Below are 113,750 nucleotides of genomic sequence, written 5' to 3' on the forward strand. Positions count from 1 at the left end.
GTTCCACGCGCTCCACGCTGGTGCCGATCAGGGCCTTGATTTCCTTGGCGGCCTGCGCCGAGCGCCCGGCCAGGCTGCGCACCTCGCCGGCCACCACGGCGAAGCCCCGGCCCTGCTCGCCCGCGCGTGCCGCCTCCACCGCCGCGTTGAGCGCCAGGATGTTGGTCTGGAACGCGATGCCGTCGATCACGCTGATGATGTCGGCGATCTTGCGGCTGCTGTCGTTGATGCCCTTCATGGTGTCCACCACCTCGGCCACCACGTCGCCGCCCTGCTGGGCGACGGTGGAGGCGCTCATCGCCAGCTGGTTGGCCTGGCGCGCGTTGTCCGCGTTCTGGCGCACCGTGGAGCCCAGCTCTTCCATCGAGGCGGCCGTCTGCTGCAGCGCCGAGGCCTGCTGCTCGGTGCGGGCCGACAGGTCGTTGTTGCCCGAGGCGATCTGCGAGCTGGCCGAGGCCACGCCTTCGGCGTTGCCGCGCACGCCCGAGACCACGCGCGCCAGACTGTGGCGCATCTCGCCCAGGGCGGTGAGCAGCTGGCCCATTTCATCCTTGCCGCCGGGCGGCACCTCGGAGGTGAGGTCGCCCCCGGCGATCGCGCGGGCGGCCTGCACGGCATGGCGCGCAGGGCCCGTCACGGCGCGGGTGATGCCGATGCCCAGCACCGCCGCCAGCGCCACGCACACCGCCAGCGTGCCCAGCACCCAGATACGCGCCAGCGAGAAGACCTGGTAGGCATCCTCCTTGGCCTGCTGCGCGGCCTCGGTGTTGATCTTCTGCAGCTCGCCCAGTGTCTCGGCGGTGGCCACGAACGCGGCCTCGGACTCGCCCGCATAGAGCATGCCCAGCGCGTCGCTCGTGAGCTCCAGGGTTTCGGTGGTGCTGAAGTCCACGTTCCGGGCGATGTCCATCAGCTTGGCCTGCAGCTCCACATAGGCGGCCTTGCGCTTCTTGTAGGCGCCGTAGACCTCGCGCTCCCTGGGGATGTCGATCAGGGCTTCGTACGTGGTTTCGACGCGGTCCAGGTCCTTGTGGCGCGCGGCCACCTGTTCGGAGAACGCCTTGACCTCGGCCGCGTTGCGCGCGGTGACCACCCCCGCCTCCGAGCGGCGCATGCGGTTGAGCAGCACCCGAAGTTCGCCGGTCTGGGACACGCTGGGCAGCAGGTTGGTGGCGATCTCGTCGGCATTGGCATGGATGCGCGACATCTGCACCAGCGCGATGGCGCCCAGCAAGGCCGTGAACAGCACCAGCGACAGGAATCCCACGCCCAGTTTGACGCCGATGCGCAGATCGGAAATTTTCATGAATCACCCTTCCGGAGGGCGCCGCCACGGCCGCCCCCATTTGTAACAAAATGCTGAGCCAGTCTATCAGTCCGGCGCGGCATCTTCTCTCAGGTGTTTCACGGTTTCGGCGTCCACGCCGGGCGCGGCCTGCGGCCGCAGCGGCCTCCAGACGCTTCCAATTCGATAGCTGCCCACGCCATGCCGGCGGGCACCGGGCGGCCGCCAGGCGCCTCCGCCGGGCGCCGCTCCCAGGCGCTACTGCGGCAGCACCTCGAACACGATGAACTGGCTGGCCTGGGTGTCGGCCGTGAAGTTGTTGTCGGCCGCCAGCACGAGCGTGCGGTGGCCGTTGGGCAGCGTGTGGCCCCAGGTGATGGCCTCGATGTTGTCCAGATTCACGCCCTGGTAGGCCAGCGGCATCTCCAGCAGCACCCGCCGCGTCATGGGCGCATAGGTGGCGCCCGCCAGGCGCGGGGTGCCGATCACATCGGTGGTGGCGCCGGTGATCTCGGTCCACACCAGGCGGATGGTGTTACCCACGCCCGAGGCAAAGGCACGCTCCACCGCGATGAACTGGCCGTTGCCCACGGCCAGCAGGTCCGACAGGCCGTTGTCGGGCCCGAACGGCGCGCCCGGCGCCGCGTCTACCGGAATCGGGGGCAAGACGTACGCGTACTGGCCCCGGGGCCGGCCGGTGCCTGGGTCGAAGGCCGTCACGCGCACCACGCTGCCGGCCTGCAGCGTGGTGAGGGGCCCGTCCTGGACCAGCGCGTCCTCGTTGGCCGCGTACACCGTGCCGTCGGGCGCCACCGCCAGCGCCTCGAAGGCCTTGTTGCTGCGCGCGCCTTCCGTGGCGTTGTCCACGTAGCGGTACATGGCGGGCATCGCCAGTTCGCGCACGAAGGCTCCCTGGGCCGTCATCTGCCGCACGAACGGCTGGAAGCGGCTGGCGGCGGTGGGGCTCCAGTTGCCTTCCGAGGCCCAGTACAGGCTGCCGTCCGGTGCGGTGCGGATGGCTTCGGGGTCCACCGTGCGGGCCGTGGCGGGGAACGGCGTGCCGTCCTCGCGCAGCATGTTCGCCTGGCGGTTGATCTTGACCGTGACGTTGCCGCTGGCACCGTAGTCGATGCCCAGGTTGTAAAAGCGCGGCGTGCCCCGCTCGCCGCCCCGGTCGTCCGAGATCGCCCAGTAGCTGCCGTCCGCCGCCCGGTCCAGACCCGAGATGCCGCCGAACTCGACCCCTTCGAACACCGTGCCCGTGGGCAGTGACGCACTGCCCAGCAGCCGCAGCGAGGCAATGGGCTGTGCGCGGCCATCGTCACCATTGCCGCCGCAGCCCGCCAATGCAGCCGCCATCGCCACGGCGGTTGCCACGCCCACGGCCATGCGCCGCCATGAATGCACCAGTGCCATCGCCGCCGCTCCCGCCCTGCCGGGCCGTTGATTGAATGGAATGAATGAATGAATGAACCAGGAAAGCGCCAGAGCCTAGGGCGGCCGTGTTGCGGGACCATGACAGACGGGACCGGGCGCGGCAGACCGGCACCGCGCGGGCGTGCCGCCCCCCGGCCATGAAAAAAGCGCACAGGCCAGGAACCTGTGCGCTTTCACCAATTGCTTCCATTTTGATAGCTTCCAGCGCTTTACCATCAATCGCTGGCGGCCTCCACGGCCTCCAATCCGGCACGAACGGCCGGTGCGGAGGCCGGGTGCGGGAATCAGGCGTTGCCGGACTTCTTGTAGGCCTCGATGCCGTCCGTGATTTCCTTCTTGGCGGCGTCCAGGCCTTCCCAGCCCAGCACCTTGACCCACTTGCCCTTTTCCAGGTCCTTGTAGTGCTCGAAGAAGTGGGCGATGGCGTTGCGGCGCATGGCGTTCACGTCGTCGATGGTCTTCCAGTGGTCATACATGGGCAGCACCTTGGAGGTGGGCACGGCGATGACCTTGCCGTCCACGCCGGCCTCGTCTTCCATCATCAGGATGCCCAACGGGCGGCAGGGCACGACAACACCGGGGAACAGGGGGTAAGGCGTGATCACCAGCACATCCACCGGGTCGCCGTCGCCCGACAGCGTCTGCGGCACGTAGCCGTAGTTCGTGGGGTAGTGCATGGCCGTGGTCATGAAACGGTCCACGAAAATAGCGCCCGATTCCTTGTCCACTTCGTACTTGATCGGGTCGGCGTTCATCGGGATTTCGATGACGACATTGAAGGCGTCGGGGACGTTCTTGCCTGGGGGGACGTTGTTGAGGGACATGTCTTTGGATAGTGGTTTGAAAACGATAACCCGCGAGGCATCCGGCGCTGACGCAGCGCAATGAAGCGTCGGGATTAACCCTGATTTTAGGCGCATGCCCCTTTCTGCCCGCTTGCAAACCGGCGTTTGCCTGTAAATTGGGCCCGTTGGCCAATCGACTCCTGCCGCGAAATGCCCAGGGAGCACGAGGAAGCAACGCAACGGAAGCACCACCGTCCCGCGTTGTGATGTTTCCTTCCGTGCAACTGAATATTTCAAGGAGTGACGAATGGCTGGAAATACAGCGCTGACTGCCCCTCTGATACTGGCTCTGGTTTGCGGATTGATTGCGGTGGCCTATGGCATCTGGGCCCGGGGATGGATCCTGGCCAAGGACCCCGGCAACGCCCGCATGCAGGAGATCGCCGCCGCCATCCAGGCCGGCGCCGCCGCCTACCTCGCCCGCCAGTACAAGACCATCGCCATCGTCGGCGTGGTGCTGGCGGTTCTCATCGGCATCTTTCTGGACGGCACCACGGCCGTGGGCTTCGTGGTGGGCGCGGTGCTCTCGGGCGCCTGCGGCTTCATCGGCATGAACGTGTCGGTGCGCGCCAACGTGCGCACGGCGCAGGCCGCCACGCACGGCATCGGCCCGGCGCTGGACGTGGCGTTCCGTGGCGGCGCCATCACCGGCATGCTGGTGGTGGGGCTGGGGCTGCTGGGCGTCACGGGCTTTTACTGGTTCCTGGCGGGCAACGGCAACCTCACGCCCACGGCCAACCTGGCCAATCTGCTCAACCCGCTGATCGGCTTTGCGTTCGGCTCGTCGCTGATCTCGATCTTCGCGCGGCTCGGTGGCGGCATCTTCACCAAGGGCGCCGACGTGGGCGCCGACTTGGTGGGCAAGGTGGAGGCCGGCATCCCTGAAGACGACCCGCGCAACCCCGCCGTGATCGCCGACAACGTGGGCGACAACGTGGGCGACTGCGCCGGCATGGCGGCCGACCTGTTCGAGACCTATGCGGTGACGCTGATCGCCACCATGGTGCTGGGCGCGCTGCTGGTGGCGGCGGCTCCGGTCAATGCCGTGGTGTACCCGCTGGCGCTGGGCGCCGTGTCCATCGTGGCGTCCATCATCGGCTGCTTCTTCGTCAAGGCCTCGCCCGGCATGAAGAACGTGATGCCCGCGCTGTACAAGGGCCTGGCGATCGCGGGCGTGCTGTCGCTCATCGCCTTCTACTTCGTCACGATGTGGATCATGCCGGACAACGCCATCATGGCCAGCGGCAGCCAGATGCGCCTGTTTGGCGCCTGCGCCACGGGGCTGGTGCTCACGGCCGCGCTGGTGTGGATCACCGAGTTCTACACCGGCACGCAGTATTCGCCCGTGCAGCACATCGCGCAGGCCTCGACCACCGGGCACGGTACCAACATCATCGCGGGCCTGGGCGTGTCGATGCGATCCACCGCCTGGCCGGTGATCTTCGTGTGCCTGGCCATCCTCTCGGCCTACCAGCTCGCGGGCCTGTACGGCATTGCGGTGGCGGCCATGTCCATGCTGTCCATGGCGGGCATCGTGGTGGCGCTGGACGCCTACGGCCCCATCACCGACAACGCCGGCGGCATCGCCGAGATGGCAGAGCTGCCCAGCAGCGTGCGCGACATCACCGACCCGCTGGACGCCGTGGGCAACACCACCAAGGCCGTGACCAAGGGCTATGCAATCGGCTCGGCCGGCCTGGCCGCGCTGGTGCTGTTCGCCGACTACACGCACAAGCTGGAGAGCTACGGCCGCGCCATCACGTTCGACCTGTCGGACCCGCTGGTCATCGTGGGCCTGTTCATCGGCGGCCTGATCCCCTACCTGTTCGGCGCCATGGCCATGGAGGCCGTGGGCCGCGCGGCCGGCGCCGTGGTGGTGGAGGTGCGCCGCCAGTTCCGCGACATCCCCGGCATCATGGAAGGCACGGCCAAGCCCGAATACGGCAAGGCCGTGGACATGCTGACCACCGCCGCCATCAAGGAGATGGTGATCCCCAGCCTGCTGCCCGTGGTGGTGCCCATCGTGGTGGGCCTGGCCCTGGGGCCCAAGGCACTGGGCGGCCTGCTGATGGGCACCATCGTCACCGGCCTGTTCGTGGCCATCAGCATGTGCACCGGCGGCGGTGCCTGGGACAACGCCAAGAAGTACATCGAGGACGGCCACCACGGCGGCAAGGGCAGCGAGGCCCACAAGGCCGCCGTGACCGGCGATACCGTGGGCGACCCCTACAAGGACACCGCCGGCCCGGCCATCAACCCGCTGATCAAGATCATCAACATCGTGGCGCTGCTGATCGTGCCGCTGGTGGTCAAGTTCCACGGCGGGTAGGTCGCCCGCGCCAGGCAGTCACCAGGCCTGACCCGCCTGGAATAGAGGGCAACCAGGGGCTTCGGCCCCTTTTTGCCGCGTACCATGATGGCTACCGGTATCTCTTCAGAGAAGATGGCCTTGAAACACACCGCATCGTCCGCCCCTGCCCCCTCCGACAGCCACGCCACGCCGTACCAGCGCATCGTGCACGGCGTGGTGGCGGAGTCCAGGCACCTGATGGAGCGCGTCGCCGAGGCCGCGCGCATGTCCCTGCAGGCGCGCCTGGACACCGCCCGCACCCCCGGCGAGCACCATGCCATGCTGGAAGCACGGCAGCAGCTCTCGCGGCTGGCCTTCGTGATGAGCGAGCGCTATCCCGACGCGCTGCGCAAGGCGCTCGACCAGGAAACCACGCGCAAGGACGAAAAATCCTCGCGCTCCCTGTTCACCGTCCATTTCGATGAACTCGAACTGATGGACGAGTCGCAGATCAGCGAAAGCGTCGAGCGTGCCCGTGCCCGCCAGATCCTGATCTCCGCCGTCGAGGGGCCGCTGGCCGACCTGGACGCCCTGGTGTGCGCGGCGCAGGGGCTGCCGAAAGTGCTGCCCGACCAGAACCCCCTGCGCCCCGAGGTCTTCCTGCAGGCGCTGCAGGCCGTGGTGTCGCAGATGCAGGTCACGGACCAGGTGCGGCACGACTGGATGGGGCACCTGGCGCAGGCGCTGGGTACAGAGCTGCGCGGGCTGTACCTCGCCCAGGCCGCGCAGCTGCGGCAAAGCGGCGTGCAGCCCGTGGGCTACGCCATGCGGCAGGCCGACGGCCAGGTCGTCTATGTCGCGCCGGCCGAGGGCGGCGCGTCCCCCGGCTTCGCCGCCGACACCGACCTGTCCGCCTCGGGGGGGGCTGCCGACCCGCTGCTCACGCTCGACCGCCTGCGCCGGCTCCTGCTGGGCGAACTCAGCGACAAGCCCGCCCCGGTACCGGAGCACGGGCCTGCGCCCCAGGAGAACTTCGCCGAGCGGTTCGCGCGCGAGTTCGAGAACCCCGACCAGCTTCCGGCGCTCGATCCACCCCCCACGGATTTCGCCATCACCGTGCCCGCTGCCTTCGAGGCACTGCAGGAGATGAACCAAGTCGGCCACATGATGGAACGCCTGGGAAACCAGCGCCCTCCGGCGGGCGGCGGCGAGGGAGCGAGCTCCGCGGCCACGCCGCGCCGGCACGCCAGCGGGCTCGGTCAGGCCCTGAGCATGGAGGTGGTCGCGCTGATGGTGGACAACATCGCGCGCGACAGCCGGCTGCTGTGGCCCGTGCAGCAGTTCGTGCGGGCGCTGGAGCCCGCGCTGATGCAGCTGGCGCTGGCCGACCCCCGTTTCTTCAGCCACAAGGAGCATTCCGCGCGCCGCCTGCTGCAGGACATCACCGACCGCAGCCTCGCCTTCAACAGCACCGAGGCGCCCGGTTTCCAGAGCTTCATGCGGTCGCTCATGAACATTGCGGGCCCGCTGGCCACGGCCACCATCGAGGGCCCCCACGATTTCGAGCAGGTGCTGCAGCAGCTGCACGCCAAATGGGAGCAGAAAGAGCAGGCGGGCAAGCAGGAGCGCTTGCGCGCCATCGAGGCGCTGCAGCACGCGGAGCAGCGCCACCTCCTGGCGGCCAAGATATCGCGCGACATCTGGCTGCTGCCCGACATCGGCAAGGTTCCCGACGCCATCTCCCGCTTCCTGCTCGGCCCCTGGGCCAAGGTCATGGCCGAGGCGCGCCTGGCCGACAAGACCGGCAGCACCGACCCGGGCCGCTACCAGGAAGTGGTGGACGCGCTCATCTGGAGCGCGCAGCCCGAGCTGACGCGCATGAACACGGGCCAGCTCGCGCGCCTGCTTCCCAAGCTGCTGGCCAAGCTGCGCGAGGGGCTGGCGTCCATCGACTACCCCCCGGACCGGACCGAGGCCGTCTTCGCGCTGCTGATGCAGCTGCACCAGCAGGCCTTCAAGCCCACGCCGAGGCCGGCCGCTGCGCCGCCCGCGCCCTGCGCACCGCCCGCCGAGGCGAAGGCGGCGGCGCCAGCGCAGCCCGCCCCCCTCGAGGACGAAGAGCCCTGGGTCGCGCCCTCCGAAGCCAGGGAGTCGGGCTTCATGGAATCCTCGCAGTCTCCCGAGTCCGAGAGGCCGGAGCCCGTGCCGGCGCCCGAGGCGGGCGAGGCGCCAGGCATCCCCCCGCTGGCCATCGGCAGCTGGGTGAACCTGCTGGTCGCAGGCAAGTGGGAGCGGACCCAGCTGTCGTGGATCGGCTCGAACGGAACCTTCTTCCTTTTCACCAGCGCCTCCGGCCACACCCAGTCGATGACCCTGCGGCTGGTGGACCGGCTCATCCAGCAAGGCGCCCTGCACGTGCTCTCCCAGCAGACCGTGGTGGACGGCGCACTGGATGCCGTGGCCCAGATCGCCATGCGCAACAGCGTGGAGAGCAGGCTCTGATCTGCTCCTGAATCAAGAGCAGCCAAGACATATTTCACAAGCGCTGAGGGCTTTCTTGCCTGCCACCGCGCGGCGAGCCGCGCCGTCCGGCCGCCCAAGGTCCCAAATATCGTGGCACGGCCTATCGTTCCCCTGATGGTCAAACGCCACGGCGGGTGATAGGCTCTCCACGTCCAGTCCAAGGCTTTGCGACATTCGAGAGATCGAGGGGATTTGTCAGGGCCTTAGCCCGCTTCGGCGGGCTTTTTTACGCCGGTGCCGCTCCGGCAGGCCTTTTTACACAGCCTCCCGCGCGGCGGGCAACGCAAGCACCACCCGCAGGCCGCCCAGGTCGGCCGGCTCCAGGTCCAGCCGCCCGCCGTAGATGGCCGCCAGGTCCTGCACGATGGCAAGGCCCAGCCCCGTGCCCGGCACCGTCTCGTCCAGCCGCACGCCACGTTCCACAGCCTGCGCACGCTGCGCGGCACCGATGCCGGGGCCGTCATCCTCGACACTGACCACAACCTGTGGCTGCCGCCCGCCGAGGGCCTGCGCCTGCAGCCGCACGGTGGACTGCGCCCATTTGCAGGCGTTGTCCAACAGGTTGCCCAGCATTTCCTGCAGATCCTGCGCCTCGCCTGCAAAGAACAGCGGAGCATCGGGCAGCACTACCCTGATGTCCAGGCCCCTCCCGGCATGCACCTTGTTCATGACACGCACCAGTCCGCCCACCACCGGCTCCAGCGCCGTGCGCTGGCCGGGCAGGCGCGCCGATGCGGCCAAGCGTGACCGTGCCAGGTGCCAGTCGATGTGGCGCCGCGCGACCCGCACCTGGTCGTGCACCAGCGCCGCCAGCGCGCCCCCATCATCGGGTGGTGAAGCGCGCGCCGCGTTCTCCAGCACGGTCAGCGGTGTTTTCAAGGCGTGCGCCAGATTGCCCGCCTGGGTGCGCGCGCGTTCCACCACCTCGGCATTGCGGCCCAGAACGGCGTTGAAGTCATCCACCAGCGGCTGCACCTCGACAGGGAATGCGCCCTGCAGCTGGGTGGCCCGCGCCTGCTGCACATCCAGCAAACCCCGCTGCAGCGCCCGCAAGGGCTTGAGCCCCACCGCCACCTGGGCCCAGGCGGCCGCTGCCAGCAGCACCAGCAGCGCAGCCAGCGACAGCGCCAGCACGCGCGTGAAGCGCGCGGTGGCCGCCTGCGTGGCCTGCAGATCGGCCGCCACGATCAGGCGCCAGCGCGCCGTTTCCGCGCCCTCGGCACGCACCGAGCGCTCCAGCACCAGCAACGGCGCGCCCTGCGGGCCAGCCACTTCATGCACATGCACGGCGCCATCGGTCAGCGCATCCACCTGCAAGGCCAGGCTGGTGTCCCACAACGAGCGCGAACGCAGCACCCCGGCACGGCCGTGTCCATCGGGGGCCATGGCGTCCACCTGCCAGTACAGGCCGGAATAGGGTTTGAGCCAGCGCGGGTCCGACAGCGCCTGCGCAGCGATCGCCGGCCGGCCCTGGGCATCAAACTCCAGGCGCGCCGTGACCTGGTCCAGCTGCTGCAGGAGGGCCGCCTCGAACTGGCGCTGCACATGCTCGCGGAACAGCCCGCTGAGCACCACGCCAGCCAGCACCACGGCCACCGCCACCCCCGCGACCGTCACGGCCAGCAGCCGAAACCGCAGGGAGCGCGACCAGTGCAGACCGCTCCAGCTCATGGCGGCACCAGGCGGTAGCCCATGCCACGCACCGTCTCGATACGGGCAGCGTGGACCGACAGCGAATGCAGCTTTTTTCGCAAGCGCCCGACAAAGACTTCGATGGTGTTGGAGTCCCGGTCAAAGTCCTGTGCGTAGATGTGTTCGGTCAGCTCGGCGCGCGATACCAGCACGCCGGGCCGGTGCATGAGGTAGGCGAGCACCTTGTACTCATGCGCCGTCAGCGCCACGGGCTGGCCCGCGCAGGTCACACGGCCACTGCGGGTGTCCAGCGACCAGTCGCCACACTGCAGCACCGCCGACGCCAGCCCGCTGGCGCGGCGGATGAGTGCGCGCAGGCGCGCCAGCAGTTCTTCCTGGTGAAATGGTTTGGTCAGGTAGTCATCGGCACCGGCGTCGATACCCGCCACCTTTTCGTGCCAGTTGTCCCGCGCGGTGAGGATCAGCACCGGCATGTTGCGCCCCTCGGCCCGCCAGCGCTTGAGCACCGTGAGCCCGTCCACCACCGGCAGGCCCAGGTCCAGCACCACGGCATCCACCGCCTCGGTGTCGCCCAGAAACTGCGCGTCGCGCCCGTTGTCGGCTTCGTCCACGGTGTAGCCAGCGCCGTGCAGCGCCGTGCGCAGCTGGGCGCGCAGCAGCGTGTCGTCTTCTACCAGGAGGATGCGCATGGATGGCTAATTGCGAGGCCGCTCTTGCCGATGCTCTCGGCCGGTGCGTTGATCGTCGCGCGATTTGATGCGCAATACCTCGGTCGTGCGCGCATCCAGCTTGACCTTGGTCAACCGCCCCGCAGGGGTGAGCAGCTTGATCTCGTAAATCCAGCGATCCTGCTCCTGCTCCAGCTCCACTTCCAGCACCTGGCCGGGCACTTCGCGCTGCAGACGCTCCAGCACCACGGGCAACGGCAGCACCTGGCCCGCCTGCACGGCCTGCCGGGCGCGGTCGTGGTCTTCCTTGCCGCTGGCCAGAGCGTGTGGCGTAGCCAGCGCAGCGGCCCACAGCACACACGCCGCCACGTCCAGGCGCGCAACCCGGCAGCTTGTGAAGGCGCGGTAGGGGATGGAAACCATGGGTGCATTGTCCTGTGCGGTGTCTGAACGGCCGATGAACAGCCCTTTCACGCCCCGTTCAGGCAGCCATTTCAACAATGGCTGCACACGAAACAACCCACAAGGACAACACAATGCCCGCCCTCCGCACCCTGGCACTGACTGCGCTCTGCGCAATGGCGGCCACCAACATCAGCCACGCCGCAGACACCACCGCCGCCCGGCAGCTCGCGCACTGGAGCGCACAGGCTGGCAGCCCGGGCCACGCCGACAAGGGCAAGGTGTTCTTCACCACCCGACATGGCGGCGAGTGGTCTTGCGCCTCGTGCCACGGCACGCCACCCACCACGCAGGGCAAACATGCCAGCACCGGCAAGTCGATCGCACCCCTGGCCCCCGCCTTCAACCCCAGGGCCTTCACCGACACGGCCAAGATCGACAAGTGGTTTCGCCGCAACTGCAACGACGTGCTGAGCCGCGAATGCACAGCGATCGAGAAGGCCGATGTGCTGGCCTACCTCAACGCTCTCAAGCCCTGAGGCCATCGCATCATGAAAAAATCTGTTCCCCTCCGCCCGGCGGCCAGGGCCGCCGCCGTGTGCGCGCTGACGCTGCTGTCGCTCTCCAGCGCCCGTGCGGAAGGCGGGAGAGCCATGCCCCGCAACGTGCCCGCCGCCTACACGCAGGAATGCGCGGCCTGCCACACCGCCTACCCACCCGGTCTGCTGCCCGCCGCATCGTGGAACCGCGTGATGACGGGCCTCGACAAACACTACGGCACCGACGCATCGCTGGACGCGGCCGCCGTGCGCCAGCTCAACCAGTGGCTGCAGGCCCACGCAGGTACCTACAAGCGCGTGAACGAGGAGCCCACGGAGGACCGCATCACCCGCTCGACGTGGTTTGAACGCAAGCACCGAAGGATTGCCTCCGCCACCTGGAAGCTCGCCAGCGTGAAAAGCGCCGCCAACTGCGCGGCCTGCCACACGGGCGCGGACCAGGGGCGGTTTGATGAACACAACCTGCGCATGCCGGCGGGGCTCGATCCCCGATCGCGCCGCGCATGGAACGACTGACCGCCACGGACAGAAACCTTCGGCGTCCCCACCAGGAGAACACGATGAACAACACCCCGTCCCTTCACCCTGCCAGCACCACGGCGCAGCCAGCCCCTGCCAAGGCCTCCGGCCGCCGGGTGACCGATGCGCCCACGCGCATGTTCCACTGGCTGTTCGCACTGTGCTTTGCGGGGGCCTACGCCACGGCCGACGGTGAACACTGGCGGCTGCTGCACGTCACGCTGGGCTACACCATGGCGGGCCTGCTGGGCTTTCGCTTGCTGTACGGCATCTTCGGGCCACGCACATCGGGCCTGGGCCTGCTGTGGCGCAAGCTGGCGGGGGCCCCGGCATGGCTGCGCACCCTGCCCCAGGCCACGTCGATCGCAGGGATCAACTGGCGCCAGGGCCAGAACCTGCTGATGGCGCTGGCCATCGTCTTGCTGCTGGCGCTGGTCGTGCCCCTCACGCTCAGCGGCTATGCCACGTACAACGACTGGGGCGAAGCGCTGGGTGGCGACTGGATGGAAGAAGTGCATGAGTTTGTTGGAAACGCCTTGCTCTTGGTGGTGCTGGCTCACATCGCACTGATTGCAGGCTTGAGCGTCCTGCGGCGCAAGAACCAGGCAATGCCCATGCTGACCGGTCGGGTGGAGGGCAAGGGGCCAGACCTGGTCCCCAAGAACCGTGCCTGGCTGGCCGCCCTGCTGCTGATCGCAGCCCTGGCCTTCGGCGCCTGGCAATGGCAGCAGTCACCCAGCGGCTGGACCGCCGGCAGCACATCGGCCCAGCGCCAGCAGCACCACGAGGACGACTGAGCCACGGCAACCATCACTGAAGGAAACCATCCCATGAAAATCTACATGTGCGTCGTCTGCGGGTGGATCCATGACGAAGCCGCTGGCAGGCCCGAAGACGGGTTGGCGCCCGGCACCTGCTGGGCCGACGTGCCTGAGGACTGGCGCTGCCCCGAGTGCCATGTCGGCAAAGCGGACTTTGTGATGTGCGAGGTGTGATGAAGGCAGATCGGGTGCGGCGCACTGCGCTGCGTCAGGGACGCAGACACCTGCGCGCGGTATAACAGTTGCACCGTTGCAGCCCTCTGTACAACGCTGCCCCACGCCCCCATGCCCACCCCAGACTCCCCCACCGGCCTCGACCCGGCCCTGGCCGCCCAACGCCTGCGTGAAGAAGGCCCCAACGAACTGGGCATCAGCCAGCGCCGCACGCTGCGCGACATGGCCCGGGAGGTGGTCACCGAGCCCATGTTCCTGCTGCTGCTGGGCGCAGGCGCCATCTACCTCGCCATGGGCGACGCGCACGAGGCGATGATCCTGCTGGGCTTTGTGGTCATCATCATGGCGATCACGGTGCTGCAGGAGCGCCGCACCGACAACGCGCTGAGCGCCCTGCGCGACCTCTCCAGCCCCCGCGCGCAGGCGCTGCGCGGCGGCACCCTGGTGCGCATTGCGGGCCGCGACGTGGTGCGCGAAGACCTGTTGATGATTGCCGAGGGCGACCGCATCCCCGCCGACGGCACGCTGCTGCAGGCCCACGAGCTGGCCACCAACGAATCGATGCTGACCGGTGAATCCGAGCCCGTGGCCAAGCAAACTGCCGACAAGGTGTTTGCAGGCACGCTGGTGGTCGGCGGCCAGGGCCTGGTTCGGGTCACGGCCGTGGGGCGCCACACCGAGCTGGGGCGCATTGGCCAGTCGCTCGACACCATTGCGCTGCAGGCCTCGCCGCTGCGCGAGGAAATGGCGCAACTCACGCACAAGCTGGTGCTCATCGGGCTGTCGCTGTGCGCGCTGCTGGTGGCCCTGTTCTGGGCGCTGCGCGGCGACGCGCTGCAGGCCGTGCTGGCGGGTATCACGCTGGCCATGGGCATCCTGCCGCAAGAGCTGCCCGTGATCATGATCGTCTTCCTCGCCCTGGCCGCGCGGCGGCTGGCGGCACAGCAGGTGCTGACGCGGCGGCTCAACGCCATCGAAACGCTGGGGCAGACCACCGTGCTGTGCGTGGACAAGACCGGCACCCTCACGCAAAACCGCATGGCCGTGGCGGCGCTGTGCATCGCCGGCCAAGAGCTGGATGTACAGAACCTGCGCGCAGCAGCAGGCGGCACGGCGCTGCCGGAGGTTTTCCACGAACTGCTGGAATACGCCGTGCTGGCCAGCGAGATCGAACCGCACGACCCGATGGAGCAGGCCTTTCACCGCATGGCGGGCGACCATCTGCTGGGCACTGATCATTTGCACCCCACATGGTCGCTGGCGCGCGAATACGAGCTGTCGCCCCGGCTGCTGGCCATGAGCCACCTGTGGCGCGACGGCACCTCGGCGCACGACACCGTGGCCACCAAGGGCGCGCCCGAAGCCGTGGCGGACCTCTGCCACCTGCCCGACGCCGAACGCGCCGCCGTCAGCGCCCAGGCCGCCCGCCTGGCCGACCGGGGCCTGCGGGTACTGGGCGTGGCCAAGGCCCGGCACCGCGCACAGGACACCTGGCCTGACATTCAGCACGACTTTGACTTTGAGTGGCTGGGCCTGGTGGCCCTGGCCGACCCGCTGCGCCCCGAGGTGCCCCAGGCCGTCACGCAATGCCGCCAGGCGGGTATCCGCGTGGTGATGATCACCGGCGACCACCCTCGCACCGCCCGCGCCATTGCGGCCCAGGCGGGCATTGCCCATGAGAGCGTGGTCACCGGCGATGAGCTGGCCCAGATGCCGCCACAGGTACTGGCCGACAAGGTACGGCAGGTCAGTGTGTTTGCCCGCATCAAGCCGCACCAGAAACTGGCGCTGGTCGAAGCCCTCAAGGCCCAGGGCGAGGTGGTGGCCATGACGGGCGACGGTGTGAACGACGCCCCGGCCCTCAAGGCCGCCCACATCGGCATCGCCATGGGACAGCGCGGCACCGACGTGGCGCGCGAGGCCGCAGCCCTGGTGCTGCTGCACGACGATTTCGCAGCCATCGTGTTGGCGATTCATCGGGGGCGGCAGACCTTTGCCAACCTGCGCCAGGCCATGGTCTACACGCTGGCGGTGCACGTGCCCATCATTGGCCTGGCGCTGCTGCCGGTGCTGCTCGGGCTGCCGCTGGTGCTGGCGCCGCTGCACATCGCGTTTCTGGAACTGGTCATCGACCCGGCCTGCTCGATCGTGTTCGAGGCCGAGGAAGGCGCTGCCGATCTCATGCAGCAGCCGCCGCGCGGGGCTGGCGAGCCCCTGCTCTCGGCACGCCACTTCCTGCTGAGCATGTTGCAAGGCAGCGTGGTGACCGCCGCCGTGGTGGGCCTGTATGCCTGGCTCCTGGGCCAGCCGGCACATGCCGCCACTGCCAGCACGGCCGCATTCGTGGTGCTGGTGGCTGCGAACGCAGCGCTCATCCTGCCCAGCCGCGGCAGCGACACCCCCGGCATCTTGAACTGGCGCAGCCTGTGGGCGGGCCTCACCCCCGTCAGCCTGTGGGTGTCGGGGGGCACGCTGGCGGCGCTGACCGCGATCACCACCGTGCCGGGGCTGGCCAGCGCTTTCAAGTTTGCGCCGCTATCGCCCCCGCACTGGTTCATGGCGCTGCTGGCCGGGCTGGCGCTGACGGCAGTGTTTGCGGCCAACAAGCGGTGGCTGCAGCCCGCGACACTGGAGCACAATCACCCGCCTGCTTGACACACCGCCGCACGCCATGCCCATCGCTCTGGAATCAATCGACCACGTCGTCCTCACCGTTGCCAGCATCGACAAGACCATTGCGTTTTATGAGCGCGTGCTGGGCATGATCGCGCGGGAGTTCAAGCCCCGTCGGTACGCGCTGCACTTCGGCGCGCAAAAGATCAACCTGCACGAAGTGGGCACGGTGGTGGACCCCAATGTGCGCCATGCCACTGCGGGCTCGGGCGACCTGTGTTTTCTCACCAGGATGCCGCTTGACGATGTCATCGCGCACCTGCAGGCCGAAGGCGTCGCCATCGTGCAAGGCCCGGTGGGTGCAACGGGCGCACGCCACAGGCTGCGCTCGGTCTATATCTACGACCCGGACGAAAACCTGATCGAGATTGCCAACGAGGTGTGACCGGCTCGCGGCGCGGGCTGCGGCACCCGTGCCGGCAACACGCTCAGAATTCCGCCGAAATCGCGGCCCGCAGCAATGCTGCGGCGGGCTCCACCAGCTCCTGCAACTGGCCCGCCCGCTCCTGCTCGATCGCCTGCAGGACCATCTCGTTGATGCCGCCCACGACCGCCATGGCCATGGTGGGCTGCAGCGGCGTCTTGCGCAGGCGCTCGCCCGGGCGGTTGTTCACCACGTCCAGCATCAGGTCGGCCAGTTGCTGGTTGGCGCGCCGCCGCGCTCCCAGGCCCGGAGCGCCCAGGCCCAGGATCTCGATGAACAGCGTGCGCAGCAGCACCGGGTTGCGCGTGAGCACGCCGAAGTACGCACCCATCGCCTGCTCCACCTGCGCCTGCCAGTCGCTGTGCGGGTCGATCGCCGCGCGCAGCACCGCGATCGCATTGCCGCTGGCCACCTCGTACAAAGCGATCAGGCACTCGGCCTTGTCGGCGAAGTTCTCGTAGAACGTGCGGCGCGACACGCTGGCCTCGCGCACGATGTCGGCGATGGTGGTGTCGGCATAGCCTTTGGAGGCCACCGCGCGGGCCATGCCCTCGAGCAGGCGGGCGCGGGGCTCGGGGGCCGGGGCGGAGGGGGCGGCGTCAGGGGTCGGCATGCGGATGGGGGCAGGAATCACAGCGGGTACTTGACAGTACCACACCCGGCAGGCATGATCCAGGTCATTGGTACTTACCAGTACCAACCCTGTTCCCCGGCCTTCCCAAGGAGTGTTTTCCATGACCGAACTTGTTGTCCGCCGCCTGCTGATCGACCTTGAAACCCCGTTCGAGCGCCACTGGTGCGGGGGGGATGCGTTTCGCTCGGCGTTCTTCAATGCGCTGTCGATGAGCTTTCCGGTGGGCGAGCAGTTCTTCATCGACGCCGTGAAGGACGGCCACAAGGCCCTGCCGCCCGAACAGCATGCGCGGTTCGCGGACGAAGTGCGCGGCTTCATCGGCCAGGAGGCCACGCACCGCCGCATCCACGCGCTGTTCAACGGCCACCTGGAAAAGCAGGGCCTGGTCAACGAATGGGCTCCCCGCGCGCAGGAGCGCATGAAGCTTTTCGCCCACGCCGATCCGCGCCACCCGCTGGCCGTGACCGCCGCCAACGAGCACTTCACCGCCCTGCTGGCCGAATGGCTGCTGGCGCACCCCGAAACGCTCGCCGGCGCCGAGCCGCGCCTGGCCACGATGTGGCAATGGCACTGCGCCGAAGAATCGGAGCACCGGAACACGGCCTTCGACCTGTACCAGGCCCTGGGCGGCAACCACGAATGGCGCATCACCTGGTTTCGCCGCATCACCCTGGTGTTCCTGGGCGATGTGCTGCGCCAGACCCTGGGCAACCTGCGCCGCGACGGCACGCTGTGGAAGTGGAGCACCTGGGCCAGCGCCGCCCGCACGCTGCTTGGCAAGGGCGGCCTCGTGCGCGAGACGTGGCGGCCCTGGCGCGAATACCTGCGGCGCGACTTCCATCCCGGCCAGCACGGCAGCGACCTGTCCGCGCGCTGGCTGGCCGAACACAGCGACGCCTTCACCCCCGTGGGCGCGCGCTGATGCCGGCAACGGACCACCGCGCACCGCCCCTTTGACCCGCAAGCCCCGTGCTGCTACAAACCAACCACCTGCCCTGCACCGCGCGGCCTGCCCCCGGCCACCGGGGCAGGCGCTGACCACGACGAGCTGAAACATGACATCCAACAGAACGCACCGGCGCAAGAGCCGGGCAGGCGAAGCTTTGCTGTGCCTGATCGCCACCGTCCCCCTCGCGCTTGCCGCCGGGGCCGCACATGCGCAACCCATGGCGTTCGACGCCGCGCTGCAGCAGCTCGGCCAGCGCTCCGACCAGCTTGCCGCCTCGAAAAGCGCCATCGAGAGCGCACGGCTGCGCCGCGATGCGATGCAGCGCCTGGGCGGCCCGGTGGTCAACCTCACCGGCGCGGCCTATGCCTACAACGCCAACCTGGATGTGGACCTGAACCCGCTCAACCGCGTGCTGCCCGGCGTGCTGTCGCAGCTGCCGCCACAGCTGGCGGCCCCGCTGGCGCAGCTGCCACACCTGCCGTCGAGCTACACGCTCAACCGCCACAAGAGCGACACCACCAGCTCCGTCTCGGCCGTCTGGCCGATCTACATGGGGGGCGCCAGCCAGGCGGCGCGCGGCCTGCTCGATGCGCAGACCCACGAGGCCGAGGCCGACGCCGCCAGGACGGGCCATGAAGCGACCACGCTGCTGGTGCAGCGCTACTTCGGCACCCAGCTGGCCGAGCGGGCGGCCGCGCTGCGCGAGGCGGCCCTGGCCACCATCGAGCAGCACGACGCGGCCGCGCAGAAGATGCTGGACGCTGGCGTGATCGCCCGCGTGGAGCGCCTGCAGGCCCGCTCCGCCCTGGAAGAGGCCCGCCGCAACGCCCGCAAGGCGCGCGACGATGCCGAGCTGGCCGCCACCGCCCTCACCCGCACGCTCAAGGCCAGCGAGCGCGTGACGCCCACCAGCCCGCTGTTCGTGCTGAACGGGCCGCTCGAGCCCCTGCCGCAGTTCATCGACACCGCGCTCGCGCGCCACCCGGGCCTGTCCAAGGTGGCCGCCAAGAAGGAGCAGGCCACGCAGCTGCACGCCGCGCAGGAGGCACTGCGCAAGCCCCAGGTGTTCGCCTTCGGCCAGCGCCAGCTCAAGACCGGCAAGGAGGCCGACTGGGTGGCGGGCGTGGGCGTGCGCTGGACGCTGTGGGATTCGATCGACCGCAATGCGCTGGCCGAGTCGTCCAACCGCCAGATCGAGCAGGCCGAGCGCACCGGCGCGCAGGCGCAGAACGACATCGCCCTGCTGGTGGAAAAGCGCTGGCTGGGCGTGGAGCAGGCCCGCCGCCAGTTCCTGGCCATGGCCCCCAGCCTGGAACTGGCCGACGAGGTGCTGCGCCTGCGCGCTGCGGGCCTGAAGGCCGGCACCAGCACCACGCTGGACCTGATCGACGCGCAGGTGAACCAGGCCAAGGCCCAGACCGAACGCGCCCAGGCGGCGCACGACTACGTGAAGGCCCTGGCCGACCTGCTGGAGAGCTGCGGCCTGTCGGAAGACTTTGGCAACTACATGGCGCGCGCCGATGCGGTGCGCCTGGAATGAACGAAGGCGAAACGAACGAAGGCGAATGACATGAGCAACAGCAAGAACAACAGCAAGAAGGCCGCCGTGATCGGCACCGTGGCCGTCGTGGCCGTGGCCGGTTTCGTGGGCTTTGGCCTGTGGAAGGCCTCGCAGCCCGCACCCGAGCTTTTCCAGGGCCAGATGGAGGCCCAGGAGGCCGACATCGCTCCCAAGGTGACCGCGCGCATCGCGCAGATCCTGGTGAAGGAAGGCGACCAGATCGCCGTGGGCGCGCCGCTGATCCGCATGGACAGCCCCGAAGTCAAGGCCAAGCTGGCCCAGGCCACCGCCGCGCAGGAGGCCGCCCAGGCCGTGGCCGACAAGGCCCAGCACGGCGCCCGCCCGCAGGAAATCGAAATGGCCCGGCTGAACTGGCAGCGCGCCGTGGCCGCCGCCGACCTGGCCGAGTCCTCCTTCAAGCGCGTGGACGGCCTGGCCCGCGAGGGCCTGGTGGCCGCGCAAAAGCGTGACGAGGCCGAGGCCAACTTCAAGGCATCGCGCGACCAGGCGCTGGCCGCCAGGGCCCAGTACGACCTGGCCCGCGCCGGCGCCCGCCCCGAAGACCGCTCGGCCGCCAGCGCCCAGGCGCGCCAGGTCGCGGGCGTGGTGGCCGAGGTCGAGGCCGCCCAGGCCGAGACCGAGCTCAAGAGCCCCGTGGCGGGCGAAGTGGCCAAGGTGCTGGCCCGCACCGGCGAACTCTCTCCCCAGGGCGTGGCCGTGGTCACCGTGGTGGACCTCAAGGACCAGTGGGTGGTGCTGAACGTGCGCGAGGACCGCCTGCAGCGCTTTGCCATCGGCAGCGAGTTCGACGCCACGCTGCCGGCCCTGGGCAACAAGGCGGTGAAGTTCAAGGTCTACCACACCGGCGCCCTGCCCGACTTCGCCACCTGGCGCGCCACGCGCGCGGGCCAGGGCTTCGACGCCCGCACCTTCGAGGTGCGCGCCCGCCCCGCCGCGCCCATCGAGGGCGCGCGCCCCGGCATGACGGTGCTGGTGCAGTGAAATGTACCGACACCCCCTGAGCGCCTGCGGCGCTTCCCCCCGGCTCTCGCAACGCTGTGCGTTGCGGGCAGGGGAACGCAGCCCTCGCCGCGGGGCGGCCCTTGTCCGGCTGCCCTGGCTGGGCCGCGCGTCTTTCACGCCCTGCGATGGCCGTGAAGCGCAATGGATCATCGATGTAAAATTTGCCTTCAGCGCTTGATAGATAAGCGCTAGCAGCTATGAATTCAATAGTAAACAGCTTTCGCCGCGAGGCCCGCCGCCTGGCGGCCGACCCCTGGGACCTGGCCATGGTCACCTGGGTGCCGCTGCTGGCCGTGGCGCTGCTGTGGTGGATTTTCTCGGCCGGCCTGCCGCGCCACCTGCCCGTGGGGGTGGTCGATGAGGACCACTCCAGCCTGTCGCGCCAGCTGGTGCGCATGCTCGACGCCACGCCGGGCGTGCGCATCGCGCAGAACCACGCCAACACGGCCGAGGCGGAGCGCGCGCTGCGCGCCCTCGAGGTCTATGCCGTCGTCACCATCCCGCGCGACTTCGCGCGCACCGTGAAGGAAGGCCGCGCAGCCCAGGTCACGCTGCTGCACAACGCGCAGATGGGCACGCATTCGGGCCTGCTGCAGCGCGACGTGCGCGCCGCCGTGGGCACACTGTCGGCGGGCATCGAGATGGCCGCGCGCAACAAGCGCGGCGAAAGCGCGCAAGCCGTGCGCGTGAGCATGGAGCCCATCCACACGCAGCTGGTGGCGCTGTTCAACGTGTCGAGCAACTACGAGCAGTTCCTGGGCGCGGCGCTGATCCCCGCGCTGCTGCACATCCTGGCCATGACGGCCGGTGCCTGGACGGTGGGCCGCGAGCTGCGCGACCGCAGCCTGGGCGAGTGGCTGGGCACGGGCCGTTTCGTCCCTGTCGCAGGCGCCTTGCTGGGCAAGCTCGTGCTGCCCTGGGCCACGCTCACGCTGGTGGGCCTGCTGGCGCTGGCGGGCATCACCTGGGGCCGGGGCTGGCACCCGCCGGGCAGCCTGCCCTGGGTGGCCGCCGCGCTGGCGCTGCTGATGGCCGTGTCGGTGGCGGCGGGCGCGGCCCTGGCGGCCCTCACGCGCTCGCTGCGCACCGCGCTGTCGGGCGCGGGGTTCTTCGCGGCGCCGGCGTTCGCGTTCAGCGGCGTGGCGTTTCCCCTGGCGGGCATGCCCGCCAGCGCGCGCGCCTGGGCCGAGGCCATGCCGTTCACGCACTACATCCGGCTGCAGATCGAGCAGTTGCAGATGGGCGCGCCGCTGGCCGCCAGCGTGTCCACCATGGCGGCGCTGCTCATCGCCACCGGCGTGCTCTGGCTCGTGGCCGCCATGGGGCTGAGCCTTGCCGCGGGCCAGCCCGCCAGCTGGGGAGGCCGCTGACATGCACGTCCACACGAACCCCGCCCCCCGGGGCCTGCTGCACGCCTGGCTGCTGGCGCTGGCCACCATGGCGCGCGACAAGGGCGTGCTGCTGCTGCTGATCGGCGCGCCCGTGCTCTACGGTTTCTTCTACCCCTGGTTCTATGCCGACGAGGTGCTCACCCGCGTGCCCGTGGCGGTGGTGGACATGGACCACAGCAGCCTGTCGCGCCAGATCACGCGCTTTGCCGACGCCGACCCGCGCATCGAGGTGCGCTTGGTCACGGGCAGCGAGCGCGAGGCGCAGGAGGCCCTGTGGCGCGGCGAGATCGAAGGCTATGCGCTGATCCCCGCCAACCTCAAGCGCAGCGTGGTGCGCGGGGAGAACGCGGTGGTCAGCATCGAGGCCAACGGTGCCTATGCGCTGCTCAACAAGGCCGTGCAGTACGGCTTCGCCGAGGCGGTGGGCACGGTGTCCGCCGGGGTCGAGATCCGCAAGCTGCAGGCCGGCGGCCAGAGCGCGCAGCAGGCCGCGGCCAGCCGCGCGCCGGTGCAGCTGCAGATGGTGGCGCTCTTCAATCCCATCGAGGGCTATGGCAGCTTCGTGGTGCCCGCCGTGGCGCTGCTGATCCTGCAGCAGACCCTGCTCATGGGCGCCGCCCTGCTCACCGGCACCTGGGTGGAGGCCGGCGAGCACCGCGCCAGCGCCACCACCTGGCTGGGCCGCCTGCTGGCGCTGAACACGCTGGGCTGGGCCAGCGGGCTGTTCTACTTTGGCTGGATCTTCGTGCTGCACGGCTACCCGCGCGGCGGCAACCCGCTGGGCGCGCTGGCGCTCCTGGCCTGCTACGTACCCGCCATCGCCGCGCTGGGGTCGCTGCTGGGGCTGTGGTTCGGCAACCGCGAGCGCGCGCTGCAGGTACTGCTGTTCACCACGCTGCCCATCGCGTTCGTGGCCGGTTTCTCGTGGCCCGTGGAGGCCCTGCCCGAGCCGCTGCAGTGGCTGCGCTGGCTGCTGCCCAGCACCTCGGGCGTGCAGGCCTCGCTGCGGCTCAACCAGCTGGGCGCGCCGCTGTCGGCCGCCCTGCCCCACCTGTGCGCGCTGGTGGCGCTGTGCGCGGTGGCCACGGCGGCGCTGCTGTACAAGACCCGCCCCCGGCTCCTGCCAGCCGTCTGAGCACCACGCCGCGCCGGGCCCGCCGCCCTGCCCCCTCACCCCTCACCGCTCAACGGCGCGCGGGCAGCCCGGCCCACACGTCCATCGCCTGCCACTCCAGCGGCAGACGGACATCCACGCCGTCGCGCGCGCCCCGCTCGCGCAGGTAGGCCATGGACACATCGAAGGCATCGAGCGGCGGGGGCATGGGCTGCATGGGCCGGCCCGGAGGCTGCCAGAAGTCGTCCCAGTGGATGGGAATGACGCGCCGGGCGCCCACGGCGGCGATCACCTCGGTCCACAGCGCATCGCGGTAGCTCTCGGGCCGGGGCCCCAGCGCGCCGATGCCCTGCAGCACCACGTCGGCCTGCACGCCGCGCAGCGCACCAGGCTCGAAGCCCGCGCTGCCCACGATGAGCAGCGTCCTGCCGCCATGCTCCACATGCAGGGCATAACTTTGCCCCTCCTTGTAGTCGCTGGCACGCACCGGCGGGTGCAGCGGGGCGGTGACCTCGCCCCCCGTGAAGCCGGTGGGCGCATGGCGGCTGGCGAACAGCGTCGCCGTGAAGCGGCCAAAGCGCTGCGGCTCGCCCAGCTTCGCCACGCGGATCTGCGCCTCGGCCAGGCCCCAGCCGCGCCCCACGTTGGCCGTGGACTCGGAGCCCAGCAGCAGCGCACCCATGCGCCGCGCGACCTCGGGCGCATCCATGGCGTGGTCGTAGTGCGAATGCACGGGGATCACCGCCGCCAGCCTGCCCGTTTCGCCCGGCAGGCCGGCACGCCGCAGGCCCTGCGTGATGGCCTGCATGTCGGGCTCCACCTTGCCCAGGAAGGTCTGCAGCTTGCCGGGGCGCGAGAAAAATCCGTCCGTCATCAGCGCCGTCTCGCCGTCGTCCAGCAGCACGGTGGAAACGCCCAGGAAGGTCACCTTGACGGGTGGCGGCGCCTCGCCGCCAGCGGGCACCTTCCAGCGCAGATCCGCGTACGGCTGCAGTGAGGGGTGCTGCTGCAGCGCCCAGGCCAGCGCGCCCAGCGCGAACACCGCCAGCAGCCCCAGGGCCAGCAGCGCCTTCGTCAGCAGCGGCCGCATCGCGCTCACGCCACCTTGGCCGCGGCCGCCGTGTCAGGGCGGCGCAGCACCAGCATGCCGAACAGCGTGGCCAGGAGGTACATGCTGACCGAGTAGATGGCGGCGGGCAGCGCGAGCTGGAAGTTGCCGAGCACCGACAGCGCGATGAAGATCGCGAGCGTGGAATTGTGGATGCCGATCTCGAAGCTGATCGCCGTGGCCATGGACTTGTCCAGCCCCGCCGCGCGTGCGAGGTAGTAGCCCGATGCGAGGCTGATGGCGTTGAACAGCAGCACGGCCGGGCCGATGCCCGCGAAGGACTCCACGAGCGCCGTCCACTCCTTGGCGATGGCGATGAGCGCGAACGCCGCCAGCACCACGGCGCTGAAGATCTTCATGGGCTTTTCCATGCGTGCGCTGAACGCCGGCGCGCGCCGGTGCACCGCCATGCCCAGCACCACGGGCACCAGCACGATGACGATCACCTCCACCACCTTGCCGAACTGCAGCGGCACCACCTGGCCCGTGCGGGCAAAGGTGTCGATGGCCCAGTTGGTGATGAGCGGCAGGCTCGCGATGGACAGCACGGTGTTGATGGCGGTGAGCGAGATGTTCATCGCCACGTTGCCGCCGAACAGATGGCTGAACAGGTTGGCCGACACGCCGCCGGGCGATGCCGCCAGCAGCATCAGCCCCACCGCGTAGACGGGGGCCACGCCCAGCAGCACGATGAGGGCGTAGCACGCCGCCGGCAGCACCAGCACCTGCAGCACCAGGGCCAGCAGCACCGCGCGCGGATGCTGCAGCAGGCGCCTGAAGTCGCCCACCGTGAGCGACAGGCCCAGGCCGAACATGACCAGCCCGAGCGCAATGAACAGCAGGGTGGGAAGGATGGAAACAAAGCTCATGTGCACACACGGCCCGCAGAGGGCCGTGCTCCGTTCAAAGCGGGTGGAAACGGCGATGCCCACGGCGCCACGAGGGCGCCGTGGGCGGAGTGCCGCGACCGGACGACAAGGAGAGAGAGAAAGAAAAGGAAAAAGGGACAGCGAGGCGGGCGGAAAAAGCGGCGTGCCCCTAGGCCGCCGCCTGGCCCGTGCGCAGGCGCACCGGTCCGCTGCGCAGTTCGATGGCGGCCTGCACTTCCTTGCGCAGGCCCAGCGCGAAGGCCCACTCGGCCACCACGAACAGCGGGCCCACGATCAGGCCCACGAGGTCGTCCACGAACGCGGGCTTGCGGCCTTCGTAATGGTGTCCCACGAACTGGATCACCCAGCCCACGGCGAACAGGCCGATGCCCGTGGCCAGCCACACGGCCATGGACTGCAGCGCCACCCACTGCGCCACCACCAGCATCGCGGCCAGCAGCGCCGCCATGGCCAGGCCAAAACGCAGGTCGAGCCGCAGGTAGAAGACGCTGCTGGCCAGCGCGCAGAACAGCGCCGGGGTCAAGGGCAGGCCGCCCACCGCCCACGCGGGGCGCGAGAGCAGCACCACCACCGCGAACATGATCATCGGCACGCCCACGAAGTGGGTGTGGATGTTGCGCGGGTCGCGGTGGTAGTCGGCGTACTGGGCCAGGTGGTCGATCAGGGTTTTCATGGGTGTCTCCTGGTATTGTTTTGAGCAGGATCAATGGTCGCCCCGCAGGGGCCGCAACGTCTGTCGTACACACGACAAAAAGCCCCCTTCCCTTCAGCCCTTCCCCTTCAGCCCCTTCCTTCCGCCCCGCGCGCGCCCCGCCCTCCCCACATGACCGACCCCGCCGCCTACCTGCCCGTTCTCCAGTCCGGCCGCTGGTTTGCCCACCTGCCGCCCGACTTTGCCCAGCCGCTGATCGCCATGGCCCACCTGCGCCAGCTGCAGCCGGGCGAGGTGCTGTTCCTGCGCGGCGACGCGCCCTGCGGGCTGTACGCGGTGGTGCGCGGGGCCATCAGCATCTCGGGCACGGGCGGGCGGGCGCACGAGGCGCGCGCTGCGCTGCTCACGCGGCTGGAGCCGCCGCACTGGTTTGGCGAGATCTCGGTGTTCGACGGCTCGGCGCGCACCCACGACGCCCATTCCGCCGAGGCCAGCACGCTGCTGCAGGTGCCGCACGAACGGCTGCAGGCCTGGCTGCAGGCCCACCCGCAACACTGGCATGCGCTGGCCCTGCTGCTCACCGACAAGCTGCGCACCGCCTTCGTGGCCATGGAGGAGCTGGCGCTGCTGCCCGCCCCGCAGCGCCTGGCACGCCGCCTGGTGATGATGGCCGAGGGCTACGGCCAGTGGACGGCCGAGGGCCAGTCGCGCCGCGTGATCGGCATCTCGCAGGAGCAGCTGTCGCTGATGCTGGCCATCTCGCGCCAGACCACCAACCAGATCCTCAAGGACCTGGAGTCGCGCCACCTGGTGCGCGTGCAGCGTGGCGAGGTGGAGATTTTGGACCTGGCGGCGCTACGGGCCACCTGCTATTGAATTACTATTAAATATATAGCAACCAGCGCTTTACCATCAAGCGCCATAGCCATTTTTCATACAAATAGTAAGCACACATTCCATTTCCGGGCAAAATGGTGGCCATGCAACTGAACTACATCGCCAACGCCTCGGTTCCGTCCGCCTCGGGCCGCACGATCCCCGTGATCGACCCGTCCGACGGCCAGACCTTCGACGAAATCCAGCGCAGCAACGCCGACGACATCGATGCGGCGGTGCATGCGGCGCGCCAGTGCTACCACGCGGTGTGGCAGAAGATGGCGCCCGTGGAGCGCGGCCGCCTGCTGCAAAAGCTCTCGGCCAAGATCCTGGAGCATGCCGACGAACTCACGGCCCTGGAGCAGCGCGACTGTGGCAAGCCCACCAAGCAGGCACGCGCCGATGCGATTGCGCTGGCGCGCTACTTCGAGTTCTACGCCGGTGCGTGCGACAAGTTCCACGGCGAGACGATTCCCTACCCCGACGGCTACAGCGTGCTCACCTGGCGCGAGCCGCATGGCGTCACGGGCCATGTGATCCCCTGGAACTACCCCATGCAGATCTTCGGCCGCAGCGTGGGCGGCGCCCTGGCGGCGGGCAACGTGTGTGTGGTCAAGCCCGCCGAGGACGCCTGCCTGTCGCTGATCCGCGTGGCGCAGCTGGCGGCCGAGGTGGGCTTCCCCTCCGGCGCGCTGAACATCGTCACCGGCTACGGCCACGAGGTGGGCGATGCACTGGCGCGCCACCCGGGCATCGACCACATCAGCTTCACCGGCAGCCCCAAGATCGGCACGCTGATCCAGCAGGTGGCCGCCGAGCGCCACTGCCCCGTCACGCTGGAGCTGGGCGGCAAGAGCCCGCAGATCATCTTTGCCGATGCCGACCTGGACGCCGCCATTCCCGTGGTCATCAACGCCATCGTGCAGAACGCCGGGCAGACCTGCTCGGCGGGCTCGCGCGTGCTGATCGACTCGCTGATCTATGAACCCCTGCTCGAACGCCTGGGCAAGGCGTTTGAAAAGCTGCGCGTGGGCCCCGCCGCCATGGACCTGGACGTGGGCCCGCTGATCCGCCAGACGCAGCAGCAGCGCGTGTGGGACTTCCTGTCCGACGCGCAGGTGGCCGGCATTCCCATGGTGGCCCAGGGCGTGGTGGTGGACGAAGCCCCCGAGACCGGCTACTACCAGGCCCCCACGCTGCTGCGCGATGTGCCTGTGCAGCACCGCCTGGCGCAGGAAGAAGTCTTCGGCCCCGTGCTGTCGGCCATGGCCTTCCAGGACGAGGACCATGCGGTGGAACTCGCCAACGCCACGCAGTTCGGCCTGGTGGCCGGGATCTGGACGCGCGACGGTGCGCGCCAGTTCCGCATGGCCAAGCGCGTGCACAGCGGCCAGGTGTTCATCAACAACTACGGCGCTGCGGGCGGTGTGGAGCTGCCGTTTGGCGGCGTCAAATCCAGCGGCTACGGGCGCGAAAAGGGCTTTGAGGCGCTGTACGGCTTCACCACCTTGAAGACCGTCGCCATCAAGTACGGTTGAAGGCCTTAGAACGTGTTCACGATCTCCCAGGGGTCGCGCAGTGGTTTTTGCGGGATGGGATGCAAGGCGCGGTGGGCAGCCAATAGCTCGGCTATTGGCAAGCGCCGCAACGCCGCAGACCGCCCGCAAAGACCACTGCCCGAAGGGTTGGAGCGAAATCGGGCGATTGGGCGCCTCGGCTGCTTGCATGGGCATGAGCCCATGCGGCGCATCCGAAGCATCCACTCATCCCGATTGCGCTCCAACGCGATCCCCTGCGAGATCGTGAACACGTTCTCAGTGTCCCGCCCGCGCACGACGGCACGGGCAGGCCCCGCTAACCTCGGCTGCTTCTGTACGACGATTTTTCTTCCTCCATGCCCCTGAGCCCCCCCGCCCCCCGCACCCTGAAGCATGTCCGCCGGGTGAACTACCAGGGCTTTGAACGCGACGATGGCCTGTGGGACATCGAGGGCGAGCTGCACGACAGCAAGGCCTACGACGCCCCCTCGCACCGCGACCCGACGCGCACGCGCCTGGCGGGTGAGGCCATCCACCACATGTGGCTGCGCGTGACCGTGAACCGCCAGCTGGTGGTGCAGGCGGTGGACGTGTCCATGGACTCGCATCCGCTCAAAGGCTGCACCGAGGCCCAGGCGGCGCTGCAGCGCATGGTGGGCTGCAGCATGGCGCGCGGCTGGCGCCAGGCCATCCAGAAGCACCTGGGCGGCGTGGAAAGCTGCACACACCTGCGCGAACTGCTGTTCAACCTGGCCACGGCGGCCTTCCAGTCGGTGCCCGCGGTGTTTGCCGCCAGCCACCCCGACGAGCCGCCGCGCCACCTGGGCCAATGCACGGGGTGGGACTTCAACGGCAGCGGCGTGAAGGAATTTTTCCCCCAGTTCCATGGCCGGGAATCCAAGGCAACCGCCTCGGCCGCCCCGACGGCCCCTGCCACTGAAGTTTCAGCCCCATCGGGCTCTAGCGCTGGTTGAATAAGCGCTGGCAGCTATCAATTTTGATATATCTCACCACAACCCATCGGAGACACCCATGCGTGTGCAGAACAAATCCATCATCGTCACCGGCGCCGGCAACGGCATTGGCGAAGGCATCGCCAAGCGCCTGGCCGCAGAGGGCGGCAAGGTCATCGTCAATGACATCAACGAGGCAGGAGGCCAGCGCGTGGTGGCCGAGATCACGGCGGCAGGCGGCACGGCCGCTTTCTTCAAGGCCGACGTGACGAAGTCCGCCGAAGTGAAGGCCATGGTGGACGAGGCCGTGCGCCTGTACGGCCGCCTGGACGTGGTGGTGAACAACGCGGGCTGGACGCACCGCAACCGCCCCATGCTCGAAGTGAGCGAGGACGAGTTCGACAAGGTCTATGCCATCAACATGAAGAGCATCTACCTGTCGGCCATCCACGCCGTGCCCGCATTGCGCCAGGCCGGTGGCGGCAGCATCATCAACATCGCCTCCACCGCCGGCCTGCGCCCCCGCCCGGGCCTGACCTGGTACAACGGCTCCAAGGGCGCCGTCATCATCACCAGCAAGTCCATGGCCGCCGAGCTGGGCCCCGACAACATCCGCGTGAACTGCATCAACCCCGTGTTCAACCCCGACACCGGCCTGGCCGCCGAGTTCGCGGGCGGCCCGGTGGACGAGGCGCGCCGCGCCAAGTTCCTGGCCACCATTCCGCTGGGCCGCTTCTCCACCGCGCTAGACGTGGCCAACGCCGCGCTGTACCTGGCGAGCGACGAGGCGTCCTTCGTCAGCGGCGTGTGCATTGAGGTGGACGGCGGGCGCTGCGTGTAGGCACCTGCTGGCGGTCTCGCAAGGGATCGCGCCCGGGCGCCCGCCACCTGCAAGGCCGCCGGAGGCCGCCCCGCGCAGGCACAAGCCGCACCAGGGAGGTGCGGATTGATTGACGGTTGCAGGGCAGCTGCCTATAGTGCCGCCCATCCATGTTTGCAAGCGCCTCTCCCGTCACGACCCCCAGCGGCACCGCGCCGCTGCGCCGTGCCGCGCGCTCGCAAGCCACCCTCCAGGCCGGCGACCGCCGGGTCTGCACGCTTGCTGCAGACTCCTGAGCCCGGCGACACCCTCTCCCCCACGTTCTTTCGCGCACCTCCTGTCGCCGGGCCCATCCCCCAGGCGCTTGCTTGCGCCCAGGCCACGGCCCGGGGCAGCCTTGAGGAGTGTTGATGCCCCCGTTCCCTTCCGGCGAGATATCGCTCGCCCCGTGCCCCCCCGCGCGCCACGACCCCGCCGACGGAGCCGCTGCCAGCCTGACGGCCGCCACCGACATCACCCGCCACTTCATCCGCGCCAAACGGCCCTGCGCCGACGGCTACCGCTGGTACCTGCGCCGCCAGGAGGGCGCCAGCAACTACCAGGCCTTGCTGGACGACCTGGTGCGCGAAGGCCGGGTGGAAGACGCCTGCTGGATGCTCGACCAGTTCGGCCCCACCAACGACGTGCTGGAGGTGGACCATCTGGAGGCCGACGCGCTGGTGTTCGCCGGCAGCGTGCGGTGCCAGGGCAGCGCCGACGTGGACGGTGTGCTGCGCACCGGCCGCAGCCTCAGCGTGCTGGGTGGCCTGCGGGTGGGCGGTGCGCTGCGGGTGGGAGAAGACCTGCGCGTCGCGGGCGCGCTGCGCTGTGAGGGCAGCGTGCGGCTGCACGGCGACGCGCGCGTGGGCGGCTCCCTGGTGGTGGCGCAGCGGCTGCAGTGCACGGGCGGCCTGCGCGTGGGCGGTGAGCTGGACGCTGGCGCCTCGGCCCACATCGGCGGCCACTGCACGGTGGGCCAGGACCTGCGCGTGGCAGGCGCCCTGGACGGCGGCGGAGGCATCAAGGTGGGCGGCCACCTTCACGGCGACGCGGCCGTGCAGGCCACGCACGGCCTGCAGGTGGCGGGCGACGTGGACTGCCGGGGCCACCTGCAGGTGGGCTCGGGCGTGCGCGCGGGCGGGCGCATCCACGCAGGAGGGGCCATCCGCGCGGGCGAAAGCCTGTCGGCGGGGGAAACCATCGCGGCGGGTGAAGCCTATGGCGTGTACGCCGGCCTGGTGGTGCCGCTGCCCGACTGGCCCCACAGCGCCCGGGTGTGCGCCCGTGAGCAGCCCGCGCGCCTGCTGAGCGGCTGCTGGACCGATGGCCAGGGGCACACGCCATGATGCCCGGAGCCTGCGCCTTGCACCTCGCGCCCCGCATCGCCCCCGGTGCCCCGGCCGGCCGGGGCTGGCTGGGTGCGCTGGGCCACCTGCTGACCGAACTGCGCATCGACGTGGACCTGTCGGGCCGCGACATCCAGCGCGAGTTCGACGCACTGCACGAACGCATCCGCACCAACCACCGCACCCGCGACGCGATGCGCGCGCTGCCCCTGCGCCTGCACGGGCTGGAGTTGCGCCTGCGCGAAGCCGACGGCGAGTATTTTGTCTACGCCATCGACCCGCAGCGCAACCGCATCGTGGCCTACACCGTGTTCAACCGGCTGGTCGAGGTGGACCGCCGCACCGACCGCCACCTGCGCGCGCCCCACACCAAGGTGGTGGACGGCTACCGCCGCATGGGCATTGCCTCCGCCATCTACCGCTGGTGGCTGGACTCGGGCCGCAGCCTCATGACCGGGGCACGCCAGTCCGCCGGGGCCCACGGCCTGTGGATGGCCCTGGCGCGCGACTATGAGCTGGCGGCGGTGCGCATCGACGCGCACAAACGCGTGCAGCGCCTGCCCCTGCCACCACCCCCGGGATTCTTCGACGCGCTGGACACCCGGCTGGTGCTGGTGGGGCGCGATTGCCGCCTGGCGGACTTCACGCAGCACGCGGCCTGCAGGGGCTGACGGGGGGCCGGATGCCCCCGGACGCTCAGCCCAGCACCTCGCGCAGGGCTGCCTCGTACAGGTTGGTGAGCTTGTCCATCACGCCCAGCAGGCGCTCGCTGGTGGTGGCCACGGCGTTGAGCCCCACGTCATCGGCCGGGCGGCGCAGGGCCGATTCAAAGAACAGCCACTGCGAGTCGGCCAGCTCCAGCTCGTTGCGGATGGCGGGGGTGGACACCGGCGCCGCCTTCAACGTCTGCAGTGCCTGGCGGAAGTCGGCGGCGTCGGAGGCCAGTTGCGCCTGCACCACCTTGGACTCCACCTTGGCCGCGTGCAGAAAGTAGTTCTTGGCCAGGCGCTGCGACAGCATGCGCTGGCGGCCCGCCAGGTTCACCAGCCGCGCGCTGGGGGCCTGCGCCAGCCTCTCGATCGACTCGGTCACGGCCTGGGAAACCAGCAGCGTGCGGTCGGCCTGATCGGACGCCGCCACCACCAGCGCCGTCTGGGTGGCTGGCACGGTGGTCAACTGGTTGAGCAGGGCAAACTGCTTTTGCACTTCTTCCAGCTGGCGCCCCACGTCGGCCGGCCAGCGCCCCGACTGCAGGCCCCGCGCCAGTTCGCTGCTGCCCGACTGCACCATCTTGCGCGCCAGCCCCATCACATCCACCGCCGCCCCCGGCAGCACCTGCAGGTACTGCTGGCAATAGGCCTTGGCCATCCGCTGCGACAGGGCGCGGAACCAGCCCGCATAGTTGATGGCCCCCGACAGCCCTATCTGCGCCTGGGCACTGTGGCCCCAGGTGGGCAGCAGGATGCCCGCCGCCACCCATTGAACCGCCACGCGGCGCTGGCATGGCAGGGCGTCGGCGAAGAACTCACGAACTGGCATGGGAATCCCCTGAAATCGGATGCCGTATTGTTGCAATGCAACATCCAGAGTGCCCTGCGCCATGTCAAAGGCGGGCCACGCCGCCGCCGGGGCAGAACTTGACCGCGATCAACTCCGCGCGCAGGGGCTTGCCCCTCTGCGGGGCCCCTTGCGGCAAAATCACCCCATGGCCGAACGTGTGATTCCCCTGGTGGACCAACGCATCGCCGCACTGGCGGCGCGGGTGCCCACGCACCCGGTGGCCCCCACGGGCCAACTCACCGACACCCGGGGCCGCCCGCTGCGCGACCTGCGCATCAGCGTGACGGACCGCTGCAACTTCCGCTGCAACTACTGCATGCCCAAGGAAGTGTTCGACAAGGACTACCCCTACCTGCCGCACGGTGCCTTGCTGAGCTTCGAGGAGATCACCCGGCTGGCGCGGCTGTTCCTGGCGCACGGCGTGCGCAAGATCCGCCTGACCGGCGGCGAGCCCCTGCTGCGCAAGAACCTGGAAGCGCTGGTGGCCCAGCTGGCCCAGCTGCGCACGGTGGACGGCCTGGCGCCCGACCTCACCCTCACCACCAACGGGTCGCTGCTGGCGCGCAAGGCCCAGGCCTTGAAGGATGCGGGCCTGAACCGCGTGACCGTGAGCCTGGACGGACTGGACGACACGATCTTTCGCCGCATGAACGATGTGGACTTTCCGGTGGCCGACGTGCTGGCGGGCATCGAAGCCGCGCACGCGGCGGGCCTGTCGCACATCAAGGTCAACATGGTGGTCAAGCGCGGCACCAACGACCATGAAATCTTGCCCATGGCGCGCCACTTTCGCGGCACGGGCACCACGCTGCGTTTCATCGAGTACATGGACGTGGGCGCCACCAACGGCTGGCGCATGGACGAGGTGCTGCCCTCGGCCGAGCTGATCGAACGCCTGCGCGCCGAGCTGCCGCTGGTGCAGCTCGACCCCAGCAGCCCCGGCGAGACCGCCGAGCGCTGGGGCTACACCAACGCACAAGGCCAGTACGACCCCGCCCTGGGCGAGGTGGGCGTGATCAGCAGCGTGACCCAGGCCTTCTGCCACGACTGCAACCGCGCGCGCCTGTCCACCGAAGGCAAGCTCTACCTGTGCCTGTTTGCCTCGGAGGGTTACGACCTGCGCACCCTGCTGCGCGGCGGCGCCAGCGACGAAGCGATCGCCTCGGCCATCGCCCCCATCTGGCAACAGCGCGGCGACCGCTATTCGGAGCTGCGCAGCAGCCTGCCGGCGGACACCACACAGGGTGGCGCGCGGCGGGTGGAGATGAGCTATATCGGCGGCTAGCGGTGGGGCCGGCCCCGTGCATCTCGGCCCTGCGGAGCCCCCGCCCCGCGCCATGGTCCGGGCGCCGACGGTTTTCAGGCACCATGGGTGGCCGCGGCCTTCACCTCTTGCCCACACCCACCCCATGCCCCTTCAATCCACGCACCGCGCACTGTTCCTGGCCAATGCCACCGTCCTGGTCACGCACCAGATCGACGCCGCGTACTGGCATGAGTGGGAGCTGTTCCACATTCCCGGCGGCAACCAGGTCAACCTGCTGCTCAACCTGCCCATCATTGCGCTGGTGCTGTATGCCCAGGCGCAGGTCGCCCGGGGCGACGGCCGTTCGGCCCTGGCCTTCTACAAGCTCATGCCCTGCCTGGGAGCCTTGACCGTGGCGATCCACGGCCTGTTCTTTGCGCTGGGGCACGGGGCGTTCGCGCAACCCGTGTCCCTGGGCCTGCTGGCCTGCACGGCCGTCCTTTCGTGCCTGCAACTGACCGCGCTGCGTGCCCGGCAGCCGCTGTAGCACCCTGCTTTTCACCCCATCGCCCACCCCCATGATCGAAACCCAAGACATCACCGGCCTCGTGCTCGCAGGCGGACGCGGCAGCCGCATGGGCGGCGTCGACAAAGGCCTGCAGAACTTTCGCGGCCTGCCGCTGGCGCTGCACACGCTGATGCGGCTGCAGATGCAGACCGGCGCCACCATGGTCAATGCCAACCGCAACCTCGCGGCCTACGAGGCGTTTGGCGCCCCCGTGTGGCCCGATGTGCTGGCCGACTATGCCGGCCCGCTGGCGGGCTTTCTGACCGGGCTGGAGCGTTGCGAAACACCCTGGTTGCTGACGGTGCCCTGCGACACCCCGCTGTTCCCGCTGGACCTGGCCCAGCGCCTGGCGGCCGCGGCGGACGCCCAGGACGCCGACATCGCCATGGCCGCGGCGCCCGAGGACGATGGCACGGGCCGCACCAGCGTGCGCACCCAGCCGGTGTTCTGCCTGCTGCGCGTGGACCTGCTCGAAAGCCTGGTCGCCTTCACCCAGGCCGGCGGCCGCAAGATCGACGCCTGGACGGGCCAGCACCACTGCGCCATCGTGCCCTTCGACCAGCCGGGCGATGACCCCAAGGCCTTCTTCAACGCCAATACGCTGGCCGAGCTGCACGCGCTGGAGAGCACCAGCACACCGCAGGCCCCACAGGCCTCACAGGCTTGACGCGCCCCCCAACCGCCATGAACACGCGCCCGTTTCCGGCCACCAGCTCCGTACAGATCCGCCCCTTGGCCGCCGCGGATGCCGTGGCCTACAAGGCCCTGCGCGACGAGGCGCTGCGCACGGCGCCGGATGCGTTCACCTCCGACTACGAATCCTCGGTGGGCCGCGATGCCAGCGAGTACGTGGCGCGCTTTGGCCCCCTGGAATCCGGCCAGTTCTTCCTGGGGGCCTTCGATGCCACGGGCCAGCTGCTCGGCTGCCTGGGCTGTGAACGCGAGCAGCGCGCCAAGCAGCGCCACTGCGCCGTGGTGGTGGGCATGATGGTGGCACCCCGTGCGCAGCGCCAGGGCATCGGCCAGCAGCTGGTGGCCGCCTGTGTGGAGGCCGCCAGCCGCGTGCCCGGGCTGACCCAGCTGGTGCTGACCGTCACCGCCTCCAACACCCACGTCGTGCGCCTGTACGAGCAGGCCGGGTTCCGCGCCTGGGGCCTGCTGCCCCACGCCATCGTGGTGGACGGCGTGGGCTTCGACAAGCTGCACATGGTGCGCGTGCTGCACGACTGATTGAAAGCTATTGAGACCCATGAAAACCATTGCCCAGATTGCCGCCGAACTGCAAGGCTACGACCCGCAGGCCCTGAGCGCCGCCGATGTGAACGCGTTTCTGCAGCGGCTGGTCGAGCCCGTGACCGCCACCGAAGAGCTCCCCCTCTTCGACGCCCTGGGCCGCGTGCTGGCGCGGGACGTCGTCTCGCCCCTCAGCGTGCCCCCGCACGACAACTCGGCGATGGACGGTTATGCGTTCGCCGGCGCACAACTCACCCCAGGGCAGCCCCTCACGCTGCGGGTGGTGGGCACGGCGCTGGCGGGCAAGGCCTGGGTGGGCACCGTGGCGGCGGGCGATTGCGTGAAGATCATGACCGGCGCCATCATGCCCCCGGGCCTGGACACCGTGGTGCCGCAGGAGTTCACCACGGCCGCAGCCGATGATGGCCACATCACCATCGCGGCCGACGTGCTCAAGACCGGCGACAACCGCCGCTTCAAGGGCGAAGACCTCCTGGAAGGCGGCGTTGCGCTGGCCCAGGGCACGCTGCTGGCACCCGCCGCGCTGGGCCTGGTGGCCAGCCTGGGCCTGCCCACGGTGACGGTGTTCCGCCGCCTGCGCGTGGCGTATTTCTCGACCGGCGACGAGATCCTGAGCCTGGGCGAAGCCCCACGCGAAGGCGCGGTGTACGACAGCAACCGCTACACCGTCTTCGGCCTGCTCACCCGCCTGGGCGTGGAGGTGATCGACCTGGGCGTGGTGCGCGACGAGCCCGCGCTGCTGGAGGCGGCCTTTCGCAACGCGGCACAGCGCGCCGACGCCATCATCACCAGCGGCGGCGTGAGCGTGGGCGAGGCCGACCACACGCGCACCATGATGAAAAAGCTGGGCGACGTGGCCTTCTGGCGCATCGCCATGCGGCCCGGCCGCCCCATGGCCGCAGGGAGCATCGCCGCCACGGAATTTGAGGAAAAAACAGCCTCTGGCGCTGATCCAGCAAGCGCCAATAGCTACCAAAATAATAGCAAACAATCCCACAACGGCGCGGTGCTGTTCGGCTTGCCCGGCAACCCGGTGGCCGTGATGGTGACGTTTCTGGCCTTCGTGCGCCCCGCCCTGCTGCGCATGATGGGCAGCACACACACCGCCCCGCCCCTGGTGCGCGCCACCAGCACCGAAGCCCTGCGCAAGAAACCCGGCCGCACCGAGTACCAGCGCGGCACCGTCACCACCGCCGCCGACGGCACGCTGCAGGTGCGCACCACGGGCAACCAGGGCTCGGGCGTGCTCAGCTCCATGGTGCAGGCCAACGGGCTCATCGTGCTGCACCACGGCCAGGGCAATGTGGCGGTGGGCGACACGGTGGATGTGATGCTCTTTGACGGCGTGATCTGACACGGCCACGGGTACCGGGCCGGTACCCGTCCACCCCTGTCCCGCTAATCTGGAACCCACTGCCTTCCATTTATTTTTATTTCCCTCCGTGGACTCTGCCCATGACCTACGCCGCCCAGCACCTTGCCACGCCCCCCTCCCGCGACGACGTGGACCGCCTGCCGGGCGCGGCCGTCGTCGAGTTCGGCACGCCCTGGTGCGGCCACTGCCAGCGGGCCCAGCCCCTCATCGAGCAGGCGCTGAAGGGCCGCGCGGACGTGGCGCACATCAAGGTGGAAGACGGCCCCGGCCAGCGCCTGGGCCGCACTTTTGGGGTCAAGCTGTGGCCGACGCTGGTGTTCCTGAAGAACGGGCAGGAAGTGGCGCGCCTCGTGCGGCCACAGGCCCTGCAGGAGGTGCTGGATGCGTTGCAGGCGAACGCGGCGCCGGCCTGACCACGCCCCGGCGCCCTGAACGAAAAGAAGCCCCGAGGGGGCTTTCCTTTCATCCGTTCCTCATGCACGCGCCCGGCGCCCCGGACTGGGAGGGGCGCTACTTGGCCACGTAGTCATGCGGGTGCAGCGGATGCGCGGGCTCCTCGGCCGCCACCGCCGTGTTCGCGCCCGGCACGGCCCGGCGCGCGAACAGCGTGTACATGGTGGGCACCACGAAGATGGTGAGCAATGTGCCCAGCGACATGCCGCCCACGATCACCCAGCCGATCTGCGTGCGCGTCTCGGCCCCCGCGCCCGAGGCCAGCGCCAGCGGGATGGCGCCGAGCACCATCGCGCCCGTGGTCATCAGGATGGGGCGCAGGCGCTGCGCCGAGGCCTTGACCAGCGCGTCCACCATCTCCATGCCCTGCTCGCGCAGCTGGTTGGTGAACTCGACGATCAGGATCCCGTGCTTGGTGATCAGCCCCACGAGCGTGATCAGCCCGATCTGCGAATACACGTTGAGCGACCCCCCGCTCCACTTGAGGGCCAGCAGTGCCCCGATCATCGACAGCGGCACCGAGACCATGATCACCAGCGGGTCGATGAAGCTCTCGAACTGCGCCGCCAGCACCAGGAAGATGAACACCAGCGCCAGCACGAACACGATGCCCAAAGCGCCCTGTGAGCTCTTGAACTCGCGCGACGTGCCGTTCAGATCCGTGGTGTAGCCCGGCCGGATGACCTTGGCGGCGGTGTCATCCATGAACTTGAGCGCCTCGCCCAGCGAGTAGTCGGGCGACAGGTTGGCCGTGATGGTGGCCGAGCGGCGCTGCCCGAAGTGGTTGAGCTCGCGCGGGCTCACGCTCTCGCGCACCTTGACCAGGCTGGACAGCGGGATCATCGAATCGTTGCGTCCCCGCACGTAGATGGTGTCGATGTTCTCGGGCGTGGTGCGGCCCCGGGCCGCCGTCTGCACGATCACGTCGTACTGCTCGGCATCGCGCTTGTAGCGCGTCACCGTGCGCCCGCCCAGCATGGTCTCGATGGCCTTGGCCACCACGTCCACGCTCACGCCCAGGTCGGCCGCGCGCTCGCGGTTCACCTCGATGCGCAGCTCGGGCTTGTTCAGGCGCAGGTCGATGTCGGGCCCGATGATGCCGGGGTTCCGGGCGATCTCGGCCATGAACGCGGTGGTCACCTGGTTGAGGTTCTCGTAGCTGTCCGAGGTCTGGATCACATAGGTGAGCGGGCGCGCCCGGAACCCCTGGCCCAGCGACGGCGGGGTGATGAGGAACGAGCTGACGCCCGGCAGGTTGCCCACCTTGGGCTGGAGCTCGCGCGCAAGCTCCAGCGTGGTGCGCTTGCGGTTTTCCCAGTCCACCGTGCGGTAGATCACGCTGCCCTGCGCCACGGTGGGGTTGCCGATGTTGGCGAAGATGCGGTCGAACTCGGGGTACTCGCGGCCAACCTTCTCCAGCTCCAGCGCGTAGCGGTTGGTGTAGTCCAGCGTGGCGCCGTCGGGGGCGGTGACGTTGACGAGCACCGTGCCCCGGTCTTCCAGCGGCGAGAGCTCCTGCCGCATGCTCGGGTACACCACCACCAGCGCGGCGCCGCTGACCGCCATGACCGCGATCACGATCCAGCGCGCCTGGAAGACCGCGCCACGAATGCCGCCGCGCCCCGCGCCCTGACCGCCCCAGCGCGCCGTCACGATCCAGCGCAGCAGGCGGCCGTAGGCGTCCGACAGTGCCGTGAGCCAGCGCTCCATGGAGCGGTCGAACCAGTTGGGCTTGGGGTTGTGCTTGAGCAGGAGCGAACACATCATGGGCGACAGCGTGAGCGCCACGAAGCCCGACACCACCACCGCGCCGGCCAGCGCCAGCGCGAACTCCACGAACAGGCGCCCGGTGCGGCCGGGCGTGAAGGCCAGCGGCGCATACACGGCCACCAGCGTGAGCGTCATGGCCACGATGGCAAAGCCGATCTCGCGCGCGCCCTTGATGGCGGCGGAGAACGGGTCCAGGCCTTCCTCGATGTGCCGGTAGATGTTCTCCAGCATCACGATGGCGTCGTCCACCACCAGGCCGATGGCCAGCACCAGCGCCAGCAGCGTGAGCGTGTTGATGGAAAAGCCCGCCAGCGACATGAGCGCGAAGCTGCCCACCAGGCTCACCGGGATGGTGATGATGGGGATGATGGACGCGCGCAGCGTGCGCAGGAACACGAAGATCACCAGCGCCACGAGCACCACGGCTTCGGCGATGGTGGAGTACACGCTCTTGATGGACCGGTCGATGAACAGCGAGTTGTCGTTGGCCACGTCGATCACGATGTCCGAGGGCAGGTCGTCCTTGAGCACGGGCATCATCGCGCGCACGCCCTGCGACAGCTCCAGCGGGTTGGCCGTGGCCTGCCGGATCACGCCGACCGAGATGGCCTCGCGCCCGTTCAGGCGCACGCGGCTGCGGTCGCTGGCCGCGCCCTCCTCCACGCGCGCCACGTCGCGGATGCGCACCGGAAAGCCGTTGACGGTGCGGATCACCACCTCGGCGAACTGCCCGGGCGTGGCCAGGTCGGTCTGCGATGTCACGCTGAACTCGCGCTGCTGCGACTCGATGCGCCCCGCGGGCAGCTCCAGGTTGTTGCGCCGGATGGCGTCTTCCACATCCTGCGTGGTCAGGCGGTAGCCGGCCATGCGCTCGGGGTCGAGCCACACGCGCATGGCGTACTTGCGCTCGCCATAGATGGGCACGTCGGCCACGCCGGTCACCGTCTGCAGGCGCGGCTTGACGATGCGGTTGACGAGGTCGTTGATCTCCAGCGGCGTGCGGGTGTCGCTGCTGAAGGCCAGCCACATCACGGGCGAGGCGTCGGCCTCCACCTTGGCGATCACGGGCTCGTCCACCGCGTCGGGCAGGCGGTTGCGCACGCGGGCCGTGCGGTCGCGCACTTCGGCGGCCGCGTTGTCCGCGTCCTTCTCCAGGCGGAAGCGCACGCTGATCTGGCTCTGCTCGGGGCGGCTGATGGAGGTGATCACATCCACGGCGTCGATGCCGGCGATGGAATCCTCCAGCGGCTTGGTGACCTGCGACTCGATCACCTCCGCCGAGGCGCCCGCATAGCGCACGCTCACCGTCACGACGGGCTCGTCGATCTTGGGGTACTCGCGCACCGACAGGCGCGTGAAGCTCACGGCGCCGATCAGCAGCACCAGCAGGGACAGCACGGTCGCAAAGACCGGCCGGCGTATCGATATTTCAGCGAGTTGCATGGCAGTCCTGGTGCTTCATCGATCGCGCGCGGGGCGCGGGCCGGATGGCACCGCCTTGCCGGATGCGCCCGCAAGCTGGCAGGGGCTGGCCCCGGGCAGCGGGGCCACCAGGGCCGGCGAAAGCGCCGCGGCCACAGGCACGGGGGCGGGAACGGCGGCCGGCGGCTGCTGCGCGGCGGGCATGCCCGCCGCGGAGCCGGCCGCGCCCGGTGCCGGGGCATCGGCCAGCGCCGCGGGCGCCGCCGAAGCGGGCTGCGCCGCGCCGGTGGCCGGCTTGCCCAGTTCCACCACGCGCACCACGGTGCCGTCCTTCTGGATGCGCTGCTGCCCTGCGGTCACCACCAGGTCACCCGTGGCAAGGCCGTCCACCACTTCCACAAACCCCGGCGTGCGCACGCCCAGCTTGACCGGCGTGCGCCGCGTGACCCGGCTGCCGGGCTCCTTGCCCTCGACGATCCTGAGCACGTAGGGGCTGGTGCCGTCCGGCACGACAGCCTCTTCCGGGATGACCCGGGCGTCGGCGCGCTCCGAAAACACCGCCGTCACCCGAGCAAACATGCCAGGGCGCAGCTGCAGGCGGCGGTTGTCGATGCATCCGCGCACCGCCACGGCACGGCCGTCGGCATCGATCTGGGGGTTGATGGCCTGCACCACGGCGGCATAGCGCACGCCCGGCAGCGCGTCGAACGCCACCTGGGCGGTCTGGCCCGTGCGGATCTTGCCTTGCAGGCGCTCGGGCAGGCGGAAGTCCACGTACACGGCATCCAGGTCTTCCACGTTGACGATGTCGGCGCCATCCTTGAGGTAGTCGCCCACGTTCACGCCCCGGATGCCCGCAATGCCGTCGAACGGCGCCACGATCTTCAGGCGCGAGGCCGTGGCCTGCGCCAGGGAGAGCTTGGCCTGGGCCACCTCCAGGTTCGCGGCGCTTTCGTCCACGGACCGCTGGCTGATGAAGCCCTGGGCCACGAGCTCCTGGTTGCGCTTGTGGTTGGCCCGGGCAATCGACAGTTCGGCCTGGCCCTGCTGGACCTGGGCACGCGGCAACTGGTCGTCGAACTGCACCAGCACCTGCCCGCGCCGCACGCGCTCGCCGTCCCGGAAATTGAGCTGGGTGATGCGCCCGCTCACCTCGGGGCGCAGCACCACGCTCTGGCGCGAACGCAGGCTGCCCACGGCCTCGGCGTCATCGCGCATGGCCATCTGCCGGACGGCCACCGCCTCGACCGCCACCGGCCGGCCGGCCCCACCCGGGGCGCCGCCCCGGGCGGGTGCGCCATTGCCACCGCCGGCCAGGGCCGCCTCGGTGCGCGGGGCCTGCACGGATTTCTTCTGCAGCCACCATGCGGCACCGGAGGCTGCAGCGATGCCGATGACGGCGAAAACGATGTATCTGTGCTTGGACGCCATGGATCAATGAAACCGGGTGAAGTGGGAAAGCGCAACCAAAGAATGTATCAGTGCGTGTCTTGACCTGCAGCAACTCGCGGCTTGACCCCAAGGTCAATTGCGGCAGTTTTACGCAGGCTTTACACAAGGCGCGCACAAAAAAGGCTCCCGAAGGAGCCTTGGCTGGCGAAGAGCGCCGTCACGCGCGGCCCAGGGCCTTGTCCACGCCGCGGTTGGCCAGCGCGTCCGCGCGCTCGTTGCCCGGATCGCCAGAATGCCCCTTCACCCATCGCCACTCGATGCGATGCCCGCCTGTGCTCACCAGCGCATCCAGGCGCTGCCACAGCTCGACGTTCTTGACGGGCTGCTTGGAGGCGGTGCGCCAGCCCCGGGCCTTCCAGCCATGAATCCATTCGGTGATGCCCTTGCGCACATATTCGCTGTCCAGGTACAGCGTCACGGCGCAGGGCCGCTTCAAGGCGGAGAGCGCCTCGATCACGGCCAACAGCTCCATGCGGTTGTTGGTGGTGCCCAGCTCGCCGCCAAAAATCTCCTTCTCCGTCGGGCCGGAACGGAGCACGGCGCCCCATCCCCCCGGACCCGGGTTGCCCTTGCAGGCGCCATCTGTGTATATCTCTACCTGGTTCAAACTGTGTTCCTGTCTCTTTCGGCGGCCGTGATGGCCCGGGAGGTGCGCGCGGGCGTACCCGCCGCGTGTGCGCGGTTGGCGATGGGCACCGTGGCGGCGGACCGCTGGCGGCTGGTGCGCCAGGCGGGCTCCAGCAAGCGCATGCCATGCACCCGCTTGACCGCCACGATGAAATAGGCGGCGCCAAAAATGGGCCACCATTTCTCACCCAGCCCATCCATGAAGCCAAAGCGCTCCAGCCACCGGGTGGTGCGCACCGCTGGACGATAACAGCCAAAACGGGCGGATTCGACCTCGAAACTCAAAAGCCTGAGCCAGTCGCGCAACCGCCGGTAGCCAATGAACTCGCCCACGTCGGGCAGGTACAGCGTGCCATTGCCCATGCGCTGGTACATGCGTGCGCGCCACTGGCGCAGCCCCCACAGGCTCGTGGGGTTCAGCCCGCTGATGACCACGCGGCCCTCGGGCACCAGCACCCGCTCCACCTCGCGCAGGGCGGCGTGGGGGTCGACACTCAGCTCCAGCGTATGGGGCAGGACCAGCAGGTCCAGGCTGGCCTGCGCGAACGGCAGGGCCACGGGCTCGGCGAGCAGGTTGACCATGCGGCACTGCAGGGGTGCGTCCACGCCACTGCCCGCCTCCAGAAAGCCCAGGGAGCCCTGGACGCCCTCCTGGCCCAGGGCCAGCCACTGGTGCGGCATGCGGTTGGCGCGCAGGCCGTCAAGCAGGGGCATGCCAAGCTGCAGGCTGTGGTATCCAAAAATATCCGCCACCGCCTCGTCGAAGCGCGCCTGCTCCCACGCCAGCAGGTACCGGCCCGGCGGGGAATCGAACCAGTGGTGCAAACCTATAATTTGATCGCTCATGAACTTGCTGCCGCTGCCCGCCTTTACCGACAACTACATCTGGATGCTGCACAACGGCCGCCAGGCGCTCGTCGTCGACCCGGGGGATTCCGCGCCCGTGCTGCAGGCACTGCAGCAACTGGACCTGCAGTTGCAGGCCATTCTAGTCACGCACCACCACGCCGATCATGTCGGTGGCGTCGATGCCGTGCGCGACGCCACCGGCGCCACGGTGTATGGCCCCGCGCGGGAGCAGATCCCCGGGCCCCTGCACCGCCTCGCGCAGGGCGATACGGTGGACGCGCTGGGGCTGCGCTTCGAGGTCATCGACGTTCCGGGCCACACCGCCGGCCACATCGCCTACTACTGCCCCCGCATCAACGGTGAGCCCCTGCTGTTCTGCGGCGACACGCTTTTTTCCGGCGGCTGCGGCCGGCTGTTCGAGGGCACGCCGGCCCAGATGCTGGACTCCCTGGACCAGCTGGCGGCCTTGCCCGGCAACACCCGCGTGTGCTGCACGCACGAGTACACCCTGTCCAACCTGAAATTCGCACGGGCCGTGGAACCCGGCAACGATGCGCTGCTCCACTACAGCAGCCAGTGCGAGGCGCTGCGGGCACGCCACCAGCCCACGCTGCCTTCGCGCATGGCCCTGGAGCGAGACATCAACCCCTTCCTGCGTGTGCGCCAGCCCGCGGTGGCCCAGGCCGCCCGAGGCTACGACGCGCAGGTGAATCAAGACGATGCAGTGGCGGTACTGGCCGCGCTGCGCCAATGGAAAAACGAGTTTCGATGAAAATTTTGCACATCGCCTGCCTGGCCTGCGCGCTCTGGCTCACGGGCTGCGCCACCACCGCGCCATCGCAGGACAGCGCAGCCGGCACCGCCCCTTCATCCTCCACCGGCGCTGCGCCCCGCACCGCCTCCCACACCCCCGTCATTCCCAACGGACCGCTGCGCCCCATCACGGCGGCGCAGGCGGCCAGCGGCGAGGTCGCATCGCTCTCCACCCCCGCCGACCTGTGGGACCGCATCCGCCGGGGCTTCGCGATGCCCGACCTGCAGCACGAACTGGTGCAGGACCGCGAGCAGTGGTACGCCACGCGCCCCGACTACATGCAGCGCATGACCGAGCGTTCGAGCAAGTACCTGTTCCACATCGTCGAGGAGCTGGAGCGGCGCGGCATGCCCACCGAGCTGGCCCTGCTGCCCTACATCGAGAGCGCGTTCAACCCCCAGGCCGTCTCCAGCGCCAAGGCGGCTGGCATGTGGCAGTTCATGCCCGCCACGGGCAACTACTTCGATCTCAAGCAGAACGCGTTCCGCGATGACCGCCGCGATGTGCTCGCCTCCACGCGCGCCGCGCTCGACTACCTGCAAAAGCTCCATGGCATGTTTGGCGACTGGCACCTGGCCCTGGCCGCCTACAACTGGGGCGAAGGCAGCGTGGGCCGGGCCATCGCCCGCAACCAGAAGCAGGGGCTGGGCACCACGTACACCGACCTCAACATGCCGGCCGAAACCCGCATGTACGTGCCCAAGCTGCAGGCCGTCAAGAACATCGTTGCCCACCCCGAGGCCTTCCGCACCGAGTTGCCGCTCATCGAGAACCACCCCTACTTCCAGACGGTGGACATCACGCACGACATCGACGTGGCCCTGGTGGCCACGCTGGCGGGCGTGCGCGAGGAGGACTTCCGGGCGCTGAACCCCTCCTTCAACAAGCCGGTGATCCTGGCGGCCGGCACGCCGCAGATCCTGCTGCCCTGGGACAACGCCAAGGTGTTCCAGCGCAACCTCGAAGCCCGCCGCGAAGGGCAGTACGCGAGCTGGACCGTGTGGTCCGTGCCCTCCACCATGACGGTGGCCGAAGCGGCGCAGCGCGCGGGCATGAGCGAGAACGACCTGCGCAGCGTCAACAACATACCGCCCCGCATGCTGATCAAGGCGGGCTCGGCCCTCATGGTTCCGCGCTCGTCGGCCATCCGCCAGGACGTGTCGTCCCACCTGGCGGACAACGGGCAGGTCGCTTTCTCTCCGGAGATCGTCACCCGCCGCACCACCGTGCGGGCGGGCAAGGGCGAAACCGTGGCGAGCATCGCCCGCCGCTACAAGCTCGCGGCGGCCAGTGTCGCGGACTGGAACGATGTGCGCGCGACGGCCGCCTTCAAGGCAGGCCAGCAGGTCGTGGTGTATCTGCCGGTGCGGCAGGCCAGCCAGGCACGGGGCACGGTGGCGCGGGCGGGCACCGCCGCCAAGCGGCCGGCGGCCGCGCCGTCGCGCCGGGGCGGCACGCCCTCCAAGGTCAAGCGCCGCTGAAAAGCCCCTGAAAGGGCAGCGCGGACAGAGGCACCCGCCTCAGAACTTCAGCGTGTGCATGCCCAGCAGCCCCAGGATGCCCATGATGATGAGGTACAGCGCCACGATGGTGCTGAGCAGGCGGGGCATGACCAGGATGAGGATGCCCGCGATCAGGGAGACAAGCGGGCCGATGCTGAGGGTGAACGTCATGGAGCGATCCTTGGTGGAGGGGTGAGTGGTATGCCGAGGCTACGGCCAACCGAACGCCGACGAATGTAAGCCATCTTCCCGACCCGGATGCCGCAGGCGCCACACGGAATGGGCGGCCTCACTTCATGTCTCCAGCGCCCTGCCCCCGCCCCACGGCAACGGCCGCCGCAAAGCGCCCCCGAGAGGCGCCGCCGCACGTTCAGACGCTGAATTTCTGGCGCGCCTTGCGCACGAAGTCGTTGGTGTAGGTGCGCGCCAGCTCCACCTTGAAATCCCCCAGCTCGGGGTGCACGCGCGCCAGCACGCGCAGCGCCGTGGCCGCGCCGTCGTCGGGCATCACCCCGTTGGGCGAGTAGGTTTCCCGCACGCGGCTGAAGGCGGCCAGGTACAGCCCCCGGTCGCCCATCAGGTAGCCCGCGGGCACGGCCTTGACAAGGTCGGCAGGGGCCGCGGTCTGCAGCCATTTGAGGGCGTGCACGATGCCGTTGGCCAGCGCCTGGGCCTGGGCGGCGTTCTTTTGCAGGAAGGCCTGCGGCGCATAGAGGCAGCTGGCGGGCATCGCGCCGCCGAACATCTCCTGCGCGGCCTTGAGCGAGCGCATGTCGGCCGTGATGCGGGTGTCCGCCTTCTGCTCCAGCAGCGTCATGATCGGGTCGGCATGGCACAGCGCATGCACCTGGCCGGAGCGCAGCGCATTCATCGCGGCCGTGCCGGAGCCCACGCCGACAAAGGCCACATCGCGCGGGCCCAGGCCCGCGCGCGCCAGCACCAGGCTGGCCGCCAGGTGCGTGGACGACCCCGCGGACGACACCCCGATGCGCCGCCCCTGCAGGTCGCCGAGATCCTTGTAGGCCGGCAGCGACCGCAGCGAGACCCCCAGTGCCAGCTGGGGCGCGCGCCCCTGCACCACCAGCGACCGGAACGCCTGGCCCCGCACCTGCTGGCGGATGGTGTGCTCGAAGGCGCCGGCACAGACATCGGCCGCGCCCTCCTGCACCGCCTGCAGCGCCAGCGCGCCGGCCGAGAAATCGCGCACCGTCACGTCCAGCCCCTCGGCGCGGAAATAGCCCAGCTGGACAGCGAGCGCCAGCGGCAGGTGGTAGAGCACGCCCTGCCCGCCCACGGCGATCGTGACATTGCCCAGTGCCGCGCCTTCAGCCTGTGCCCGCACGGCGGCCGGCGCGAACACCGCGGCCGCCGACAGGGCGGACACGGCACCAAAGGCGCGGCGGGTGAGCAAGGGGCGGGTCATGGCAATCCGGAAAAATATCGATGCTGCATTGCAACAATCGTGCCGCAGAGCGGGCCAGCCCGCATCAGGGGGATTCCCAGCGGGTTTCTACGTACAAGGGTCGAAAAACAGGGGCGGCGGCCCCGGGGCGACCCGGCCGTCCTGGCCCTTTGCAAGCCAGGCGCGGCGCGGGTCAGCGGTAGCCGACGAACAGGATGGCGATGTTGACCAGAAACGCCCCGGCCCAGATCGCGCTGCGCACGGTGGGCATGTCGGAAACGTACATCATGATGTAGAAGATGCGCAACATGACATACAAAAATGCCAGGATGTCCAGCAATGTCTGCCCCGCCCCCAGCAGGTGCGCAATGATCACGGCGCCGATGAAGAACGGCAGTGCCTCGAAGCTGTTGGCCTGCGCCGCATTGGCGCGGGCCCGCCAGTCGGTCTGACGGGCCATCCAGGCGCGGGGGTCCCGGTTGTCGAAACCCCCGTCCTTGCGCGGCTTGCCGAAGCTGCCGCTCTTGGCCAGCCAGGCACAGGCGATGGGAAGCAGTGCCGCGATCAGCACGCACCAGTAGGCCACTGTGAACCGTGCAACATGCATGGTGGTATTCATTTTCAAGCCTTTTCGGGCTCCAGCGCTTTATAGATAAGCGCTGGCAGCTATTAAATTGTGAGTATTCTAGCCGCCGTGGCGCCCTTTTTCCACGCAGGGCCTAGCGGCGGTCCACCAGCGCATGCGCAATCGTGCCCAGGTCCACATATTCCAGTTCGCTGCCCACGGGCACGCCGCGCGCCAGCCGCGTCACGTGCAGCCCCCGGCTCTTGAGCGCCTCGCTGATCACATGGGCCGTGGCCTCGCCTTCGGCATTGAAATTGGTCGCCAGGATGACCTCCTGCACCGTGCCATCGGTGGCGCGGCCCATGAGTTTCTGCAGGCCGATCTCCTTGGGGCCGATGCCGTCGAGCGGGCTCAGGCGCCCCATGAGCACGAAGTACAGCCCCTTGAATGCCCCCGTGCGCTCCAGCGCCGCCTGGTCGGCCGGCGTCTCCACCACGCACAGCCGCGTGGCGTCGCGCGCAGGGTCCAGGCAGGTGCCGCACACCTCGGCCTCGGTGAACGTATGGCAGCGCGCGCAATGGTGCACGGTGCCCACCGCCTCGCCCAGCGCCCGCGCCAGCGCCAGCGCCCCCTCCCGGTCATGCTGCAGCAGATGGAACGCCATGCGCTGCGCAGACTTCACCCCCACCCCCGGCAACCGGCGCAGCGCCTGGATCAAGACATCAAGGGAATCGGAAGCAGACATGCAGGTATTGGTTTTCAAAAACTCCGCCCTCAAGGGCGTAGCGAGCGGGATCAGCTGCCAGGCGGCCGGAGCGCAGGAACCGCAGCGTACTTCCTGTACGTGAGGATTGCGAGCACCGCCCAACGACGCAGATGGCCCGCTCGGCAGCCAGCCTCAGAAGGGGAATTTCATGCCGCCGGGGAGGCCTGGCATGCCTTGCGTCAGCTTGCCCATCTTCTCCGCCGAAGTCTCCTCCGCCTTGCGCACCGCCGCATTGAACGCCGCAGCCACGAGGTCTTCCAGCATGTCCTTGTCTTCGGCCAGCAGGCTCGGGTCGATGGTGATGCGCTTGACGTCGTGCTTGCAGGTCATCAGCACCTTCACCAGGCCGGCACCCGATTCACCTTCCACCTCGATGAAGGCCAGCTCGTCCTGCGCCTTCTTGAGGTTGTCCTGCATCGCCTGGGCTTGCTTCATGAGACCGGCGAGTTGTCCTTTGTTGAACATGGTGTGTTTCCTTTGCTTCTTTCTGGTTGATCGATTCCCACGAAGGGACAGAGATTCGGTATCCGAGATGCACGGTATTGTGCTGTGCAATGTCAGCGGCCGTCGAAACTGGCACACCCCAATCCAGTGCACTCGTGGAGCTGGCCGTGCCAGGCCACCGAGTGCGTCCGCCTCCCGCGAAGCGAGAGAGGGGGAAGGCGCCGAAGGCGACTCAGGGGGAGCTTCATCTCACGCAGGCTTGATGCTGCCCGGCACGATTCTCGCGCCGTAGTCGCGCATCAGCGATTGCACATAGGGGTCGTTGTTCACGATCTCTTCGGCGCGGCGCTGGCGCTCGGCAGCGGCGGCCGCATTGCGGCGGGCCGGGCTGTCGATGACATTGCCCACCTCCACACTGATCTGGGTGGCGTGCCCCGCGGCCTCCAGCGCGGCGCGCAGGCGCTCGCGGGCGGTGGGCTGATTGAGCGACTCGCGCTCCACGCGCAGCAGCCAGTGGCCACCGTCGCGCGCCACCAGCTGCGACTGCAGGGCCAGCTCACGCACCAGAGCGGTGATCGATTCCGCAGCCACCATCTGCTGCACGGTGGCATGCCAGACATCGCCCTCCTCGGTGGGCGTGTAGCGCGCGGAAACAGGCGCGGGGGCCGAAAGCGGCAGCGGTTGCAGCCGCTCCCCGGGTTCGGGCGTCTCGCGCACCGGAATCGCTACGAATTCAGGAGCACCTTGCGCTTGCGGGGACTGCGCTGGGGGCCGATTTCGCTCAAACCGATCGGACGTGCGCACCGGCAGCGCGGTGGCGGCCGAGGGGGCAGGCGCCGCGGCGCCCGGCTCGTCCGAGCCCGGCCAGGGAGGTGGCTCGGAGGCATCGGCGGATTCTGGTGAAGGGGCGTCTTGCGCCAACGCCGGGGCCACGGCGGGCTCCGGCGAAGCCGCCGGCACCTGGGGAGGTGGCGCGGCGGCCAGGGCCGGGGCAACCACGGGTGCCGGCATGGCGGCATCCGCCGCCGCGGGCACCGCGGAAACCGCCGGTGGCGGGCCAGAAGACGCCGCTTCAGGCCGCGTCAGAGTTTTTTTTTCAGCCGTTTCGCCCGAAGGCTTGAACGCCAGCAAGCGCAGCAGCACCATGGTCAGCGCCGCATACTCATCGGGCGCCAGGCCCAGTTCGCCGCGCCCGTGCAGGCACAGGCTGTAAAGCAGCTGGGTTTCGTCGGCGGGCATCAGGCCGGCAAGCCGGGCCGTTTCCACCGCCTCGGGGTCGTCGGCATCCACGGCAGCCGCCATCTGCGGCACGGCCTGGAACACGGCCATGCGCTGCAGCACGGCGCTCATCTCTTCCAGCGTGGAAGCGGCAGACAGGCCATTGAGGCGCAGCGTGTCCGAGGTTTCCACCACCGTCTTGCCATCGCCCCGGGCCAGCGCGTCGATGAGGCGAAACACGTAGGAGCGGTCCACCGCGCCCAGCATCTGGCGCACGGCGGCCTCCTGCAGCTGGCCGCTGCCAAAGGCGATGGCCTGGTCGGTGAGCGACAGCGCATCGCGCATGGAGCCACGCGCCGCGCGCGAGAGCAGGCGCAGCGCCGGGGGCTCGGCCGGCACGTTCTCCGACGCCAGCACCTGCGTGAGGTGCGACAGCACGGTCTCCGGCGCCATGGGGCGCAGGTTGAACTGCAGGCAGCGCGAAAGGACGGTGACCGGCACCTTCTGCGGGTCGGTCGTGGCGAGCACGAACTTGAGGTACTCGGGCGGCTCTTCCAGCGTCTTGAGCATGGCGTTGAACGCCGTGTTCGTGAGCATGTGCACTTCGTCGATCATGAAGACCTTGAAGCGGCCCTGCACCGGCTTGTAGACGGCCTGTTCCAGCAGGCTCTGCACCTCGTCCACGCCCCGGTTGGAGGCCGCGTCGAGCTCGGTGTAGTCCGGAAACCGGCCACTGTCGATATCGGTGCAGGCCGCGCACACGCCACACGGCGTGGCGGTGATGCCGCCCTGCCCATCGGGCCCCTGGCAGTTGAGCGACTTGGCCAGGATGCGCGACACCGTCGTCTTGCCCACGCCCCGCGTCCCGGTGAACAGGTAGGCATGGTGCAGCCGCTGCTGGGTGAGCGCGTTGGTCAGGGCCTGCACCACGTGCTCCTGCCCCACCATTTCGGTGAAATTGCGGGGGCGGTACTTGCGGGCGAGCACGAGATAGGACATGGGGGGTGATTCTAGGGCCCATGGCGTACCGGGTCTGGGTGCCGCGGCCCGCCATCCGCGAAAGCCCTGCGCCGCCCGGCACCGGCTCGCGCGCCCACGCCAGGGACGCCGCCCAGGGGCCGCCCCTGGCGTGGGCAACGCCGCGCTGGCGTCGTCGCCCTTTGCAATTGCAGGCCATTCGAGAGGAGTAAAAAATGGCGTCCTGTTCAGGAGGTAGAATCCCATCCTGACGGGCCTCCCCGCATGGTGAAGCGGCCAACCGGGTCAGGTGGGGAACCAAGCAGCCCTAACTGTGGAGTCAGTGCCGGGGGTAAGGCTCGTCAACTTCTCTTTTGTTGCCTGCGCGGCGTGCCCGCGAGCGGCATTCCTGGCGCGGTGTTGTCGCGCATCCCCTCCCCCACCCCGTTCGCCTTCGTGGCATGTGCTGGCTGCCTCCAGCGCGCACAGGCACGCGGCGCGAGCGCATGTCAGTCCTTTCCCACGCTGTTTTGCGGCTTTCGGGATTGCGCCGCCCCGGGCGGCAGGCGCACACTTTGTTGCATCGCTTCATCCTTTCTTTTCATCGGGTGCCGCCATGTCACCCCCCCTGACTGCGCAAGTGATTTTTTCCTTCCGTTACCGGCGCGCCTTGCCGGCGCGTGCGCGCCGGCCGCAAGCCCTGGCCCGCATGCTGCCGGCGCGCCCGGTGGTAGGCTGGCTGTGCCTGGCCGTCGCGGGCGCGGCCTGGGGAGCCGACTCCCAGTTCGCCGACGAGGCGCGGGCCAGCCTGGAGCAGGAAACGGCCCGCCTTTCCGCCGTGTACGAGGTCCACAGCGTCGAGCTGCCCAGCATGGGCGAGACGGCCCCGCCATGGGCTACCTCGGGAGCGGCCCAGCCGGGCAGCAGCTTCAACAGCACGCAGCACATCGGCGTGACGCGCTGGCTTACGCCCGAAACGTCCGATAGCGGGGGCCGATTCGGGCTGTCGCTGGGCATGAGCGCGCCGGCGCCCTCGGCCGCTGGCGCCCCCCTGGCGGGCGGCGCCCTGCCCCCCGCCAGCCTGGACCTCGGGGTTCGCTGGCGGTCCCGCCTGGACAGCGGGCGCCATCTGGACATTTCCGCCTGGACACGGCCTCTCCCGGCAGGCCAGCCCCAGGACGCGATGGGCATGATCTGGCAGTCGCAGCCGCCGACGTATGGAACCCGGGTGGAGGTGCAATGGGCCTCCTCCCGCACCCGGGGGCTGGTGCCCGAGTTTGGCGCCATCGGCGTGCAGCTGCAGGGCGGATCGCGCCTGGTGCTGCGGGCGCGCAAGGGCGGTCCGATGCTGTATTACCGCGCCAAGTTTTGAGCCCTCCTGAGCCGCCTTCGGCGTCTTCCCCCCGGGGGGGACGCCTCCGGTGGACCGGCGCAGCCGGATCCACGGTGGCGGTGGCGGCGTGTCAGTTTTGAACGCCGAAGGGAACTGCCATCTGGATGAAGGAGCCGCCGAAAGCTACACCCCGCGTTGGCGAATCCAGTCCAGCGCGCCGTGCCCGGCCACGCGACCACTCGCCAGACAAGCCGTGAGCAGGTAGCCGCCGGTGGGGGCTTCCCAGTCGAGCATCTCCCCCGCGCAGAACACGCCGGGCGCGGCGGTGGCCATGAGGCGGGCATCGAGCGCGTCAAAAGCCACGCCGCCCGCGGTGCTGATGGCCTCGTCCAGCGGCCGCGCGGCGACCACCGTGACGGGCAGCGCCTTGATCGCGTGGGCCAGCGCCACGGGGTCGTTCATCCCGTCCTTGCCCAGGTGCTCGTACAGGATGCCGGCCTTGATGCCGTCCAGCCCCAGGCGGCTCTTGAGATGGCTGGACAGCGAGCGCGACCCGCGTGGATGGCGCACCTCCACCAGCACGCGTTCGGGCGTGTGGTCGGGCAGCAGATCCAGGTGAAAAGTGGCATGGCCGTGGGCCTCGATCTCGTCGCGCAGCAGGTGCGATGCGGCATAGACCAGGCTGCCCTCCACGCCCGTGGCCGTGGCCACGAACTCGCCCCGGCGGCTGAAGGCGCGGCCCTGGCTGTCGGTGAACGCCAATGCCACCGTCTTGAACGGCTGGCCCGCGAACCGTCCGGCGAAGTGGGGCGTCCAGCCCGTGGCGGGAGCAGGTGTGCGGCCGATGAGCTCCTGCAGGAACGCGCGGCGCGTCTCGCCCGCAGGCACATCGCCACGAAGCACGTCGAAACCGCAGTTGGCGGGGCGCAGCGGCGCCACGGCAAGCCCACGCCCGGCCAGCAGGGGCACCCAGGCGCCGTCCGAGCCGAGGCGCGCCCAGCTGCCGCCCCCGAGCGCCAGCACCACGGCGCGCGCCTGCACCCGCTCCTCGCCCGACGGCGCGGCGAAGCGCAGCGCGCCATCGTCCGCCCAGCCCAGCCAGCGGCGGCGCATGTGGAACACCACGCCCTGCCCCCGCAGGCGCTGCAGCCAGGCGCGCAGCAGCGGGGCGGCCTTCATGTCGGCCGGAAAGACCCTGCCCGAGGTGCCCACGAAGGTCTCCACCCCCAGCCCCTGCGCCCAGGCGCGGATCTCGGGCCCGCCCCACGCGGTGAGCCAGGGCTCGACCTGCGGCTGGCGCTCCGCAAACCGGGCGGCGAACGGCGCATGGGGTTCGGAATGCGTGAGGTTCAGCCCCCCCTTGCCCGCCAGCAGGAACTTGCGCCCCACCGAGGGCATGGCGTCGAACAGATGCACCGCCACGCCCGCCTGCGCCAGCACTTCGGCGGCCATGAGCCCGGCGGGGCCTCCGCCCACGATGGCGACGTCGCAGTGCAGGCCGGCCACGTCGTCGGGGGCGGGAGGAAGGGAAACATTCATGGGGAAAACCTTTGGATGGGAGGCCGGCAATCGGGAAAAAAAGCGTCAGAACAGGGAACCCTGGGGCGAATCGTCGGGGCCGGGTCCCCGCGGCAGGGGCAGCGGCGGCGGCACGGCCCCGGGTTCCTGCGCGGCGGGGGCGAGAGTATGCCGCAGCGCGGCCTCTGCGCCCTGCACTGCATCGGGCCCGGCAGGCACGGCGTCGGGCACGGGCACGAGGCGCCCGTCGCCCGTGAGGAAGGCCGCGCGCACGCGCTCGCCGGGCGTCTGCCCCTGCACGGCGCTGCGGTAGCGCTGCAGCTGGGCCAGCAGCGCGGGCTGGCGCTCGGGCTCGGCCGCGCTCTTGTAGTCCAGCACCCACCACCCGGCGCGTTCGGGCGGCTGGTGGCAATGCACCAGGCGGTCCAGCCGCAGGCTCAGGCCCTGGTAGCGCAAGGGCGCCTCGTTGATGGCGGTGTCCACGGCCGACGCCTCCCAGGCCCAGGCGCCTTCGCCCGCCAGGATGCGCTGCGCGGTCAGCGCGGCGTGCCGCGCGGCCGCGATGGTGATGTCGAAATCCCGCGCCAGCCGCGCCACCCGCGCGGGCGGCCAGCCCTGGGCGCGCAGCTCCACCAGCGGGGCCCCCGCCACGCCCGCCTGCTCCAGCAGCTGGTGCATGGCCTCGCCCAGCCGGGACTGCGGCGTGGAGGCAGCCGTGGCATCGCCGGGGTCGGCGGCCCGGTCGGCATCCACCGGCCCCGCGGCGGGTGCCGCGCGCAGGTGCTCCGGCAGCGGCGGCAGCTCCGCCAGCATGAAGTGATCGTGGCGGCCCGGCCCGGCCAGGGCTTCGCCCCCGGGCGCGCCAGGGCCCTCCTGCACGGCGATCTCGGCCGCCAGCGGCGCCAGGCGGTTCCACCAGCTGCCCGGCGCGGATGCGGCCGGCTGCACGCTGGACAGCGCCAGGCAGTGCTTGGCCCGCGTCATCGCCACGTAGAGCATGTTCAGCTCTTCGCGCTGGCGGGCCTGCTGCTCGGCGGCCAGCACTTCCACGGCGCTGGGCGGCGGGTTCGATTCGCTGGCCAGGAAGACGAAGGCCCTGGGCACGGCCTGCTCGCCGGGCCAGTCCACCAGCACGCCCATGGTCTCGGCCTTCTGGGGGCGGGTGTCGGTGTCCAGCAGCAGCACGCAGCGCGCCTCCAGCCCCTTGGCGCCGTGCACGGTGAGCAGGCGCACCGCCTGCGCATCCACCCGGCCCGGCGCGCGCACGCCGCCCTTTTTCATGGCACGCACAAAGGCATAGGGCGTGAGATAGCGGCCGCCGTCGTGCTGCAGCGCGGCCGACAGCAAGGCGCGCAGATTGGCCTGCACCGCGGTGCGCTGCGCGGCGGGGGCGGCCGCCGCGAAGCGCGCCAGCACATCGGCGTGCTGGTAGATGGCGTGCAGCGCGTCGTGCGGGGGCAGGCCATCCACCCAGGCTCTGTATTGAGCCAAAACGGGCCCCAGCGCTTTCATTTCAAGCGGTAGCAGCTCACTTTTCTGTAGCAAATCAAACCAGCTGCAGGCAGCGTGTTCCGGCTGGCGGCGCAGCAGCGCCAGGGTCACCAGGGCCTCGTCGCCGCAGCCAAACAGGGGCGAGCGGAGTGCCCGAGCCAGGGAAAGGTCGTGCCCGGTGGACACCAGCGCATCGAGCAGCGCCACGATGTCCTGCACCTCGGGTGCGTCGAACAGGTCGGCCTTCTCGGGCTGCACGCAGGGCAGGTGCAGGGCGCGCAGGGCTTCCTGCAGGGCGGCGAGCCGGTCGCGCTTGCGGGCCAGCACCAGCACTTCGTGGGGCGGCGTGCCCTGCGCGATCTGCGCCGCCACCCACGCGGCGGCCTGTGTGCATTCGCGCATGCGCTGGGTTTCCTCGGCCTCGTGGCGGGGCTCGGTCAGGCTGTCGCGCCAGGCGAAAGGGTCCGCGCCCGCGCCGCCGCTGCCGCCGGCATCCGGCGGCAGGATGGCGGGCAGGCGCAGCAGCACGCCGGGGTCCCTGGACTCGGTGGTGTGGTCGCGAAAGCCGCTGGTCTCGTGCTGCGCCTGGGCGGTGCCCATGACGTGGTTCACGGCGGCGATCACGCCCGTGGCGTTGCGGCGCGTGTGGTCGCAGCTGAGCAGGTCGCCCGCGAGCCCGTGGCGCACGAAGGCCTGCGCGGCGATGAACACCTGTGGCTCGGCGCGGCGAAAACGGTAGATGCTCTGCTTGGGGTCGCCCACGATGAATACGCTGGGCGGCGTCTGGCCGCTGGCGCCACCGCCCGAACCCGCATAGCCCGACAGCCAGGCGTGCAGCGCCTGCCACTGCAGCGGGTTGGTGTCCTGGAACTCGTCGACCAGCAGGTGGCGCACGCGCGCATCGAGCCGCTCCTGCACCCACCCCGAGAGGATGGGATCGGACAGCATGACCAGCGCCGTGCGCTCCACGTCGTTCATGTCCACCCAGCCGTGCCGGTTCTTCACGGCGGCAAATTCGCCGATCAGGCAGCGTGCCAGGCGGGCCATGCGCTGCTGGTGCTGCCAGGCCTCGTGCTGGCGCCGCGCCAGCAGCAGGCGCTGCAGCTCGGGCTCGGCTTCCTGGGCGGCTGCGAACTTCTCGAGGTTCTTGGACAGCCGGTCTTCCTTGGCCACGAACATCGCCTTGCGCAGCAGGTCCAGGCGCAGGTTCGGGTCGCCGCAGGCCAATGCGTCCACGATGGCGTCCGCCGCCTTCTGGGGCGTCTTGTTGGTCTCGGCCCCCAGCGCCCTGGCGCGCGCCAGCCAGCGCTGGTGGCAGGCATCGCCCTGCAGCGCGCCGGCGGGCTCATCCAGTCCCGCCAGTTCCGGGCAGTGCGCCTGAAAGGAAGGCACCGAGGCATCGAGCACGCCCGCCGCGTCGGCCAGGTCGAATTCCACGCGCTTGGCCAGCGCCGCCGCCAGCGCCTTGTGGGTCTGCGAGCGGCCGTGGCGGGCCACCACGGCCTCGTAGTCGGCCCGCAGGCCGGCGCTGGTGGCCACGGTGTGCAGGAACGGGGCCCACACCTCGCGCACGGCTTCGGCATCGTCTTCGAGCAGTTCGAAGTTGGCCGGCAGGCCCTGCGCCTGCAGCAGCGCCAGCGGGGCCGTGCCCAGCAGCGCGGCAAACCAGCTGTGGAAGGTGCGGATCTGCACCGGGCGGCCGCTGGCCAGCATCTGGCGGTATAAATTTTGTAGCGCCTCGCGCTTGTCCAGAGCGCGCTCGGGGCTGATTCCTCTGGCAACCAGCTCGCGGGTGAGGTCCTCCAGGGGGGCCTGGGCAAAGGCTTCGAGCCATTCCTGCAGGCGCTGGCGCATTTCACCGGCCGCTTTCTTGGTGAAGGTGATGGCCAGGATCTCGTGCGGCGCGGCGCCATCGAGCAAGGCACGCAGCATGCGCGACACCAGCATCCAGGTCTTGCCCGCGCCCGCGCAGGCCTCCACGGCCACGCTGCGCGCCGGGTCGCAGGCGATGGCGTAGAAGGCCTCGCGGGAGACGGGACGGCCGTTGTGTTCGTAGGCGGCTTGTTCAGTCATTCTCGTGATCCACCGCGCCCTGTCCGCCGGGGATCGGCAAAACCGGCGCGCGTCCAGGCGGGGGATGCCGCGCAAGGGCCGCCCCGCCGCGCTGGCATCGTTCCCCCTCCCGGCGCAGCCGGGAGAGGCAGGAAGCCGCGAAGCGGCTCGGGGGGGTGTTCCTCTTCATGTCCAGAAGTCTTTTCTGCACAGTCCGCGTGCGGCGCAGTAGTCGCACACGGCGCCCTCGCCTAGGGCGGGCATCGGCGCACCCGCGGCAATGCGCTCAAAGTCGTGCTGGATGCCCTCCACCAGCAGGTCGCGCAGGTGCACCACCTCTTCCTGTTCGTGCATCTGGGTCTCGCCCCGCTCGCCCACGTTCACATAGGCGGCGCGCAGCGTGTCGTGGCTCAGCAAGGCGGCGTAGAACGCGAGCTGGGTGTCTTCCGCGCCCGCGCCGATGCGCTTGCGCGTGACGGTGTCGTTCTCGGTCTTGTAGTCGATGACCAATGGCGTGGGCTCGCCGATGGAGGAGACGGCGTCGATGCGGTCGATGGTGCCCACCAGCTGCAGGTCACCCAGCGGCTGGCGGGTCTGCACCTCGGCCTGCCGGAAGTGCCCCCCGGCCTGTTCATGCTGCGCAAGCCAGCGCAGGTAGCCATCGCGCACCTGCGGCCAGCCCGCGGCGAACGGCAGGAAGTCGCCCTCCCCCAGGCCCTGCTCCAGCGTGACGGCCTGCGCGGCGCTGTCCATGCGCGCCGCGCGCGCGCCCGCGTCGTCCGTCGGCTCGGCCAGCAACGCCTCATGGAAGTGCTGCAGCACCGCGTGCAGCCAGTTGCCGAAGTCGCGCTTGTCCACCTCGGCGGCCAGCTCGTCGGCCTCCTGCAGGCCCAGCTGGCGCAGCGCAAAGAAGCGGTAGGGGCAATGCCGCAGGTCGGAATAGGCCGTGGACGACAGGCGCTGGACAGGCAGGGCACTCCCGTCGGGCCCGGGGCGCGGGGTGGGCGCGGTCGGCACGGTGCGCGCGCGGCGCCCATCGGTGCCAGGGCGGGCGGCGCCATCCAGGTGCAGCGCCAGCACCAGCGCGCTGGCCAGCAGGGGCTCGCCACCTTCGTCGCCCGTTCGCCACAGCACATCCACCTCGGGTGTCTGCAGGGCGTAGTGCCAGGCCGCGCGCTGGGCGGCCTCGAGCGATCCGCGCGTGGGCAGGCCCCAGGCCTCGCGCTGGGCCGTGGTCCAGTCACCCGTGGGCTCCGGTGACGACTGGAGGCGTTTTTCGTCGCACCCGGGCAGCACGAGCGCCGCAAACGGCCGTGCCAGCAGCTGCGGCAGGGGCAGGACGACCACGGGCGCATCGCCCGCGAGAGCCGGCACGTAGCGCGCGGCCTCGCACACCTCGCTGGCCCAGCGCGTGAATTCGGCGAGCGCCATGGGCCGCCCCGCGCTGTCCCAGCCGTCGAGCTCGGCCTCCTGCCCCGCCTGCAGGCGCAGCGCGGCCAGCACGCGGGCGCCCGCGTCATCCGCCTCCAGTTGCGCCCACTGGCCGCTGGCTTGCAGCAGCAGGCGCAGGGCCTGCAGCCACTGCGCCAGCGGGCGGGGCGCGCGCAGGCCCTCACGCCAGCCCTGCGCGAGCGCCACGCACTGCGCCAGGGCCGGCTTGCCGGACCAGTCGCGCTGCGCCGCACCGGCCCAGTTCGCCACCGGGGCCTTGCGCAGCGCGCGCTCGAGCGCATCGAGCGCTGGCGCCGCCACGGCGGGGGCGTGCTTGAGCCAGTCGAGCGCTTCATCCGCACGGGCATCCCATGCGCAGGCCTTGAGTGCGGCCATCAGCTGCGCGGCGGCGCGGGTGGTGGACAGTGTCCAGCCGTTTTCGTCGCGCACCGCCACGCCCGAGCTTGCCAGGTGCGCGCCAATGCGGCGCGTGAGAGCCCGGTCGTTGGCCGCCAGCGCCACCGGTGTGCGGCCCGCCGCCACATGCGCCAGCACGCAGGCGGCGGCCCGCTGGGCTTCGTCCTCGGCATCCTGCGCGGCATGCAGCGCGACCCGCCCCATGGGACCTGGATCGCCAGGCCCGGGAGGCAGCGCCAGGGCCGTGGCCTTGTCGCCCCAGTGGTTCTGCAAGGCCTGCGCCAGGGGCTCTGCCTGGAACCCGTGCAGCACCACCAGCGCGTCCACGGACTCCCGCACGCCGGCCTCGAACAGCACATCGGTGGCATGGCGCGAGGCAAGCACCCATTCGAGCGCAATGCGCGCCACGACGGCCTCGAAGCGCAGCGCCGAGGCGCCGTCGGCCTCGGGCAGCAGGCCGCGCGCATGCGCGGCCCATGCTGGCCGCTGCGCGGGCGGCACCGCGGCCACCACGGTCGCCAGCTGCGCCGCGGCCTCCTGCAGCGGCGCGGCCAGCACGTCGCGCTGGGCCGAAAGGCCCGCGCGGTCCAGCAGCGCCCGCGCCGTCAAGGTGTCGCGCGCCACATCCCCGGCCAGGTCGTCGCCCATGGGCACGAACGCCGCCAGCTGCCGTGCCCAGTTGCGCGTTGTTTCAAACCGGGGAGCAAAACCGTCCGCGTGGAACAGGGCCCAATAGCGCTGCGCCCACGGCATGAGCTGGGCATAGGGGACCAGCACCACCGTGCGCGCGGGATGCGCGCCCTGCTGGCGCAGGTGCCCGGCCACCTGTCCCAGCACGCGCCGCCACAGGGGCACCAGGGCTGCGCACTGATCGCTTTTCGCTATGACAGTCATAGCGTCGCAGGGCCCGGCCACACCGGTGAACGTGGGATTGGTTTCTGTCACAATGCCCAGACTTTAAACGTACACCGGTCACAACCCGCTCAAAAACAAGGAATCCGCCATGGCCAGCGAACTCATCAAACATGTCTCTGACGCCAGCTTTGAAGCCGACGTGCTGAAACCCGGCACCGCCGTGCTGGTGGACTACTGGGCCGAATGGTGCGGCCCCTGCAAAATGATTGCCCCCATCCTGGACGAAGTCGCGGGCACCTACCAGGGCAAGCTGCAGATCGCCAAGATGAACGTGGACGAGAACCGCGAGATTCCCGCCAAGTTCGGCATCCGCGGCATCCCCACGCTGATGCTGTTCAAGGATGGCCAGCTGGCCGCCACGAAAGTGGGCGCCATGAGCAAGGCACAGCTGACCGCCTTCATCGACCAGCAACTGGCCTGACCGACGGCCCAGCTCCGGCCCCGCACGCGATCACCCGGCATGCGGGGCTTTCTTGATGAAGGTGCATGGCCCGGGCCGCCAGCCCGGCGCCCACCGAATCCGGCCCGCGTGAATCCCCTGCTTTTTTTCCTGTCATAATTCCCCCAGATCACCGGCCTGCACGCATTGGCAGCCGGACCGAGATCCCCGGCAAGCCGGACCTGCAAACAGCAGCCCATCCGGCACCAGCCCTCCTCCCCCAAGATTCATACCAGCTCCGCCAAGGAGTCATTCCATGCACTTAAACGAACTCAAGGCACTGCACGTGTCTGAAGTCCTGAAGCAGGCCGAAGAACTCGAAATCGAAAACACGGGCCGGATGCGCAAGCAGGAGCTGATGTTTGCCATCATCAAGAAGCGCGCCAAGGCGGGAGAGCAGGTGTTCGCGGACGGGGTGCTGGAAATCCTGCCGGACGGCTTCGGCTTCCTGCGCAGCCCGGACACGAGCTTCACGGCGAGCACGGACGACATCTACATCTCCCCCAGCCAGGTGCGCCGCTTCAACCTGCACACCGGCGACATGATCGAAGGCGAAGTGCGCACCCCGAAGGACGGCGAGCGCTACTTTGCCCTGACCAAGCTGGACAAGGTCAACGACGGCCCGCCCGAGCAGAACAAGCACAAGGTGATGTTCGAAAACCTGACGCCCCTGTTCCCCAAGGAGCAGATGCGCCTGGAGCGCGACGTCAAGAGCGAAGAGAACATCACCGGCCGCATCATCGACATCATCGCGCCCATCGGCCGCGGCCAGCGCGCGCTGATCGTCGCCCCGCCCAAGAGCGGCAAGACGGTGATGATGCAGCACATCGCCCACGCCATCACGGCCAACAACCCCGACGTGCACCTGATGGTGCTGCTGGTGGACGAGCGCCCTGAGGAAGTGACCGAAATGCAGCGCACGGTGAAGGGCGAGATCATCGCCTCCACCTTCGACGAGCCCGCCGCGCGCCACGTGCACGTGGCCGAGATGGTGATCGAGCGCGCCAAGCGCCTGGTCGAGCTCAAGAAGGACGTGGTGATCCTGCTCGACTCCATCACCCGCCTGGCCCGCGCCTACAACAACGTCGTGCCTTCCAGCGGCAAGGTGTTGTCCGGTGGTGTGGACGCCGCCGCGCTGCAGCGCCCCAAGCGCTTCTTCGGCGCCGCGCGCAAGGTCGAGGAAGGTGGCTCGCTCACCATCATCGCCACCGCGCTGGTCGACACCGGCAGCCGCATGGACGAAGTGATCTTTGAAGAATTCAAGGGCACCGGCAACTGCGAGATCCACCTGAACCGCCGCCTGTACGAAAAGCGCGTGTTCCCGGCCATCGAGCTCAACAAGAGCGGCACCCGCCGCGAAGAGCTGCTGCTGGCGCCCGAGATCCTGCAAAAGACCCGCATCCTGCGCCAGTTCATGTACAACATGGACGAGATCGAGTCCATGGAGCTCATGATCAAGAACATGAAGGCCACCAAGACCAACGTGGACTTCTTCGACATGATGCGACGAGGCGGGTAAGCCCCCCCTGAGTCGCCTTCGCAGCCTTCCCCCGGAGGGGGACGCCACCCGTGGCCTGGCAGAGCCAGTTCCACGGTGGCACTGGGCTTGGGCCGCGCCGGTTTCCATCGCTGTGACGGATGCGCAGCGACGTTGAAGAAGACACGTATTCGCCCTGTGCCATAATAGAGGGCTTTTTCTGCGGAAAGTACGCTGGATGTTCCACGGCGCAAAGGTTGCACCGGGTTCAGCACGGCTCCCGCACTTGACAAGGATTGATCATGAAAGAAGGCATTCACCCCAACTACCGCGAAGTCCTGTTCTCGGACCTGTCCAACGGTTTCAAGTTCGTGACCCGCTCGTGCGTGAACACGAAGGAAATGGAAACCTTCGAAGGCAAGGAATACCCTCTGTTCAAGCTGGACACCTCCTCTGAATCGCACCCCTTCTACACCGGCACGCAAAAGTCCGTGGACAACATGGGTGGCCGCGTCGAGCGCTTCCGCAACCGTTTCGGCAAGACCGCAGCGAAGTAATTCGCCTTCTGCGCTCCGCCACAAAGGCAGCCCGGGCAACCGCGCTGCCTTTTTCTATGCTTTTGCCTTTATTCTCGGTGGCTCCGCTTTTGCCGCCCCCTGACGCGTGAATCCACCGACCCCCGCCATCGTCACCCAGAACGCCGTCAGCCCCCTTCCACGCTGGGCGCTGATGCTGCTGTGCATCGCCTACGTCGTGCCGGGCTTCATAGGGCGCGATCCTTGGAAGAGCGCGGATGTCACGGCATTTGGGTACATGCTGGAGCTGGCACAGGGGCGCACTCCGTGGCTCAGCCCCTTGCTCGGGGGCATGCCTCCGGAAACCGAAGGGCTGCTTCCGTATTGGCTGGGTGCGTGGGCCATCCAGCTGGCGCCGCAGTGGGTGTCCGCCGAGATGGCCGTGCGCCTTCCGTTCGCGGCCCTGCTGGCGATCACCTTGACCGCCACCTGGTATGCCGTGTACTACCTCGCGCGCAGCCCGGGGGCCCAGCCCGTGGCCTTCGCCTTCGGCGGCGAAGCCAACCCGCCCGACTATGCCCGCGCCATCGCCGATGGCGGCCTGCTGGCCCTGATTGCCTGCCTGGGCCTGGCGCAGCTGTCGCATGAGGTGACGAGCTACCTGGCGCAGCTCAGTTGCACGGCGCTGCTCTTCTTCGCCGTGGCTGCCATGCCGCACCGCACGGTCGCGCCCGCCGTGGCGCTTGTCGCCGGCATGGCCGGCCTGACGCTGGCCGGGGCTCCCGCGCTCGCGGCCCTGCTCGGGCTCGGCAGCATGGCGGTGGTGGTGTATGCGCCCGGCAGCGGTTCCGACCGCCGCCTGCGGTGGGCGCTGGCCTTCGCGGCGGTCACGCTGGCGGCGGCGCTGCTGGCCTGGGGCCTGGACCTCTGGCGCTGGCGGATCGTGGGCTCCGGCTCCGGGGGCAAGGAGTGGCAGAGCCTGGCACGGCTGCTGCTGTGGTTTGGATGGCCCGCCTGGCCCCTGGCCCTGTGGACCCTGTGGCGCTGGCGCAAGCAGATCGTCAGCCGCCAGGGGCACCGGCACCTGCTGCTTCCGCTGTGGTTTGTGGCGGTATCCGTCGCCGCCACCGCCACCACCCAGCCCGCCGACCGGGCCTTGCTGCTGGGCCTGCCCGCCATGGCCGCGCTGGCGGCCTTCGCGCTGCCCACGCTGCGCCGCAGCGTGGGCGCCCTGATCGACTGGTTCACGCTGCTGTTCTTCACGGTATCGGCGTTGGCGATCTGGGTCATCTGGATCGCCATGCAGACGGGGTTTCCCGCCAAGCCCGCCGCCAATGTGGCCAAGCTGGCCCCCGGCTTCGTGCCGGAGTTCTCCGCGCTGGCCCTGGTCGTGGCCCTGGCGGCCACCGTGGGCTGGTGCAGCCTGGTCTGGTGGCGCGCTTCGCGCGACCGGGCCCCGATCTGGAAAAGCCTGGTGCTGCCCGCCGGCGGCGCTGCGCTGGGCTGGCTGCTGCTCATGACGCTGTGGCTGCCGCTTCTGGACTACGCCCGCAGCTACCGGCCCCAGGTTCGCAGCGTGATGGCGGCACTCGGGCCGGCACCGGGCTGCGTGCAGACCGTGGGATTGAACCGCGCCCAGGTGGCGGCGCTGCAGTACCACGGCGGCCTTTCGCTGCAGCGGGCGGGACTGCAGGACGAGTGCGACTGGCTGGTGGCAGACATCGCGTCCTGGCCGCCTTCCGAGCGCATGGTCAACACGGCGCGCTGGGAAGCCCGGGCCACCATTCCCCGCCCCACCGACAAGAACGACCACCTCCTGGTGTTTCGCCGCGCAGGGCCTGCGCGCTGATGTCCGAACTGTCGGGCATCTCGCGCCACGCGGTGACGGTGCTGGCGGGGCAGCTGGCCGTGATGGCCTTTGGCGTCACGGACACCATCGTTGCCGGGCGCCATGCGGAATCCTCGCTGGCCGCGCTGTCGGTGGGTTCGGCCATCTTCATCAGCGTGTATGTGGCGCTGATCGGGATTCTGCAGGCCCTGTTGCCGGTATGGGCCGAGCAGCGCGGCGCCCGGCAGACCGACGCCCTGGGCCGCTCCCTGCGGCAGGCGCTGTACCTGTGCGGCGCGGCATCGCTGCTGGGAATGGCCATCCTGCTGTCGCCGGGGCCCCTGCTGCGCTGGACCGAGGTGCCCCCCGCCCTGCGCACCGAGGTGGAGAGCTACCTGGCCGTGCTGGCCCTGGCGCTGCCACCCGCCCTGCTCTTTCGGATCTACAGCACCCTGAACCAGGCCCTGGGCCGCCCCCAGCTGGTGACCTGGCTGCAGGTGGGATCGCTGCTCGTGAAGCTGCCCCTGTCGGTCTGGTTCACCTTCGGCGGCGGCGGGCTGCCCGCGCTGGGCGTGGTCGGATGCGCCTGGGCCACGCTGGTGGTCAACTGCAGCATGCTCGCGGTGGCGGTCTGGCTGCTGCGCACCCAGGATCTCTATGGGCCCCTGCGCATCTGGCGCCGCATGGAACCCCCTCACTGGCCCACCATCGCGGGCTTTGCCCGGCTGGGCATCCCGGCCGGGCTCGCGGTCATGGTCGAGGTGACCTCGTTCACGCTGATGGCCTTGTTCATCGCGCGCCAGGGCACCACGGCGTCGGCGGCCCACCAGATTGCGGCCAATGTGGCGGCCGTGCTCTACATGGTGCCGCTGTCGCTGGCGATCGCCACCAGCGCCCGCGTCAGCTACTGGCTGGGGGCGGGCGAACCTGCGCGGGCACGCCAGGTGGTTTTCATAGGTTTCAAGCTCTCAGCGCTGATCGGCATTGCGCTGGCAGCTATATTATTAATAGCAAAAGACCATATTGGGGGCGTGTACTCCGGCAACACCGGCGTGGTGGCCCTGACGGGAGGGGTCATGGTGTGGGTGGCCGCCTACCACGCGGCCGATGCGCTGCAGACACTGTGCGTCTTCGTGCTGCGCTGCTACCGCATCACGGTGGCACCGCTGGTGGTGTATTGCGTGCTGCTGTGGGGCGCCGGCCTGGGGGGCGGCTACCTGCTGGCCTATCGTGGCCTGGGGCCGTGGGCCGCTGAGCCATCGCCTACGCCTTTCTGGGCCGCGAGCGCAGCGGCGCTGGTCGCGACGGCCGCGCTGTTCCTGGCGATGCTCTGGCGTGCGGTCAATCCGGCAGCGAGAAAACACGCAACCGGTTCGCCGGGAAGGTGACCGCGAACACCGAGCCCTTGCCCAGGGTGCTGGAGATGTCCAGCGTGGCGCCGTGCCGCTGCAGCACATGCTTGACGATGGCCAGTCCCAGGCCCGTGCCGCCGGTCTCGCGGGAACGGCTGCGGTCCACGCGGTAAAAACGCTCCGTCAGGCGCGGCAGGTGTTCCGGCGCGATGCCCGGCCCCGTGTCCTGCACCGAGAAGACGGCACGGCCGTCCTCCTTGCGCTGCCAGGCCACCGTGATCGATCCACCCGCGGGCGTGTAGCGCACGGCGTTGCTGATGAGGTTGGACAGCGCGCTCTGCAGCTCGGCGGGCACGCCCGCGATATCGCCTTCGGCACGCAGGCTGTCCACGGCCGGAAAAACCATCACATGCTGGCGCGGCTGGTTCTGCGTGAGCAGGGCGGACAATGCGCGGCCCTCTTCCTCGCACCGCTGCATCAGCGCCTGCACGGGCGTCCACTCCGCCATGCCGGGCGGCGGACTGCCCTCCAGGCGCGACAGGGTCAGCAGGTCCTGCACCACGCTTTGCATGCGCAGCGCCTGCTGCGCCATCATGCCCAGGTAGCGCGCTCGCTCATCGGCATTCAGCGGCAGGGTCTGCAGGGTTTCGACGAAACCAGCCAGCACCGTCAGGGGCGTGCGGATCTCATGGGACACGTTGGCGACAAAGTCGCGCCGCATGGCCTCGGCCTGCTCCAGCGCCGTGACATCGCGCGACAGCAGCAAGGTGCGCCCGTCCCCGTAGGGGTGCAGGTGCACCGAGATGCGCACGGGCCGCGAGGGCGTGCTGAAGCGCCCTTCCAGCACCACATCGTGGGTGAAGTCCTGGGCGGCGAAGTAGGCCGTGAACTCGGGGTCGCGCACCAGGTTGCCGATCGATTGCATCACATCGCGCTGGGCATCGAAACCAAACTGGTTGGCCGCCATCTGGTTGCACCACTCGATCCGGCCCTGCACATCCAGCAAGACCACGCCGTTGGGCGTGGCCTGCAGCGCCGCCAGGATTTCCTGCAGCCGGTCCTGGCTGTCGCGGATCTGCGCCTGCTGCCTGCGCAGAAGGCGCCGAGCGCGGTCCGCCGCCTCGCCCCAAATGCCGCGCATGGCAGGCACTTCCGCCAGGTCGCCCGTGCGCAGCCAGCGCAGCACGCGGGCACCGCGCAGCAGGTCCCATACAAACCAGGCCCAGCCCGCCAAGGCCGCGCCCAGGGCCGCGCCCCAGGGGCCGCCCTGCCACCATCCCAGGCCACCACCCGCCATCTGCCAGAGCAGGAAATACGAAATACGCCACAACATGCGGTCAGCTCAGCCTTCTTATCAACGCCAGGGGCGCAACCCGTGCACCCCATCCAAACATCAGGCCTGCGCCATCACGCCTGCAACTGCACCTGCGGCTGGGCCGTGAGCCGGTAGCCTGCCCCGCGCACGGTTTCCACCATGACGGATGCGGCACCCAGCGCTTCACGCAGCCGCTTGACATGCACATCCACCGTGCGCTCCTCGATGAACACATGGTCGCCCCACACCTTGTCGAGCAGCTGCGAGCGGCTGTGCACGCGCTCGGCGTGTTTCATCAGGAAGTGCAGCAGCTTGAACTCGGTGGGGCCCACCTTGAGCGGCTGGCCCTGGAAGGTCACGCGGTAGGTGCCGGCATCCAGCACCAGCTCGCCGATGGTCACGCTGTCGCTGACCTGCTCGGGCGCACGGCGGCGCAGCACCGCGCGGATGCGGGCCAGCAGCTCCTGCGTGGAAAATGGCTTGGTGATGTAGTCGTCGGCACCGGCATCCAGCCCCGCCACCTTGTCGGGCTCGTCGCCACGGGCGGTGAGCATGAGGATCGGGATCGGCTTGGTACGGCTGTCGGCACGCCATTTGCGGGCCAGCGACAGGCCGCTTTGGCCCGGCAGCATCCAGTCCAGCAGGATGACATCCGGCAGCACGGCGTCGAGCTCGCGCTGGGCGGAGTCGCCGTCTTCCGCCCAGAAGGGCTGGAATCCGTTGTGGCGCAGATTGACGGCAATCAGCTCGGCAATCGCGGGTTCGTCCTCCACGATGAGGACGCGTGGGAGCTTTCTCATAGGTGTGCCAAAGCCCTTTCTTACAGCACGGCCGACTCGATCTCGTCGAGGGCAGTGTGGCGCACATCCTTGCCCTTGACCAGATAGATGATCAGCTCGGCCACGTTCTTGGAATGGTCACCGATGCGCTCGATGGCCTTGGCCAGGAACAACAGGTCCAGGCTGGGCGAGATGGTGCGCGGGTCTTCCATCATGTAGGTGATGAGCTTGCGCACGAAGCCGTCGAATTCCTTGTCGATGAGGTCATCCTCCTTGAGGATGGCCACGGCCGCCTTGACGTCCAGCCGCGCGAACGCGTCCAGCGTCTTGCGCAGCTGGCCCGAGGCCAGCTCGGCTGCCACGCGCAGGTCGCTCGACGGCAGCGAACGCGGGGCGCCGCCTTCGATGATGGAGCGCACCATGCGCGCCATCTTGTTGGCCTCGTCGCCCATGCGCTCGAGGTTGGCCGTGGCCTTGGAGAAGGCCAGCAGCAGGCGCAAATCGCGCGCGGTGGGCTGGCGGCGGGCGATGATGGAGGACAGCTCCTGGTCGATCTCGACCTCCATCGCATTGATGCGGGTCTCCATCGAGGCCACGGTCTCCACGGCCTCCAGGCTGAACTGGGACAGCGCGTAGACCGCCTGCCGGATCTGCGATTCCACCAGCCCCCCCATCTCCATGACACGGGCGGACACGCTGTTGAGTTCGCTGTCGAACTGGGACGAAAGATGTTTATCGGGCATCTGCTGTCTCCTTAGCCGAAACGGCCGGTAATGTAGTCTTCGGTTTCCTTGCGCTCGGGCTTGAAGAAGATCTGTTCGGTGGCACCGAACTCGATCATTTCGCCGAGGTACATGTAGGCGGTGTAGTCGCTGCAGCGGGCGGCTTGCTGCATGTTGTGCGTCACGATGGCGATGGTGTAGTCGTGCTTGAGCTCGTCGATCAGCTCTTCGATCTTGGCGGTGGACAGCGGGTCCAGCGCCGAGGTGGGCTCGTCGAGCAGGAGCACCGAGGGCTTGACGGCCACGCTGCGCGCGATGCACAGGCGCTGCTGCTGGCCGCCGGACAGGGACAGGCCGCTCTGGTGCAGCTTGTCCTTCACCTCGGTCCACAGCGCCGCCTTGGACAGAGCCCATTCCACGCGGTCGTCCATCTCGCTCTTGCTCAGCGTCTCGTAGAGCTTCACGCCGAAGGCGATGTTGTCGTAGATGGACATGGGAAACGGCGTGGGCTTCTGGAACACCATGCCGATGCGCGCGCGCAGCAGGTTGATGTCCTGCTTGGGGTCCAGGATGTCCTGGCCGTAGAAGTTGATCGAGCCTTCCGCACGCTGGCCCGGGTACAGGCTGTACATGCGGTTGAGCGTGCGCAGCAGGGTGGACTTGCCGCAGCCCGAAGGGCCGATGAAGGCGGTGACCTTGTGTTCCGCGATGTTGAGGCTGACATTGCGCAGCCCCTGGAACTTGCCGTAGAAGAAGCTCAGGTTGCGCAGTTCCAGCGCATTCTTGCTGGCGGTGGCGGTAGCGGTGGCGTTCATTGTCAATTCCTGAAAATGGAGGCGGTCTGTATCTGCAATGGGGAGGGCTGGCGTGGGGTCAGACGCGGTTCTTCTCGCGCAGGAAGACCCGTGCCACGACGTTGAGGATCAGCACCGACAGCGTGATGAGCAAGGCACCGCCCCAGGCCAGGCGCACCCAGTTCTCATAGGGACTCAGGGCAAACTGGAAGATCACCACCGGCAGGTTGGCCATGGGGGCGCTCATGTTGGTGCTGAAGAACTGGTTGTTGAGCGCGGTGAACAGCAGGGGCGCCGTCTCGCCGCTGATGCGGGCCACCGCCAGCAGCAGGCCGGTCATCACGCCGCTGCGCGCGGCGCGCAGGGTGACCATGGTGGACACCTTCCAGCGCGGCGCGCCGAGCGCGAAGGCCGCTTCGCGCAGGCTGCCGGGCACCAGGCGCAGCATGTTCTCGGTGGTGCGCACCACCACGGGCACGGCGATCAGCGACAGCGCCAGGCTGCCAGCCCAGCCCGAGAAGTTGCCCACCGTGGCCACGGCGATCGCGTAGACGAAGAGCCCGAGCACGATGGACGGGGCCGACAGCATGATGTCGGTCACGAAACGGGTGAGTTCGGCCGTCTTGCTCTGGTCGCCGTATTCCGCCAGGTACACGCCCGCCAGAACACCGATCGGCGTCGATACCAGCACGGTGAAGCCCACCATCATGAGGCTGCCGACGATGGCGTTGGCCAGGCCGCCGCCCTCGGAGCCCGGTGCCGGCGTGGACTGGGTGAACATGTTCAGGTCCAGCGCGGCCAGGCCGTTGGCCAGCAGCACGCTCAGTATCCACAGCAGCACGAACAGGCCCAGCACCATCGCGCCCAGGGACAGGGTCAGGCCGACGGCGTTGGAGCGCTGGCGCTTTTTGTAGAGTTGTTGGTTGAATTCCATGGAGCTTGTCTCAAAGGAGGTTCATGGGCAGTGCGGCGCGGGCTCAGAGGCCCTTGGCCTTTTCGGCGCGCAGCATCATGATCTTGGCGGCCGACAGGACCACGAACGTGATCACGAACAGCAGGAAACCGAGGGCAAACAGCGTGGAGAGGTGGAAATCCGCCGCCTCGCCAAATTCATTGGCCAGCGTGGAGGCAATGGACGTCCCTGGCGAAAACAGCGAAGTGGGCATGCGGTTGGCATTGCCGATCACGAAGGTCACCGCCATGGTCTCGCCCAGGGCGCGGCCCAGGCCCAGCATGACGCCGCCGATCACGCCCTTTTGCGTGTAGGGCAGCACGACGCGGCGCACCACCTCCCAGGTCGTGCAGCCCAGGCCGTAGGCCGACTCGCGCAGGATGGGCGGGACGATCTCGAACACATCGCGCATCACGGCCGCCACGAAGGGCAGCACCATGAACGCCAGCACGATGCCGGCGGCCAGGATGCCGAAACCGTTGGTGCTGCCGCCAAACAGGAAGCCCACCAGCGGCATCGAGCCCAGCAGCTTCTGCACCGGCATCTGGAAGTAGTCGGCAAACAGCGGGGCAAACACGAACAGGCCGAACATGCCGTAGATGATCGAAGGCACGGCCGCCAGCAGCTCCACCGCCGTGCCCAGCGGGCGCCGCAGCCAGACCGGGCAGGTTTCCGTGAGGAAAAGGGCGATGCCGAAAGCCAGGGGCACCGCGATCAGCAGCGCGATGCCGGCGCTCGCCAGGGTGCCGACGATGGCAATCGCGGCACCGAATTCTTCATTGATGATGTCCCATTCCACGCGCCAGATGAACTGGACTCCGAACTTGTGGAATGTCGGCCACGCGTAGACAAAAAGGGAAACGATGATGCCCAGCAGCGCCGCGAGCACCAGCAGCGACAGGCTTTGGGTCAGGCGATGGAAAAAGATGTCCTGCAGGCGCTGCCGCCTGGCAATCGATACCATGGACTCTGTGGGGGCGTCCGTCGTCTTGACGGACACAGGTTGCGAACTCATGGTGGTTCCCACGCTCATGTTGACTCCCATCTGGCTTCTGGAGGCCCCACAAACCAGCACCCATCAGCCAGACCAGCCGGCCGATGGGGGGTATTCTGGGGCAACTGGCTTACTTCTTGATCTGCGACCAGACCTTGGAGCGGATCTCGGCGGTCAGGCTGTCGGGCAGCGGAACATAGTCCAGTTCCGTGGCCATGCCCTTGCCGTTCTTGAACGCCCACTCGAAGAACTTCAGCACTTCGGCCGACTGCGCCTTGTCGGCAGGGTCCTTGTACATCAGGATGAAAGAAGCGGTGCTGACGGGCCAGCTGTCCGCGCCCTTGGCGTTGACCATCGAGATGCCCATGCCCGGCACGCTGAACCAGTCGGCGCTGGCGGCGGCGGCCGCAAAAGTCTTGTCGTCAGGGCTCACGTACTTGCCGTCTGCATTCTGCAGTTGCAGGAAGTTCATGTTGTTCTTCTTGACGTAGGCGTATTCCACATAGCCGACAGCGCCCTTCACGCGGGTCACGTTGGCGGCCACGCCTTCGTTGCCCTTGCCGCCCACGGACGACGCGGCAGGCCACTTCACGGCCGCGCCCTTGCCCACGGAATCAGCCCACTCCTTGCTGACCGCCGACAGGTAGTCGGTCCAGTTGAAGGTGGTGCCCGAACCATCCGCGCGGTGTACCACGGTGATGTTCTGGTCGGGCAGGGTCTTGCCAGGATTCAGCGCGGCGAGCTTGGCATCGTTCCACTTGGCGATCTTGCCCAGGAAGATGTCCGCCAGCACGGGGCCCGTCACGCGCAGTTCGCCGGGCTTGAAGCCGTCCAGGTTGATCACGGGCACCGTGCCGCCGATGATGGCGGGAAACTGCACCATGCCGTCCTTGTCCAGGTCGGCGCCGGACACGGGCGCATCGGTGGCGCCGAAAGCCACGGTCTTGGCGCGGATCTGGCGGATGCCGCCGGAAGATCCGATGGACTGGTAGTTCAGGCCCGTGCCCGTTTCCTTCTTGTAGGCCTCGGCCCACTTGGCGTACATGGGGAACGGAAAGGTCGCGCCTGCACCGGTGATGTCCGCCGCAAAGGCACTGCCCACAGCCATGGTGGCCAGTGCGACAGCGACGGTTTTGAGAAATGTGCGTTTCATTATTCAGTACCTTTTGGCTAGGGTTAACAGGAACAGCACGAACTCTAGGCCCCCAAGATGACAATTCGGTGACACAAGGCACCCCGTCGCACAGAGCCGCCACACGGTCATCCAGCGCCGCGCGCACCGTCATGAATCTGTCACACGGTCCACGGACACTGGGCGGCTCGCGATCAGCACCCGCCTCCATGAGGGAGACGACGGGTGCCGCACAGATGCACCTGACGCTCGCGGTACGATGCCGAACGAAGCTCCCACCAGAAATACATGCAGAACGGCACACGCCTCGCCGCGGTCGACCTCGGCTCCAATAGTTTTCGCCTTGAAATCGGGCGCTATGAGTTCGGACATATCCAGCGGGTGGAATACCTCAAGGAAACCGTGCGCCAGGGCAACGGCCTCGATGAAGACCGCAATCTGACGCGCGACGCCATGGAGCGTGGCTGGGCCTGCCTGGCACGATTCGGGGAGCGGCTGGCGGGGTTTCCCCGTGCCCAGGTCCGGGCCGTGGCGACCCAGACGCTGCGCGAGGCACGCAATCGGGACGAGTTCCTGTCACGCGGCAGCGAGGTGCTGGGCTATCCGATCGATGTGGTGTCGGGCCCGGAAGAAGCACGGCTGATCTACCAGGGGGTGGCCCGCCTGCTGCCGCAATCCGACGAGCGCCGCCTGGTCGTGGACATCGGAGGGCGTTCCACGGAGCTCATCCTGGGCCAGCAGTTCACACCCTACTCCGTGGCCTCGTACCGCGTGGGCAGCGTGGCCTGGTCGCAGCGCTACTTCGCCAACGGCGAATTCACGGCCCAGGCGTTCCTGGCCGCCGAGATCGCGGCCAAGGCCGTGCTGGACGAAGCGCTGGAAACCTTCCGCCCCGAGACCTGGGACGTGTCTTACGGCTCCTCCGGCACCGCGGGCGCCGTGGGTGACATCCTGGCCGCCGCCGGCGGCCCGCAGGGCCTCATCACGCGGGACGGGCTGGGCTGGCTGCACGAGCGCCTGCTGCGCGCCCAGTCTGCCGACCGCGTGCGCCTGGAAGGGCTGAAGGAAGAGCGGCGCGCCGTCATCGGCGGGGGAATCAGCGTGCTGCGCGCCGTCTTCGACCTGCTGGACATCGAGCACATGCAGGTGGCACAGGGCGCCTTGCGCCAGGGCGCCCTCTACGACCTGCTGGACAGAGAGCAACCCGGCACCGACCTGCGTACCACCACCGTCAATGGACTCATGCAGCGGTTTGGCGTGGACATGGAGCACGCGGAACGGGTGGCGCGCACCGCGTGTGCCCTGTTCGAGCAGGCCACGCCCGGCGACAGCGAGCGAGCGTCGCGCAAGCTTGACTGGGCGGCGCGGCTGCACGAGATCGGCTGCCGCATATCCCACAGCGACTACCACCGCCACGGCGCCTACATCCTGGACAACACCGATGCCGCCGGGTTTGCCGTTCCCGAGCTGCATCGCCTGGGCGTGCTGGTGCAGGGACAGCGCGGCAAGGTGCGCAAGCTCGGCGCGGACCTGCAAGATCCTGTCTTCGTGCTGCAGCTGCTGAGCCTGCGCCTGTCCGTGGCGCTGTGCCATGCGCGCCGCGATCCGGACACGGCAGGCCTCTCATTGCAAGCCGAGGGGCCGCGTTTTCTCCTGCGCGCCCGCCCCGGCTGGGCTGCGGCCTTTCCGCAGTCTGCGCACCTTCTTCGCGAGGAAGTCCAGGCCTGGCAGAAGACGCCCTGGGAACTGGTGGTTGACCTTCCCTGAGCATTGGCAATAAACTATATAAACTGTTTATACCGTTTATTTATTGACCCACTGCCTTCATCATGACCACCACCAGCGCCACACCACCCGCCCCGTCCGCCCCCGCAGTCACAGCCACAGCGCCCGCAAAACCTGCCAAGCCCTCTGCCGCGGTGGCCGCCAAATCACCCGCCAAGGCAGCGGCTCCCGCCAAGCAGGCCAGGAAAGCGGGCGCGAAGCCCGCTGCTGCCGCCCCCAAGGCGAAAGGGGCCAGCTCCAAGAAGGCTGCGGCCGCGCCCCAGCCCGCCAAAGCAAAAGCACCCACGCCGCAGGCTGCCCCGGACACCAAGGCCAAGAAGCCCAAGCTGGTGCGTGACAGCTTTACCATCCCGAAGGATGAATACGCCGTCATCGAGACACTGAAGCAGCGCTCTGCGGCGCTCGCGCAGCCCGTGAAGAAGAGCGAGCTGTTGCGCGCCGGCCTGAAGGTGCTGGCGGCGATGTCCGACAGCGCACTGCGCACCGCAGTGCAGGCCGTGCCGTCCATCAAGACGGGACGCCCCAGGGCCCAAGCGGCCGCAGCCCCCGTCGCCGCGGCCGCACCGGCCGCCAGGACCGCCGCCAAGGCCACGCGCAAGTGAGCCGGTCTGCGCCGGGGACGGCCCCTGGCGCAACCGGCATCAAACAAACTCGGGCGACTGAACGGCGATCAGCAATGTCTGGCTTTGGTCCAGCCGCTGCCGCTGCCTCAGCCACCAGACCGAGCCCTTGCGCACGGCGCATTCCGAAGCCTGCAGTCCCATCAGCTGGGCGATGGTCTGCCCCAGCATGGGCTGGTGGCCCACGATCAGCACCGTGCCCTTGGCGCGCGGCCACTGTGCGAGGTCCAGCAGTTCCTGCGGCGTCCCGCCCGGCAGCAGCTCGGCCCGCATCTTGAACTTGCGCCCCAGGGCGCTGGCCGTCTGCTCGGTGCGCCGCGAGGGGCTGGCCAGCACGCGCAGGCCCTCGGGCAGCTGCCGGTCCAGCCATGCAGCCATGCGCGCTGCCTGCTTTTCGCCCCGCGGCGTCAAGGCCCGCGCCAGGTCATCACCCCCCTCAGCGGCTTCTTCCGCCTCCGCATGTCGCCACAGGATGAGATCCATCATGCTGTCCCTTGGTCGAGTTGCGCCGGGGAAGGGGCCGGTCCGTAGCGGACCATCAGGGCGTCCTGGGCGCCCACTCCGTCCTCGGGGCGGGGTGCCCGGTCATAGCCTCCCTGCGCATTCAGCGTCCATGCGTCCCGGTCATCGTGCAGGTAGGCCACCAGGCACTCGTCAACGATCTGCTGCCGCAGGCGCGGGTCCGTCACGGGCCAGGCCAGTTCCACGCGCCGCATCATGTTGCGGTTCATCCAGTCGGCACTGGAAAGGTACAGGTCCTCGTCGCTGCCGCAGCGGAAGTAGAAGACCCGCGTGTGCTCGAGGAAGCGGCCGATCACAGAGCGCACCCGGATGTTGTCGGTCACCCCGGGCACCTGGGCCGCGAGCATGCAGGCCCCGCGCACGATGAGGTCGATGCGCGCTCCGCGCTGGGCGGCCAGAATCAGCGCGCGCATCAAGGCTTCATCGGTCAGGGCATTCATCTTGGCCACGATGCGCGCATCCTCTCCCCGGCTCGCGGCCTGCCCCACCTGCTCGATCTTCTCCAGCATGCGCCGGTGCAGATGGAACGGCGCCAGCATCAGCTTGCGCAGCTTGGGCGGGCGGTTCTGGCTCGCGAGGTGGTTGAACACCCCGTCCATGTCCGCCGTGGTTTCCTCGTCGGCAGTGAGATAGCTCAGATCGGTATAGAGCCGTGCCGTGCGCACGTTGTAGTTGCCGGTGGACAGGTGCCCGTACCGCCGCAGCTGGCGCCCTTCCCTGCGCGTGACCAGCAGCATCTTGGCATGTGTCTTGAGCCCCACCACGCCATACACCACCTGCGCGCCAATCGACTCCAGCGCCTCCGCCCAGTTGATGTTGGCTTCCTCGTCAAAGCGGGCCTTGAGTTCCACGACCGCCATGACCTCCTTGCCCCGGCGCACGGCCTCGGTCAGCAGGTCCATGAGTTCGGAATCGCCACCGGTGCGGTAGATCGTCTGCTTGATGACGAGGACGTCGGGATCGTTCACGGCCTCGCGCAGGAAGGCGAGCAGTCCGTCGAAGCTCTCGAACGGCTGGTGGATGAGCACGTCGCGCTGGCGCAGCTGCTCCATGATGGACACTCCGGCCTGCAATTGCCGTGGCCAGGCGGAATTCCAGGTCGGAAACAGCAGGGCGGGCGCATCCACCAGGTCCACCAGCTGGGTCAGGCGCACCAGGTTCACGGGCCCGGGTACCCGGTACAAGGCGGCGGGGGGCAAGGCAAACTGCGCCAGCAAAAAGTCGGACAGGAATTGCGAACATCCCGCGGACACTTCCAGCCGGACGGCCTGCCCATAGTGCCTGTGCTGCAAGCCCTGGCGCAGGGCTGTCCGCAGATTGCGCACATCCTCCTCGTCCAGCGCGAGGTCGGAATGGCGCGTCACCCGGAATTGCGAGAACTCCGTCACCTCGCGCCCCGGAAAGAGCTCGTCCAGGTGTGCCCGCACGATGCTGGAAAGGCTCACGAAAAGCGCTTCCGAGGGTGCCACGCGGGCAGGCATGCGAATCAGCCTGGGCAGGGCCCTGGGAACCTTGACGATGGCGATCTCGTTCTCTCGCCCGAATGCATCGTGCCCCTTCAGGCGCACGATGAAGTTCAGGGACTTGTTGGCCACCTGGGGAAAGGGGTGCGCGGGGTCCAGCCCCACCGGGATCAGCAGCGGCCGCACCTCGCCCACGAAATACTCGTGGACCCAGCGCTTCTGGGCGGGCGAACGCTCCCCATGCCCGACGATCCGGATGCCATGGGCGGCAAACGCAGGCACCAGGGACTCGTTGTACAGCGTGTACTGCCGGTCCACCAGCCCGTGCACCTTGGCGGCCACTGCTTCGAAGGATGCCGTCGAATAAAGGCCCTGGGTCTCGCCTTTCTGGGCCGCGGTGATGTGCGGCGCGGCACGCACTTCAAAAAACTCGTCCAGGTTGGACGACACGATGCACAGGTAGCGCAGCCGCTCCAGCAGCGGCACATCCGTTCTCACGGCCCAGTCGAACACCCGTTCGTTGAACGCGAGGATGCTGTGGTCCCTGTCCAGGAACATGTGCGGTGGCGCCGCAGTGGGCGCGGCTGCCGGTGCGTGGCCCACGCCGCCGTCGCGTGGCACCGGCGTGGCATCGGGACTGTCACACGACAGGGCAACAGCGTCATCAGGGGGCAAGGGCAACATGGATACGCAAGCGCGGCGAGTGCAGGATGGCTGCAGTATTTAACGCCCAGATGACAAAGATGTGACAGGCTCCGTGACAGTCACACGCGCCACGCCCTGTGTCCGGGCAGGAACCAGGTACTGCTCGAACAGCCGCGCGGCGTGGGCCCATGTGAAATCGAGCGCACGCGCCCGGGCGTCGGAGCGGGCAATCGCCAGCGCCTCCTGGCTTGCAGTCAGCAAATCGTCATGCAGCACGCCCCCCCGTGCCGGCTGGCCAGGATGTGCACCCAGCACTTCCATCGGCCCGTCCACGGGGAAAGCGGCCACCGGCGTTCCGCAGGCCATGGCCTCGAGCATGACCAGCCCGAAGGTTTCAGAACGGCTGGGAAACACAAAAACATCCGCCGCCGCATACACCTGGGCCAGTGCCGGGCGGTCCAGGATGCCCAGCCAGCGGACCTGCGGGTACCTGGCCTTCAGGCGCGCCTCCAGCGGGCCGACACCACACACCACCTTGGAGCCGGGCATGTCCAGCCGGAGGAAGGCCTCGATGTTCTTTTCGTACGAGATCCGTCCCACGTACAAGGCCACGGGATGGGCCAGGGCCCCCATGAGCGGGCTGGGGGTGGTGGCGCCGTGGAACGCGAAAGCCTGCGTGTCAACGCCATGGGTCCACAGGCGCAGGTTGCGAAATCCCCGGTGCTCCAGCATCTGCAGGACGCCGTGCGTCGGCACCATCACGCCCGATGACGGGCGATGGAAATGACGGAACAGCGCGTACCCCCATCCAAGCGGCACCCGCAAGGCCGCGTTCAGTATTTCCGGGAAACGGGTATGGAATGCCGTGGTGAATGCCAGGCCCTTGCGCAGGCAGTAGCGGCGCCCCGCCCAGCCCAGCGGTCCTTCGGTGGCCAGGTGGATGGCGTCGGGCTCCATCGCGTCCAGCATCCCTGCCACGCGCTGCGCGGGCCGCACGGCCAGATCGATCCCTGCATAGCCAGGGCACGGGCGCGTTGTGAACTGGCCGGGATGCAGCACCTGGACCGCGTGCCCGGCGGCTTCCAGCTCCCGCACCAGCTCCAGCAGCGTGGTGACGACCCCGTTGACCTGGGGAAGCCAGGCATCCGTCAGCAAGGCGATTTTCATAGGGCAACGGCGGCCTCGGTCCGCGATGTGTCGGCGAAGGGAGAAGCGGGCCACTGGAGCAGTTCCAGCCGGCCGTCCAGGTGTTCGACCAGCGCGGTGTGGCTTTCCACCCAGTCGCCGTCATTGCAATACAGGGTTCCGCCGATCTCCCGCATCTCCGCGCGGTGGATATGGCCGCACACCACGCCGTCATGTCCCCTGCGGCGCGCCTCGGCGGCCACGGCCACTTCAAAGTCGGTCACGTAATTGAGCGCCTTCTTGACCTTGCCCTTCAGGTAGGCCGACAGCGACCAGTAGGGCAGCCCCATGCGGGCGCGCAAGGTGTTGAGGTGCCGGTTGAGCCGCAGCGTGAACTCATACAGGTTGTCCCCCAGGTAGGCCAGCCACTTGGCGCACTGGATCACTCCGTCAAAGTGGTCTCCGTGCGTGACCCACAGGCTGCGGCCGTCCGCCGTGGTGTGCACCGCCTCGGCCAGCACTTCGATGCCGCCGAACGAGTGGCCGACAAAGGCGCGTGCAAACTCGTCATGGTTGCCAGGCACGAAGACCACCCGGCATCCCTTGCGCGCGCGCCGCAGGAGCTTTTGCACGACATCGTTGTGGGCCTGGGGCCAGAACCACTTGCGGCGCAGCTGCCAGCCGTCGACGATGTCGCCCACGAGGTAGAGGTGGTCGCTGGGGTGGTGCTTGAGAAAGTCCAGCAGCGCGACCGCCTGGCACCCCGGAGTGCCCAGGTGCAAATCCGAAATGAAGACCGCGCGGTACCGGCGATGACCCGCCGCGAAGGCATGTGCGTCGTCGGCCATGTCCTCGTGGCCCACGGACGGTTCCATCCAGGGGCCCAGGGCATCGAACGCGGTGCGCATCAGGCCCCCAGGAAATGCTTGCGGTAGCGGGGGTGCAGGTCCGCCAGGCGCATCAGCATCGGCAGGTCCGCGGTGTTGAAGTCCGGGTCCCAGGCTGGAGCGCCCAGCACGCGCGCGCCCAAGCGCAGGTAGCCCTTGATGAGCGCCGGGGGCTCCACCGTGATCGAGCCGTCCAGCTGCTCGACGGGCAGCGGCAGCCGGGGAAGCACGTGGTATTCGATGGGAGCCAGGTGTGTCTTGCGCACCTGCTGCCAGATGCTCGCGGCCGCGTCGCCGCTGACGACGCCGTTGTGCAGCATGGGGATGCTGGCGCAGCCGATCATCGTGTCGAGCTGGTTGCGCACCATGAAGTCCGCCAGAGCGCTCCACAGCGCCATGATCACGCCGCCGTGGCGGTGGTCGGGGTGCACGCAGCTGCGGCCCAGCTCCACCATGCGCGGGCGCAGGGAGCGCAGCCGCGTCAGGTCGAACTCGGTGTCGCTGTAGGTGCCGCCGACGCGCCGGGCCTGTGCGGGAGTGAGCACGCGGTAAGTCCCAATGACTTGCTGGCTCTGGGCGTCGCGCACCAGCAGGTGCTCGCAATAGTCGTCGAACAGGTCCACGTCGTGGCCGGGGATGGGGGTCGTCAATCGAGCGCCCATCTCCGCCGCGAACACATCGAACCGCAACCGCTGCGCCTGGCGCACCTCATCTTCATGCCGCGCCCATGCCACCTCGATGGCCCCCCGCGCCGCCACCGGCTGCAGGGCGCCGGGCATGGCAGCCGTGCCGCGAAGCGGCCGCTGGGGAACGATCTCGGTGGACAGGGGCGGCGTCAAGGTGGGCAGCTCATTCATGGTGCAACATCTCCTTGTGTCAGGACGGGTTCGGCTGGAGGCCCCAACCATGGGCTGGGAACCGTTTCCCCTGGGCACGAGTGTGAAATTGCCGCGTGACGCCGCCATGTCGGCCGCATGTCAATCCCATGACAGCGGATCGCCGCGCAGAACCCTGCATCGGCTCCAACGGGCCTGCATAATTGGTTCAGGAAACCGCACCGTGCACGCATCCGCCCCCACCCGCTCCCGAAGCCCTCTTGCGGGCTCGCTGGTCGTGTTTGTTCTGGCGGCGGCCTGTGCCGGGGTGGTGGTGTGGGCCCTTGAGCGCCAGGAGCGCGCCCAGCACCGCACGCAGGTGACGGACATGGCGGGTGACCACGTCCAGGCGCTGCAACGCGCCATCGAGCTGGCCCTGTCGGCCAACAACACCCTGGTGGCGCTGGTGCGCCAGGGCCGGGGAGAGGTGACGCAGTTCGAGGAGATCGGCACGCAGATGCTGCCCTTCTACCCGGGCATCACGGCCATGGGCCTCTCTCCCGGGGGGGTGGTCAAACAGGTCGTGCCGCGCCAGGGCAACGAGAACTCCATCGGTTTCGACCAGCTCAACGACCCCCGGCAGGGCCCCGAATCCGCCAGGGCCCGGGAGTCGGGCCGGCTGACCCTGGCCGGCCCCATGGAGCTGGTGCAAGGCGGCCTGGGCGTGGTGGGGCGCCAGCCCGTCTACCTCGACGATGCCCAGGGGCACCGCGCCTTCTGGGGGTTCACCTACGTCACCATCCGCCTGCCCGAAGTGCTGGCCGCCGCGCGCCTGCCGCAGCTGACGCTGCGGGGCTACCACTACCGGCTGTGGCGCGTCCGGCCCGACACGGGCGAGGAACAGACCATTGCCGCATCCGACCCGCCCCCGGGCGCGGACGCGGTGGGCCGGTCGCTGACCCTGCCCAACGGGCAATGGACCCTGAGCCTGGTCCCCATCAAGGGCTGGGGCGACCCGGCCGTGCTGCTCATGCGCTGCGCGGTGGGCCTGCTGTTTGCCTTGATGATGACCTACCTGGCCCGGCTTCTTTTCGAGCTGAAGGCCCACGAGCGCGGGCTGGCCTATCAGGTGGCCCAGCGCACCTCGGAAATCCAGGCCACCCAGCAGCAGCTGCACGCCACCATCGACGCCATCCCGGACCCTCTCTTCGAACTCGACCAGGACGGGTTCTATTGCAGCGTGCACAGCCAGCGCGCCGAATTGCTCATGGGCCCCGCCGAAACGCTGGTGGGACGCAACGTGACCGAGGTGCTGCCAGCGCTGGCAGCCCTGTCGGTGCTGGACGTGCTGAGCGATGCCCAGGCGCAGGGCTGGTCCTCCGGGCGGCAGATCATGCTCGACCTGCCCGGGGTGGGCACCACGTGGTTTGAGCTGTCCGCCGCGCGCAAGGCCACGTCCCCGGGCGCGAAGCCACGGTTCATCCTGCTGTCGCGCGACATCACGGAGCGCAAGCGGTCCCAGGAGCAACTGCAGCTGACCGCCCAGGTGTTCGACCAGAGCAGCGAAGCCATCGTGATCGCCGACGCGGCCCATACGATCGTGCGCATCAACCGGGCTTTCACGCGGATCACGGGGTACACGGAAGCCGAGGCCGTGGGGCAGTCCGTGCGCCTGCTCACGGTCGCCCGGCCGGCAGACAACGCCAGCGCCGACGCCGTGTACGCACGGCTGTCCCAGGACGGCCACTGGGAGGGCGAGGCCTGCGGCCGCCGCAAGGACGGGTCCACCTACCCCCAGTGGCTGTCGGTCAGCAGCGTGCGCGATGGCAATGGCGTCGCCACGCACTCCATCACGCTGTTTCGCGACATCACGCAGCAGCGCGAGGCCCAGGACCGCATCCAGCGCCTGGCGCATTTCGACCCGCTCACGAACCTTCCCAACCGCGCGCTGCTGGCCGAGCGCGCGCAGCACCTCATTGCCAACGAGCAGGCGCGAGGCGGCACCCTGGCCATGCTGTTCCTGGACCTGGACCACTTCAAGAACGTCAACGATTCGCTGGGCCACCGCATTGGAGACATCCTGCTCGTGGCGGTGGCGCAGCGCCTTCAGTCCCTGCTGCGGCCTCAGGACACCGTCTCGCGCCTGGGGGGCGATGAATTTCTGCTGCTGCTGCCCGCCACCTCGGCACCCTCCGCGGCCGACATGGCAACCCGGCTGCTCGCGGCCATCGCCCAGCCGTTTCAGGTGGACCCGTACGAACTCACCACCACCTTGTCGGTGGGCATCGCGATGTATCCCGCCGATGGCGACTCGTTCGACACGCTGTACCAGCGGGCCGATGCCGCCATGTACCGTGCCAAGCAGAACGGACGCAACCGGTACGGTTTCTTCACCGCCGACCTCGAGGCGCGCACGGCGCGCGCCCTGCTGATCGAGAACGCCCTGCGCCGCGCGCTGGAGCGCAACCAGTTCGAACTGCACTACCAGCCCCAGGTCTCGCTCACCGCGCGCCAGGTGGTGGGGGCCGAGGCACTGCTGCGCTGGCGCCATCCCGAGCTGGGCATGGTGTCGCCGGCCGAGTTCATTCCGGTGGCCGAAAGCAGCGGCATGATCGTGGCGATCGGGGAATGGGTGATCCACACCGCGGTGAAGGACGCCAAACGCTGGCTGGATCTGCAGCTGCCCCTGCGGGCGGTGTCCGTGAACGTCTCCGCCGTCCAGTTCAGGCATCCCCAGCTGCCCGAGATGGTCACGCGCTGCCTGGAACAGGCAGGCCTGCCCGCGCGCCGGCTGGAGCTGGAGCTGACCGAGGGCGCCGCGGTGGACGACCCCGCCGCCGCGCTCGCCATGATGGACCAGCTTCACGACCGCGGCGTGCGCCTGTCCATGGACGACTTCGGCACCGGATATTCCTCGTTGAGCTACCTCAAGCGGTTCCAGATCTACAAGCTCAAGATCGACCAGTCGTTCGTGCGCGATCTGGAAGACGATGCCAATGACCGGGCCATCGTGAGCGCCATCATCCGCATGGCGCAGGCCCTGGGCATGCAGACCACGGCGGAGGGGGTGGAAACCGACGGCCAGGTCGAGTTCCTGCAGGCCCAGGGCTGCGACGAGGGCCAGGGGTTCTACTTCAGCCGCCCCCTGCCCGCGCCGGAGTTCGAGGCGTACCTGCGCGCTCAGCGGGACCACTGAAGCCGACCCGACCCTGCACGGGAAAGGGCCGGACGCCCCGCCGAAAGGCTTGTAAGGGAGCGCTGCTACACTTTGGTACAAATTACCAAGGCCGCCTGGCCCTCCCGCCCGTACCGGTTTCCATGTCTGCGCCGTACAGCTCTCCAGAATTGCAGCGTCCTGGAGTTGCCACCGACACCCCCCTGCAACGCGCGCTGCGCGAACAGCAAACCCTGCTCGACAGTGCGGGCGTGGGCATTGTTTTCCTGCGCCAGCGCAGCGTGGTGCGCTGCAACCAGCGGTACGCCGAGATCTTCGGCTACGCCAGCGCCGAAGGGCTGGTGGGCCTCAACACCGAGGCGTTCTACCCTTCGCGCGATGCCTTTCGCGATCTGGGCCGCACCGCCTACCCGGTGCTCGCCCAGGGCCAGGCCTTCCGCGTGGAGCGCCAATTGCGCCGGCGCGACGGCTCCTTGTTCTGGGGCAGCCTGACGGGGCGGCTCATCAATCCGCACGACACGACCGAAGGCTCCATCTGGATCCTGGACGATATCGACGAGCAACGGCGCGCGCAGGCCGCGCTGGGCGCCGCGGTCCGCGAAAAACAGCTGCTGTTCGACAGCGCCATGGTGGGCATCGTGTTCCTGCGCGACCGGCGCCTGACCCGGTGCAACCACCACTTCGAGCAGATGCTGGGCTACCAGCCGGGGGAACTGGCGGGCAGCCCGTCGCGCCGCTGGTATGCCAGCGACGCCGCGTGGGAAGAAGTCGGCCGCCGGTGCTATCCGCAGCTGGCCGCCGGCCATTCGTACGAAGGCGAGCTGGAACTGTGCCGCAAGGACGGCACCCCCGTGATCTGCGAGGTGCGCAGCAAATCCATAGATCCCGCCGATCCATCGCAGGGCTCCATCTGGATCACCATGGACATCACGGAGCGAAAGCAGGCACAGGCCGTCCTGGCCAGCACGCACGAGGACCTGGAACGGCAGGTGCAGGACCGCACCCGCGAACTGCGCGAGACCGTGGACAACCTGCACCGCGAGATCAACGACCGCAAGGCCGACCAGGAGCGCATCTACTGGCTCGCCCACTATGACGCCCTCACGGGCCTGCCCAACCGCGCCCTGCTGTCCGAGCGCGCGCAGCAGGCCATCCGCGTGGCCCAGGAGGGCAACACGCCCCTGGCCCTGATCTTCCTGGACCTGGATCACTTCAAGCACGTGAACGACTCGCTGGGCCACCGGGTGGGCGATGCGCTGCTGGTGGAGATCGCCAAGCGGCTGCGCGCCGTGGTGCGCGACAAGGACACGGTGTCGCGCCTGGGTGGCGACGAGTTCATCCTGCTGCTGCCCGGCGCCAATGCGCACGGCGCGGCCCGCGTGGCCGGCAAGCTGCAGGAGGCCTCGCGCCAGCACTACCAGATCGACCACCACGAACTGACCATGGCCCCGTCCATGGGCATCGCGCTGTTCCCCCAGGACGGCAAGGACTTCGACACCCTGACGCAGTCGGCCGACGTGGCCATGTACCGCGCCAAGCTCGACGGGCGCAACACATTCAAGTTCTTCACCCCGGAAATGCAGGCGCAGTCGGTGCGCGCGCTGCAGCTCGAAAACGCCCTGCGCCGGGCGCTGGAGCGCAACCAGTTCCACTTGCACTACCAGCCGCAGATGAGCCTGACCACCGGGGCCGTGCGCAGCGTGGAAGCCCTGCTGCGCTGGCAGCACCCGCAGCTCGGTGGGGTGTCGCCCGCCGAATTCATTCCCATTGCAGAAGACAGCGGGCAGATCCTGCAGATCGGCGAATGGGTGCTGCGCACCGCGCTCTCGCAGCTCAAGACCTGGCGGGCCTGCGGGTTCCCGGGCCTGACGATGGCCGTGAACCTCTCGGCCATCCAGTTCCGCCAGCCCCAGTTGCCCGAACTGGTAAGCCGCATGCTGGCCGAATTCGACCTGCCGCCGGATTGCCTGGAGCTGGAGCTGACCGAAGGCGTGGCCGTGGACGACCCGCATGCCGCGGTGGCCACCATGGACCAGCTGCACGCGCGCGGCGTGCGCATGTCGATGGATGACTTCGGCACCGGCTATTCATCGCTGAGCCAGCTCAAGCGATTTCAGATCTTCAAGCTCAAGATCGACCAGTCGTTCGTGCGCGACCTGGGCAACGACAACAACGACCGCGCCATCGTGAGCGCCATCATCCGCATGGCGCAGGCGCTGGGCATGCGCACCACGGCCGAAGGCGTGGAGACCGAAGGCCAGCTGACCTTCCTGCGCGAGCAGGGGTGCGACGAGGCGCAGGGCTACCACTTCAGCATGCCGCTGTCGGCACCGGAGCTGGAAGCCTTCATGCGGCGGCAGCTGCATTGAGCCGGCCGGCCGGCAGCACGATCGTGCCGCGGCCCGGACCCGCCGGACCGGCTCTCACAGACCCGCCCGGGCAACAGGCCTCCACACGGGGAAATATTGAATAAAATCAGCCCCTGGCGCTTTATGGACAAGCGCGAGCAGCTATAAATATAATAGCAAATGCACTGTATTGCATTGCACTGCCGCGATGCCCGAGCTGTCGTCCGCACCGCGCGCGCAGATCCCTCCAGGCAACGCTCAGCGGATCGGAAAGGCGTACATCAGGCCCTGCCTGTTCCACAGGTTGTTGAGGCCGCGCGGCAGCGCCAGCGCCGACTTCTGCCCGACGTTGCGCTCGAAGATCTCGCCATAGTTGCCGGTGGTCCTGACGGCGCGCAGCAGCCAGTCGCGGTCCAGGCCGAGCAGCTTTCCGGTGTCTTCCGAGGTCCCCAGCATGCGCTGCACCGCCGGGTGGCTGCTGCTGGTTTTCAGCTGGTCCGCGTTGGCCTGTGTCACGCCCTGCTCTTCGGCTTCGATGAGGCCGTAGATCACCCACTTGACCACCGCGAACCACTCGTCGTCCCCCCGCCGCACCATGGGGCCCAGAGGCTCCTTGGAGATGAGCTCGGGCAGGATGGTGTGCGTTGCCGCGCCTTGCGGAACGCCGCTGCGCAGGGATGCCAGGCCCGAGGCATCGGTGGTGAACGCGGAGCAGCGCCCCGACAGGTAGGCCGACGTTGCCGCGTCCACCTTCTCGAACATCACGGGCTTGATGTCGAGGTCGTGGGCACGGGAATAGTCGGCCAGGTTCTTTTCCGTCGTGGTGCCTGACTGCACGCACACGGTCTGCCCCTTGAGCTGGCGGAGGTTCTTGATCTTGCTCCTGGCCGGCACGATGAAGCCCTGGCCGTCGTAGTAGGTCACGGCCGTCTGGTGCAGGCCCAGCGATGCGTCGCGCGCCAGCGAGAACGTGGTGTTGCGCGAAAGCACGTCCACCTCGCCGGATTGCAGCGCGGTGAAGCGCTGCGGCACGTCCAGCGGCACGTATTTGACCTTCTGGCCGTCGCCCAGCACCGCGGCCGCAAGCGCCCGGCAGATGTCGACGTCCAGGCCCGACCACCGGCCACTGGAGTCCGCGATCGCAAACCCGGCCAGCCCGGTGTTGACGCCACACACCACCTGCCCGCGCGCCCGGATGCCGTCAAGCGTCTTGCCCGCATGGGCAGCGGGCGCCGCGAGCAACGCCGCCAATGCGGTGGCGCCCACCGCGGCGATCTGGCCCAGAGATGTCTTCATACGGTCTTGTCTCCCGGAAAAGTGATTCAGAGTACCGCGGGTGGCACAGGCCCTGCCCCGTCCAGCATCTTCTGCAGAAACTGCGCCTGTCCCATGCTGGGGTCCAGCGTGTAGGCGGCGAAGCCTTCCCGTTCGTACGCGCGCAGGGCGCTGCGGTTGCCCGAAAGCACTTCCAGCGTGAGCTTGCAGGCACCCCGCTCGCGCGCCAGCGCCTCCACCGACTGCAGCATGCGCTGGGCAATGCGGTGGCCGCGCCAGCCGGGGGCCACCACCACGTCATGCACGTTGACCAGGGGCCGGCAGGCAAAGGTCGAAAAACCCTCCAGGCAATTGACCAGCCCCACGGGCACCTCGCCGTGCGGCGCCGCGGCGTCGGCCGCCCATGCGATCACGCTGAAAGCCTGGGGCCTGCGCCGCAAGGCTTCGGGCAGGCCGCGCAGGACCTCGGCGCTGAGCGGCGCGCCTCCCCCCGCCACGTCCTTCGCATAGCTGTCGAGCAGTTCAACCAACGCCCGGGCTTGGCGGGCATCGCCATAGTCCACGCGCCGGACGGTGATGGGAGTGAGAGCATCGGTGGTGGTGGAAGGCATCAGCAACGGTTCCAGGCTGGCGGCAAAGACAGCAGCGTAGCCGATCGCACGGCGCGCCCCACAGTGGCGATGGCGCGCGGCGCCACCATCAGCCGGCACGGGCCGCGTCGGCCAGCTTCTGCGCACACGCGCTGGCCTGCTGCGCATCGCGCGCCTCGACCATCACGCGCAGCAGCGGTTCGGTGCCGCTCGCGCGGATCAGCACCCGGCCCGTGGCGCCCAGCTCCTGCTCCACGGCGCGGGTGGTCTCCTCGAGGCGGCGGTTGGACTTCCAGTCCTGCCCGGGCGCCAGGCGCACATTGAGCAGCACCTGGGGGTAGAGCGTGATGTCCGCCAGCAGCTGCGCCAGCGTGCGCCCGCTGCGCACGCTGGCCTGCAGCACCTGCAGCGCGCTCACCAGGCCGTCGCCGGTGGTGTGGCGGTCCAGCGCGAGCAGGTGGCCCGACCCCTCGCCGCCCAGCACCCACTGGTGCCGCGCCAGCTCTTCGAGCACATAGCGGTCGCCCACCTTGGCGCGCACAAACTTCACGCCCCGTGCCTGCAGCGCCACCTCCACCGCCATGTTGGTCATCAGGGTGCCGACGACGCCGGGCACATGCTCGTCACGGCCCATGCGGTCCGACGCCATGAGGTACAGAAGCTCGTCGCCGTTGTACAGCCGCCCGGTGGCATCCACGATCTGCAGCCGGTCGGCATCGCCATCAAGCGCGATGCCATAGTCGGCGCGGTTGGCGCGCACGGCGCGCACGAGCGCGTCAGGGTGGGTGGCGCCCACCTCGTGGTTGATGTTGAGGCCATCGGGCGAGCAGCCAATCGACAGCACCTCGGCACCGAGTTCGTGAAAGACCTTGGGCGCCACCTGGTACGCCGCGCCATGGGCCGCGTCCACCACGATCTTGAGGCCCTTGAGGGTCAGGTCCTGCGGGAACGTGCTCTTGCAGAACTCGATGTAGCGGCCCGCGGCGTCATCGAGCCGGCGCGCCTTGCCCAGGCTGGCCGAGTCGGCCCACACCGGGGGCTCTGCCAGGGCGGCTTCGACCGCCTGCTCCCAGGCGTCGGGCAATTTGGTGCCCTGGGCGCTGAAGAACTTGATGCCGTTGTCGGGGTAAGGGTTGTGGCTGGCACTGATGACAACCCCCAGGCTCGCGCGCTGGGCACGGGTCAGGTACGCGACACCCGGGGTCGGCAAGGGGCCCAGCAGCACCACGTCCACGCCGGCGGAATTGAAACCCGACTCCAGCGCACTCTCCAGCATGTAGCCTGAAATGCGGGTGTCCTTGCCGATCAGCACCGTGGGCCGGTCCTCGGCCCTGCGCAGCACGCGCCCGACGGCATGGGCCAGGCGCAAGACGAAATCCGGGGTGATCGGAGGTTGCCCGACGGTGCCACGGATACCGTCGGTTCCAAAGTATTGGCGCGTCATGTTCTGGTGTCTCCTCGTGTGAATCTCTCGTTGTTTATTAATAAGTGGATGCGGGCCGCCCGGCATGCTGCCCTCTCCTTGCAGCGCCCGGCCTCAACGCTCTCGCTGCATGGCGCTCCACACCGCCAGCGCCGACACGGTTTCTCGCACATCGTGCACGCGCACCACGGAAGCCCCGCGCTCCACGGCCAGCACGGCCGCGGCCACGCTCGGAACCATACGCTGCTCCACCGCCAGCCCCGTCGCGGCCCCCAGGGACGACTTGCGCGACCAGCCCGCCAGGAGGGGGTAGCCCGCGCGCAACAATGCAGGCTGATGGGCCAGCAGCGCAAAATTCTGCTCCGGCGTCTTGCCGAATCCAATGCCAGGGTCCAGCACGATCCGGGTATTCTTGACCCCCAGCGCTTGCAGATCAAGCGCTGACTGCTGCAAGAACAATAGCACCTGCCGGACCACATCCCCCTGCATGGGGGCCGCTTGCATGGTCTGGGGGTCACGGTGCATGTGCATCAGGCACACGCCGCACTGCGGGTGCGATGCCACAACCTGCGCCGCGCCTGGCTGGCGCAGCGCCCAGATGTCGTTGACGATGTCGGCGCCAAGGTCCAGCACCGCCCGCATGACCTCGGGCTTGTAGGTATCGACGGAGACCGGGGCGCCCAGGGACACCGCGTCCCGCACCAGGGGCACCACGCGCGTGAGTTCTTCGTCCAGGGGCACCGCGGGGCTACCGGGTCGCGTGGACTCCCCCCCGATATCCAGGATGTGCGCCCCGTCCTTGAGCAGCTGTTCACAATGCCGCAGGGCTCCCGCCGTGGAGCCATGGCGTCCGCCATCGGAAAACGAATCCGGCGTGGCGTTGACGATCCCCATGACGCGGGGCTCGGAAAGATCGATGGAAAAGCGGGAGGTCTGCCAGAGCATGGTCCGTGGGGAAAAGAGATAGGGGCGTGCCGCCGCGGGGATCAGCAAGGGGACCAAACAGACCATGAAAAACGGGGCACAAGGCCCCGTTGGAACGGCTGGAACTGCAACGGGCTCCTCAGGCTGCCGAAGGCGCGGTGTCCGTTGCCACGGCGGGCGTGCCGCCGCTGGAATTGTCGCCGCCCGAGGGAGGCGTGCGGGGTGTCCAGTCCTTCGGAGGACGGGGCTCCTTGCCAGCCATGATGTCGTCCAGCTGCTCGGTGTCGATGGTCTCCCATTCGAGCAGGGCCTTGGCCATGGCGTGCATCTTGTCGCTGTTCTCCTCGATCAGGCGGCGGGCGAGGTTGTACTGCTCGTCGATGATGCGGCGCACTTCCATGTCGACCTTTTCCATGGTCTGCTCGCTCATGGTCGTGGTCTTGGTGACCGAGCGGCCCAGGAACACCTCGCCTTCGTTTTCCGCATAGACCATGGGGCCCAGCGCATCCGTCATGCCGTAGCGGGTGACCATGTCGCGGGCGATGTGCGTGGCGCGCTCGAAGTCGTTGCTGGCGCCGGTGGTCATCTGGTTCATGAACACTTCCTCGGCGATGCGGCCGCCGAACAGCATGCTGATCTGGTTGAGCATGTATTCGCGGTCATAGCTGTAGCGGTCCTGTGCGGGCAGGCTCATTGTCACGCCCAGGGCACGGCCACGGGGAATGATGGTGACCTTGTGCACCGGGTCGCACTTGGGCAGCAGCTTGCCGATGAGCGCGTGGCCGGACTCGTGGTAGGCCGTGTTGCGGCGCTCTTCCTCGGGCATGACCATGCTCTTGCGCTCGGGGCCCATGAGGATCTTGTCCTTGGCCTTCTCGAAGTCCTGCATCTCCACCGTGCGCGCATTGCGGCGGGCGGCCATCAGGGCGGCTTCGTTGCACAGGTTCGCCAGGTCGGCACCGCTCATGCCGGGCGTGCCGCGCGCGATGATGCCGGGGGCCACGTCCTGGCCGATCGGGATCTTGCGCATGTGCACGTTCAGGATCTGCTCGCGGCCCCGGATGTCGGGCAGCGTCACGTAGACCTGGCGGTCGAAGCGGCCGGGGCGCAGCAGGGCCGCGTCCAGGATGTCGGGGCGGTTGGTGGCAGCCACCACGATCACGCCCAGGTTGGTCTCGAAACCGTCCATCTCGACCAACATCTGGTTCAGGGTCTGCTCGCGCTCGTCGTTGCCACCACCGAGGCCGGCACCGCGCTGGCGGCCCACGGCGTCGATTTCATCGATGAAGATGATGCAGGGGGCGTTCTTCTTGGCGTTGTCGAACATGTCGCGCACACGGGCCGCGCCCACGCCGACGAACATTTCCACGAAATCGGAGCCCGAGATGCTGAAGAACGGGACCTTGGCTTCGCCCGCGATGGACTTGGCCAGCAGGGTCTTGCCGGTGCCCGGAGGGCCCACCAGCAGCAGGCCGCGCGGAATGCGGCCGCCCAGCTTCTGGAACTTCTGTGGGTCTTTCAGGAAGTCCACGACTTCCTTGACTTCTTCCTTGGCCTCGTCGCAACCGGCCACATCCGCGAACGTGACCTGGTTGTTGTTCTCGTCGAGCATGCGCGCCTTGCTCTTGCCGAAGCTGAAGGCGCCGCCCTTGCCGCCGCCCTGCATCTGGCGCATGAAGTACACCCACACGCCAATCAGCAGCAGCATGGGGCCCCAGCTGACCAGCAGGGTCATGAGCAGGGAGCCTTCTTCGCGGGGCTTGACGTCGAACTTGACGTTGTTGTTGATGAGATCGCCCACGAGGCCGCGGTCCAGATAGGTCGCGGTGGTGCGGATCTTTCGGTCGTCGTTGGTGACGGCCACGATCTCGGTGCCGCCCTGGCCTTCCTGGATGGTTGCGCTCTTGATGCGGTTGCTGCGGACTTCCTCGAGGAATTCCGAGTAGCCGACGTGGCCTGCGCTGGCGCCGGCACGGGTGTCAAACTGTTTGAACACCGTGAACAGCACCATGGCGATAACCAGCCACACGGCAATTTTTGAAAACCACTGATTGTTCAAGCGGGGCTCCAGTTGCAGGGAACAGAAAACGGACACACTGCCGTCATGGCACGCATGTGCGGCCCATTTTAGGTCTTTCAAGCCACCCAGCCATCCCTATTCCCCCTAGCCGCCATGGAAACAGCACGGGCTTTACGGGCGAATTTCACGGATTCATGACCTGGGGCAAGACCTTTCAGGCGGCCTTTTTGAGGCCCATTCCCACCAGGAAGGTCTCCGAAGATTTGTCGCGCGACGCCTTGGGCTTCAAGGGCTTGACCACCTTGAAGGTCTGCTTGAACAGCGTCACCAGATCGCTGTACCCGCCGCCGTGGAAGAGCTTGACCACCAGCGCACCGTCCGGTTTCAAATGGTTGCAAGCGAAATCCACCGCCAGCTCCACCAAGTGGGCGATGCGGGCCGCATCGGCCGATCCGATGCCCGAAAGATTGGGCGCCATGTCCGACACCACGACATCCACCGCGCGGCCACCGAGCGCCTGCTCCAGGCGCTCGAGCACCTGCGCCTCGCGAAAATCGCCATTGAGGTAGGTCACCCCCTCGATGGGCTCCATGGGCAGGATGTCCAAGGCGATGATGGTGCCATTGAGCTGCCCCGCAGCCGCACCCGAGGGCGACATGCGCCTGCGCAGGTACTGGCTCCATGCGCCGGGCGTGGAGCCCAGGTCCACCACCGTGTAGCCGGGCTTGATGAGGCCCAGCTGCTCGTCGATCTCCTTGAGCTTGTAGGCCGCGCGCGCGCGGTATCCCTCTTTCTGGGCCAATTTGACATAGGTGTCGTTGACGTGGTCGTTCAACCATGCCTTGTTGACCTTCTTGCTCTGGGTTTTGACTTTCATACGGCTCCATTGTCTCTCGACAATCGGCACAGCCGATTGGACACAAGGCCCATTTCGCGCGGCGACGCGAAGGCACCCCGCGGCGGGCCGCAGACATAATACGGCCCATGCCCCAAATTCAACTGACTCCCGCCGAGCGCCGGGAACAACGCGCCAATGCCCACCACCTGGACCCCGTCGTCCTGATTGGCGGCGATGGCCTGACCCCCGCCGTCAAGAAGGAGATCGACGCCGCCCTGAATGCCCACGGGCTGATCAAGGTGCGTGTTTTCAATGACGACCGCGCGGCCCGCGAGCTGATGTACCAGCAGATCACGGCCGACCTCAACGCCGCCCCCATCCAGCACATCGGCAAGCTGCTCGTGCTCTGGCGCCCTCAGCCCGTCAAGGAGCGCGTGGTCGATGAAGACCGGATGCCGGGTCCGCGCGACGTCAAGGTGCTGAAGTTCAGCAAGCGCGGCGGCCAGCGTCCCGAAATCAAGCAGCTGCGCGTGCTGGGCAACCAGCGCCTGACCTCGGGCGGCCAGATCAAGCGCGCCAAACCCAAGCAAAAGTCGATCAAGAAGCGCCAGGCAGACTGATGATCCCCCCCGCAGTCTCTGCAGTACCCGCAGCTTCTGCAGCGCCTGCCGGCATGGCCGCCCACGCGCGCCACATCCTCTGCATGAAGTGGGGCACGAAGTACGGCCCCGAATATGTCAATCGGCTGTACGCGATGGTTCGGCGGCACCTGCGTGGCGATTTCCGCTTCGTCTGCCTGACCGACGACAGCGCCGGCATCCGCAGCGAGGTGCAGTGCCTGCCCATCCCCGCGCTCGATCTGCCACCCGGCATTCCCGAGCGGGGCTGGACCAAGCTGGCCACCTTCAGCCAGGACCTGCACGGGCTCCGCGGCACGGCCCTGTTCCTGGATGTGGACGTGGTCATCACCGGCAGCCTGGACGATTTTTTCACCCAGCCGGGCGAATTCCTGATCATCCATGACTACAAGCGCCCCTGGCGCGTCACGGGCAATTCATCGGTCTACCGGTTCGAACTGGGAGCGCACCCTGACGTGCTGGCACACTTTCGCGCCCACTTCGCAGAAATCCGCGCACAGTTCCGCAACGAACAGGCCTACCTGTCGGACTTTCTGCACCGGCAGGGCAAGCTGCAGTACTGGCCCGCAGCGTGGTGCCCGAGCTTCAAGTACCACGGCATACCGCCCTGGCCCACCAACTACTGGCGCGCGCCGTTCGTGCCGCCCGGTGCGCGCATCGTGATCTTTCACGGGGAGTGCAATCCACCGGACGCACTGGCGGGACGGCGCAACCGCCGCTTTCGCTACATTCGCCCCGCCAGCTGGGTGGCGGAACACTGGCACGAGTAGGCGGCGTCGGCGCTGGCGCTGGCCGAGCCGCCGCGGTGCATGCGCTTCAGGCTCCGGCGGAGCCGCCCCCGGTGGGCGTCTGAGGGTCGTGGCGAAGCGTTTGCCACAGCACGGCCAACGCACAGCACCATTGCAGCGCGTACATCACTGTTCCCACGCCGTGCCACACGCGCAGATCCTGCCGCGCCACGATGCGCGGTGCCACGCCAAACTGCGTGAGCAGTGCCAGCAGCATGCCGCCCAGTATGAAAACCATAGCAGCTTGCGCCCATGGGTACTGCGCTGCAGCCTGCCTGGGCCTGGAGACCAGCAGCAGCACCAGGCAGCAGGCCACCGCCACCCAGGTCTGTGCCGCAAACAGCCTGGCCGCCATGTTGCCCGCCACCGTCGGCGACGGGAGGTGGGCAAACAGCATGGGCACGACCAGAAAGCCGATGGTGGTCAGGCTTCCCCACCACAGGGCGGCCACCAGGGCAGGAAGGCGATGGAGCATGCCGCGCCTGTTCACTGGTAGCTGACCGCCACCACCTCATAGCGGCGAACGCCGCCGGGCGCCAGCACTTCGGCGGTATCGCCCTCTTCCTTGCCGATGAGCGCACGGGCGATGGGGCTGGAGATATTGATCAGGCCCTGCTTCAGGTCGGCCTCGTCCTCGCCCACGATCTGGTACTTCACGGTGTCGCCAGACTCTTCATCTTCCAGCTCGACCGTGGCGCCAAAGACCACCTTGCCCCCCCCGTCGACGGCACTGGGATCGATGACCTGCGCGACCGAGAGCTTGCCCTCGATCTCCTGGATGCGGCCCTCGATGAAGCCCTGGCGGTCCTTGGCGGCGTCGTAGTCGGCGTTTTCGCTGAGGTCCCCCTGCGCACGCGCTTCGGCGATCGCCGTGATCACCGCGGGCCGTTCCACGGTCTTGAGGCGGTGCAACTCTTCCTTGAGCTTTTCAGCGCCGCGCTTGGTAATCGGAATGGTGGCCATTCTGTCGAGTCTCCATAAGTCAAAACGGTGAAAGCGCCAAGGCACTTCCACCGGTCAGTCACCACGTCACGCCCGGGCTGTGCCGGACTTCGTGAATGGCAAGTCTACAAAAGGAAACCGCCGCACGTTGCCGCGCGGCGGTGTCTGTTCAGGCGAAGATTATGCCGCTTTTGCCGGGGCTCAGGCGACCAGTTGGGCGTGCAGCTCCTGCACTGAATAGACGTCGAGCTTGTCCAGGTACTTCATGCCTTCCACCGCCGCTTCGGCGCCGAAGATGGTCGTGAACGTGGTCACGCGGGCCAGCAGCGACGAGGTGCGAATCGCACGCGAGTCTGCAATCGCGTTGCGGCGCTCTTCCACCGTGTTGATGACCATGACGATCTCGTTGTTCTTGATCATGTCCACGATGTGCGGACGGCCTTCCGTGACCTTGTTGACCACCACCACCGGGACGCCCGCCTCGGCGATGGCCGCAGCGGTGCCCTTGGTCGCCACCAGGTCAAAGCCCAGCGCCACCAGCTGGCGGGCAATGTCCACCGCACGGGGCTTGTCGTTGTTCTTCACGGTGAGGAATACCTTGCCCGACGTCGGCAGCTTGGTGCCCGCGCCCAGCTGGCTCTTCACGAACGCTTCCCCAAAGGTCTTGCCCACGCCCATCACCTCGCCGGTGGACTTCATCTCGGGGCCGAGGATGGTGTCCACGCCGGGGAACTTGACGAACGGGAACACGGCCTCCTTCACGCTGAAGTAGGGCGGCGTCACCTCCTTGGTGATGCCCTGCGAGGCCAGCGTCTGGCCGGCCATGCAGCGCGCGGCCACCTTGGCCAGCTGGATGCCCGTGGCCTTGGAGACGAACGGCACGGTGCGCGAGGCGCGGGGGTTCACTTCCAGCACGTAGATCACGTCCTTGCCGTCCACTTCCTGGATGGCGAACTGCACGTTCATCAGGCCCACCACGTTCAGGCCTTCGGCCATGGCCGCGGACTGGCGCTTGAGTTCATCGACCGTGGCCTGCTTGAGGTAGTACGGCGGCAGCGAACAGGCGGAGTCGCCCGAGTGCACACCGGCTTGTTCGATGTGCTCCATCACGCCACCGATGAAGGTCTTGCCCTCGGGGTCGCGCAGGCAGTCCACGTCGCACTCGATGGCATCGTTCAGGAAGCGGTCCAGCAGCACGGGCGAGTCGTTGCTCACCTTCACGGCCTCGCGCATGTAGCGCTCCAGGTCGCGCTGCTCGTGCACGATTTCCATCGCACGGCCGCCCAGCACGTAGCTGGGGCGCACCACCAGCGGGTACCCCAGGGCGGCGGCCTTTTCCAGCGCCTCGGCCTCGGTGCGGGCCGTGGCATTGGGGGGCTGGCGCAGCCCCAGGTCGTGCAGCAGCTTCTGGAAGCGCTCACGGTCCTCGGCGGCATCGATCATGTCGGGGCTGGTGCCGATGATGGGCACGCCCTCTGCTTCGAGGCCCAGCGCCAGCTTGAGGGGAGTCTGGCCGCCGTACTGCACGATCACGCCAGTGGGCTTTTCCTTGTCCACGATTTCGAGCACGTCTTCGAGCGTGAGAGGCTCGAAGTACAGGCGGTCCGAGGTGTCGTAGTCCGTGGACACGGTTTCGGGGTTGCAGTTGACCATGATGGTCTCGTAGCCGTCCTCGCGCATGGCCAGCGCGGCGTGCACGCAGCAGTAGTCGAACTCGATGCCCTGGCCGATGCGGTTGGGGCCGCCCCCGAGCACCATGATCTTCTTGTTGTTGGTCGGCTCGGCCTCGCACTCGTCCTCGTAGGTCGAGTACATGTAGGCGGTGTTGGTCGCAAATTCGGCGGCGCAGGTGTCCACGCGCTTGTACACCGGGCGCACGTTCAGCGCGCGGCGGGCTTCGCGCACGGCTTTTTCCGTCGTCTTGAGCAGCTTGGCCAGGCGGCGGTCCGAGAAGCCCTTCTTCTTGAGCGAGCGCAGCGTGCCGGCATCCAGGCTGGCCAGTGCCGCATCGCCCTTGTCCACGGCCAGCTGGTCCAGCTCCAGTTCGATCTTCACGATCTCTTCGATCTGCACCAGGAACCACTTGTCGATCTTGGTGAGGTCATACACCTCGTCCACGGAGAGGCCCATGGCGAACGCATCGCCCACGTACCAGATGCGCTCGGGGCCGGGCTCGCCCAGCTCCTTTTCGAGCACTTCACGGTCCTGGGTCTTCTCGTTCATGCCGTCCACGCCCACTTCCAGGCCGCGCAGGGCCTTCTGGAAGGACTCCTGGAAGGTGCGGCCCATGGCCATGACCTCGCCCACCGACTTCATCTGCGTGGTCAGGCGGCTGTCGGCCGTGGGGAATTTCTCGAACGCGAAACGCGGGATCTTGGTGACCACGTAGTCGATGGAGGGCTCGAACGACGCGGGCGTGGCGCCGCCGGTGATCTCGTTCTTGAGCTCGTCGAGCGTGTAGCCCACGGCCAGCTTGGCGGCGACCTTGGCGATCGGAAAGCCCGTGGCCTTGGACGCGAGGGCCGACGAACGCGACACGCGGGGGTTCATCTCGATGACGATCATGCGGCCGTCCTTCGGGTTCACCGAGAACTGCACGTTGGAGCCGCCCGTGTCCACGCCGATCTCGCGCAGCACCGCCAGGCTGGCGTTGCGCATGATCTGGTATTCCTTGTCGGTCAGCGTCTGCGCGGGGGCCACGGTGATCGAGTCGCCCGTGTGCACGCCCATGGGGTCGAGGTTCTCGATGGAGCAGATGATGATGCAGTTGTCCGCCTTGTCGCGGACCACTTCCATCTCGTACTCCTTCCAGCCGAGCAGCGACTCCTCGATCAGCAGCTCGTTGGTGGGCGAGGCTTCCAGGCCGCGCTTGCAGATGGTCTCGAACTCTTCGGGGTTGTAGGCAATGCCGCCGCCCGTGCCGCCGAGCGTGAAGCTGGGGCGGATCACGGTGGGGAAGCCCACGCTCTTCTGGACGGCCCAGGCTTCGTCCATGCTGTGGGCAATGCCGGAGCGCGCGGAGCCCAGACCGATCTTGGTCATGGCGTCCTTGAACTTCAGGCGGTCCTCGGCCTTGTCGATGGCTTCGGGCGTGGCGCCGATCAGCTCGACCTTGTACTTGTCGAGCACGCCGTTGTGCCACAGGTCCAGCGCGCAGTTGAGCGCGGTCTGGCCGCCCATGGTGGGCAGGATGGCGTCGGGGCGCTCCTTGGCGATGATCTTCTCGACCGTCTGCCAGGTGATGGGCTCGATGTAGGTCACGTCGGCCGTGGCCGGGTCGGTCATGATCGTCGCGGGGTTGCTGTTGATCAGGATGACCTTGTAGCCTTCCTCGCGCAGGGCCTTGCAGGCCTGCACGCCGGAGTAGTCGAACTCGCAGGCCTGGCCGATGATGATCGGGCCGGCGCCGATGATGAGAATGCTTTTGATGTCTGTGCGTTTTGGCATGGTGCGTCGATCAGTCGATCGTGGGTTCGGCTGCCTGGGGGCTGGGGGTCGGGGCAGAGGCTGCTGCGTCCGATGGCGGGCGCCGCTCGGTCAACTTGGCAAGCAGCGCCTGGGCCCGTTCGGGAGGAAGGTTCTTCTGCATCAGCTGCAGCAGGCCGTCGCCCTGGATCAGCGGGCGCAGGACCTCTTCTTCCGCGTCATAAAACGTCACTTCCCATTCCTGCAGCAGCTCTGCGAAGGCGGCATCGTCCAGGGTCTTGCCCTTGGCCACCAGCGTGACGAGGGGCATGGCCTTGTTCTCGACGAACGCCTTCTTGTAGGGCTTTTGCGCCCAGCGTTCCGTGAACCACTCGCGGTGGGGCGATGGCAGGGTCAGGACACGCTTGTGGATCGCCTTTTCCAGCGATGCGAGGGGAAAGCTGAACAGTTTCATGGCGCTATTCCTTCCCGGGTTCAACCGGCTTTCGCCGCGCGCATGGCATCGGTGAATCGGTCGAAAAGGTAGGCGATGTCGTGCGGCCCGGGGGAAGCCTCAGGGTGGCCCTGGAAGCAGAATGCCGGCTTGTCCTTGTGGACCAGCCCTTGCAGCGTGCCGTCGAACAGGCTGATGTGCGTGGCGCGCAGGTTGGCAGGCAGCGATTCCATGTCCACCGCGAAACCGTGGTTCTGGCTCGTGATGCTCACGCGGCCGGTGTCCAGGTCCTTCACGGGGTGATTGGCCCCGTGGTGGCTGTGGGTCATCTTGAATGTCTTGGCGCCGGCGGCCAGGGCCATGATCTGATGACCCAGGCAGATGCCGAACGTGGGCACGCCGCTGTCCACGATGGTGCGGGTGGCGGCAATGGCGTAATCGCAGGGCTCCGGATCGCCGGGGCCGTTGGACAGGAACACGCCATCGGGCTTGAGTGCCAGCACATCGGCGGCGGGCGTCTTGGCAGGCACCACGGTGACCTTGCAGCCACGCTCGGCCAGCATGCGCAGGATGTTCTTCTTCACGCCGAAGTCGTACGCCACCACATGGAACTGCGGCGCCGCGAGTTCGCCGTAGCCCGAGCCCAGCTTCCACTCGGTCTGCGTCCACTCGTAACGCGACGCCGTGGTCACCACCTGGGCCAGGTCCAGCCCGGCCATGTTGGGGGCGGCCTTGGCCTTGGCGATGGCTTCGTCGATGAGCGCCTGCGTGACCGGCTGCCCGGCGGCCAGTCCGATGATGGCGCCGTTTTGCGCACCCTTGCTGCGCAGCAGGCGCGTGAGCTTGCGGGTATCGATGTTGGCGATGGCCACGGTGTTCTCGCGCACGAGGTACTGCGAGAGCGTTTCCGTGGAGCGGAAGTTGCTGGCCAGCAGGGGCAGGTCCTTGATGATCAGGCCCGCGGCATGGACCTTGTCGGCTTCGATGTCCTCCACGTTGACGCCGTAGTTGCCGATGTGCGGATACGTCAACGTGACGATCTGCTGGCAGTAGCTGGGGTCGGTGAGGATTTCCTGGTAGCCGGTGATCGCGGTGTTGAACACCACTTCGCCGACGGTGGTGCCGGTGGCACCAATCGAATTGCCGATAAAGACCGTGCCGTCTGCGAGCGCCAGGATGGCGGGCGGGAAATTTCCCTGTAGAGACAAAAGCACTGGGTTCTCCGGATGGTTACGGTCGCCCGGCGCCTGCAGGCCACTCGTGCACGCAAAGGTACGCAAGTGCCGGTGGCTGCTCTCAGATGGGTTGTTGCTTTGGGTGCGGTCGGGCGACGCTGTTGCGAGAAAAGCTCCCGATTATACCCATCGCGGCGCATTCACTCACAAATGCATGCCTTGCATAACCTTGTTACGTAAGCAAGTGTTCCAGGCATTTCAGGTGACAACGGTCCGCCTAGACTTTGCCCGACGCCTCCCGCCACTCCCACAGAGAACCCTCCCGATGCGCACTTTTCTCCGCCCTCTTGCCCTTTCCCTGGCCGGCCTGTGCGCCGCCGTCGCCGCCCAGGCCCTGGAACTGGCCAGGTACCCCCAGGTCTTCGTGGCCCCCCAGGGGGTGGAAGTGGTGCTGGCGCCCAGCGCGGATGGCAAACAGGCCCTGGTGCGCGTGAGCGGCATCAACGATCCCATTGACCAGGTCGTGTTCCTGAGCCAGCTGGAGCAACAGGGCTCCGCGCGGGAGGTCTATGCCACCCGGCTCGACGGCCGCAGCTACGGCCTGCTGCAAAAGCAGAGCCACGCCTATCGCCACGGCGAGCAGTATGTGGTGTACCTGCCCGGCAAACGCGATGGCCTGCCGCTGTCCTTCAGCGAGGAAAAGAGCAAGGCCTTCAAGCTGGCGGACCTGCAGGCGAGCTACCAGAGCCAGCAAAAGCAGGGCGTGCAGGAAAAGCTGGCCCGCTTTGACCGCAGCAAGCGCCTCGCGGGGGCGCAGGCCGAGCTGGCCAGGGCCGACCAGGAAGCCTCCGCGGCCTGCGGCACGCCGGTGAAGACCACGGTCGACTGGAGCACGATCGATGACGAGAAGCTGCAGACCTTGAGCATCGGCAGCTTCTGCGGCGTGGTGGCCTCGGAGCTGGACTCCATGTGCCGCAACACGCCTGCCTTCAAGAGCACGGCGTCCGGGCTGGGCCAGGTGCAGTGCAGGTTCGCGCCACAACTCAAGATCCGCGTGGAAAACCAGCAGGTGCTGTTCAGCACCGAGAAGGATGCGCCCAACCAGGGCGATTTCGTGCGCCAGTTCCTGCGCAACCTCTAGAAAACGAGAGAAGACGGGCCTTCTGCGGCCCCCCGGAGCCGGCTGCGAAGGGAGGTGTTCAGCGCCCGGCGCCGCTCGCATGCAGGCAGATCGCCGCCGCCGCCGCGACGTTCAGCGACTCCTCGCCACCGGGCTGCGCGATGCGGATGCGCATCGCAGCCCGCTCCTCCAGCACGGCGGAGACGCCCTGCCCTTCATGGCCCATGACCCATGCGCAGGGCCAAGGCAGCGCGGCCCGGTGCAGCCAGCCCCCGGCGTGCGAGCTGGTCACCAGCATGGGCACCTTCAGGGACTGGAGTTCGCCGTGCTCCACGCCTTCGATCAGGTCCAGCGCGAAATGCGCGCCCATGCCGGCGCGCAGCACCTTGGGGGACCACAGGGCGGCGCTGCCCTTGACGGCGACCACCTGACGGAATCCGAATGCCGACGCGCTGCGCAGGATGGAACCCACATTGCCGGCGTCCTGCACCCGGTCCAGCACGACGGTGGCGGCGTCCGTGCGCAATGCGGCGGCAGCGGGCAGATCGATGATGAAGCCCATGCGGGCAGGCGACTCCAGACCGCTGATGTCGGCAAACAGGGCATCGGCGAGCACTATGGTTTTCATAGCTGCTTGCGCCCATTCCACTTGCGCCTGAGGCCAAAAAGACTCGGAAAATACCGCGATCGATGCCCGCTGGCCCCGTTCCAGGGCGGCGCGGCAGAGGTGGTCACCCTCCAGCCACACCCTGCCCTGCTTGCGGTAGGCGGTGGTGTCCTGCGCGAGCCGGCGCAGTTCCTTCACGAAGGTGTTGTCCCGCGAATGGATCGCGGTGATGGACGGAGAGGTCATGGGGCGAGCAGGTTCCGTCAGGCAAGCAGGCTCTGCGCCACGGGCGCAAAGGAACGCCGGTGATGGACGCAGGCCCCGTGCTCGCGCAAGGCGGCCATGTGCACCGCGGTGCCATAGCCCTTGTGGCCGGCAAACCCGTACTGCGGAAACTCTTCATGCACCTGCACGCACCAGCGGTCGCGGTGCACCTTGGCCAGGATGGAGGCGGCCGAGATGGCCGGCACCAGCGCATCGCCCTTGACGATGGCCTCGGCCTGGATGCCCAGCGTGGGCAGGCGGTTGCCATCGACCAGCACCATGACGGGCTTCAGGCGCAGCCCCATCACGGCCCGCCGCATGGCCAGCAGCGTGGCCTGCAGGATGTTGAGCTGGTCGATCTCTTCCACGCTGGCCTCGGCAATGCTGCAGCACAGCGCCTTGGCACGGATTTCGTCGTAGAGTTTCTCGCGCCGGGCAGGCGTGAGCTTCTTGGAATCGGCAAGGCCGGCGATCGGATTGAGGTCATCCAGGATGACCGCGGCCGCCACCACGGGCCCCGCCAGCGGGCCGCGGCCCGCCTCGTCCACGCCGGACACAAGACCCGGCGGGTGCCATGGCAGGCAGGCCTGTTCAGGCAGCTGGGTGAAGGATTTTCTGGATCGCATCGGCAGCCAGTTGGGGGGTATTGCGTTGCAGGCTTTCGTGCAGCGCCGTAAAGCGCTGCTCCAGGGCCGTGATTTTCTCAGGATTGTGCTGGCGCGCATCCAGCCATTGCAGCGTTGCCGCGCAGAGCGCCTGGGGTGTCGCGGCATCCTGGATCAGCTCGGGGACCACGAATTCTCCGCAAAGGATATTGGGCAGCCCCACCCAGGGCTGCAGCTGCTTGCGGCGCATGAGCCACCAGCTCAACGGGTGCATGTGGTAGCCGATGACCATGGGACGCTTGAACAGCGCCGCCTCCAGCGTCGCGGTGCCGCTGGCGATCAGCGTGGCGTCGCAGGCGGCCAGCACGGCATGGGACTGGCCGGACACGATCTGCACCGCCCCACCCAGACCCGCGGCCCGTGCCGCCTGCACGATGCGCTCCCGCAGCGCCGGCACGGCAGGAACTATCAATTTAATAGCTGGACGCGCTTTCAAGACAAGCGCTGCAGCCTCAAAGAAAGGCTGTGTGATGTAGGCGATCTCCGAGGAGCGGCTGCCCGGCAGAATGGCCAGCACCTCGTCGGCATCCTGCAGGCCGAGCTGGGCGCGGGCGGCAGCGCGGTCCGGCACCATGGGAATCACGCCGGCAAGCGGGTGGCCCACGTAGGTCGCCGCAATGCCGTGCCGCGCCAGCAGCTCGGGCTCGAACGGAAAGATGCACAGCACGTGGTCGGCGCTGCGGCGTATCTTCTCGACACGGTCCGCGCGCCAGGCCCAGATCGACGGGCACACGAAGTGCACGGTCTTGACGCCCGCGGCACGCAGGTCGGCCTCCAGCTTCAGGTTGAAGTCAGGCGCATCCACGCCGATGAACACGTCCGGACGCTCCTTGAGCAGCCGCTCACGCAGTTGCTTGCGAATGCCCAGCAGCTCGCGCAGGCGGCGCAGCACCTCCATGCTGTACCCATGCACGGCGAGCTTCTCGCTGGGCCACCAGGCGGCAAAACCCCGGCGCTGCATCTGCGGGCCACCAATGCCGCAGGACTGCAGGCCCGGCCAATGGGCCTGCATGCCGTCGATCAGCAGGCCGGCAAGGAGGTCGCCGGAGGTCTCGCCCGCCACCATGGCGACGCGGGGGGAAGCCTTCATCATTGCCCCTCAGCGCGCGATGCCGCGCGTGGAGGTATCCAGGAAACCCAGCATCATGGCGATGTCGGGCGCAGCCTCCGGATGGGCGGCTGGCAACTCGGCCACGCCTGCGCGTGCGGCCTCCAGTGTCAGCCCCTGGCGATAGAGCAGGCGGTGCATCTGCTTGATGCCCGCCACACGCTCTGCCGAGAAGCCCCGGCGGCGCAGCCCGACGATGTTGAGGCCGCGCAGCGCCAGCGGATTGCCGTCGGCCAGCATGAAGGGGGGCACATCCTGCGACACGGCGCTGGCAAAGCCGACCATGGCATGGGCACCGATCGAGACGAACTGGTGAATGCCGGTGAGCCCGCCGATGGTGACCCAGTCGGCAAGGTGCACATGGCCTGCCAGCGTGGTGTTGTTGGAGAGCGTGGTGTGGTTGTCAACGCGGCAGTCGTGCGCGATGTGGGTGTACGCCATGATCCAGTTGTCGCTGCCCACGCGCGTGATACCGCCGGCTCCCGGCACACCGAGATTGAAGGTGCAGAACTCGCGGATCACGTTGCGGTCGCCGATGACGAGTTCGGTCGGCTCGCCCGCGTACTTCTTGTCCTGCGGCACGGCACCCAGCGATGCGAACTGGAAAATGCGGTTGTCGGCGCCGATCGTGGTGCGCCCTTCGATCACGCAGTGCGGCCCCACCGTGGTTCCCGCCCCGATCACCACGTCGGGACCAATCACCGTGTAGGGGCCCACCGTGACCGTGGGATCCAGACTGGCGCCTTGCGCGACTATGGCCGTGGGATGAATATTGCTCACGATCTGCAAGTCTGAGCGGATCAACCCACGCTGCGCATGGTGCACATGAGTTCGGCCTCGCAGGCCACTTCCTCGCCCACGCTGGCCACGCCCTTGAACTTCCAGATGCCGCCGCGCACGCGGTCGATCGTGATGGAGAGAATCAGCTGATCGCCCGGCTCCACCGGCCGCTTGAAGCGCGCGCCATCGATGCCGACGAAGTAGTAGATGTTGTTTTCATCGGGCACCTTACCCATCGCGTCGAACGCCAGCAGGCCGGCGGCCTGCGCCAGGGCCTCGAGGATCAACACACCCGGCATCACCGGGCGCCCTGGAAAGTGCCCCATGAAATAAGGCTCGTTGAACGTCACGTTCTTGATCGCCTTGATGCGGGTGTTGCTCTCAAGCTCGATCACTTTGTCCACCAGCAGGAACGGGTAGCGGTGGGGCAGTTGCTTGAGAATTGCGTGGATATCCATCATCGAGTTGTTCTTCCGTTCATGCTGCTTTCAGAGCTTGCTCCAGCGCCTTGATGCGCTCTCGCAAGCTGTGCAGTTGTTTGAGTGTTGCAGCGTTTTTTTCCCAACGCGCATTGTCGTCGATGGGAAACATGCCCGTGTATTGCCCAGGCTGGCTCAAAGAGCGCGTGACCACCGTGGCGGCAGAGATGTGCACGTTGTCCGCCATCTCCAGATGGCCCAGCACGATGGCGCCGCCGCCCACGGTGCAGTGCGCGCCAATGGTCGCGCTGCCGGCCACGCCCACGCACCCCGCCAGGGCAGAGTGCTTGCCGATGCGCACGTTGTGCCCGATCTGGATCAGGTTGTCGAGCTTGACGCCGTCTTCGATGACGGTGTCCAGCAGCGCACCACGGTCGATGCAGGTGTTGGCGCCGATCTCGACATCGTCGCCAATGTGCACGGCCCCCAGTTGCTCGATCTTGACCCACTGCCCGTTCTCGGGCGCAAAACCAAAGCCGTCGGCGCCGATCACCACGCCGGGGTGCACGATGCAGCGCGCGCCGATGCGGCAGCCCTCGCCCACCGTGACACGGGACTTGAGCACGGTTCCTGCGCCAATGCGCGCACCGCGTTCCACCACGCACAGGGGACCGATGGTGGCGGTGGCATCGACCTGCGCCGACGGGTCCACCACCGCGCTCGCGTGCACACCGCCCTGCACTGCGGGGGCATTGAGCCGGCGCCAAAGCTGCGTGGCCCGCGCGAAGTACACGTAGGGGTTGTCCGCCACGATGCAGGCGCCACGGGCCAGGGCGGCATCGCGCATGGCAGGCGCCACAATGACACAGGCCGCCCGGGAGGCGGCCAGTTGCTGTTGGTAGCGGGGGTTGCTCAGGAAACTGAGGTCTCCCGGCCCTGCAACCTCCAGGGGCGCGATGCGGGAAATGACGGCATTCCGTGCCGCACCTCCTTCCAGCGAGCCACCGAGCGCATCAACTATGTGCCCGAGAAGCAAGCTCACGCGCCACCTGTCCAGCGCTGGGGCTTACTTGCCGGCAGCGGCATTCAGCGCCTTGATCACCTTGTCGGTGATGTCGTGCTTGGGGTTGATGTAGACGGCCTCCTGCAGGATCACGTCGTACTTCTCCGCCTCTGCCACCTGCTTGACCACCTTGTTCGCACGTTCGAGCACCTGGGACAGTTCCTCGTTCTTGCGGGCGCTCAGGTCTTCCTGGAATTCGCGGCGCTTGCGCTGGAATTCACGGTCCTGGTCCACCAGCTGGCGCTGGCGGGTGGTGCGCTGGCTTTCAGCCATCGTGGGAGCTTCGCGTTCGAACTTCTCCGTGGCGGTCTTCAGGGTGTTGCCCATGTCCACCAGTTCTTTCTCACGGCGGGAGAATTCCTGCTCCAGCTTGGCCTGTGCAGCCTTGGCGGTGCTGGCCTCGCGGAAGATGCGGTCGGTGTTGACAAACCCGGCTTTGAACTCTTGCGCTTGTGCAGGCGCTGCGATGGCAAGCGTGCCAAGCAGCAGGGCCAGAGAGATATGGCGAGAAAAGGATTTCATTAGAAAGACGTTCCAATCTGGAATTGCAGTTTCTGGATTCTATCGCCGGCGAACTTGCGCACCGGTTGCGCAAAGGCCAGGCGCAACGGACCCAGCGGGGAAATCCAGCTCAGGCCCAGGCCGACGGAGGAACGCATGTCACTGAAAGTAACTTTTTCGTTCTCTCCGTACACATTACCCACATCAAAGAAGGTGAATACACGCAGTGTCCGGTCGTTGCCCGCGCCCGGGAAGGGTGCGATCAGCTCCGCGTTCAAGGTGACCTTCTTGGGCCCCCCCAACGACGCGCCCGTCACGTCACGCGGCCCCAGCGTACCCTGGTCGAAGCCGCGCACGGATCCCAGCCCCCCCGAATAGAAGTTCTTGAACACGGGGAACGGCCTGCCGTTCATACCCTTGCCGATGCCCACCTCGCCGTTGAAGGCGATGGTGAAGCGCTTGTTCAGCGGCACGTACTGCTGGTACTGGTAGTTGGCCCGTACATAACGGGCATCCCCTGCCACCGACCATTCTGAATTGAGGCGCTGATAGCGGCCGGAATTCGGCGCCAGAGCGCTGTCGCGGTCGTCCCGCGACCAACCGATCGTCAAAGGAATGGAGGTGCTGCTGTAGCCAAACTGGTCGGCATAGGCCAGGTAGGTGGCGGGAATGTTCGTACCCGCCTTGATCTTGGTCTGCTCCAGCCCCCCACCAAAGAACACGGTATCGGTTTCACTGAACGGAACACCGAATCGCACCGACGTTCCGGTGGTCACCAACTCGTAGTTGCCGCCCTGGTCTTCGTAGGGCTTGTCCGTGCGGTAGTACACATCCAGCGTGCGCGAGATGCCTTCCGGCGTGAAGTATGGATTGGTGGTGCTGAACACCAGCGTGCGACGGTACTTGCTGGTGTTGACATCGATGCCCAGGTAGTTGCCGGAACCAAAGATGTTTTCCTGCTTGATGCCGAACGACAGCGACACCTTTTCGGCGCTGGAGAAACCCACCCCCATCTGCAGCGAGCCCGTGGGCTTTTCCGCCACGTTGATCACGAGGTCGACCTGGTCGGGGGAACCCGGCACTTCCTGGGTTTCCACATTGACTTCGGTGAAGAAGCCCAGGCGGTCCACGCGGTCGCGCGACAGGCGGATCTTCTCGCCGTCGTACCACGAGGCTTCGTACTGGCGGAATTCACGGCGGATCACTTCATCGCGCGTGCGGTTGTTGCCGCTCACGTTGATGCGGCGCACATAGGCGCGGCGCGAAGGTTCGGCCTGCAGCACGAAAGCGACCCGGTTGTTTTCGCGATCGATTTCGGGCACGGCTTCCACGCGCGCGAAGGCGAAGCCAAAACGCGAGAAATACTCTGAAAACGCCTTGGTCGTTTCCGTGACCTGGTCCGCGTTGTAGGGCTCGCCCGCGCGGATGGTGACCAGGGACTTGAACTCGTCTTCGCGGTCCAGGTAGTTGCCCTCCAGCTTGACGCCCGAGACCACGTAGCGCTCGCCTTCCGTCACGTTGACGGTGATGGAGATGTCCTGCTTGTCGGGCGAGATGGCGACCTGCGTGGAGTCGACCCGGAACTCCAGATACCCGCGCTGCAGGTAGTACGAACGCAGCGTCTCCAGATCGGCATTGAGCTTGGCGCGCGAGTAGCGGTCCGACTTGGTGTACCAGCTGAGCCAGCCCCCGGTGTCCTGGTCGAACAGGCCTTTGAGCGTGGATTCACTGAAGGCCTTGTTGCCGACGAGGCGCACTTCCTTGATGCGGGCAGGCTCGCCCTCGACCACGGTGAAGGTCAGGTTGACGCGGTTGCGCTCGATCGGCGTCACGGTGGTGACAACCTCGGCGCCGTACAGGCTCTTGTTGATGTACTGGCGCTTGAGCTCCTGCTCGGCGCGGTCCGTCAACGCCTTGTCGTAAGGCCGGCCCTCGGTGAGTCCGACATCGCGCATGGCCTTCTTGAGCGCGTCCTTGTCGAACTCGCGCGTGCCGGCGAAGTCAACGTCGGCGACGGTGGGCCGCTCTTCCACCACCACCACCAGCACGTTGCCGGCCGCCTCCAGGCGCACGTCCTTGAACAGGCCCAGTCCGAAAAGAGCGCGGATGGCCGCGGCGCCCTTCTCGTCGTTGTAGTCGTCACCAACCCGCAGCGGCATGGAGGCAAACACGGTGCCGGGCTCCACGCGCTGCAGGCCCTCGACGCGGATGTCCTGCACCTTGAAAGGCTCCAGAGCCCATGCCGCATTGGCGGCAAAAATCATGGCTGCAACGGCCGATGCGGTACGCACGCCCAGGCGATTGATGTGTTTTTTCATGAATGAAGCTGGAGCCGCAGTTGCAGGGCAAGCGCGGCAAAAGTGTTAGCCAAAGAGCCGGGTGATATCGTTGAACAGGGCAATGGACATCATGAGAAGCAGGACCGCAACGCCTCCACGCTGCAGGCGCTCCATCCATGCATCCGACACCCCCCTGCCCGTGACACCCTCCCAAAGATAATACATCAGGTGCCCTCCATCCAAGACAGGCAGCGGCAGCAGGTTGAGCACGCCCAGGCTCACGCTGATCAGCGCAAGGAAGACAAGGTACTGCGAGAGTCCCAGGCTGGCGGAGCGCCCTGCGTAGTCGGCGATCGTCAGGGGGCCGCTGAGGTTCTTGAGCGATGCCTCGCCGATCACCATGCGCCCCATCATCCGAAGCGTGAGGATGGATACATCCCAGGTCTTGACCACGCCGGCCCAGGCCCCCTCGAACACGCCATATTCCACCGTCACGAATTCAGGGGGGGCCCCGACATACGCCCCGATGCGGCCGACGGAGGCGCCCAGTTCCGGCTTGGCCTCGGGCAACACGTCCACGCTCAGCACCTGGCCTGAGCGATCAATGCGCCAGGACTGTGCCAATGGCTCGCTTCCCCGCACCGACTGGCGGATCAGCTCGCGCAGCTGCTGGCCGTCCACCACGTCGCTGGCACCGATTCTGAGCACCACGTCCCCCTGGCGCAATCCAGCGCGGGCTGCGGCCCCGTCAGGCATGACTTCGCCCAGCACCGGCCGCGTCCACGGCCCCAGGATGCCGATCTTGCGAAACAGCTGGGCGTCCGCCTCCCGGCTGTCGATCTTCGACATGTCCAGCAGGATTTCCCGGTGCACGGCGCCCGACTGCGGCTGCACGTCGAGGCGCACGTTCACACCCTCCAGCGCACCGCGCGTGAGCAGCCAGCGCAGATCTTCAAACGACCGCACGGGCTCCATCTCGTCCGACCCCAGCGCTGCCTGCGCGACCAGCTCGCCGCCCCGCAGGCCGGCACTCTGCGCGACGGACCCGGCCACCGGACTGGCGAGCACCGCCTTGGGCTCGTCCACCCCGTTCCAGTTCACAATGGAATACAGCAGCACCGCCAGCAGCAGGTTTGCCAGCGGCCCCGCGGCCACGATGGCCGCGCGGGAGCGCAGCGGCTGGGTATTGAAAGCCAGATGCCGCTCCTCGGCGGCCACGGGCGCTTCCCGCTCGTCCAGCATGCGCACATAGCCCCCCAGCGGAAAAGCCCCCAGCACGAACTCCGTGGGCGACCCCTTGGGCTGCCAGCGCAGCAATGGTTTGCCAAAGCCCACCGAGAAGCGCAGCACCTTGACCCCGCACGCCACGGCCACCCGGTAGTGGCCATATTCGTGCACGGCGATCAGAAGGCCCAGGGCCACGATGAAGGCAACGATGGTAAGGAGCATGTACGGGTCCGTGGTGCTGTGAGAACTCAGGCCGCCAGGCGGCCCGCGGCGTGCTCGGCAGCATTGCGTGCCTGGGCATCCAGGTCCAGCAGGGCTTCGAGGGAATCCGGCTTGGAGGGAGAAACCGCGTCCAAAGTTGCAAGATTCACGGCATGGATACGGTCGAAACGCAGCCGCCCCGACAGGAAGGCCCCGACCGCGACCTCGTTGGCGGCGTTCAATACGGCGGTCGTGCCTTCGGCCGCCTTGAGCGCCTGCCAGGACAGGTGCAGCCCGGGAAAACGGGCCGCGTCGGCATCCTCAAACGCCAGCGCCGTCAAGGCAGAGAAGTCGAGCCGGCTGGCACCGCTGGCGATGCGCTCCGGCCAGGCCAGGCCGCAGGCGATCGGCACGCGCATGTCGGGGGTACCGAGCTGGGCGAGGATCGATGCATCCTTGAACTGCACCATCGAGTGGATGATCTGCTGCGGATGGATCACCACCTTGATCTGGTCGGGGTGCAGGTCGAACAGCCAGCGCGCCTCGATCACTTCCAGCGCCTTGTTCATCATGGTGGCCGAATCCACCGAGATCTTGCGGCCCATCGAGAAATTGGGGTGCGCGCAGGCCTGGTCGGGCGTGATCTGCGAGAGCGTGGACGGATCCCGCTGGCGGAAGGGACCGCCAGACGCGGTCAGCAGGATGCTGTCGACGCGTTCGGCCCAGGTCGCCGGATCTTCGGGCAGGCACTGGAAAATCGCGGAATGCTCGCTGTCGATGGGCAGCAGCGTCGCGCCGCCCTCGCGCACGGTCTGCATGAACAACCCGCCGCCCACCACCAAGGCCTCCTTGTTGGCCAGGAGCAGCCGCTTGCCCGCGCGCGCTGCAGCCAGGCACGGCGCCAGGCCGGCAGCGCCCACGATGGCCGCCATCACGGCATCCACGTCAGGGTGGGATGCTATTATTTCAAGAGCATTTTGCGCTTGAAGGACTTGCGTTGGAAGGGCATTTGCCTGCAGTCTTTCAGCCAGCAGCGCCGCATGGGGGGCACTCGCCATCACGGCGTAGCGGGGGCGGAACTGCGCGCACTGCGCCAGCATCAGGTCCACCTGGGTCGCGGCACTGAGCGCGAACACCTCGAAGCGCTCGGGATGGCGGGCCACCACGTCGAGCGTGCTGGTACCGATGGAGCCCGTGGAACCCAGGACAGTCAGTCGTTGTTTCATCATTGCGTTGTCAGGCTCGTGAGCATCATGGCCAGCGGCAGGGTGGGCAGCAAGGCGTCCACCCGGTCGAGCACGCCACCGTGCCCGGGCAACAGGCCGCTGCTGTCCTTCACGCCCGCGCTGCGCTTGATGAGGGACTCCACCAGGTCACCCGACACGCTCATGGCCACCATGAACAGGGCCGCGATCACGAGCAGCCACCAGCCTTGCTGCGCCATGCGGCTGTAGAAGCTGGGAACGGCCGCCTGCCAGTGGGCATCGGCGGCCACCCAGATGAATGCCATGGCCAGCACGCCGGCAAGGCCGCCCCACACGCCCTCCCAGCTTTTGCCGGGACTGATGGAAGGGGCCAGCTTGCCCTTGGTGAAGCGCAGGCCAAAAGCACGGCCCGCGAAGTACGCGAAGATGTCGGCGACCCACACCAGCAGCAGCACCGACAGCAGGAAGTTGACGCCCACGTTGCGCGCCTGCACGACCGCCAGCCACGCAAGCCAGAGGGCCAGCACCCCGGCCACCAGGCGCACCGCCGCCGGAATGCGAGGCCAGCCGGGCACGCCAGCCCTGAGCAGCCAGGCCGCGGACAGCACCCAAAGGCCACCCCCCGCCACCCAGAGCCCCGCCAGCGGGCGGTCAATCCAGCCCAGGGCCCACGACCCGGCGCACAGGGCGACGCACGCGCCCCCCACCGCCACGGAGCCCGCCTGTCCGAAACCGCTCAAACGGCCCCATTCCCAGGCGCCAGCCGCCATGAGCACCAGCACCACCAGGGTGAACGGGACGGTGGACGATGAATAAAAAAGCGCCGGCAGCAGAATGGCCAGCAGGACAAGGGCTGTGATGACGCGCTGTTTGAGCATGGGGCCTTTCAGCCCGGCATCGGATGGGGATGCGCGGACAGGATCTGTTCGGAGGTTTTGCCAAAACGGCGCTCGCGGCCGCCAAAGGCAGCAATCGCCTCATCCAGCGCCGACTCGTCGAAATCCGGCCACAGCCGGTCGCTGAAGAAGAACTCGGAGTATGCGGCCTGCCACAGCAGAAAGTTGCTGATCCGCATTTCCCCCCCGGTGCGGATCACCAGGTCCGGATCGGGCACATGGGCCAGACCCATCGCACCGTGCAGGCTGGCCTCGGTGATGGGCTCGCCGCGCGCTGCCAGCGATGCGGCGGCCTGGGCGATGTCCCAGCGGCCGCCATAGTTGAAACAGACGTTGAGGACGAGGCGGGTGTTTTGCGCCGTGGCGGCTTCTGCCTGCGCCAGGCCATCGCGCACCTTGGGCGACAGGCCGGCACGCTCACCCACGAAATACAGGCGCACGCCATCCTTCTTGAGCTGCGGCACTTCGCGTGCCAGCGCCATCGCCAGGAGTTCCATGAGGCCAGAGACCTCATCCGCCGGGCGGTTCCAGTTTTCGGACGAGAACGCGAAGACGGTCAACACCCCCACGCCACGCTGCACGCAGGCGCGCGCGCAGCGGCGCAGTGAATCAACCCCTTGCTTGTGGCCGGCCAGGCGCGGCAGAAAGCGGCGCGTGGCCCAGCGGCCGTTGCCATCCATGACGATGGCG

The 113,750-nt window shown here is 68.1% G+C and carries 99 protein-coding genes and 1 other RNA gene (1 of these 100 running past the window's edge); 41 read left to right on the forward strand and 59 right to left on the reverse strand.

Going from position 1 to position 113,750, the window contains the following annotated elements; translation table 11 throughout:
- The 3 genes from KW843_RS23675 to ppa form a co-directional block, all read right to left on the reverse strand.
- On the reverse strand, positions 1–1,306 hold a 1,306-nt coding region (locus KW843_RS23675), incomplete at its 3' end, for a methyl-accepting chemotaxis protein (protein WP_218297605.1).
- Positions 1,307–1,543: 237 nt separating this feature from the next.
- Positions 1,544–2,701, reverse strand: a complete 1,158-nt coding sequence (locus KW843_RS23680; protein ID WP_218297606.1) for an esterase-like activity of phytase family protein — start codon at positions 2,699–2,701, stop codon at positions 1,544–1,546.
- Positions 2,702–3,006: 305 nt separating this feature from the next.
- Entirely contained in the window at positions 3,007–3,546 is a 540-nt protein-coding gene (gene ppa, locus KW843_RS23685; RefSeq protein ID WP_218297607.1) for an inorganic diphosphatase, read from the reverse strand.
- A gap of 268 nt (positions 3,547–3,814) precedes the next feature.
- On the opposite strand from ppa, the gene KW843_RS23690 reads away from it, so the two are divergent.
- Positions 3,815–5,896 (forward strand): sodium-translocating pyrophosphatase, encoded by a 2,082-nt coding sequence (locus KW843_RS23690; RefSeq protein ID WP_218297608.1) that lies wholly within the window; start codon positions 3,815–3,817, stop codon positions 5,894–5,896.
- A gap of 114 nt (positions 5,897–6,010) precedes the next feature.
- On the forward strand, positions 6,011–8,359 hold the full coding sequence (locus KW843_RS23695; protein ID WP_218297609.1) for a DUF1631 family protein: 2,349 nt from the start codon (positions 6,011–6,013) through the stop codon (positions 8,357–8,359).
- Positions 8,360–8,635: 276 nt separating this feature from the next.
- Here KW843_RS23695 and KW843_RS23700 read toward each other — a convergent pair whose 3' ends face one another.
- The 3 genes from KW843_RS23700 to KW843_RS23710 are packed head-to-tail and all read right to left on the reverse strand — an operon-like array spanning position 8,636 to position 11,124.
- Positions 8,636–10,051, reverse strand: a complete 1,416-nt coding sequence (locus KW843_RS23700; RefSeq protein WP_218297610.1) for a sensor histidine kinase — start codon at positions 10,049–10,051, stop codon at positions 8,636–8,638.
- Positions 10,048–10,722, reverse strand: coding sequence for a response regulator transcription factor (locus tag KW843_RS23705; RefSeq protein ID WP_218297611.1), 675 nt, complete (start codon positions 10,720–10,722; stop codon positions 10,048–10,050). The genes KW843_RS23700 and KW843_RS23705 overlap by 4 nt, the downstream gene beginning before the upstream one ends.
- Positions 10,723–10,728: 6 nt before the next feature.
- A complete protein-coding gene (locus tag KW843_RS23710) occupies positions 10,729–11,124 on the reverse strand; it encodes a PepSY domain-containing protein (RefSeq protein ID WP_218297612.1) in 396 nt (131 codons plus the stop codon).
- Between the two features lie 113 nt (positions 11,125–11,237).
- On the opposite strand from KW843_RS23710, the gene KW843_RS23715 reads away from it, so the two are divergent.
- The 6 genes from KW843_RS23715 to KW843_RS23740 all read left to right on the forward strand — a co-directional run bounded on the left by KW843_RS23715 (position 11,238) and on the right by KW843_RS23740 (position 16,235).
- The gene (locus tag KW843_RS23715; protein WP_218297613.1) at positions 11,238–11,642 is read left to right on the forward strand and encodes a DUF1924 domain-containing protein; all 405 of its coding nucleotides are present in this window, start codon (positions 11,238–11,240) and stop codon (positions 11,640–11,642) included.
- A gap of 12 nt (positions 11,643–11,654) precedes the next feature.
- On the forward strand, positions 11,655–12,179 hold the full coding sequence (locus KW843_RS23720) for a diheme cytochrome c (RefSeq protein WP_218297614.1): 525 nt from the start codon (positions 11,655–11,657) through the stop codon (positions 12,177–12,179).
- Positions 12,180–12,223: 44 nt separating this feature from the next.
- Positions 12,224–12,979 (forward strand): cytochrome b/b6 domain-containing protein, encoded by a 756-nt coding sequence (locus KW843_RS23725; protein WP_218297615.1) that lies wholly within the window; start codon positions 12,224–12,226, stop codon positions 12,977–12,979.
- Positions 12,980–13,012: 33 nt separating this feature from the next.
- Complete coding sequence (locus KW843_RS23730; RefSeq protein WP_218297616.1) at positions 13,013–13,177, forward strand: rubredoxin; 165 nt, start codon at positions 13,013–13,015, stop codon at positions 13,175–13,177.
- A 111-nt stretch (positions 13,178–13,288) separates the two neighbouring features.
- Positions 13,289–15,832, forward strand: a complete 2,544-nt coding sequence (locus tag KW843_RS23735; protein WP_218297617.1) for a cation-translocating P-type ATPase — start codon at positions 13,289–13,291, stop codon at positions 15,830–15,832.
- Between the two features lie 16 nt (positions 15,833–15,848).
- On the forward strand, positions 15,849–16,235 hold the full coding sequence (locus KW843_RS23740) for a VOC family protein (RefSeq protein ID WP_218297618.1): 387 nt from the start codon (positions 15,849–15,851) through the stop codon (positions 16,233–16,235).
- 43 nt (positions 16,236–16,278) lie between these two features.
- On the opposite strand, the gene KW843_RS23745 is transcribed toward KW843_RS23740, so the two are convergent.
- The gene (locus KW843_RS23745) at positions 16,279–16,887 is read right to left on the reverse strand and encodes a TetR/AcrR family transcriptional regulator (RefSeq protein ID WP_218297619.1); all 609 of its coding nucleotides are present in this window, start codon (positions 16,885–16,887) and stop codon (positions 16,279–16,281) included.
- A gap of 121 nt (positions 16,888–17,008) precedes the next feature.
- Here KW843_RS23745 and KW843_RS23750 point away from each other — a divergent pair, with 121 nt between their 5' ends.
- From KW843_RS23750 to KW843_RS23770, 5 genes are all read left to right on the forward strand, one after another.
- On the forward strand, positions 17,009–17,830 hold the full coding sequence (locus tag KW843_RS23750) for a metal-dependent hydrolase (protein WP_218297620.1): 822 nt from the start codon (positions 17,009–17,011) through the stop codon (positions 17,828–17,830).
- Positions 17,831–17,963: 133 nt separating this feature from the next.
- Positions 17,964–19,397: a TolC family protein gene (locus KW843_RS23755; RefSeq protein WP_218297621.1), complete on the forward strand. Its 1,434-nt coding sequence runs from the start codon at positions 17,964–17,966 to the stop codon at positions 19,395–19,397.
- Positions 19,398–19,427: 30 nt separating this feature from the next.
- Complete coding sequence (locus KW843_RS23760) at positions 19,428–20,420, forward strand: HlyD family secretion protein (protein WP_218297622.1); 993 nt, start codon at positions 19,428–19,430, stop codon at positions 20,418–20,420.
- A gap of 218 nt (positions 20,421–20,638) precedes the next feature.
- Positions 20,639–21,811 carry an ABC transporter permease gene (locus KW843_RS23765; RefSeq protein WP_218297623.1) on the forward strand — a complete coding sequence of 391 codons (1,173 nt, stop codon included), beginning with the start codon at positions 20,639–20,641 and terminating at the stop codon, positions 21,809–21,811.
- A 1-nt stretch (position 21,812) separates the two neighbouring features.
- A complete protein-coding gene (locus tag KW843_RS23770; RefSeq protein WP_218297624.1) occupies positions 21,813–22,967 on the forward strand; it encodes an ABC transporter permease in 1,155 nt (384 codons plus the stop codon).
- Between the two features lie 49 nt (positions 22,968–23,016).
- On the opposite strand, the gene KW843_RS23775 is transcribed toward KW843_RS23770, so the two are convergent.
- The 3 genes from KW843_RS23775 to KW843_RS23785 form a co-directional block, all read right to left on the reverse strand.
- Positions 23,017–24,036 carry an MBL fold metallo-hydrolase gene (locus KW843_RS23775; protein ID WP_255594920.1) on the reverse strand — a complete coding sequence of 340 codons (1,020 nt, stop codon included), beginning with the start codon at positions 24,034–24,036 and terminating at the stop codon, positions 23,017–23,019.
- Between the two features lie 5 nt (positions 24,037–24,041).
- Positions 24,042–24,923 carry a bile acid:sodium symporter family protein gene (locus KW843_RS23780; protein ID WP_218297626.1) on the reverse strand — a complete coding sequence of 294 codons (882 nt, stop codon included), beginning with the start codon at positions 24,921–24,923 and terminating at the stop codon, positions 24,042–24,044.
- A gap of 169 nt (positions 24,924–25,092) precedes the next feature.
- Entirely contained in the window at positions 25,093–25,617 is a 525-nt protein-coding gene (locus KW843_RS23785; protein ID WP_218297627.1) for a DUF962 domain-containing protein, read from the reverse strand.
- Positions 25,618–25,767: 150 nt separating this feature from the next.
- Here KW843_RS23785 and KW843_RS23790 point away from each other — a divergent pair, with 150 nt between their 5' ends.
- The 6 genes from KW843_RS23790 (at position 25,768) to KW843_RS23815 (ending at position 31,839) form a co-directional block, all read left to right on the forward strand.
- A complete protein-coding gene (locus KW843_RS23790) occupies positions 25,768–26,472 on the forward strand; it encodes a Crp/Fnr family transcriptional regulator (RefSeq protein WP_218297628.1) in 705 nt (234 codons plus the stop codon).
- Positions 26,473–26,576: 104 nt separating this feature from the next.
- Positions 26,577–28,010 (forward strand): aldehyde dehydrogenase family protein, encoded by a 1,434-nt coding sequence (locus KW843_RS23795; protein ID WP_218297629.1) that lies wholly within the window; start codon positions 26,577–26,579, stop codon positions 28,008–28,010.
- 356 nt (positions 28,011–28,366) lie between these two features.
- A complete protein-coding gene (locus tag KW843_RS23800) occupies positions 28,367–28,984 on the forward strand; it encodes a DUF2889 domain-containing protein (protein ID WP_218297630.1) in 618 nt (205 codons plus the stop codon).
- A 58-nt stretch (positions 28,985–29,042) separates the two neighbouring features.
- Positions 29,043–29,804, forward strand: coding sequence for an SDR family oxidoreductase (locus tag KW843_RS23805; protein WP_218297631.1), 762 nt, complete (start codon positions 29,043–29,045; stop codon positions 29,802–29,804).
- 389 nt (positions 29,805–30,193) lie between these two features.
- A complete protein-coding gene (locus tag KW843_RS23810; protein WP_218297632.1) occupies positions 30,194–31,168 on the forward strand; it encodes a hypothetical protein in 975 nt (324 codons plus the stop codon).
- A 17-nt stretch (positions 31,169–31,185) separates the two neighbouring features.
- Positions 31,186–31,839, forward strand: a complete 654-nt coding sequence (locus KW843_RS23815; protein ID WP_255594915.1) for a hypothetical protein — start codon at positions 31,186–31,188, stop codon at positions 31,837–31,839.
- A 25-nt stretch (positions 31,840–31,864) separates the two neighbouring features.
- On the opposite strand, the gene KW843_RS23820 is transcribed toward KW843_RS23815, so the two are convergent.
- The gene (locus KW843_RS23820) at positions 31,865–32,707 is read right to left on the reverse strand and encodes a type IV pili methyl-accepting chemotaxis transducer N-terminal domain-containing protein (RefSeq protein ID WP_218297634.1); all 843 of its coding nucleotides are present in this window, start codon (positions 32,705–32,707) and stop codon (positions 31,865–31,867) included.
- A gap of 166 nt (positions 32,708–32,873) precedes the next feature.
- On the opposite strand from KW843_RS23820, the gene moaA reads away from it, so the two are divergent.
- From moaA to KW843_RS23850, 6 genes are all read left to right on the forward strand, one after another.
- Entirely contained in the window at positions 32,874–34,013 is a 1,140-nt protein-coding gene (gene moaA, locus KW843_RS23825) for a GTP 3',8-cyclase MoaA (protein ID WP_218297635.1), read from the forward strand.
- Positions 34,014–34,137: 124 nt separating this feature from the next.
- Positions 34,138–34,521 carry a DUF6713 family protein gene (locus tag KW843_RS23830; RefSeq protein ID WP_218297636.1) on the forward strand — a complete coding sequence of 128 codons (384 nt, stop codon included), beginning with the start codon at positions 34,138–34,140 and terminating at the stop codon, positions 34,519–34,521.
- 31 nt (positions 34,522–34,552) lie between these two features.
- Positions 34,553–35,209, forward strand: coding sequence for a molybdenum cofactor guanylyltransferase MobA (gene mobA / locus KW843_RS23835; RefSeq protein WP_218297637.1), 657 nt, complete (start codon positions 34,553–34,555; stop codon positions 35,207–35,209).
- 17 nt (positions 35,210–35,226) lie between these two features.
- The gene (locus KW843_RS23840) at positions 35,227–35,772 is read left to right on the forward strand and encodes a GNAT family N-acetyltransferase (RefSeq protein WP_218297638.1); all 546 of its coding nucleotides are present in this window, start codon (positions 35,227–35,229) and stop codon (positions 35,770–35,772) included.
- 19 nt (positions 35,773–35,791) lie between these two features.
- The gene (glp, locus tag KW843_RS23845) at positions 35,792–37,150 is read left to right on the forward strand and encodes a gephyrin-like molybdotransferase Glp (RefSeq protein ID WP_218297639.1); all 1,359 of its coding nucleotides are present in this window, start codon (positions 35,792–35,794) and stop codon (positions 37,148–37,150) included.
- Positions 37,151–37,251: 101 nt separating this feature from the next.
- Entirely contained in the window at positions 37,252–37,584 is a 333-nt protein-coding gene (locus KW843_RS23850; RefSeq protein WP_218297640.1) for a thioredoxin family protein, read from the forward strand.
- A 97-nt stretch (positions 37,585–37,681) separates the two neighbouring features.
- On the opposite strand, the gene KW843_RS23855 is transcribed toward KW843_RS23850, so the two are convergent.
- From KW843_RS23855 to KW843_RS23870, 4 genes are all read right to left on the reverse strand, one after another.
- The gene (locus KW843_RS23855; protein ID WP_218297641.1) at positions 37,682–40,837 is read right to left on the reverse strand and encodes an efflux RND transporter permease subunit; all 3,156 of its coding nucleotides are present in this window, start codon (positions 40,835–40,837) and stop codon (positions 37,682–37,684) included.
- 15 nt (positions 40,838–40,852) lie between these two features.
- A complete protein-coding gene (locus tag KW843_RS23860) occupies positions 40,853–42,247 on the reverse strand; it encodes an efflux RND transporter periplasmic adaptor subunit (protein ID WP_218297642.1) in 1,395 nt (464 codons plus the stop codon).
- A gap of 178 nt (positions 42,248–42,425) precedes the next feature.
- A complete protein-coding gene (rnhA, locus tag KW843_RS23865; RefSeq protein WP_218297643.1) occupies positions 42,426–42,875 on the reverse strand; it encodes a ribonuclease HI in 450 nt (149 codons plus the stop codon).
- Positions 42,872–43,741: a class I SAM-dependent methyltransferase gene (locus tag KW843_RS23870; RefSeq protein ID WP_218297644.1), complete on the reverse strand. Its 870-nt coding sequence runs from the start codon at positions 43,739–43,741 to the stop codon at positions 42,872–42,874. Before KW843_RS23870 ends, rnhA begins: the two co-directional genes overlap by 4 nt.
- Between KW843_RS23870 and gloB the strand changes: the two genes are divergently transcribed.
- Together gloB and KW843_RS23880 are read left to right on the forward strand one after the other, a co-directional pair.
- Positions 43,740–44,516, forward strand: coding sequence for a hydroxyacylglutathione hydrolase (gene gloB / locus KW843_RS23875; RefSeq protein ID WP_218297645.1), 777 nt, complete (start codon positions 43,740–43,742; stop codon positions 44,514–44,516). The genes KW843_RS23870 and gloB overlap by 2 nt on opposite strands.
- Positions 44,513–46,039, forward strand: a complete 1,527-nt coding sequence (locus KW843_RS23880; RefSeq protein WP_218297646.1) for a transglycosylase SLT domain-containing protein — start codon at positions 44,513–44,515, stop codon at positions 46,037–46,039. The genes gloB and KW843_RS23880 overlap by 4 nt, the downstream gene beginning before the upstream one ends.
- 39 nt (positions 46,040–46,078) lie before the next feature.
- On the opposite strand, the gene KW843_RS23885 is transcribed toward KW843_RS23880, so the two are convergent.
- From KW843_RS23885 to dnaX, 6 genes are all read right to left on the reverse strand, one after another.
- Positions 46,079–46,231, reverse strand: coding sequence for a DUF3096 domain-containing protein (locus tag KW843_RS23885; RefSeq protein ID WP_218297647.1), 153 nt, complete (start codon positions 46,229–46,231; stop codon positions 46,079–46,081).
- Positions 46,232–46,430: 199 nt separating this feature from the next.
- Complete coding sequence (locus tag KW843_RS23890; protein WP_218297648.1) at positions 46,431–47,483, reverse strand: ABC transporter substrate-binding protein; 1,053 nt, start codon at positions 47,481–47,483, stop codon at positions 46,431–46,433.
- Between the two features lie 172 nt (positions 47,484–47,655).
- Positions 47,656–48,081: an MAPEG family protein gene (locus KW843_RS23895; protein ID WP_218297649.1), complete on the reverse strand. Its 426-nt coding sequence runs from the start codon at positions 48,079–48,081 to the stop codon at positions 47,656–47,658.
- A 100-nt stretch (positions 48,082–48,181) separates the two neighbouring features.
- Positions 48,182–48,772: a recombination mediator RecR gene (gene recR, locus KW843_RS23900; protein WP_218297650.1), complete on the reverse strand. Its 591-nt coding sequence runs from the start codon at positions 48,770–48,772 to the stop codon at positions 48,182–48,184.
- A 153-nt stretch (positions 48,773–48,925) separates the two neighbouring features.
- On the reverse strand, positions 48,926–49,258 hold the full coding sequence (locus KW843_RS23905; protein ID WP_010457931.1) for a YbaB/EbfC family nucleoid-associated protein: 333 nt from the start codon (positions 49,256–49,258) through the stop codon (positions 48,926–48,928).
- Between the two features lie 228 nt (positions 49,259–49,486).
- The gene (dnaX, locus tag KW843_RS23910; protein WP_218297651.1) at positions 49,487–51,454 is read right to left on the reverse strand and encodes a DNA polymerase III subunit gamma/tau; all 1,968 of its coding nucleotides are present in this window, start codon (positions 51,452–51,454) and stop codon (positions 49,487–49,489) included.
- 228 nt (positions 51,455–51,682) lie between these two features.
- Between dnaX and ffs the strand changes: the two genes are divergently transcribed.
- Together ffs and KW843_RS23920 are read left to right on the forward strand one after the other, a co-directional pair.
- Positions 51,683–51,779: signal recognition particle sRNA small type (ffs, locus tag KW843_RS23915), an RNA gene on the forward strand.
- A 249-nt stretch (positions 51,780–52,028) separates the two neighbouring features.
- On the forward strand, positions 52,029–52,784 hold the full coding sequence (locus KW843_RS23920; protein WP_255594918.1) for a hypothetical protein: 756 nt from the start codon (positions 52,029–52,031) through the stop codon (positions 52,782–52,784).
- A gap of 144 nt (positions 52,785–52,928) precedes the next feature.
- Here KW843_RS23920 and KW843_RS23925 read toward each other — a convergent pair whose 3' ends face one another.
- The 3 genes from KW843_RS23925 to KW843_RS23935 form a co-directional block, all read right to left on the reverse strand.
- Positions 52,929–54,284, reverse strand: a complete 1,356-nt coding sequence (locus tag KW843_RS23925; protein WP_218297652.1) for a TIGR03862 family flavoprotein — start codon at positions 54,282–54,284, stop codon at positions 52,929–52,931.
- A gap of 45 nt (positions 54,285–54,329) precedes the next feature.
- Positions 54,330–57,827 (reverse strand): exodeoxyribonuclease V subunit beta, encoded by a 3,498-nt coding sequence (locus tag KW843_RS23930; RefSeq protein ID WP_218297653.1) that lies wholly within the window; start codon positions 57,825–57,827, stop codon positions 54,330–54,332.
- Between the two features lie 165 nt (positions 57,828–57,992).
- A complete protein-coding gene (locus tag KW843_RS23935) occupies positions 57,993–60,548 on the reverse strand; it encodes a PD-(D/E)XK nuclease family protein (RefSeq protein WP_218297654.1) in 2,556 nt (851 codons plus the stop codon).
- 109 nt (positions 60,549–60,657) lie between these two features.
- Here KW843_RS23935 and trxA point away from each other — a divergent pair, with 109 nt between their 5' ends.
- From trxA to KW843_RS23960, 5 genes are all read left to right on the forward strand, one after another.
- A complete protein-coding gene (trxA, locus tag KW843_RS23940) occupies positions 60,658–60,990 on the forward strand; it encodes a thioredoxin TrxA (protein WP_218297655.1) in 333 nt (110 codons plus the stop codon).
- A 274-nt stretch (positions 60,991–61,264) separates the two neighbouring features.
- Positions 61,265–62,527, forward strand: coding sequence for a transcription termination factor Rho (gene rho / locus KW843_RS23945; RefSeq protein WP_056067265.1), 1,263 nt, complete (start codon positions 61,265–61,267; stop codon positions 62,525–62,527).
- 260 nt (positions 62,528–62,787) lie between these two features.
- Positions 62,788–63,042 carry a type B 50S ribosomal protein L31 gene (locus tag KW843_RS23950; protein WP_008906759.1) on the forward strand — a complete coding sequence of 85 codons (255 nt, stop codon included), beginning with the start codon at positions 62,788–62,790 and terminating at the stop codon, positions 63,040–63,042.
- Between the two features lie 106 nt (positions 63,043–63,148).
- Complete coding sequence (locus tag KW843_RS23955; protein ID WP_218297656.1) at positions 63,149–64,849, forward strand: hypothetical protein; 1,701 nt, start codon at positions 63,149–63,151, stop codon at positions 64,847–64,849.
- A complete protein-coding gene (locus KW843_RS23960) occupies positions 64,849–66,216 on the forward strand; it encodes an MATE family efflux transporter (RefSeq protein ID WP_218297657.1) in 1,368 nt (455 codons plus the stop codon). Before KW843_RS23955 ends, KW843_RS23960 begins: the two co-directional genes overlap by 1 nt.
- Here the strand turns inward: KW843_RS23960 and phoR are convergent.
- The 7 genes from phoR to pstS form a co-directional block, all read right to left on the reverse strand.
- Positions 66,170–67,513: a phosphate regulon sensor histidine kinase PhoR gene (phoR, locus tag KW843_RS23965; RefSeq protein WP_218297658.1), complete on the reverse strand. Its 1,344-nt coding sequence runs from the start codon at positions 67,511–67,513 to the stop codon at positions 66,170–66,172. The two genes, KW843_RS23960 and phoR, sit on opposite strands and share 47 nt — an antisense overlap.
- Before the next feature lie 74 nt (positions 67,514–67,587).
- Positions 67,588–68,295 (reverse strand): phosphate regulon transcriptional regulator PhoB, encoded by a 708-nt coding sequence (gene phoB, locus KW843_RS23970; RefSeq protein WP_142146933.1) that lies wholly within the window; start codon positions 68,293–68,295, stop codon positions 67,588–67,590.
- A 20-nt stretch (positions 68,296–68,315) separates the two neighbouring features.
- Positions 68,316–69,017 (reverse strand): phosphate signaling complex protein PhoU, encoded by a 702-nt coding sequence (gene phoU / locus KW843_RS23975; RefSeq protein WP_010457902.1) that lies wholly within the window; start codon positions 69,015–69,017, stop codon positions 68,316–68,318.
- An 11-nt stretch (positions 69,018–69,028) separates the two neighbouring features.
- The gene (pstB, locus tag KW843_RS23980; RefSeq protein ID WP_218297659.1) at positions 69,029–69,811 is read right to left on the reverse strand and encodes a phosphate ABC transporter ATP-binding protein PstB; all 783 of its coding nucleotides are present in this window, start codon (positions 69,809–69,811) and stop codon (positions 69,029–69,031) included.
- 58 nt (positions 69,812–69,869) lie between these two features.
- The gene (gene pstA / locus KW843_RS23985; protein WP_218297660.1) at positions 69,870–70,724 is read right to left on the reverse strand and encodes a phosphate ABC transporter permease PstA; all 855 of its coding nucleotides are present in this window, start codon (positions 70,722–70,724) and stop codon (positions 69,870–69,872) included.
- 43 nt (positions 70,725–70,767) lie between these two features.
- Positions 70,768–71,787, reverse strand: a complete 1,020-nt coding sequence (pstC, locus tag KW843_RS23990; protein ID WP_218297661.1) for a phosphate ABC transporter permease subunit PstC — start codon at positions 71,785–71,787, stop codon at positions 70,768–70,770.
- 79 nt (positions 71,788–71,866) lie between these two features.
- Entirely contained in the window at positions 71,867–72,889 is a 1,023-nt protein-coding gene (pstS, locus tag KW843_RS23995; RefSeq protein ID WP_218297662.1) for a phosphate ABC transporter substrate-binding protein PstS, read from the reverse strand.
- 267 nt (positions 72,890–73,156) lie between these two features.
- On the opposite strand from pstS, the gene KW843_RS24000 reads away from it, so the two are divergent.
- Both KW843_RS24000 and KW843_RS24005 read left to right on the forward strand, forming a co-directional pair.
- Positions 73,157–74,635 carry a Ppx/GppA phosphatase family protein gene (locus KW843_RS24000; RefSeq protein ID WP_218297663.1) on the forward strand — a complete coding sequence of 493 codons (1,479 nt, stop codon included), beginning with the start codon at positions 73,157–73,159 and terminating at the stop codon, positions 74,633–74,635.
- A 62-nt stretch (positions 74,636–74,697) separates the two neighbouring features.
- Positions 74,698–75,255 (forward strand): hypothetical protein, encoded by a 558-nt coding sequence (locus KW843_RS24005; protein ID WP_218297664.1) that lies wholly within the window; start codon positions 74,698–74,700, stop codon positions 75,253–75,255.
- Positions 75,256–75,294: 39 nt separating this feature from the next.
- On the opposite strand, the gene KW843_RS24010 is transcribed toward KW843_RS24005, so the two are convergent.
- Genes KW843_RS24010 through KW843_RS24030 form a run of 5 tightly spaced genes read right to left on the reverse strand, consistent with a single transcriptional unit; the run spans position 75,295 to position 80,772 of the window.
- Positions 75,295–75,759, reverse strand: coding sequence for a histidine phosphatase family protein (locus tag KW843_RS24010; protein ID WP_218297665.1), 465 nt, complete (start codon positions 75,757–75,759; stop codon positions 75,295–75,297).
- Positions 75,756–77,942 carry a polyphosphate kinase 1 gene (ppk1, locus tag KW843_RS24015; protein WP_218297666.1) on the reverse strand — a complete coding sequence of 729 codons (2,187 nt, stop codon included), beginning with the start codon at positions 77,940–77,942 and terminating at the stop codon, positions 75,756–75,758. The genes KW843_RS24010 and ppk1 overlap by 4 nt, the downstream gene beginning before the upstream one ends.
- Before the next feature lie 39 nt (positions 77,943–77,981).
- The gene (locus KW843_RS24020) at positions 77,982–79,070 is read right to left on the reverse strand and encodes a glycosyltransferase family 1 protein (RefSeq protein ID WP_218297667.1); all 1,089 of its coding nucleotides are present in this window, start codon (positions 79,068–79,070) and stop codon (positions 77,982–77,984) included.
- Positions 79,067–79,936 (reverse strand): UDP-2,3-diacylglucosamine diphosphatase, encoded by an 870-nt coding sequence (locus KW843_RS24025; protein WP_218297668.1) that lies wholly within the window; start codon positions 79,934–79,936, stop codon positions 79,067–79,069. Before KW843_RS24025 ends, KW843_RS24020 begins: the two co-directional genes overlap by 4 nt.
- Positions 79,936–80,772, reverse strand: a complete 837-nt coding sequence (locus KW843_RS24030; protein ID WP_218297669.1) for a GNAT family N-acetyltransferase — start codon at positions 80,770–80,772, stop codon at positions 79,936–79,938. The genes KW843_RS24025 and KW843_RS24030 overlap by 1 nt, the downstream gene beginning before the upstream one ends.
- A gap of 202 nt (positions 80,773–80,974) precedes the next feature.
- Here KW843_RS24030 and KW843_RS24035 point away from each other — a divergent pair, with 202 nt between their 5' ends.
- Both KW843_RS24035 and KW843_RS24040 read left to right on the forward strand, forming a co-directional pair.
- Entirely contained in the window at positions 80,975–83,926 is a 2,952-nt protein-coding gene (locus KW843_RS24035) for an EAL domain-containing protein (RefSeq protein ID WP_218297670.1), read from the forward strand.
- A gap of 122 nt (positions 83,927–84,048) precedes the next feature.
- Positions 84,049–86,274: a bifunctional diguanylate cyclase/phosphodiesterase gene (locus KW843_RS24040; protein ID WP_218297671.1), complete on the forward strand. Its 2,226-nt coding sequence runs from the start codon at positions 84,049–84,051 to the stop codon at positions 86,272–86,274.
- 237 nt (positions 86,275–86,511) lie between these two features.
- Here the strand turns inward: KW843_RS24040 and KW843_RS24045 are convergent, their stop codons facing one another.
- From KW843_RS24045 to KW843_RS24070, 6 genes are all read right to left on the reverse strand, one after another.
- The gene (locus KW843_RS24045) at positions 86,512–87,549 is read right to left on the reverse strand and encodes an amino acid ABC transporter substrate-binding protein (RefSeq protein ID WP_218297672.1); all 1,038 of its coding nucleotides are present in this window, start codon (positions 87,547–87,549) and stop codon (positions 86,512–86,514) included.
- 26 nt (positions 87,550–87,575) lie between these two features.
- Positions 87,576–88,139 (reverse strand): N-acetyltransferase, encoded by a 564-nt coding sequence (locus tag KW843_RS24050; RefSeq protein WP_218297673.1) that lies wholly within the window; start codon positions 88,137–88,139, stop codon positions 87,576–87,578.
- A gap of 88 nt (positions 88,140–88,227) precedes the next feature.
- Positions 88,228–89,562 carry a phosphoglucosamine mutase gene (glmM, locus tag KW843_RS24055; RefSeq protein ID WP_218297674.1) on the reverse strand — a complete coding sequence of 445 codons (1,335 nt, stop codon included), beginning with the start codon at positions 89,560–89,562 and terminating at the stop codon, positions 88,228–88,230.
- Positions 89,563–89,655: 93 nt separating this feature from the next.
- Positions 89,656–90,486: a dihydropteroate synthase gene (gene folP, locus KW843_RS24060; protein ID WP_218297675.1), complete on the reverse strand. Its 831-nt coding sequence runs from the start codon at positions 90,484–90,486 to the stop codon at positions 89,656–89,658.
- A 118-nt stretch (positions 90,487–90,604) separates the two neighbouring features.
- Entirely contained in the window at positions 90,605–92,524 is a 1,920-nt protein-coding gene (gene ftsH, locus KW843_RS24065; protein ID WP_218297676.1) for an ATP-dependent zinc metalloprotease FtsH, read from the reverse strand.
- 175 nt (positions 92,525–92,699) lie between these two features.
- On the reverse strand, positions 92,700–93,362 hold the full coding sequence (locus KW843_RS24070; protein ID WP_218297677.1) for an RlmE family RNA methyltransferase: 663 nt from the start codon (positions 93,360–93,362) through the stop codon (positions 92,700–92,702).
- A 107-nt stretch (positions 93,363–93,469) separates the two neighbouring features.
- Between KW843_RS24070 and KW843_RS24075 the strand changes: the two genes are divergently transcribed.
- Positions 93,470–93,943, forward strand: coding sequence for a YhbY family RNA-binding protein (locus KW843_RS24075; RefSeq protein ID WP_218297678.1), 474 nt, complete (start codon positions 93,470–93,472; stop codon positions 93,941–93,943).
- 53 nt (positions 93,944–93,996) lie between these two features.
- Positions 93,997–94,731 carry a glycosyltransferase gene (locus tag KW843_RS24080; RefSeq protein WP_218297759.1) on the forward strand — a complete coding sequence of 245 codons (735 nt, stop codon included), beginning with the start codon at positions 93,997–93,999 and terminating at the stop codon, positions 94,729–94,731.
- A gap of 46 nt (positions 94,732–94,777) precedes the next feature.
- Here KW843_RS24080 and KW843_RS24085 read toward each other — a convergent pair whose 3' ends face one another.
- From KW843_RS24085 to carA, 5 genes are all read right to left on the reverse strand, one after another.
- Entirely contained in the window at positions 94,778–95,224 is a 447-nt protein-coding gene (locus KW843_RS24085; RefSeq protein WP_218297679.1) for a DUF4149 domain-containing protein, read from the reverse strand.
- Positions 95,225–95,235: 11 nt separating this feature from the next.
- A complete protein-coding gene (greA, locus tag KW843_RS24090; protein WP_218297680.1) occupies positions 95,236–95,712 on the reverse strand; it encodes a transcription elongation factor GreA in 477 nt (158 codons plus the stop codon).
- Positions 95,713–95,892: 180 nt separating this feature from the next.
- Positions 95,893–99,138 carry a carbamoyl-phosphate synthase large subunit gene (gene carB / locus KW843_RS24095; protein WP_218297681.1) on the reverse strand — a complete coding sequence of 1,082 codons (3,246 nt, stop codon included), beginning with the start codon at positions 99,136–99,138 and terminating at the stop codon, positions 95,893–95,895.
- Positions 99,139–99,148: 10 nt separating this feature from the next.
- Positions 99,149–99,571 carry a hypothetical protein gene (locus KW843_RS24100; RefSeq protein ID WP_218297682.1) on the reverse strand — a complete coding sequence of 141 codons (423 nt, stop codon included), beginning with the start codon at positions 99,569–99,571 and terminating at the stop codon, positions 99,149–99,151.
- A gap of 20 nt (positions 99,572–99,591) precedes the next feature.
- Positions 99,592–100,764: a glutamine-hydrolyzing carbamoyl-phosphate synthase small subunit gene (gene carA / locus KW843_RS24105; RefSeq protein WP_218297683.1), complete on the reverse strand. Its 1,173-nt coding sequence runs from the start codon at positions 100,762–100,764 to the stop codon at positions 99,592–99,594.
- A gap of 286 nt (positions 100,765–101,050) precedes the next feature.
- Between carA and KW843_RS24110 the strand changes: the two genes are divergently transcribed.
- Positions 101,051–101,866, forward strand: coding sequence for a hypothetical protein (locus KW843_RS24110; protein ID WP_218297684.1), 816 nt, complete (start codon positions 101,051–101,053; stop codon positions 101,864–101,866).
- A 58-nt stretch (positions 101,867–101,924) separates the two neighbouring features.
- Here the strand turns inward: KW843_RS24110 and KW843_RS24115 are convergent, their stop codons facing one another.
- The 12 genes in view from KW843_RS24115 to uppS are tightly spaced (at most 45 nt apart) and all read right to left on the reverse strand, a layout consistent with a single transcriptional unit that may run on beyond the window.
- Complete coding sequence (locus KW843_RS24115) at positions 101,925–102,698, reverse strand: RNA methyltransferase (protein WP_218297685.1); 774 nt, start codon at positions 102,696–102,698, stop codon at positions 101,925–101,927.
- Between the two features lie 17 nt (positions 102,699–102,715).
- Complete coding sequence (gene rnhB / locus KW843_RS24120; RefSeq protein WP_218297686.1) at positions 102,716–103,342, reverse strand: ribonuclease HII; 627 nt, start codon at positions 103,340–103,342, stop codon at positions 102,716–102,718.
- Positions 103,308–104,471 carry a lipid-A-disaccharide synthase gene (gene lpxB / locus KW843_RS24125; protein WP_218297687.1) on the reverse strand — a complete coding sequence of 388 codons (1,164 nt, stop codon included), beginning with the start codon at positions 104,469–104,471 and terminating at the stop codon, positions 103,308–103,310. The genes rnhB and lpxB overlap by 35 nt, the downstream gene beginning before the upstream one ends.
- Before the next feature lie 9 nt (positions 104,472–104,480).
- A complete protein-coding gene (gene lpxA / locus KW843_RS24130) occupies positions 104,481–105,269 on the reverse strand; it encodes an acyl-ACP--UDP-N-acetylglucosamine O-acyltransferase (protein ID WP_218297688.1) in 789 nt (262 codons plus the stop codon).
- Between the two features lie 20 nt (positions 105,270–105,289).
- The gene (fabZ, locus tag KW843_RS24135) at positions 105,290–105,730 is read right to left on the reverse strand and encodes a 3-hydroxyacyl-ACP dehydratase FabZ (protein ID WP_010457855.1); all 441 of its coding nucleotides are present in this window, start codon (positions 105,728–105,730) and stop codon (positions 105,290–105,292) included.
- 16 nt (positions 105,731–105,746) lie between these two features.
- Complete coding sequence (lpxD, locus tag KW843_RS24140; protein WP_218297689.1) at positions 105,747–106,730, reverse strand: UDP-3-O-(3-hydroxymyristoyl)glucosamine N-acyltransferase; 984 nt, start codon at positions 106,728–106,730, stop codon at positions 105,747–105,749.
- Between the two features lie 24 nt (positions 106,731–106,754).
- Complete coding sequence (locus tag KW843_RS24145; protein ID WP_218297690.1) at positions 106,755–107,273, reverse strand: OmpH family outer membrane protein; 519 nt, start codon at positions 107,271–107,273, stop codon at positions 106,755–106,757.
- Positions 107,273–109,570, reverse strand: a complete 2,298-nt coding sequence (gene bamA / locus KW843_RS24150; protein WP_218297691.1) for an outer membrane protein assembly factor BamA — start codon at positions 109,568–109,570, stop codon at positions 107,273–107,275. The genes KW843_RS24145 and bamA overlap by 1 nt, the downstream gene beginning before the upstream one ends.
- Positions 109,571–109,615: 45 nt before the next feature.
- Positions 109,616–110,980, reverse strand: a complete 1,365-nt coding sequence (gene rseP, locus KW843_RS24155; protein WP_218297692.1) for an RIP metalloprotease RseP — start codon at positions 110,978–110,980, stop codon at positions 109,616–109,618.
- Between the two features lie 26 nt (positions 110,981–111,006).
- Complete coding sequence (ispC, locus tag KW843_RS24160) at positions 111,007–112,185, reverse strand: 1-deoxy-D-xylulose-5-phosphate reductoisomerase (protein ID WP_218297760.1); 1,179 nt, start codon at positions 112,183–112,185, stop codon at positions 111,007–111,009.
- On the reverse strand, positions 112,185–113,042 hold the full coding sequence (locus tag KW843_RS24165) for a phosphatidate cytidylyltransferase (protein ID WP_218297693.1): 858 nt from the start codon (positions 113,040–113,042) through the stop codon (positions 112,185–112,187). The genes ispC and KW843_RS24165 overlap by 1 nt, the downstream gene beginning before the upstream one ends.
- 8 nt (positions 113,043–113,050) lie before the next feature.
- On the reverse strand, positions 113,051–113,750 hold the 3' portion of the coding sequence (uppS, locus tag KW843_RS24170) for a polyprenyl diphosphate synthase (protein WP_218297694.1). The gene runs 32 nt beyond the window's last position; 700 of the gene's 732 nt are visible here — the last part of the coding sequence; the start codon falls outside the window, past its right edge — the gene reads right to left on this strand; its stop codon occupies positions 113,051–113,053.

The organism is Acidovorax sp. sif1233 (assembly GCF_019218755.1).
GTDB lineage: Bacteria > Pseudomonadota > Gammaproteobacteria > Burkholderiales > Burkholderiaceae_C > Acidovorax.

Bases quoted from the DNA above. Each gene is read 5' to 3' on its own strand.
- dnaX (WP_218297651.1), bottom strand. From the start codon at position 51,454: ATGTCCTATCTCGTGCTCGCCCGCAAGTACCGCCCCCGCAATTTCACC.
- KW843_RS23725 (WP_218297615.1), top strand. From the start codon at position 12,224: ATGAACAACACCCCGTCCCTTCACCCTGCCAGCACCACGGCGCAGCCA.
- KW843_RS24080 (WP_218297759.1), top strand. From the start codon at position 93,997: ATGGCCGCCCACGCGCGCCACATCCTCTGCATGAAGTGGGGCACGAAG.
- KW843_RS23790 (WP_218297628.1), top strand. From the start codon at position 25,768: ATGACCGACCCCGCCGCCTACCTGCCCGTTCTCCAGTCCGGCCGCTGG.
- ppa (WP_218297607.1), bottom strand. From the start codon at position 3,546: ATGTCCCTCAACAACGTCCCCCCAGGCAAGAACGTCCCCGACGCCTTC.
- glmM (WP_218297674.1), bottom strand. From the start codon at position 89,562: ATGACGCGCCAATACTTTGGAACCGACGGTATCCGTGGCACCGTCGGG.
- KW843_RS23695 (WP_218297609.1), top strand. From the start codon at position 6,011: ATGGCCTTGAAACACACCGCATCGTCCGCCCCTGCCCCCTCCGACAGC.
- KW843_RS23730 (WP_218297616.1), top strand. From the start codon at position 13,013: ATGAAAATCTACATGTGCGTCGTCTGCGGGTGGATCCATGACGAAGCC.
- KW843_RS24045 (WP_218297672.1), bottom strand. From the start codon at position 87,549: ATGAAGACATCTCTGGGCCAGATCGCCGCGGTGGGCGCCACCGCATTG.
- KW843_RS24075 (WP_218297678.1), top strand. From the start codon at position 93,470: ATGCCCCAAATTCAACTGACTCCCGCCGAGCGCCGGGAACAACGCGCC.
- KW843_RS23895 (WP_218297649.1), bottom strand. From the start codon at position 48,081: ATGAATACCACCATGCATGTTGCACGGTTCACAGTGGCCTACTGGTGC.
- phoR (WP_218297658.1), bottom strand. From the start codon at position 67,513: ATGTTGTGGCGTATTTCGTATTTCCTGCTCTGGCAGATGGCGGGTGGT.
- KW843_RS23805 (WP_218297631.1), top strand. From the start codon at position 29,043: ATGCGTGTGCAGAACAAATCCATCATCGTCACCGGCGCCGGCAACGGC.
- KW843_RS23745 (WP_218297619.1), bottom strand. From the start codon at position 16,887: ATGCCGACCCCTGACGCCGCCCCCTCCGCCCCGGCCCCCGAGCCCCGC.
- KW843_RS24010 (WP_218297665.1), bottom strand. From the start codon at position 75,759: ATGATGGATCTCATCCTGTGGCGACATGCGGAGGCGGAAGAAGCCGCT.
- KW843_RS23950 (WP_008906759.1), top strand. From the start codon at position 62,788: ATGAAAGAAGGCATTCACCCCAACTACCGCGAAGTCCTGTTCTCGGAC.
- KW843_RS23855 (WP_218297641.1), bottom strand. From the start codon at position 40,837: ATGCAACTCGCTGAAATATCGATACGCCGGCCGGTCTTTGCGACCGTG.
- KW843_RS24040 (WP_218297671.1), top strand. From the start codon at position 84,049: ATGTCTGCGCCGTACAGCTCTCCAGAATTGCAGCGTCCTGGAGTTGCC.
- KW843_RS24100 (WP_218297682.1), bottom strand. From the start codon at position 99,571: ATGAAACTGTTCAGCTTTCCCCTCGCATCGCTGGAAAAGGCGATCCAC.
- phoB (WP_142146933.1), bottom strand. From the start codon at position 68,295: ATGAGAAAGCTCCCACGCGTCCTCATCGTGGAGGACGAACCCGCGATT.
- KW843_RS23795 (WP_218297629.1), top strand. From the start codon at position 26,577: ATGCAACTGAACTACATCGCCAACGCCTCGGTTCCGTCCGCCTCGGGC.
- glp (WP_218297639.1), top strand. From the start codon at position 35,792: ATGAAAACCATTGCCCAGATTGCCGCCGAACTGCAAGGCTACGACCCG.
- KW843_RS23905 (WP_010457931.1), bottom strand. From the start codon at position 49,258: ATGTTCAACAAAGGACAACTCGCCGGTCTCATGAAGCAAGCCCAGGCG.
- KW843_RS23820 (WP_218297634.1), bottom strand. From the start codon at position 32,707: ATGCCAGTTCGTGAGTTCTTCGCCGACGCCCTGCCATGCCAGCGCCGC.
- KW843_RS23935 (WP_218297654.1), bottom strand. From the start codon at position 60,548: ATGACTGTCATAGCGAAAAGCGATCAGTGCGCAGCCCTGGTGCCCCTG.
- pstB (WP_218297659.1), bottom strand. From the start codon at position 69,811: ATGAACGCCACCGCTACCGCCACCGCCAGCAAGAATGCGCTGGAACTG.
- KW843_RS23920 (WP_255594918.1), top strand. From the start codon at position 52,029: ATGTCACCCCCCCTGACTGCGCAAGTGATTTTTTCCTTCCGTTACCGG.
- KW843_RS23880 (WP_218297646.1), top strand. From the start codon at position 44,513: ATGAAAATTTTGCACATCGCCTGCCTGGCCTGCGCGCTCTGGCTCACG.
- KW843_RS23785 (WP_218297627.1), bottom strand. From the start codon at position 25,617: ATGAAAACCCTGATCGACCACCTGGCCCAGTACGCCGACTACCACCGC.
- KW843_RS23760 (WP_218297622.1), top strand. From the start codon at position 19,428: ATGAGCAACAGCAAGAACAACAGCAAGAAGGCCGCCGTGATCGGCACC.
- KW843_RS24020 (WP_218297667.1), bottom strand. From the start codon at position 79,070: ATGAAAATCGCCTTGCTGACGGATGCCTGGCTTCCCCAGGTCAACGGG.
- KW843_RS23930 (WP_218297653.1), bottom strand. From the start codon at position 57,827: ATGACTGAACAAGCCGCCTACGAACACAACGGCCGTCCCGTCTCCCGC.
- KW843_RS24145 (WP_218297690.1), bottom strand. From the start codon at position 107,273: ATGAAATCCTTTTCTCGCCATATCTCTCTGGCCCTGCTGCTTGGCACG.
- KW843_RS23705 (WP_218297611.1), bottom strand. From the start codon at position 10,722: ATGCGCATCCTCCTGGTAGAAGACGACACGCTGCTGCGCGCCCAGCTG.
- KW843_RS24085 (WP_218297679.1), bottom strand. From the start codon at position 95,224: ATGCTCCATCGCCTTCCTGCCCTGGTGGCCGCCCTGTGGTGGGGAAGC.
- mobA (WP_218297637.1), top strand. From the start codon at position 34,553: ATGATCGAAACCCAAGACATCACCGGCCTCGTGCTCGCAGGCGGACGC.
- KW843_RS23750 (WP_218297620.1), top strand. From the start codon at position 17,009: ATGACCGAACTTGTTGTCCGCCGCCTGCTGATCGACCTTGAAACCCCG.
- KW843_RS23690 (WP_218297608.1), top strand. From the start codon at position 3,815: ATGGCTGGAAATACAGCGCTGACTGCCCCTCTGATACTGGCTCTGGTT.
- rnhB (WP_218297686.1), bottom strand. From the start codon at position 103,342: ATGCGATCCAGAAAATCCTTCACCCAGCTGCCTGAACAGGCCTGCCTG.
- KW843_RS24050 (WP_218297673.1), bottom strand. From the start codon at position 88,139: ATGCCTTCCACCACCACCGATGCTCTCACTCCCATCACCGTCCGGCGC.
- KW843_RS23770 (WP_218297624.1), top strand. From the start codon at position 21,813: ATGCACGTCCACACGAACCCCGCCCCCCGGGGCCTGCTGCACGCCTGG.
- KW843_RS23700 (WP_218297610.1), bottom strand. From the start codon at position 10,051: ATGAGCTGGAGCGGTCTGCACTGGTCGCGCTCCCTGCGGTTTCGGCTG.
- KW843_RS24165 (WP_218297693.1), bottom strand. From the start codon at position 113,042: ATGCTCAAACAGCGCGTCATCACAGCCCTTGTCCTGCTGGCCATTCTG.
- KW843_RS23680 (WP_218297606.1), bottom strand. From the start codon at position 2,701: ATGGCACTGGTGCATTCATGGCGGCGCATGGCCGTGGGCGTGGCAACC.
- pstC (WP_218297661.1), bottom strand. From the start codon at position 71,787: ATGGGAGTCAACATGAGCGTGGGAACCACCATGAGTTCGCAACCTGTG.
- carB (WP_218297681.1), bottom strand. From the start codon at position 99,138: ATGCCAAAACGCACAGACATCAAAAGCATTCTCATCATCGGCGCCGGC.
- fabZ (WP_010457855.1), bottom strand. From the start codon at position 105,730: ATGATGGATATCCACGCAATTCTCAAGCAACTGCCCCACCGCTACCCG.
- KW843_RS23890 (WP_218297648.1), bottom strand. From the start codon at position 47,483: ATGACCCGCCCCTTGCTCACCCGCCGCGCCTTTGGTGCCGTGTCCGCC.
- rseP (WP_218297692.1), bottom strand. From the start codon at position 110,980: ATGCTCCTTACCATCGTTGCCTTCATCGTGGCCCTGGGCCTTCTGATC.
- KW843_RS23735 (WP_218297617.1), top strand. From the start codon at position 13,289: ATGCCCACCCCAGACTCCCCCACCGGCCTCGACCCGGCCCTGGCCGCC.
- KW843_RS24030 (WP_218297669.1), bottom strand. From the start codon at position 80,772: ATGAATGAGCTGCCCACCTTGACGCCGCCCCTGTCCACCGAGATCGTT.
- lpxB (WP_218297687.1), bottom strand. From the start codon at position 104,471: ATGAAGGCTTCCCCCCGCGTCGCCATGGTGGCGGGCGAGACCTCCGGC.
- moaA (WP_218297635.1), top strand. From the start codon at position 32,874: ATGGCCGAACGTGTGATTCCCCTGGTGGACCAACGCATCGCCGCACTG.
- KW843_RS23810 (WP_218297632.1), top strand. From the start codon at position 30,194: ATGCCCCCGTTCCCTTCCGGCGAGATATCGCTCGCCCCGTGCCCCCCC.
- recR (WP_218297650.1), bottom strand. From the start codon at position 48,772: ATGTCTGCTTCCGATTCCCTTGATGTCTTGATCCAGGCGCTGCGCCGG.
- KW843_RS23715 (WP_218297613.1), top strand. From the start codon at position 11,238: ATGCCCGCCCTCCGCACCCTGGCACTGACTGCGCTCTGCGCAATGGCG.
- rho (WP_056067265.1), top strand. From the start codon at position 61,265: ATGCACTTAAACGAACTCAAGGCACTGCACGTGTCTGAAGTCCTGAAG.
- KW843_RS24025 (WP_218297668.1), bottom strand. From the start codon at position 79,936: ATGCGCACCGCGTTCGATGCCCTGGGCCCCTGGATGGAACCGTCCGTG.
- KW843_RS23885 (WP_218297647.1), bottom strand. From the start codon at position 46,231: ATGACGTTCACCCTCAGCATCGGCCCGCTTGTCTCCCTGATCGCGGGC.
- bamA (WP_218297691.1), bottom strand. From the start codon at position 109,570: ATGAAAAAACACATCAATCGCCTGGGCGTGCGTACCGCATCGGCCGTT.
- phoU (WP_010457902.1), bottom strand. From the start codon at position 69,017: ATGCCCGATAAACATCTTTCGTCCCAGTTCGACAGCGAACTCAACAGC.
- folP (WP_218297675.1), bottom strand. From the start codon at position 90,486: ATGCTCTGGCAGACCTCCCGCTTTTCCATCGATCTTTCCGAGCCCCGC.
- ppk1 (WP_218297666.1), bottom strand. From the start codon at position 77,942: ATGTTGCCCTTGCCCCCTGATGACGCTGTTGCCCTGTCGTGTGACAGT.
- KW843_RS24005 (WP_218297664.1), top strand. From the start codon at position 74,698: ATGACCACCACCAGCGCCACACCACCCGCCCCGTCCGCCCCCGCAGTC.
- KW843_RS23780 (WP_218297626.1), bottom strand. From the start codon at position 24,923: ATGAGCTTTGTTTCCATCCTTCCCACCCTGCTGTTCATTGCGCTCGGG.
- KW843_RS23870 (WP_218297644.1), bottom strand. From the start codon at position 43,741: ATGAGCGATCAAATTATAGGTTTGCACCACTGGTTCGATTCCCCGCCG.
- KW843_RS24070 (WP_218297677.1), bottom strand. From the start codon at position 93,362: ATGAAAGTCAAAACCCAGAGCAAGAAGGTCAACAAGGCATGGTTGAAC.
- KW843_RS24115 (WP_218297685.1), bottom strand. From the start codon at position 102,698: ATGACCTCTCCGTCCATCACCGCGATCCATTCGCGGGACAACACCTTC.
- KW843_RS23830 (WP_218297636.1), top strand. From the start codon at position 34,138: ATGCCCCTTCAATCCACGCACCGCGCACTGTTCCTGGCCAATGCCACC.
- gloB (WP_218297645.1), top strand. From the start codon at position 43,740: ATGAACTTGCTGCCGCTGCCCGCCTTTACCGACAACTACATCTGGATG.
- KW843_RS23740 (WP_218297618.1), top strand. From the start codon at position 15,849: ATGCCCATCGCTCTGGAATCAATCGACCACGTCGTCCTCACCGTTGCC.
- KW843_RS23765 (WP_218297623.1), top strand. From the start codon at position 20,639: ATGAATTCAATAGTAAACAGCTTTCGCCGCGAGGCCCGCCGCCTGGCG.
- KW843_RS23720 (WP_218297614.1), top strand. From the start codon at position 11,655: ATGAAAAAATCTGTTCCCCTCCGCCCGGCGGCCAGGGCCGCCGCCGTG.
- KW843_RS23960 (WP_218297657.1), top strand. From the start codon at position 64,849: ATGTCCGAACTGTCGGGCATCTCGCGCCACGCGGTGACGGTGCTGGCG.
- pstS (WP_218297662.1), bottom strand. From the start codon at position 72,889: ATGAAACGCACATTTCTCAAAACCGTCGCTGTCGCACTGGCCACCATG.
- ispC (WP_218297760.1), bottom strand. From the start codon at position 112,185: ATGAAACAACGACTGACTGTCCTGGGTTCCACGGGCTCCATCGGTACC.
- pstA (WP_218297660.1), bottom strand. From the start codon at position 70,724: ATGGAATTCAACCAACAACTCTACAAAAAGCGCCAGCGCTCCAACGCC.
- KW843_RS23800 (WP_218297630.1), top strand. From the start codon at position 28,367: ATGCCCCTGAGCCCCCCCGCCCCCCGCACCCTGAAGCATGTCCGCCGG.
- KW843_RS23840 (WP_218297638.1), top strand. From the start codon at position 35,227: ATGAACACGCGCCCGTTTCCGGCCACCAGCTCCGTACAGATCCGCCCC.
- KW843_RS23775 (WP_255594920.1), bottom strand. From the start codon at position 24,036: ATGCGGCCGCTGCTGACGAAGGCGCTGCTGGCCCTGGGGCTGCTGGCG.
- KW843_RS24000 (WP_218297663.1), top strand. From the start codon at position 73,157: ATGCAGAACGGCACACGCCTCGCCGCGGTCGACCTCGGCTCCAATAGT.
- KW843_RS24110 (WP_218297684.1), top strand. From the start codon at position 101,051: ATGCGCACTTTTCTCCGCCCTCTTGCCCTTTCCCTGGCCGGCCTGTGC.
- trxA (WP_218297655.1), top strand. From the start codon at position 60,658: ATGGCCAGCGAACTCATCAAACATGTCTCTGACGCCAGCTTTGAAGCC.
- KW843_RS23850 (WP_218297640.1), top strand. From the start codon at position 37,252: ATGACCTACGCCGCCCAGCACCTTGCCACGCCCCCCTCCCGCGACGAC.
- KW843_RS23755 (WP_218297621.1), top strand. From the start codon at position 17,964: ATGACATCCAACAGAACGCACCGGCGCAAGAGCCGGGCAGGCGAAGCT.
- greA (WP_218297680.1), bottom strand. From the start codon at position 95,712: ATGGCCACCATTCCGATTACCAAGCGCGGCGCTGAAAAGCTCAAGGAA.
- KW843_RS23860 (WP_218297642.1), bottom strand. From the start codon at position 42,247: ATGGCGTCCAAGCACAGATACATCGTTTTCGCCGTCATCGGCATCGCT.
- KW843_RS23925 (WP_218297652.1), bottom strand. From the start codon at position 54,284: ATGAATGTTTCCCTTCCTCCCGCCCCCGACGACGTGGCCGGCCTGCAC.
- KW843_RS23710 (WP_218297612.1), bottom strand. From the start codon at position 11,124: ATGGTTTCCATCCCCTACCGCGCCTTCACAAGCTGCCGGGTTGCGCGC.